Source organism: Micromonospora sp. NBC_00821 (genome assembly GCF_036347035.1).
In the GTDB taxonomy this organism is placed as follows: Bacteria; Actinomycetota; Actinomycetes; order Mycobacteriales; family Micromonosporaceae; genus Micromonospora; species Micromonospora hortensis.
Genome location: NZ_CP108880.1, coordinates 6968406 through 7082840, shown reverse-complemented (window position 1 = coordinate 7082840; position 114435 = coordinate 6968406). Strand labels below are relative to the sequence as shown.

107 protein-coding genes and 1 tRNA gene (2 of these 108 running past the window's edge) are annotated in these 114435 nt (G+C 71.5%); 71 read left to right on the top strand and 37 right to left on the bottom strand.

Annotation, left to right across the window (positions count from 1 at the left end; translation table 11 throughout):
• Together mycP and eccCa are read right to left on the bottom strand one after the other, a co-directional pair.
• Window positions 1-268, bottom strand: the start of a protein-coding gene (gene mycP, locus OHB44_RS32500; protein WP_274531698.1) for a type VII secretion-associated serine protease mycosin. It extends 1073 nt beyond the left edge of the window; the window shows 268 of its 1341 coding nt (coding positions 1-268); the start codon lies at window positions 266-268; its stop codon lies beyond the left edge, outside the window.
• 74 nt (window positions 269-342) lie between these two features.
• Window positions 343-4326, bottom strand: coding sequence for a type VII secretion protein EccCa (eccCa, locus tag OHB44_RS32495; RefSeq protein ID WP_238687049.1), 3984 nt, complete (start codon window positions 4324-4326; stop codon window positions 343-345).
• A gap of 101 nt (window positions 4327-4427) precedes the next feature.
• Here eccCa and eccD point away from each other — a divergent pair, with 101 nt between their 5' ends.
• Window positions 4428-5831 (top strand): type VII secretion integral membrane protein EccD, encoded by a 1404-nt coding sequence (gene eccD / locus OHB44_RS32490; RefSeq protein ID WP_238687048.1) that lies wholly within the window; start codon window positions 4428-4430, stop codon window positions 5829-5831.
• A 31-nt stretch (window positions 5832-5862) separates the two neighbouring features.
• Here the strand turns inward: eccD and OHB44_RS32485 are convergent, their stop codons facing one another.
• Window positions 5863-6369, bottom strand: a complete 507-nt coding sequence (locus OHB44_RS32485; protein WP_099849144.1) for an inorganic diphosphatase — start codon at window positions 6367-6369, stop codon at window positions 5863-5865.
• Between the two features lie 512 nt (window positions 6370-6881).
• Between OHB44_RS32485 and dacB the strand changes: the two genes are divergently transcribed.
• The 3 genes from dacB (at window position 6882) to tilS (ending at window position 10539) form a co-directional block, all read left to right on the top strand.
• Window positions 6882-8372: a D-alanyl-D-alanine carboxypeptidase/D-alanyl-D-alanine endopeptidase gene (gene dacB / locus OHB44_RS32480; RefSeq protein WP_372488412.1), complete on the top strand. Its 1491-nt coding sequence runs from the start codon at window positions 6882-6884 to the stop codon at window positions 8370-8372.
• A gap of 93 nt (window positions 8373-8465) precedes the next feature.
• Entirely contained in the window at window positions 8466-9536 is a 1071-nt protein-coding gene (locus OHB44_RS32475; RefSeq protein WP_238687046.1) for a zinc-dependent metalloprotease, read from the top strand.
• Between the two features lie 10 nt (window positions 9537-9546).
• Complete coding sequence (gene tilS, locus OHB44_RS32470; protein ID WP_238687045.1) at window positions 9547-10539, top strand: tRNA lysidine(34) synthetase TilS; 993 nt, start codon at window positions 9547-9549, stop codon at window positions 10537-10539.
• 15 nt (window positions 10540-10554) lie between these two features.
• Here the strand turns inward: tilS and OHB44_RS32465 are convergent, their stop codons facing one another.
• Window positions 10555-11517, bottom strand: coding sequence for a GlxA family transcriptional regulator (locus OHB44_RS32465; protein WP_203121473.1), 963 nt, complete (start codon window positions 11515-11517; stop codon window positions 10555-10557).
• 42 nt (window positions 11518-11559) lie between these two features.
• Between OHB44_RS32465 and OHB44_RS32460 the strand changes: the two genes are divergently transcribed.
• The 4 genes from OHB44_RS32460 to folE all read left to right on the top strand — a co-directional run bounded on the left by OHB44_RS32460 (window position 11560) and on the right by folE (window position 15751).
• Window positions 11560-11805, top strand: a complete 246-nt coding sequence (locus tag OHB44_RS32460) for a hypothetical protein (protein WP_238687043.1) — start codon at window positions 11560-11562, stop codon at window positions 11803-11805.
• Window positions 11806-11904: 99 nt separating this feature from the next.
• Window positions 11905-12480, top strand: coding sequence for a hypoxanthine phosphoribosyltransferase (gene hpt / locus OHB44_RS32455; RefSeq protein WP_091403272.1), 576 nt, complete (start codon window positions 11905-11907; stop codon window positions 12478-12480).
• 551 nt (window positions 12481-13031) lie between these two features.
• Window positions 13032-15050, top strand: coding sequence for an ATP-dependent zinc metalloprotease FtsH (ftsH, locus tag OHB44_RS32450; RefSeq protein ID WP_266304249.1), 2019 nt, complete (start codon window positions 13032-13034; stop codon window positions 15048-15050).
• 35 nt (window positions 15051-15085) lie between these two features.
• Window positions 15086-15751: a GTP cyclohydrolase I FolE gene (folE, locus tag OHB44_RS32445; protein ID WP_091403265.1), complete on the top strand. Its 666-nt coding sequence runs from the start codon at window positions 15086-15088 to the stop codon at window positions 15749-15751.
• A 108-nt stretch (window positions 15752-15859) separates the two neighbouring features.
• Here folE and OHB44_RS32440 read toward each other — a convergent pair whose 3' ends face one another.
• Both OHB44_RS32440 and OHB44_RS32435 read right to left on the bottom strand, forming a co-directional pair.
• A complete protein-coding gene (locus tag OHB44_RS32440; RefSeq protein WP_442932641.1) occupies window positions 15860-16579 on the bottom strand; it encodes a hypothetical protein in 720 nt (239 codons plus the stop codon).
• Between the two features lie 28 nt (window positions 16580-16607).
• Window positions 16608-19169, bottom strand: a complete 2562-nt coding sequence (locus OHB44_RS32435) for an FtsK/SpoIIIE domain-containing protein (RefSeq protein ID WP_330439213.1) — start codon at window positions 19167-19169, stop codon at window positions 16608-16610.
• 195 nt (window positions 19170-19364) lie between these two features.
• On the opposite strand from OHB44_RS32435, the gene OHB44_RS32430 reads away from it, so the two are divergent.
• Window positions 19365-19919, top strand: a complete 555-nt coding sequence (locus OHB44_RS32430; protein ID WP_330441306.1) for a hypothetical protein — start codon at window positions 19365-19367, stop codon at window positions 19917-19919.
• Window positions 19920-19925: 6 nt separating this feature from the next.
• Here the strand turns inward: OHB44_RS32430 and OHB44_RS32425 are convergent, their stop codons facing one another.
• The 7 genes from OHB44_RS32425 to OHB44_RS32395 all read right to left on the bottom strand — a co-directional run bounded on the left by OHB44_RS32425 (window position 19926) and on the right by OHB44_RS32395 (window position 28429).
• Complete coding sequence (locus OHB44_RS32425; RefSeq protein ID WP_238687040.1) at window positions 19926-20525, bottom strand: hypothetical protein; 600 nt, start codon at window positions 20523-20525, stop codon at window positions 19926-19928.
• Between the two features lie 13 nt (window positions 20526-20538).
• Entirely contained in the window at window positions 20539-21717 is a 1179-nt protein-coding gene (locus OHB44_RS32420) for a M23 family metallopeptidase (RefSeq protein WP_330439212.1), read from the bottom strand.
• Window positions 21714-22271, bottom strand: coding sequence for a hypothetical protein (locus OHB44_RS32415; protein ID WP_238687038.1), 558 nt, complete (start codon window positions 22269-22271; stop codon window positions 21714-21716). Before OHB44_RS32415 ends, OHB44_RS32420 begins: the two co-directional genes overlap by 4 nt.
• Window positions 22268-24223, bottom strand: coding sequence for an MFS transporter (locus tag OHB44_RS32410; protein ID WP_330439211.1), 1956 nt, complete (start codon window positions 24221-24223; stop codon window positions 22268-22270). Before OHB44_RS32410 ends, OHB44_RS32415 begins: the two co-directional genes overlap by 4 nt.
• Window position 24224: 1 nt before the next feature.
• Window positions 24225-27668 carry an ATP-binding protein gene (locus OHB44_RS32405; RefSeq protein ID WP_330439210.1) on the bottom strand — a complete coding sequence of 1148 codons (3444 nt, stop codon included), beginning with the start codon at window positions 27666-27668 and terminating at the stop codon, window positions 24225-24227.
• A 70-nt stretch (window positions 27669-27738) separates the two neighbouring features.
• A complete protein-coding gene (locus tag OHB44_RS32400) occupies window positions 27739-28101 on the bottom strand; it encodes a hypothetical protein (RefSeq protein ID WP_053654782.1) in 363 nt (120 codons plus the stop codon).
• A gap of 13 nt (window positions 28102-28114) precedes the next feature.
• Window positions 28115-28429: a hypothetical protein gene (locus OHB44_RS32395; RefSeq protein ID WP_030327982.1), complete on the bottom strand. Its 315-nt coding sequence runs from the start codon at window positions 28427-28429 to the stop codon at window positions 28115-28117.
• A 356-nt stretch (window positions 28430-28785) separates the two neighbouring features.
• Here OHB44_RS32395 and folP point away from each other — a divergent pair, with 356 nt between their 5' ends.
• From folP to OHB44_RS32360, 7 genes are all read left to right on the top strand, one after another.
• Window positions 28786-29682, top strand: coding sequence for a dihydropteroate synthase (folP, locus tag OHB44_RS32390; protein WP_238687035.1), 897 nt, complete (start codon window positions 28786-28788; stop codon window positions 29680-29682).
• Complete coding sequence (folB, locus tag OHB44_RS32385) at window positions 29679-30047, top strand: dihydroneopterin aldolase (RefSeq protein WP_330439209.1); 369 nt, start codon at window positions 29679-29681, stop codon at window positions 30045-30047. Before folP ends, folB begins: the two co-directional genes overlap by 4 nt.
• On the top strand, window positions 30044-30571 hold the full coding sequence (folK, locus tag OHB44_RS32380) for a 2-amino-4-hydroxy-6-hydroxymethyldihydropteridine diphosphokinase (protein WP_238687033.1): 528 nt from the start codon (window positions 30044-30046) through the stop codon (window positions 30569-30571). The genes folB and folK overlap by 4 nt, the downstream gene beginning before the upstream one ends.
• 19 nt (window positions 30572-30590) lie before the next feature.
• Window positions 30591-31127 (top strand): DUF3180 domain-containing protein, encoded by a 537-nt coding sequence (locus OHB44_RS32375; RefSeq protein WP_238687032.1) that lies wholly within the window; start codon window positions 30591-30593, stop codon window positions 31125-31127.
• Window positions 31128-31246: 119 nt separating this feature from the next.
• Complete coding sequence (locus OHB44_RS32370; RefSeq protein WP_238687031.1) at window positions 31247-32461, top strand: ABC transporter permease; 1215 nt, start codon at window positions 31247-31249, stop codon at window positions 32459-32461.
• Between the two features lie 53 nt (window positions 32462-32514).
• Window positions 32515-32823: a hypothetical protein gene (locus tag OHB44_RS32365; protein ID WP_238687030.1), complete on the top strand. Its 309-nt coding sequence runs from the start codon at window positions 32515-32517 to the stop codon at window positions 32821-32823.
• Between the two features lie 65 nt (window positions 32824-32888).
• The gene (locus tag OHB44_RS32360; RefSeq protein WP_238687029.1) at window positions 32889-33380 is read left to right on the top strand and encodes a hypothetical protein; all 492 of its coding nucleotides are present in this window, start codon (window positions 32889-32891) and stop codon (window positions 33378-33380) included.
• Between the two features lie 52 nt (window positions 33381-33432).
• On the opposite strand, the gene OHB44_RS32355 is transcribed toward OHB44_RS32360, so the two are convergent.
• On the bottom strand, window positions 33433-34437 hold the full coding sequence (locus tag OHB44_RS32355) for an ABC transporter ATP-binding protein (RefSeq protein WP_372488409.1): 1005 nt from the start codon (window positions 34435-34437) through the stop codon (window positions 33433-33435).
• 2 nt (window positions 34438-34439) lie between these two features.
• Between OHB44_RS32355 and OHB44_RS32350 the strand changes: the two genes are divergently transcribed.
• The 4 genes from OHB44_RS32350 to OHB44_RS32335 all read left to right on the top strand — a co-directional run bounded on the left by OHB44_RS32350 (window position 34440) and on the right by OHB44_RS32335 (window position 38813).
• Window positions 34440-35126, top strand: a complete 687-nt coding sequence (locus tag OHB44_RS32350) for an ABC transporter permease (protein WP_091403225.1) — start codon at window positions 34440-34442, stop codon at window positions 35124-35126.
• Window positions 35123-35863 (top strand): ABC transporter permease, encoded by a 741-nt coding sequence (locus OHB44_RS32345; protein WP_330439208.1) that lies wholly within the window; start codon window positions 35123-35125, stop codon window positions 35861-35863. The genes OHB44_RS32350 and OHB44_RS32345 overlap by 4 nt, the downstream gene beginning before the upstream one ends.
• A gap of 200 nt (window positions 35864-36063) precedes the next feature.
• The gene (locus OHB44_RS32340) at window positions 36064-37068 is read left to right on the top strand and encodes a glycine betaine ABC transporter substrate-binding protein (protein ID WP_330439207.1); all 1005 of its coding nucleotides are present in this window, start codon (window positions 36064-36066) and stop codon (window positions 37066-37068) included.
• Between the two features lie 110 nt (window positions 37069-37178).
• A complete protein-coding gene (locus OHB44_RS32335; RefSeq protein WP_330439206.1) occupies window positions 37179-38813 on the top strand; it encodes a hypothetical protein in 1635 nt (544 codons plus the stop codon).
• An 18-nt stretch (window positions 38814-38831) separates the two neighbouring features.
• Here the strand turns inward: OHB44_RS32335 and OHB44_RS32330 are convergent, their stop codons facing one another.
• The 3 genes from OHB44_RS32330 to OHB44_RS32320 form a co-directional block, all read right to left on the bottom strand.
• A complete protein-coding gene (locus tag OHB44_RS32330; protein ID WP_181539454.1) occupies window positions 38832-40019 on the bottom strand; it encodes an NADH-quinone oxidoreductase subunit D in 1188 nt (395 codons plus the stop codon).
• Window positions 40016-41317: an SAM-dependent methyltransferase gene (locus OHB44_RS32325; protein ID WP_442932717.1), complete on the bottom strand. Its 1302-nt coding sequence runs from the start codon at window positions 41315-41317 to the stop codon at window positions 40016-40018. The genes OHB44_RS32330 and OHB44_RS32325 overlap by 4 nt, the downstream gene beginning before the upstream one ends.
• A gap of 72 nt (window positions 41318-41389) precedes the next feature.
• Window positions 41390-42298 (bottom strand): SDR family oxidoreductase, encoded by a 909-nt coding sequence (locus OHB44_RS32320; protein WP_330439204.1) that lies wholly within the window; start codon window positions 42296-42298, stop codon window positions 41390-41392.
• Between the two features lie 88 nt (window positions 42299-42386).
• Between OHB44_RS32320 and OHB44_RS32315 the strand changes: the two genes are divergently transcribed.
• From OHB44_RS32315 to OHB44_RS32280, 8 genes are all read left to right on the top strand, one after another.
• The gene (locus tag OHB44_RS32315) at window positions 42387-42992 is read left to right on the top strand and encodes a TetR family transcriptional regulator (RefSeq protein WP_330439203.1); all 606 of its coding nucleotides are present in this window, start codon (window positions 42387-42389) and stop codon (window positions 42990-42992) included.
• A 112-nt stretch (window positions 42993-43104) separates the two neighbouring features.
• A complete protein-coding gene (locus OHB44_RS32310) occupies window positions 43105-44079 on the top strand; it encodes a Rossmann-like and DUF2520 domain-containing protein (RefSeq protein ID WP_330439202.1) in 975 nt (324 codons plus the stop codon).
• 55 nt (window positions 44080-44134) lie between these two features.
• Window positions 44135-44983: a pantoate--beta-alanine ligase gene (gene panC, locus OHB44_RS32305; RefSeq protein ID WP_266304260.1), complete on the top strand. Its 849-nt coding sequence runs from the start codon at window positions 44135-44137 to the stop codon at window positions 44981-44983.
• 43 nt (window positions 44984-45026) lie between these two features.
• A complete protein-coding gene (panD, locus tag OHB44_RS32300) occupies window positions 45027-45455 on the top strand; it encodes an aspartate 1-decarboxylase (RefSeq protein ID WP_030327945.1) in 429 nt (142 codons plus the stop codon).
• Between the two features lie 96 nt (window positions 45456-45551).
• Complete coding sequence (locus OHB44_RS32295; protein ID WP_266304261.1) at window positions 45552-46448, top strand: septum formation family protein; 897 nt, start codon at window positions 45552-45554, stop codon at window positions 46446-46448.
• A 108-nt stretch (window positions 46449-46556) separates the two neighbouring features.
• Complete coding sequence (locus OHB44_RS32290) at window positions 46557-48254, top strand: L-aspartate oxidase (protein ID WP_238687020.1); 1698 nt, start codon at window positions 46557-46559, stop codon at window positions 48252-48254.
• A 53-nt stretch (window positions 48255-48307) separates the two neighbouring features.
• A complete protein-coding gene (gene nadC, locus OHB44_RS32285; protein ID WP_330439201.1) occupies window positions 48308-49204 on the top strand; it encodes a carboxylating nicotinate-nucleotide diphosphorylase in 897 nt (298 codons plus the stop codon).
• 17 nt (window positions 49205-49221) lie between these two features.
• The gene (locus OHB44_RS32280) at window positions 49222-49980 is read left to right on the top strand and encodes a type III pantothenate kinase (RefSeq protein ID WP_091403191.1); all 759 of its coding nucleotides are present in this window, start codon (window positions 49222-49224) and stop codon (window positions 49978-49980) included.
• A gap of 36 nt (window positions 49981-50016) precedes the next feature.
• Here the strand turns inward: OHB44_RS32280 and OHB44_RS32275 are convergent, their stop codons facing one another.
• A complete protein-coding gene (locus tag OHB44_RS32275) occupies window positions 50017-50757 on the bottom strand; it encodes a class I SAM-dependent methyltransferase (protein WP_266304264.1) in 741 nt (246 codons plus the stop codon).
• Between the two features lie 88 nt (window positions 50758-50845).
• On the opposite strand from OHB44_RS32275, the gene lysS reads away from it, so the two are divergent.
• From lysS to OHB44_RS32260, 3 genes are all read left to right on the top strand, one after another.
• Window positions 50846-52354, top strand: coding sequence for a lysine--tRNA ligase (gene lysS / locus OHB44_RS32270; protein ID WP_238687016.1), 1509 nt, complete (start codon window positions 50846-50848; stop codon window positions 52352-52354).
• A 112-nt stretch (window positions 52355-52466) separates the two neighbouring features.
• Entirely contained in the window at window positions 52467-52811 is a 345-nt protein-coding gene (locus OHB44_RS32265) for a histone-like nucleoid-structuring protein Lsr2 (RefSeq protein ID WP_036392792.1), read from the top strand.
• 537 nt (window positions 52812-53348) lie between these two features.
• A complete protein-coding gene (locus OHB44_RS32260) occupies window positions 53349-55892 on the top strand; it encodes an ATP-dependent Clp protease ATP-binding subunit (RefSeq protein ID WP_238687015.1) in 2544 nt (847 codons plus the stop codon).
• A gap of 645 nt (window positions 55893-56537) precedes the next feature.
• On the opposite strand, the gene OHB44_RS32255 is transcribed toward OHB44_RS32260, so the two are convergent.
• Window positions 56538-57449 carry an A/G-specific adenine glycosylase gene (locus OHB44_RS32255; RefSeq protein WP_330439200.1) on the bottom strand — a complete coding sequence of 304 codons (912 nt, stop codon included), beginning with the start codon at window positions 57447-57449 and terminating at the stop codon, window positions 56538-56540.
• 96 nt (window positions 57450-57545) lie between these two features.
• Between OHB44_RS32255 and OHB44_RS32250 the strand changes: the two genes are divergently transcribed.
• The 3 genes from OHB44_RS32250 (at window position 57546) to OHB44_RS32240 (ending at window position 59450) form a co-directional block, all read left to right on the top strand.
• Entirely contained in the window at window positions 57546-58058 is a 513-nt protein-coding gene (locus OHB44_RS32250) for a glycine cleavage system protein R (RefSeq protein ID WP_238687013.1), read from the top strand.
• Window positions 58055-58627 carry a peptide deformylase gene (locus tag OHB44_RS32245; protein ID WP_238687012.1) on the top strand — a complete coding sequence of 191 codons (573 nt, stop codon included), beginning with the start codon at window positions 58055-58057 and terminating at the stop codon, window positions 58625-58627. Before OHB44_RS32250 ends, OHB44_RS32245 begins: the two co-directional genes overlap by 4 nt.
• A 106-nt stretch (window positions 58628-58733) precedes the next feature.
• Window positions 58734-59450: a hypothetical protein gene (locus OHB44_RS32240; protein WP_238687011.1), complete on the top strand. Its 717-nt coding sequence runs from the start codon at window positions 58734-58736 to the stop codon at window positions 59448-59450.
• Between the two features lie 6 nt (window positions 59451-59456).
• Here OHB44_RS32240 and disA read toward each other — a convergent pair whose 3' ends face one another.
• From disA to OHB44_RS32220, 4 genes are all read right to left on the bottom strand, one after another.
• Window positions 59457-60641: a DNA integrity scanning diadenylate cyclase DisA gene (disA, locus tag OHB44_RS32235; RefSeq protein WP_030327921.1), complete on the bottom strand. Its 1185-nt coding sequence runs from the start codon at window positions 60639-60641 to the stop codon at window positions 59457-59459.
• 131 nt (window positions 60642-60772) lie between these two features.
• Window positions 60773-62230, bottom strand: a complete 1458-nt coding sequence (gene radA / locus OHB44_RS32230; RefSeq protein WP_330439199.1) for a DNA repair protein RadA — start codon at window positions 62228-62230, stop codon at window positions 60773-60775.
• An 85-nt stretch (window positions 62231-62315) separates the two neighbouring features.
• Window positions 62316-63095: a hypothetical protein gene (locus OHB44_RS32225; RefSeq protein WP_238687009.1), complete on the bottom strand. Its 780-nt coding sequence runs from the start codon at window positions 63093-63095 to the stop codon at window positions 62316-62318.
• A 140-nt stretch (window positions 63096-63235) separates the two neighbouring features.
• Complete coding sequence (locus OHB44_RS32220; protein ID WP_442932640.1) at window positions 63236-64075, bottom strand: UbiA family prenyltransferase; 840 nt, start codon at window positions 64073-64075, stop codon at window positions 63236-63238.
• Window positions 64076-64121: 46 nt separating this feature from the next.
• Between OHB44_RS32220 and OHB44_RS32215 the strand changes: the two genes are divergently transcribed.
• From OHB44_RS32215 to OHB44_RS32200, 4 genes are all read left to right on the top strand, one after another.
• Window positions 64122-64895, top strand: coding sequence for a methyltransferase domain-containing protein (locus OHB44_RS32215; protein WP_330439197.1), 774 nt, complete (start codon window positions 64122-64124; stop codon window positions 64893-64895).
• A 40-nt stretch (window positions 64896-64935) separates the two neighbouring features.
• The gene (locus OHB44_RS32210; RefSeq protein WP_330439196.1) at window positions 64936-66102 is read left to right on the top strand and encodes an acyl-CoA dehydrogenase family protein; all 1167 of its coding nucleotides are present in this window, start codon (window positions 64936-64938) and stop codon (window positions 66100-66102) included.
• Window positions 66103-66187: 85 nt separating this feature from the next.
• Window positions 66188-67246 (top strand): type III polyketide synthase, encoded by a 1059-nt coding sequence (locus tag OHB44_RS32205; protein ID WP_372488407.1) that lies wholly within the window; start codon window positions 66188-66190, stop codon window positions 67244-67246.
• Window positions 67247-67270: 24 nt separating this feature from the next.
• On the top strand, window positions 67271-67924 hold the full coding sequence (locus OHB44_RS32200; RefSeq protein ID WP_238687004.1) for a hypothetical protein: 654 nt from the start codon (window positions 67271-67273) through the stop codon (window positions 67922-67924).
• A 6-nt stretch (window positions 67925-67930) separates the two neighbouring features.
• Here the strand turns inward: OHB44_RS32200 and OHB44_RS32195 are convergent, their stop codons facing one another.
• Window positions 67931-68623: a hypothetical protein gene (locus OHB44_RS32195; protein ID WP_330439195.1), complete on the bottom strand. Its 693-nt coding sequence runs from the start codon at window positions 68621-68623 to the stop codon at window positions 67931-67933.
• Between the two features lie 328 nt (window positions 68624-68951).
• On the opposite strand from OHB44_RS32195, the gene OHB44_RS32190 reads away from it, so the two are divergent.
• Genes OHB44_RS32190 through OHB44_RS32175 form a run of 4 tightly spaced genes read left to right on the top strand, consistent with a single transcriptional unit; the run spans window position 68952 to window position 71727 of the window.
• On the top strand, window positions 68952-69437 hold the full coding sequence (locus tag OHB44_RS32190) for a CarD family transcriptional regulator (RefSeq protein WP_007073334.1): 486 nt from the start codon (window positions 68952-68954) through the stop codon (window positions 69435-69437).
• Window positions 69438-69493: 56 nt separating this feature from the next.
• Window positions 69494-70189, top strand: coding sequence for a 2-C-methyl-D-erythritol 4-phosphate cytidylyltransferase (ispD, locus tag OHB44_RS32185; RefSeq protein ID WP_330439173.1), 696 nt, complete (start codon window positions 69494-69496; stop codon window positions 70187-70189).
• Window positions 70190-70202: 13 nt separating this feature from the next.
• Entirely contained in the window at window positions 70203-70688 is a 486-nt protein-coding gene (gene ispF, locus OHB44_RS32180) for a 2-C-methyl-D-erythritol 2,4-cyclodiphosphate synthase (RefSeq protein ID WP_196924679.1), read from the top strand.
• Between the two features lie 10 nt (window positions 70689-70698).
• Complete coding sequence (locus OHB44_RS32175; protein ID WP_330439172.1) at window positions 70699-71727, top strand: tetratricopeptide repeat protein; 1029 nt, start codon at window positions 70699-70701, stop codon at window positions 71725-71727.
• Between the two features lie 151 nt (window positions 71728-71878).
• Here the strand turns inward: OHB44_RS32175 and OHB44_RS32170 are convergent, their stop codons facing one another.
• On the bottom strand, window positions 71879-73045 hold the full coding sequence (locus OHB44_RS32170; RefSeq protein WP_330439170.1) for a homogentisate 1,2-dioxygenase: 1167 nt from the start codon (window positions 73043-73045) through the stop codon (window positions 71879-71881).
• A 94-nt stretch (window positions 73046-73139) separates the two neighbouring features.
• On the opposite strand from OHB44_RS32170, the gene OHB44_RS32165 reads away from it, so the two are divergent.
• The 6 genes from OHB44_RS32165 (at window position 73140) to OHB44_RS32140 (ending at window position 78015) form a co-directional block, all read left to right on the top strand.
• The gene (locus tag OHB44_RS32165) at window positions 73140-74009 is read left to right on the top strand and encodes a hypothetical protein (RefSeq protein WP_238686999.1); all 870 of its coding nucleotides are present in this window, start codon (window positions 73140-73142) and stop codon (window positions 74007-74009) included.
• The gene (gene fahA / locus OHB44_RS32160; protein WP_330439169.1) at window positions 74006-75202 is read left to right on the top strand and encodes a fumarylacetoacetase; all 1197 of its coding nucleotides are present in this window, start codon (window positions 74006-74008) and stop codon (window positions 75200-75202) included. Before OHB44_RS32165 ends, fahA begins: the two co-directional genes overlap by 4 nt.
• A 176-nt stretch (window positions 75203-75378) precedes the next feature.
• Window positions 75379-75588: a DUF397 domain-containing protein gene (locus tag OHB44_RS32155; protein ID WP_030327888.1), complete on the top strand. Its 210-nt coding sequence runs from the start codon at window positions 75379-75381 to the stop codon at window positions 75586-75588.
• Between the two features lie 144 nt (window positions 75589-75732).
• Window positions 75733-76215: an SRPBCC family protein gene (locus OHB44_RS32150; protein ID WP_330439167.1), complete on the top strand. Its 483-nt coding sequence runs from the start codon at window positions 75733-75735 to the stop codon at window positions 76213-76215.
• An 81-nt stretch (window positions 76216-76296) separates the two neighbouring features.
• Window positions 76297-77553: an outer membrane protein assembly factor BamB family protein gene (locus OHB44_RS32145; protein ID WP_238686996.1), complete on the top strand. Its 1257-nt coding sequence runs from the start codon at window positions 76297-76299 to the stop codon at window positions 77551-77553.
• 102 nt (window positions 77554-77655) lie between these two features.
• Window positions 77656-78015: an LPXTG cell wall anchor domain-containing protein gene (locus OHB44_RS32140; RefSeq protein WP_238686995.1), complete on the top strand. Its 360-nt coding sequence runs from the start codon at window positions 77656-77658 to the stop codon at window positions 78013-78015.
• Between the two features lie 67 nt (window positions 78016-78082).
• On the opposite strand, the gene OHB44_RS32135 is transcribed toward OHB44_RS32140, so the two are convergent.
• From OHB44_RS32135 to hppD, 6 genes are all read right to left on the bottom strand, one after another.
• Window positions 78083-79006: a hypothetical protein gene (locus tag OHB44_RS32135; RefSeq protein WP_330439166.1), complete on the bottom strand. Its 924-nt coding sequence runs from the start codon at window positions 79004-79006 to the stop codon at window positions 78083-78085.
• A gap of 127 nt (window positions 79007-79133) precedes the next feature.
• A complete protein-coding gene (locus OHB44_RS32130; RefSeq protein WP_266304276.1) occupies window positions 79134-79688 on the bottom strand; it encodes a hypothetical protein in 555 nt (184 codons plus the stop codon).
• Between the two features lie 139 nt (window positions 79689-79827).
• Complete coding sequence (gene hisC / locus OHB44_RS32125) at window positions 79828-80931, bottom strand: histidinol-phosphate transaminase (protein WP_330439164.1); 1104 nt, start codon at window positions 80929-80931, stop codon at window positions 79828-79830.
• Complete coding sequence (locus OHB44_RS32120; RefSeq protein WP_330439163.1) at window positions 80928-81938, bottom strand: RDD family protein; 1011 nt, start codon at window positions 81936-81938, stop codon at window positions 80928-80930. Before OHB44_RS32120 ends, hisC begins: the two co-directional genes overlap by 4 nt.
• A gap of 76 nt (window positions 81939-82014) precedes the next feature.
• A complete protein-coding gene (locus OHB44_RS32115) occupies window positions 82015-82716 on the bottom strand; it encodes an RDD family protein (RefSeq protein WP_266304278.1) in 702 nt (233 codons plus the stop codon).
• An 11-nt stretch (window positions 82717-82727) separates the two neighbouring features.
• Window positions 82728-83933, bottom strand: a complete 1206-nt coding sequence (hppD, locus tag OHB44_RS32110; protein WP_238686989.1) for a 4-hydroxyphenylpyruvate dioxygenase — start codon at window positions 83931-83933, stop codon at window positions 82728-82730.
• A gap of 139 nt (window positions 83934-84072) precedes the next feature.
• Here hppD and OHB44_RS32105 point away from each other — a divergent pair, with 139 nt between their 5' ends.
• The 5 genes from OHB44_RS32105 to OHB44_RS32085 all read left to right on the top strand — a co-directional run bounded on the left by OHB44_RS32105 (window position 84073) and on the right by OHB44_RS32085 (window position 92566).
• Window positions 84073-84576, top strand: a complete 504-nt coding sequence (locus OHB44_RS32105; RefSeq protein ID WP_266304279.1) for an Lrp/AsnC family transcriptional regulator — start codon at window positions 84073-84075, stop codon at window positions 84574-84576.
• 72 nt (window positions 84577-84648) lie between these two features.
• Complete coding sequence (locus OHB44_RS32100; RefSeq protein ID WP_442932639.1) at window positions 84649-86091, top strand: outer membrane protein assembly factor BamB family protein; 1443 nt, start codon at window positions 84649-84651, stop codon at window positions 86089-86091.
• A gap of 125 nt (window positions 86092-86216) precedes the next feature.
• Window positions 86217-87884 carry a fumarate hydratase gene (locus OHB44_RS32095; RefSeq protein ID WP_238686987.1) on the top strand — a complete coding sequence of 556 codons (1668 nt, stop codon included), beginning with the start codon at window positions 86217-86219 and terminating at the stop codon, window positions 87882-87884.
• Between the two features lie 258 nt (window positions 87885-88142).
• On the top strand, window positions 88143-91121 hold the full coding sequence (locus tag OHB44_RS32090) for an AfsR/SARP family transcriptional regulator (protein WP_330439161.1): 2979 nt from the start codon (window positions 88143-88145) through the stop codon (window positions 91119-91121).
• 35 nt (window positions 91122-91156) lie between these two features.
• The gene (locus OHB44_RS32085) at window positions 91157-92566 is read left to right on the top strand and encodes a class II fumarate hydratase (RefSeq protein ID WP_208603809.1); all 1410 of its coding nucleotides are present in this window, start codon (window positions 91157-91159) and stop codon (window positions 92564-92566) included.
• A 49-nt stretch (window positions 92567-92615) separates the two neighbouring features.
• Here the strand turns inward: OHB44_RS32085 and OHB44_RS32080 are convergent, their stop codons facing one another.
• A complete protein-coding gene (locus OHB44_RS32080) occupies window positions 92616-92906 on the bottom strand; it encodes a hypothetical protein (protein WP_330439160.1) in 291 nt (96 codons plus the stop codon).
• An 831-nt stretch (window positions 92907-93737) separates the two neighbouring features.
• Here OHB44_RS32080 and OHB44_RS32075 point away from each other — a divergent pair.
• The 3 genes from OHB44_RS32075 to OHB44_RS32065 are packed head-to-tail and all read left to right on the top strand — an operon-like array spanning window position 93738 to window position 95380.
• Window positions 93738-94550: a helix-turn-helix domain-containing protein gene (locus OHB44_RS32075; protein WP_238683139.1), complete on the top strand. Its 813-nt coding sequence runs from the start codon at window positions 93738-93740 to the stop codon at window positions 94548-94550.
• Window positions 94541-94723, top strand: a complete 183-nt coding sequence (locus tag OHB44_RS32070; protein WP_238683033.1) for a DUF397 domain-containing protein — start codon at window positions 94541-94543, stop codon at window positions 94721-94723. The genes OHB44_RS32075 and OHB44_RS32070 overlap by 10 nt, the downstream gene beginning before the upstream one ends.
• Before the next feature lie 57 nt (window positions 94724-94780).
• Window positions 94781-95380, top strand: a complete 600-nt coding sequence (locus OHB44_RS32065; RefSeq protein ID WP_330439158.1) for a GNAT family N-acetyltransferase — start codon at window positions 94781-94783, stop codon at window positions 95378-95380.
• Here OHB44_RS32065 and OHB44_RS32060 read toward each other — a convergent pair.
• Window positions 95347-95892 (bottom strand): CGNR zinc finger domain-containing protein, encoded by a 546-nt coding sequence (locus OHB44_RS32060; RefSeq protein WP_238683035.1) that lies wholly within the window; start codon window positions 95890-95892, stop codon window positions 95347-95349. The genes OHB44_RS32065 and OHB44_RS32060 overlap by 34 nt on opposite strands.
• Window positions 95893-95978: 86 nt before the next feature.
• Between OHB44_RS32060 and OHB44_RS32055 the strand changes: the two genes are divergently transcribed.
• From OHB44_RS32055 to OHB44_RS32045, 3 genes are all read left to right on the top strand, one after another.
• Window positions 95979-96944 (top strand): EamA family transporter, encoded by a 966-nt coding sequence (locus OHB44_RS32055; protein WP_266304283.1) that lies wholly within the window; start codon window positions 95979-95981, stop codon window positions 96942-96944.
• 101 nt (window positions 96945-97045) lie between these two features.
• The gene (locus OHB44_RS32050) at window positions 97046-97741 is read left to right on the top strand and encodes an HAD family hydrolase (RefSeq protein ID WP_238683037.1); all 696 of its coding nucleotides are present in this window, start codon (window positions 97046-97048) and stop codon (window positions 97739-97741) included.
• A 179-nt stretch (window positions 97742-97920) separates the two neighbouring features.
• On the top strand, window positions 97921-99615 hold the full coding sequence (locus tag OHB44_RS32045) for a S8 family serine peptidase (RefSeq protein ID WP_238683038.1): 1695 nt from the start codon (window positions 97921-97923) through the stop codon (window positions 99613-99615).
• Window positions 99616-99820: 205 nt separating this feature from the next.
• Here the strand turns inward: OHB44_RS32045 and OHB44_RS32040 are convergent, their stop codons facing one another.
• Together OHB44_RS32040 and OHB44_RS32035 are read right to left on the bottom strand one after the other, a co-directional pair.
• Entirely contained in the window at window positions 99821-100420 is a 600-nt protein-coding gene (locus OHB44_RS32040) for an endonuclease domain-containing protein (protein WP_238683039.1), read from the bottom strand.
• A gap of 960 nt (window positions 100421-101380) precedes the next feature.
• Window positions 101381-102067 (bottom strand): IclR family transcriptional regulator, encoded by a 687-nt coding sequence (locus OHB44_RS32035; RefSeq protein WP_330441304.1) that lies wholly within the window; start codon window positions 102065-102067, stop codon window positions 101381-101383.
• Window positions 102068-102253: 186 nt separating this feature from the next.
• On the opposite strand from OHB44_RS32035, the gene cysS reads away from it, so the two are divergent.
• Entirely contained in the window at window positions 102254-103669 is a 1416-nt protein-coding gene (cysS, locus tag OHB44_RS32030) for a cysteine--tRNA ligase (protein ID WP_238683041.1), read from the top strand.
• Complete coding sequence (gene rlmB, locus OHB44_RS32025) at window positions 103669-104802, top strand: 23S rRNA (guanosine(2251)-2'-O)-methyltransferase RlmB (protein WP_238683042.1); 1134 nt, start codon at window positions 103669-103671, stop codon at window positions 104800-104802. The genes cysS and rlmB overlap by 1 nt, the downstream gene beginning before the upstream one ends.
• Window positions 104803-104943: 141 nt before the next feature.
• Here rlmB and OHB44_RS32020 read toward each other — a convergent pair whose 3' ends face one another.
• A complete protein-coding gene (locus OHB44_RS32020) occupies window positions 104944-106035 on the bottom strand; it encodes an ABC transporter ATP-binding protein (protein WP_091403085.1) in 1092 nt (363 codons plus the stop codon).
• A gap of 341 nt (window positions 106036-106376) precedes the next feature.
• On the opposite strand from OHB44_RS32020, the gene OHB44_RS32015 reads away from it, so the two are divergent.
• From OHB44_RS32015 to OHB44_RS31985, 7 genes are all read left to right on the top strand, one after another.
• A tRNA-Thr gene (locus OHB44_RS32015) sits at window positions 106377-106453 on the top strand.
• Window positions 106454-106920: 467 nt separating this feature from the next.
• Entirely contained in the window at window positions 106921-107364 is a 444-nt protein-coding gene (locus OHB44_RS32010; protein WP_330439156.1) for a hypothetical protein, read from the top strand.
• Window positions 107365-107536: 172 nt separating this feature from the next.
• Window positions 107537-108019: a hypothetical protein gene (locus tag OHB44_RS32005; RefSeq protein WP_330439155.1), complete on the top strand. Its 483-nt coding sequence runs from the start codon at window positions 107537-107539 to the stop codon at window positions 108017-108019.
• A 112-nt stretch (window positions 108020-108131) separates the two neighbouring features.
• Window positions 108132-108533, top strand: a complete 402-nt coding sequence (locus tag OHB44_RS32000; RefSeq protein WP_330439154.1) for an AraC family transcriptional regulator — start codon at window positions 108132-108134, stop codon at window positions 108531-108533.
• A gap of 35 nt (window positions 108534-108568) precedes the next feature.
• Window positions 108569-108988: a VOC family protein gene (locus OHB44_RS31995; protein ID WP_210780869.1), complete on the top strand. Its 420-nt coding sequence runs from the start codon at window positions 108569-108571 to the stop codon at window positions 108986-108988.
• 33 nt (window positions 108989-109021) lie between these two features.
• Window positions 109022-109156 (top strand): hypothetical protein, encoded by a 135-nt coding sequence (locus tag OHB44_RS31990; protein ID WP_274530622.1) that lies wholly within the window; start codon window positions 109022-109024, stop codon window positions 109154-109156.
• 67 nt (window positions 109157-109223) lie between these two features.
• Window positions 109224-109868 (top strand): histidine phosphatase family protein, encoded by a 645-nt coding sequence (locus OHB44_RS31985; RefSeq protein WP_330439153.1) that lies wholly within the window; start codon window positions 109224-109226, stop codon window positions 109866-109868.
• Here the strand turns inward: OHB44_RS31985 and OHB44_RS31980 are convergent.
• Window positions 109856-110410, bottom strand: a complete 555-nt coding sequence (locus tag OHB44_RS31980; protein WP_330439152.1) for a hypothetical protein — start codon at window positions 110408-110410, stop codon at window positions 109856-109858. The two genes, OHB44_RS31985 and OHB44_RS31980, sit on opposite strands and share 13 nt — an antisense overlap.
• Window positions 110411-110561: 151 nt before the next feature.
• Between OHB44_RS31980 and OHB44_RS31975 the strand changes: the two genes are divergently transcribed.
• From OHB44_RS31975 to OHB44_RS31965, 3 genes are all read left to right on the top strand, one after another.
• Complete coding sequence (locus OHB44_RS31975) at window positions 110562-112955, top strand: M4 family metallopeptidase (protein ID WP_330439151.1); 2394 nt, start codon at window positions 110562-110564, stop codon at window positions 112953-112955.
• A 225-nt stretch (window positions 112956-113180) separates the two neighbouring features.
• Window positions 113181-113948, top strand: coding sequence for an enoyl-CoA hydratase/isomerase family protein (locus OHB44_RS31970; protein ID WP_238683049.1), 768 nt, complete (start codon window positions 113181-113183; stop codon window positions 113946-113948).
• Window positions 113949-114098: 150 nt separating this feature from the next.
• Window positions 114099-114435: the 5' portion of a hypothetical protein gene (locus OHB44_RS31965; RefSeq protein ID WP_330439150.1), read on the top strand. 5 nt of this gene lie beyond the right edge of the window; the window shows 337 of its 342 coding nt (coding positions 1-337); the start codon lies at window positions 114099-114101; its stop codon lies off the right edge, out of view.

The window sequence follows — 114435 nt, the reverse complement described above, 5'->3', positions numbered from 1 at the left end:
AACTGCGCCACGCCGTCTCGGCCTGCAACTCGTCGAGCTGCCACTGCTCGTCGCGGACCTGATCGGTGCGGGCGATGGCGTCACCGGGGGCGAACGCCATCGGCGCGCCGGCGAGCTGTCCACCGTTTGTGGGCGCGGCGACCGGCACGGCTGCCGCGGTCGGGGCCACGACGGCAAGCGCCGCGGCCACGCCGAGCAGCGCCCGGCCGGTCGCTCGTCGGGCCGTCGACGGACCGCTGTACCGCACCCCAGTCACATACCCAGCCATTCATCCCGACGGAACCATGACGATCGGAGATTACCGGTTTCCCCACCCGTCACGGGAAGAACCGGCGAGACAGGTCATTGTGGCGGCAGCTGTGCCAGCTGAACGAGGCGTACGCCCTCCCGCCGGGTGACCAACCGACCACGCCCCGGCGGCAGTGGTCCGGGGCGCACCGGCCCGACGAGTGCGCCCTCCTCGGGGCTGCCCGCCATCACCAGGCCGGCCGTGGACAGCTCCCGCAGGCGCTGCACGATTGGCTCGTACTGGGCCCGGCTCGCTCCACCGGACCGTCGGGCCAGCACCAGGTGCAGCCCGATGTCCCGGGCGTGCGGCAGGTGCTCCTCCAGTGCGCGCAACGGGTTCGCCGGCCCCGCCGCCACCAGGTCGTAGTCGTCCACCAGCACGAACAGCTCCGGACCGGACCACCAGGACCGGTCCCGCAGCTGCTGCGGGGTGACCTCCGGCCCGGGAGCCCGCCGCTCCAGGTAACCGGCGGCCGACTCGACCAGGTCGGCGGTGTGTGCCGCCGCGGTGCCGTACCCGATCAGGTGTGGCGTCTCGATGGCACCGAGCAGGCTGCGCCGGTAGTCGACGAGGATCACCCGGGCCTGCTCGGGAGTGAACCGGGTGATGATCGACGTGGCCAGCGCGCGCAGGAACGACGACTTGCCGCACTCCGAGTCCCCGAAGACCACGAAGTGCGGCTCGGTGGCGAAGTCGAGCGACACCGGGCGCAGGTCCGCCTCCGCGATCCCGATCGGCAGCCGCAGCCCGGTCGTCGAGGCGAGATCCAGATCGGCGTACGGCAGCACCGGCGGGAGCAGCCGCACCCGGGGCGCCGGGGAACCCGCCCACCCGTCGGCGGCCCTCTTGACCAGATCGGCGGTGTCTCCGCCGGCGGTACCGAGCTGGGGCAGCGCGGTGAGGAAGTGCAGGCCCTCGGCGGTCACCCCTCGGCCGGAGCGCTCCGGCACGTTGGCGGCCGCACGCCGGGCCACCAACGAGTCGGCCGGGTCACCGAGGCGCAACTCCAGCCGGGAGCCGAACAGGTCCCGGATCGCCGGGCGGAAATCCAGCCAGCGCAGCCCGGTGGCGACCACGTGCAGCCCGTACGACAGACCCCGGGTGGCCAGGTCGGTGACGAGCGGCTCCAGGTCGTCGTACTCGCCGCGGATGGTGGTCCACCCGTCGATCACCAGGAACACGTCGCCGTACGGGTCGGCGCCCGGCTGGCCGGCCGTCCCCGCTGCCGCTCGACGCTGCCGGTACGCGGCCATCGACTCCACGCCCAGCTCGGCGAAGCGGCGTTCCCGGTCGACCAGCAGGGTGGTCATCTCGCCGACGGTGCGTCGTACGGCGGTCGGGTCGGCGCGGCCGGTCACGCCGCCGACGTGCGGAAGGTCGCGCAGCGCGGCCAACCCGCCGCCACCGAAGTCGAGGCAGTAGACCTGCACCTCGGCCGGTGTGTGGGTGAGCGCCAGCGCGCAGATCAGCGTGCGCAGGGCTGTGGACTTGCCGCTCTGCGGCGCACCGACCACCGCGACGTGCCCGGCGGCGCCGTCCAGCGCCAGCCAGAGCAGGTCCCGGCGCTGCTCCAACGGTTTGTCCACCACCGCCATCGGCACGCCGAGTGCCCCGTGCAGCTCCGGGTTGCCCACTGTCAGCCCGCGTTTCGCGTGCACCTCGACCGGACCGAGCAGCTCGTCCAGGGCCGGTGGCTGGCCGAGCGGCGGGAGCCATACCTGGTGCGCCGGCGGGCCCTGCCCGACGAGCCGGTCCACCAGCAGGTCGAGCAGCGTCCTGGTGCCCTCCTCCTCCGCCACGACGGGCACGACCGGGACCGCCGGCTCGGGCACCGGTACGACGTGGGTGGTGAAGGTGAGCAGCCGCGCGCCCCCCTCGGCGGCGACGCCACCCGGAGCGGCCCGACGGCGGACGGCACCGGAGACGTACGCGGCCTTGAAGCGGGCCAGCGGGTCGGTGCCGGCACGCAGGTAGCCGTGGCCCGGTGAGCGGGGCAGCTCGTGCGCGTCCGCCACGCCGAGCACCGTCCGGGACTCCAGTGCCGAGAAGGTGCGCAACCCGATCCGGTACGAGAGGTGGGTGTCCAACCCGCGGAGCCGGCCCTCCTCCAGGCGCTGGCTGGCGAGCAGCAGGTGCACGCCGAGCGACCGGCCCAGCCGGCCGATCTGCACGAACAGGTCGATGAAGTCGGGCTTGGCGGAGAGCAGCTCCGAGAATTCGTCGCAGATCAGCAGCAACGACGGCAGCGGGGCGAGAGGGCTGCCGGCCGCCCTGGCCCGCTCGTAGTCGCGCACGCTGGCGAAGTTGCCGGCCCGCCGCAGCAACTCCTGGCGGCGGACCAACTCCCCGTTGATCGCATCCACCATGCGATCGACCAGGGGCAACGCGTCGGCCAGGTTGGTGATCACGGCCGCGGTGTGCGGCAGCCGGTCGAACGAGGTGAAGGTGGCGCCACCCTTGAAGTCGACGAGCACGAAGTTGAGCTGCTCGGAGCTGTGCGTGGCGGCGAGCCCCAGCACCAGCGTGCGGAGCAGCTCGGACTTGCCGGAGCCGGTCGCCCCGATGAGCAGGCCGTGCGGGCCCATGCCGTCCTGGGCGGACTCCTTGAGGTCCAGCTCGATGGCGCCGCCGTCCGTGCCCACCCCGATCGGCACCCGCAACCGGTCTCGTGCCGAACGCGGCAACCAGCCCTGTTCCGCAGTGAAGCTCTCCGGGTCACCGAGGCCGAGCAACTCGGGTAGGCCCAGGTCGGCCTGGAGCGGAGCGTCCGGCCCGCGGGCCGCGCCGGCCAGCCGCAGCGGTGCCAGCCGTCGGGCGACCGCCTCGGCGTCGGCCAGGTCCAACTGGTCGGCGGTGCCCACCTCGGCGTGCCCGTCGGACGACCGCGAGTGCAGCCGCCGGCCGTGCAACTCCAGCAGCAGCGCGTACCGGTCCAGCAGTCGGGGCGGCGGGGTGTCCAGGTCCAGCACTGTTACCGCGTCGATGCCGCCGTCGCCGGTCAGGTCACTGGCACCGGTCAGGTCGCCGCCGTCGAGGACCACCACCACGTGCGGGCCGTCGGTGGCCGGGCCGGCCGGGCTGAACCGGGACCGGGTGGCCAGCACGTCGGCCAGCAACGACTCCAACTCGGCGGCCGAGCTGGTGACCAGGCGTACCGGGCCGAGCGCGTCGGTGAGGCCGGGATGGTGGGCGTGCGGGAGCCACTTCACCCACTCCCAGCAGGCGCGGCGCTCCGGCCCGGCGCAGACCGCGACGAGCAGCTCGTCGGGGGCGTGGAAGACCGCCAGCTGGGTCAGCACGGCCCGGACCAGCGCCTGCGCCGCCGGGTCGCCGGTGGGTGGCCCGCCGGTGGTCGGGGTGGTCGCCCGGGCGCGGCCGGCGGATCGTACGTGCACCCGGGCGAAGCTGCGCAGCGACAGCGCCACCGGTAGGTCCGGCACCACCGAGTACGCGTCCAGGAAGCGGCGTAGCGCGCCGGCGGTCATCGGCTCGAGCTCCTCCAGCGGCCGGGTGACCGGTGGGACCAGTGGGGTGGCCAGTGTCTGCGGCCCGACGGCGACCCGCACCACAGCGAAATCGGGGTCGGCGGGGCGCCGCTCCCAGACCCGGTGGCTGTCCACCGTCGACCAGAGCCGGCCCGGATCCGGATGCCTGTAGAAGAGCCCGGCCCGTTGCTGGCCCGCGGTCCGCCGGACCCGCCGCCGCAGCGTGGCCAGGTGACGCAGGTACTCCCTGCGGGCGGCCATCATCTCGGACTTCTTCGGGGTGCCGGAGGCGCTGCCCCAGGACGTCACCAGCATCGCCAACGAGGAGAGCCCGAACATGCCGCCCACCACGTACGAGTAGGCCCCACCGCCCCTGCCGAACATCATCGCCATCGCGACAGTGCCGCCGAGCATGGGCAGCAGCATGAGCAGCTGCTGCCATCGCCCGCCGGTCACCACGGGAATCTCCGGCGGCGCGTCGACCGACAGCTCACCGGCGGGAATCTCCGGCGCTGGTCGGCGCGGTGGACGCTTGATGACGACGGTGGACACTCGGCCTCCTGACAGCGCTGGGTAACCCGAGCCTGGCTCATGGTAGGTAAAGTCCTGTCGTCCGCGCAGCCTCCGATCCCAGTCGATATGGAGACCAGTCGATGACTACCGGGCTGGCACGCGTCACCATCAGCGCGCCGCAACGACGGGTGGACGTCGCCCTGCCGGAGCAGGTGCCCCTGGCTGAGCTGCTGCCCGACGTGCTCCGGCACGCCGGTGTCGGGCTCGCCGACGACGGCGAGCAGCACGGCGGTTGGGTGCTCCGCCGCACCGACGGGGCGTTGCTGGTGACCGCACAGGCGCTGCTGCCGCAGGGGGTCCGCGACGGTGAGGTGCTGCACCTCGTGCCGGCCCGCGCGCACTGGCCCGAGTTGGAGTACGACGACGTCATCGAGGCGATCGTCGACGGTGCCCGCCGCCGTGGCGGCGCCTGGTCGCCCACCGCCACCCGGGCAGCGGGTATGGCAGGTGCCGCCGTACCCCTCGGGGTTGGACTGCTCGCGCTGCTCGCCGGTGGCCCGACGCACCGGGTCGGTTGGCTGGCGGCCGTCGCGGTGGCGCTGGTGCTCACCGTGGCCGGCGCTGTCGCCTCCCGTGCCAACGGCGACGGCGCCGCCGGGGCGACGCTCGGCGGCTACGCGCTGCCCTACGCGTTCACCGCCGGTGCCCTGGCCGTCGGCTCCGGCGACCCGGTCGGCCCGATCGGGCCGGCCCGCTGGGTGGGCGCCCCCGAACTGCTGGCCGGCTCGGTCGCGCTGCTGCTGGCGGCGTTGATCGGTCTCCTCGGGGTGGCCAGTCGGCTGCGGGTCTTCGTGGCCGGTGTCACTGTCGGCCTGATCGGTGCGGCGGCCGCGCTCGGTGGGCTGCTGATGACCACGGCCGGTACGGCGGCGGTGCTGCTCGGCGCACTGGTCTTCGCCGTCGGCGTGATTCCGCTGTTGGCCATCCGGCTGGGCAAGCTGCCCCTGCCGCCGATCACCCTGCCGGCCACCACCTCGGCGGAGGAGCCGGAGCGGGTACGGGACCTGCCGGACCGGGGCCGGGTGCACGCCGCGGTGATCCGCACCGAGGAGATGCTCACCGGGATGCTGATCGGCCACGCCCTGCTGGTGGTGGCCACCGCTGTGGTCCTCGTGGTCGCCGGTGGCACTGCCGGTCGGGTGCTGGTGGCGGTCACCTCGGCGGTGCTGCTGCTGCGGTCGCGGCTGTTCGTGGCGCTGCGACACCGGGTGCCGACGGTGCTCGCCGGGCTGGCCGGCTACGCGGCGCTGGGTGCCGTGCTGGTCGGCCGGGCCGACGAGACCGGGCGGTTGGTGCTGATCCTGGGCGGGGCGGCGCTGGCCCTGGTGGCGGTCGCCAGCGGCACCGGGTACGCCCGCCGGCCGGTCTCGCCGTACCTCGGGAGGATCGCGGACCTCACCGACACGGCCCTGGTGGTCGCCGTGGTGCCGATCGCCTGCGCGGTGCTCGACCTGTACGACCGGGCCCGAGGGCTGCTCGGTTGAGCGGCCCCCGGGCCCGGTGCGTCAGCGGTCGTCAGTGCATGGATTCGCCGCGCGCCTCGGCGTCCCTGGCTCGCTTGTAGGAGGCGTGGATCTCGGCCTCGGCCTCGGTGCGGCCGACCCAGGTCGCGCCCTCCACCGACTTGCCGGGCTCCAGGTCCTTGTACACCTCGAAGAAGTGCTGGATCTCCAGCCGGTCGAACTCGCCGAGGTGGTGGATGTCGCGCAGGTGCTCCTGGCGAGGATCCTCGTAGGGCACGCAGAGGACCTTGTCGTCCCCGCCCTTCTCGTCGGTCATCCGGAACATGCCGATGGTGCGGCAGCGGATCAGGCAGCCCGGGAAGGTCGGCTCGGGGACCAGCACCAGCGCGTCCAGTGGGTCGCCGTCCTCGCCGAGGGTGCCCTCGATGAACCCGTAGTCGGCCGGGTACTGGGTGGAGGTGAAGAGGGTGCGGTCCAACCGGATCCGGCCGGTCTTGTGGTCCACCTCGTACTTGTTCCGGTGACCTTTGGGGATCTCAACCGTCACGTCGAAATCCATCTGCACGCTCCCTCGTCTGCCCACGCTGGCTAACGGAACCACTGGCGGCCCTCCGGACAGGTGAATGCCCACCCGCCGACTCCGGCCGCCGCATAGTCTTCGGACCGAAGTAGTGTCACCCAAGCCGATTTTCGCTGGGGGAGGAGGGGGTCGTGGGGAGGGAAGATTCACACTACCGCCCGGACGGGGGCTCCGCGCACGGTACCGGACGATCCGGCTCCGGCAGTGCCAAGGGACGGGTCCCGGTGCCGGAGGCGCACCTCCCACGAGCTCCCGAAGCTCCGACCCCGGCACCGGAAACGGTGCCCGAGCGGCCCCCGCCGCTGCCCTGGCGCCCGCCGGCCGGGCCGGCGTCGCCCGCTCCGAACGCGGGTCACTTCCCGGTAGCCGGCGGTGAGCAACCGGTGAGCGGCCCGCCACGCGGCAGTGCCACGGTCCCGGTCAGTCCTGCGCCGGTCAGCCCGTCGTTCGGTCCCGCGCCGACCGCCCACGGCACTGGCGGAGTCCCCCCGGTGGGCCCACCGATCTCCGCGTTGCCGGCGCCCGCCGGCGCCACGCCCGCACCGGCAGCCGCCGCGACGCGCCGCCGGAGGCGGCTGCCGGTGCTGCTGGCCGCCGTGCTCCTGCTGGTGCTCGCCAGCGTCGCGGTCGTGATCACCCGTCCCGGCCCGGTCGCCGGGTGGCTGGGCGACGACGCCGGGCCCGGGACGAACGCGGTCGGCGCGACTCCGGAGCCCGCCCCGTCGGACGTGCTCGGTGGCCCGGATTCGAACGCCCCGGTGCCCACCCCGGACGGGGTTCGGGCCGTGCTCGATCCACTGGTCGGCGTCGCCGCCCTGGGTGACCGGGTGAACGTCTCGGTCGCCGACGTGATCACCGGTCAGACGCTGTTCGCCAAGGGGGCGGACGACGGCACGGTGCCCGCCTCGGTAACGAAGCTGGCGACCGCTGTGACAGTGCTGGCGGCCCGGGGCCCCGGCTACCGGATCCCCACCCGTGCCGTGGCCGGCGCGAAGGCCGGCGAGGTGGTGATCGTCGGGGGCGGCGACCCGACCCTCGCGATCAACAAGAAGGGCTACTACCCGGGTGCGGCGCGCCTCGACGACCTGGCCGCCCAGGTGCGTACCGCGCTCGGCGGCACCTCCCCGACCAGTGTCACGGTCGACGGTTCGGTCTACTCCGGCCCGGTCTACGGCCCCGGCTGGGACGACGACATCCCCACCGGCGGTTCGGGCGGCGCGATGACCGCGTTGATGACCGACGGCGCGCGTACCGACCCGGGCGTCGAGCACGGGTCCGCCCAGCGGTTCGCCGAGCCGGACCTGGCCGCCGGCAAGGCGTTCGCCCGGTTGCTCGGGGTGCCGACCTCCGCCGTGAAGCGGGGCGCTGCCCCGCCTCAGGCGGCGACCGGCGCCAGCCCGGCACCGGGTACCGAACTGGGCGTGGTGCAGTCCCCGCCGCTGATCCGGCTCGTCGACGTCATGATCAGCGAGAGCGACAACCTGGTGGCCGAGGCGCTCGCCCGGCAGGTCGCGTTGGCCCGCGGACAGCCCGCCTCGTTCGACGGTGGCGCCGCCGCCATGGACGCCGAGGTGGCGGAGCTGGGCCTGCCCGCCGACGAGATCAGCGTCTCCGACGGCAGCGGCCTGTCCCGGCTCAACCGGATCAGCCCGTCGCTGCTGACCGATCTGATCCGCCTGGCCGCCAGTCCGGACCATCCGGAGCTGGCCGGCGTCTTCGGTGGTCTGCCGGTGGGCGGTTGGTCCGGGACGCTGAACGAGCGCTACCGCAACGCCGCTGGCACTGCCGCGGGCGCGGGCAGCGTCCGGGCCAAGACCGGCACCCTGACCGGCGTGCACTCCGTCGCGGGCCTGGTCACCACCGCCGATGGTCGCCTGTTGACCTTCGCGGTGCTCACCGACAAGGTGCCGGGTGACCGGGAGACCGCCCAGCCGGCACTGGACCGGATCGCCGCAGCGCTGGCCGGTTGCGGCTGCGGCTGACAGTCGCCGGTCGGGGGGCGACGCGGTCGCCATCGGTGTCGATCGAGGGCGCGAGCCCGGGCCGGGGTGTCGCGGCGCGGGTACGGTGGGTTCATGGCGCAGTTCGTGGACTGGGATCTGGCCGCCGCCACGGCGGGGGCGTTGAGCAAGTCTGGCCCCCGCGTGTCGTACGCGGAAGCCACCGACGTGGTCGGCGACCTGCGTCGGCTGACCGACGAGGCGGCCGGGCACGTGGCCGACTACACGGGATTGCGGGCGCAGGTGTCGCACCCGCCGGTCCGGGTGGTCGATCGCCGCGACTGGGCCGCGACGAACATCGCCGGTCTCCGCGAGGTGATCACACCGCTGGTGAGTCGGCTCTCCGGCGACAAGCAACCGGGCGCGTTGACCGAGGCGATCGGGTCCCGGCTCACCGGGGTGCAGGCCGGGACGGTGCTGGCCTACCTCTCCGGCCGGGTGCTCGGCCAGTACGAGGTCTTCTCGGCTGACCCGGGCCAGCTGCTCCTGGTCGCACCGAACATCGTCGAGGTGGAGCGCAAGCTCGGCGCCGACCCTCGGGACTTCCGGCTCTGGGTGTGTCTGCACGAGGTCACCCACCGCACCCAGTTCACTGCCGTGCCGTGGATGCGGGCCTATTTCCTCAGCGAGGTGCAGGCGTTCGTCGACGCCTCGTCCAGCGGAAGTGAGCACCTGGTCGAACGGTTGCGGCGCGGGGTGGCCACGTTGTCCGACGCGGTTCGTGATTCGGCGAGCCGCACCAGCGTGCTGGACATCGTGCAGACCCCGGCCCAGCGGGCCGTACTGGACCGGCTCACCGCGTTGATGACCCTGTTGGAGGGGCACGCCGAGTTCGTGATGGACGGCGTCGGCCCGCAGGTGATCCCGAGCGTGGAGCGGATCCGGGCGTCGTTCAACCGACGCCGGGAGGCGGGCAACCCGCTGGAGAAGGCGATCCGCCGGCTACTCGGGGTGGACGTCAAGATGCGCCAGTACGCCGAGGGGCGCAAGTTCGTGCACGGGGTGGTGGAACGCGTCGGCATGGACGGGTTCAACTCGATCTTCAACTCGCCGCTGACCCTGCCCCGACTGTCGGAGCTGGGTGACCCGGACGCCTGGGTCGCCCGGGTGCACGGCCCGGCCGGCCCCATCCCGGCCGCTGGCTGACCACCCGCCGGTGGCCGCGCTCGCTCCGCCGGTGGCCGCGATCCGGGTGGCGGTCCGCCGCGCCCTGACCGGTCTGCCATTCGGTGGTCCGGTGCTGGTCGCGTGCTCCGGTGGTGCCGACTCGCTCGCGCTCGCGGCGGCCACCGTCTTCGTGGCACCGCGGCTGGGCCGCGCCGCGGCGCTCGTCACCGTCGACCACGGCCTGCAGGACGGCTCCGCGGAGCGCGCCGAGGCGGTGGCCACCTGGGGGCGGGCTGTCGGGTTCGCGTCGGTGACGGTGGCCCGGGTGGAGGTGGCCGGGCGTCCCGGCGGGCCGGAGGCGGCCGCCCGCGAGGCCCGCTACGAGGCGCTGACCGAAGCGGCCCGGCAGCAGAACGCCGTCGCGGTGCTCACCGGGCACACTCGTGACGACCAGGCGGAGACGGTGCTGCTCGCGCTGGCCCGGGGCGCCGGCCCACGAGGGCTGGCCGGGATGCCCGCCCGGCGCGATCTGGGCGGGGTGCCACTGGTGCGCCCGCTGTTGGAGATCGGTCGGGAGCAGACGCGCGCCGCCTGCGCCGTCCTCGGGCTGAGCCCCTGGCAGGACCCGCACAACAGCGACCCGTCGTACGCCCGGTCGAGGGTGCGGGGCGACCTGCTGCCGGCGCTGGTGCGGGCGCTCGGGCCGGGCGTGGTGGACAACCTGGCGCGTACCGCCCGGCTGGTGGCCGCCGACAACGCCGCGCTCGACGAGTTGGCGGGGACGGCGCTTGCGGCGGCCCGGTGCCCCGACGGAGGGCTGTCAGTGCCGGCGCTGCTCGGCCTGGTGCCCGCCGTACGCGGCCGGGTGCTGCACTCCTGGGCCCGCGAGGTGGGCGCGCTGCCCGGTGCCCTGTCGCATCGGCACGTCGCCGCCCTGGACGCCCTGGTCACCGATTGGCACGGTCAGGGCCCGGCCGACCTGCCCGGCGGCGTTCGGGTGCTCCGCCGCGACGGCCGGCTGGCATCGGTGCGCCCCACCTGATCTGACCTGCCGGTCTCAGCCGCTGTGCGCCCGGTCGCGGAAGGTGGTCCGGTAGCTGTGCGGGGTGGCGCCGACCCGGCGACTGAAGTGGTGGCGCAACGCTGCCGCGTCGCCGAAGCCGGACTGGTCGGCGACCGCCTCCACGCTCAACGGGGTCTCCTCCAGCAACCGCCGGGCGAGCAGCACCCGCTGGTTGGTGAGCCAGTCGTGCGGGGTGGTGCCGGTCTCGGCGCGGAACCGGCGGGCGAACGTGCGGGGCGCCATGCCGGCGCGGGCGGCCAACTCCTCCACGGTGATCGTCCGGTCCAGGTGACCCATCAGCCACTCCAGCACCGGTTCGAGGGTGGGTGCCTCGGGCGCCTTCGGGATGGGCGCCTCGACGTACTGGGACTGGCCGCCGTCGCGGTGCGGCGGGACCACCATCCGCCGGGCCAGTCGGGTCGCGGTGGCCGAGCCGTGCTCCTGGCGGATCAGGTGCAGGCACGCGTCGATGCCGGCCGCCGTGCCTGCGCTGGTGAGCAACCGACCGTCCTGGACGTAGAGCGAGTTGCACCGCACCCGGGCGCGCGGGTGTCGCCGTTGCAACTCGTCCACGTACCGCCAGTGGGTGGTGCACTCGCGGTCGTCGAGCAGCCCGGCCTCGCCGAGCAGGAAGGCGCCGGAGCAGACGCTGAACAGGTGCGCTCCGCGGGCGTCGGCCCGGCGGAGCGCGTCGAGCACCGGGCCGGGGACCGTGGTGCCCTGGCTGTGCGCGGGGATGGCCACCAGGTCGGCCTCGTCGACAGGGCCGAGGTCGGCGTGGGGGGTGAGGTGGAAGCCGGACGAGGTACGCACGGGAGCGCCGTCCGGGCTGCACACCTGGAAGCGGTAGGCGGGGAAACCGTCGGCTGTCCGGTCGGTGCCGAACACCTCGGCGAGCACGCCGAGCTCGAAGGGAGCGACCTGGTCGAGGGCGAGGACGGCAACGGACCGCAGCATGTGACGAGGGTAACCCGACAGGTGGCAGTAAATCGATGACCAATGGCATTCCTGCCACTGTCCGGTCGCTTCGTGACGTCGCAGACTGGTCTCAGTCCGGTGCGCACCGGCGGCGAAACCGACAGCAATCATGCGAAAGCGAGCGCCGCCATGGAGTTCCTGTTCATCCTCCTGTTCCTCGTCCTCCTCGCCGCCGCCTCGGCGGCCGGCCTCACCGTCGACAGCCACGATTCGGCCGACTGGAAGCCGAGCGACGATGGCCGCCGCTGGCGGTCACGCACCAACTGATGTTATTAGCGCTATTTGCCCGGAAAATCCTCGGCGGGACCGCGCCAAAGGTGCGGCCCCGCCGACGGAGGCCATCCGACGTACGGCAGGCTAGGAGTCATGGCTGACGGCTCCTGGTACGACGCCGACATCGACCACGTGATCATCTCCGAGGCGCAGATCCGCGAGAAGACGGCGGAGCTGGCCAAGCAGGTTTCCGCCGACTACTCCCACGTGGGTGACGGGCTGCTGCTGGTGTGCGTCCTCAAGGGCGCGGTGATGTTCATGGCGGACTTCGCCCGGGCGCTGGGCCGCAACGGCCCGCCTGCGGAGCTCGACTTCATGGCCATCTCGTCCTACGGCCAGGGCACCACCTCCTCCGGGGTGGTCCGCATCCTCAAGGATCTGGACCGGGACATCGCCGGTCGGCACGTGATCGTCGTCGAGGACATCGTCGACTCCGGGCTCACGCTCTCCTGGCTGCTGCGCTACCTCGAGTCGCGCTCGGCGGCGAGCGTCGAGGTGGTCGCCCTGTTCCGCAAGCCGGACGCGGTGAAGGTGCCGGTTCCGGTGAAGTACGTCGGCTTCGACATCCCCACCGAGTTCGTGGTCGGGTACGGCCTCGACTTCGCTGAGCGCTACCGGGAGCTGCCGTACGTCGGGGTGCTCAAGCCCGAGGTCTACGCCCGCTCCTGACGCCGGGCCCGACCCGTCGCGACGGCCCGCCGACCTGTCGCGGCGGCCTACCGGTCGACATGAGCCCTACTTGCATCGGCATCCATCAAGCCGACGTTCAGCGCGCTCTCAGCTGATGCGGTTACCGTGTAGCACGGTGGCTCGGAGGTTTCTCCGCGCTCGACCCTCTCGATCGCGTGACCGGGCGCTCGGGTGGCCGAGCCGGACTCCCCGCCACGCCGGCTTCCACCCGGACTCGCCGTACGTTGGCTGCGGGGCTGGTGGGCCTGCCCACGGTGTGTGTCGTCGATGTCGAAGGCGCGCAGAGTGCGGAGGCTCGCAGGTTCGCTGCTGGCGTACACGGTCTTTTGATGGTGCACGACTGCGGGGCTCGCAAGCTCACTCCTCGCGTACACGGTGTACCGTCGAATGACCGCGGCGCGGTAGTTTTCGCGCCTCGGGGTCGAGGCCGGCCCGCACGGCGGCTCCGGCCGCCGCTCAACGCGGCGACACCATCAGACGGTCAGGACGTCGATCAGGAGGATGCGGGCGCCCCGGCGCTCGACAACAGTATGGAACGTACGCGTTTCTTCCGCCGACCGGTGGTCTGGATCATCCTGGTCATCCTCGGCGCCGTTGTGCTCAGTCAGCTGTTCACCAGTGGTCCCAGCTACCACCGCGTGGACACTTCCGTTGCGCTCGATCAACTGCACACCGCCAAGATCAACAAGGTGGTCTTCCAGGACAAGGAGCAGACGCTCCAGCTGGACCTGGCTCAGAAGACCAAGTTCGGCAAGACCGAGACCAACAAGATCGAGGCCCAGTTCCCGTACCAGGTCGGCGACGAGATCTGGAACGAGGTGCTGGACGCCAAGGCGAACAACCGGGTCACCGGCCCGGCCGACGCCAAGGTCTCGTCGGACAGCATCTGGGTGAGCCTGCTGGTCAACCTGCTGCCGATCGCGCTGCTCGTGCTCCTGCTGCTGTTCTTCATGTCGCAGATGCAGGGCGGCGGCTCCCGGGTGCTCAACTTCGGCAAGTCCAAGGCCAAGATGATCACCAAGGACACTCCGAAGACGACCTTCGCGGACGTCGCGGGTGCCGAGGAGGCCGTCGAAGAGCTGTACGAGATCAAGGACTTCCTGCAGAACCCGGCCAAGTACCAGGCCCTGGGCGCCAAGATCCCGAAGGGCGTGCTGCTGTTCGGCCCGCCCGGCACCGGCAAGACGCTGCTGGCCCGCGCGGTCGCCGGCGAGGCCGGGGTGCCCTTCTACTCCATCTCCGGCTCGGACTTCGTGGAGATGTTCGTCGGCGTCGGCGCCAGCCGGGTCCGTGACCTGTTCGAGCAGGCCAAGACGAACGCCCCGGCGATCGTCTTCGTCGACGAGATCGACGCCGTCGGCCGGCACCGTGGCGCCGGCATGGGCGGCGGCCACGACGAGCGGGAGCAGACGCTCAACCAGCTGCTCGTCGAGATGGACGGCTTCGACACCAAGGGCGGGGTCATCCTGATCGCGGCCACCAACCGGCCGGACATCCTCGACCCGGCGCTGCTGCGCCCGGGCCGGTTCGACAGGCAGATCCCGGTGGACGCCCCCGACATGGAGGGCCGCAAGGCCATCCTCCGGGTGCACGCCAAGGGCAAGCCGTTCACGCCCGACGTCGATCTCGACGCGGTGGCCCGTCGCACGCCTGGCTTCAGCGGCGCCGACCTGGCCAACGTGATCAACGAGTCGGCCCTGCTCACCGCTCGTAAGGAGCAGCGGGCGATCTCCAACGACTCGCTGGAAGAGTCGATCGACCGGGTGGTCGCCGGTCCGCAGCGGCGGACCCGGGTGATGAGCGACAACGAAAAGAAGATCACCGCGTACCACGAGGGTGGTCACGCGCTGGTCGCCTGGGCGCTGCCGCACGCCGCGCCGGTGCACAAGGTGACGATCCTGTCCCGTGGTCGCTCGCTGGGCCACACCCTGGTGCTCCCCACCGAAGACAAGTACACCCAGACCCGCGCCGAAATGATCGACACCCTGGCGTACGCGCTGGGTGGTCGCGCCGCCGAGGAACTGGTCTTCCACGAGCCGACCACCGGCGCCGGCAACGACATCGAGAAGGCCACCCAACTGGCCCGCGCGATGATCACCCAGTACGGCATGAGCTCCAAGCTCGGCGCGATCAAGTACGGCACCAGCGGGGACGAGCCGTTCCTCGGTCGCAACATGGGCCACGAGCGGGACTACTCGGACTCGGTGGCCGCCGAGATCGACGGCGAGATGCGGGCACTGGTCGAGCTGGCGCACGACGAGGCCTGGGAGATCCTGGTGGAATACCGGGACGTCCTGGACAACATCGTGCTCGAGCTGATGGAGAAGGAAACCCTCTCCACTGCCGACATGGCGCGGATCTGCTCCCGGGTGGTCAAGCGCCCGCCGCTGGCGCCGTACAACGGCTTCGGCAAGCGTCAGCCGTCCACCGAGCCGCCCGTGCTCACCCCTTCGGAGAAGGACAAGCTCAAGGCGCAGGCCCAAGCCGACGGCGCGCAGGCGTCGGTCGGCGGCGTCGCGCCGTCCAACAACTCGGACGGCACGCACTGAGCAACGACCCGACGGCCAGCTCCCCACACCGGGAGCTGGCCGTCTCCGCGACCGAACCCGACGGCGACGACGAGCTGGACTACGTGGCCGCGCGGCTGATCAGCGGCAAACTGACCGGCCGCCCCGTCGAGGACGCTGTCGACCTCGGCCGGATCGAGAAGGCCGTCCGCGAGATCCTGATCGCGGTCGGCGAGGACCCGGACCGCGACGGCCTCCAGCAGACCCCGGCCCGGGTCGCCCGGGCGTACGCCGAACTCTTCGCCGGCCTGCGGGTCGACCCGGCCCAGGTGCTCAGCACCACCTTCGAGGCCAACCACGAAGAGCTGGTCATCGTCCGGGACATCGACGTGATGAGCCTCTGTGAGCACCACCTGCTGCCCTTCCGGGGCAGCGCGCACATCGGCTACATCCCCGGCCCCGATGGGCGGATCACCGGCCTGTCCAAGCTGGCCCGCCTCGTCGAGGTCTTCGCCCGTCGGCCGCAGGTGCAGGAACGGCTCACCTCGCAGGTCGCCGACCTGCTGATGAGCAAACTCGCACCACGCGGCGTCGTCGTCGTGCTCGAATGTGAACACATGTGCATGGCGATGCGCGGCATCCAGAAATCCGGTGCCAAGACCATCACGTCGGCCGTACGCGGCATCCTGCAGTCGGACTCCAAGTCGCGGGCCGAAGCGATGGCGCTGATCATCCCGCGCTGACAACCCGCCGCACCACGGCCGGCCGACACCCACCCGGGACGGCCGGCCGTTGCGTTTCCCCACCCGCCCGGCGTTGCTCCCGGCCGGGCGGCCTTCCGGCCCGGTAGGTCAGCCAGCGAGCAGCGCCAACAGCAGGCCGGCCGTGGCCAGCACCGCCGGCACCAGGCACACCAACGCGCCGAAACGCACCGTACGGTCCAGCCGCTCGCTGGGGCTGACCCGGAACAACCGGCCAATGCCGATCCAACCGGCGACGAACGCGACCGCCGGCATCGGCAGTCCGCAGATCAACGCCGCCACGGTGGCCGGTCCCACCCCCGTCGTAGCGAGAACCACGACCTGGATCAGCGGCACCAGCAGCGCGAACGGCCCGTACACCAGGAGGTTGCGGGCCCGCGCCGGCCAGGACCCCGGCCGAAATCGGCGGCGCGCCGCCAGCGCCGCGTCCGCCGCCTCGGCCCGACCACGCGCCGTCCGCAGCGCCGCCAAAACGGCCGCCGGGCCACCCGCCATCGACCGGGCCGCCTCGGTCAGCTCCGGCGGCGACGGCACCAGGGAGATCGCCGGTACGCCCAACTCGCGAAGCCGTTCCTGCTGACTCGCCAGCCCGGTACGGACCACGGTCAACTCCTCCCGGGCGGCCTCCGCCGACCGGGCCTGCTCACCGGCAGCGGCAGCCGCGCCCCGGCGTACCCCGTCCAACTGGCGGGCGGCCGCAAGATAATCCGTCCAGGCCGTGCTGGGCTCGACCGCCCGCGGCGTGGCGTCCCCGGTCGTCGCAGCTGCCCGCTGCCGCCCCGGCCCGGTCACCGTCGCGATCGGATCCACCTCGACACCCTCCACGTGCGCCACCCGATCAGCCGGCCTCGTCGGCGAACGGCACCAAAACGGTGCCCCGCTCGTCCGGACCGTCCCAGAGCACCGCCCGGTCGGGGCGCACCTGCCACTCGACCGGCCGACCGAAGACCGCTGTGAGCTGCGCGACCGGCACGTCCAGCACGGCCACCGCCGCGAGCTTGTCGACCTCGCCCGCCGGCTCGAACAACGCGGCGAACGGCGGCACCGCACGCCACCAGCCCAGCAGATGCCGGCCCGCCGGCGGCCCGTCCCGTAGGAGCGACCGCAGCCGGTCCACCGGTAGCTCCCGAGGCCCCGGCCGGTCCAGCCCGAAGACCACCAGATACGTCGGTAGGTCGTCGGCCGCGTCCGCGAGCAGCGTCGGCAGATCCACCAACTCGGCCGCATGCCGGGTCGCCAAATCCGCCGTCAACGCCTCCGCCAAAGCCCGCGCGCCCGGATCCGGCACCGCCACCAGGAAGCGGGCACTGCCCGGTGCGTGGTGAGCCGACGTGCTGCGCGCCGCCGTCGCCAACAGCCCGCCCGCCGCGGCGCCCGACCCCAGCACCGCGAGGTTGCGCCCGGCCGCCGGACCCAGCGGCACAGCGACCGTCGAGCGGGCCACGTCCACCGCCCGGCCCAACAGGGCGGCCGGTCCGTGTGCCTGCCCCGCCATGGCCGCCCGGTGCCGCGGATCGTTGCCCAGCAGCGGCCGGGCGTAACCCGCGAAGACCACCGGCGGCACCGACCCGACCGGACGCGCCGCCCACAACTCGTGGCGCAGCTCTTCCACGACCTCCGGATGATCCTGCGGATCCGGGTGACGGATCAACCGTTCGTGACCCCGGATCGCACCCCGTGGGCCGCCGAGCCCGCCGGCAGTGTTCACCACCGCGCTGCCCACCGGTAGACCGGCCGCCGAGTCGTTCGTCGGCTCCAACACCGGACTGCCGCCCGGCAGCGCCACCCGTACCGGAAACTGCCCAAGCACCGAATCCCGATGACCAGCATCCGCGCGCGCACTCAACCCCAACTCGCCCGCACCCGCCAACACCAGGTGCACGCCGTACGCCCGACCCGCCCGGGCCAGCCCGTCCAACTGGGCGGCCACCTCGGCGGCCAGCCGATCCCGCTCAGCGAAGAGTAGCGGCACATTGTCCACCACACAGACGATCCGGGGCAGCGGCTGGTGCTGACGCAGCTCCGCGAAGCGTTGCCCCCCGGCCCGAGCGCCCGCCTCCGTGCGGCGCTGGACCTCGGCCGTCAACTCGTCCAACAGATCCCGGACGTACTCCCGGTCGGCGGCCATCGCTGCCGCGCGCACCTGCGGAACCCACGACCGGTCCCGCTCGGTCTGCAAGAACTCCACGAAGGACTCGCCGTCGCCGAGATCCGCCAGGTAGAACGCCAGGTCATCAGGGCCGTACCGGGCGGCCAGGCCGAGCAGTGCGGTGGTCAGGAACGCCGCCCGGCCCGCAGCGGACCGGCCACTCACCAGCCAGTGCGGGGTCAACTCGGTGAAGCCCAGCGGCACCGACCGGCCCCCGGCATCGCCGACGGTAGTGGTCAGCCCGTCGGCCGAATCCGATTCCCACAGTCGCTCACCCGTCGGCGGCAGCAGAGCACCCAACGCCAACCGGGAACCCGCCTCCACCTGCTCGGCGAGCCGCCGACAGACCGCGTCGACCAACTCGGCCGGCGGGTCCGACTCGACGAAGACCGGTGAGTTCAAACCGCCCGGTGGATCAGCGCCCGGCCCGGCGAACGACGCCCCCGGCGGATCGCCGAGCAGCGCGTACGCGTTCCGCAACGCCAGCGAAGTGGTGTGCGGCAGGGGCGCCCGGGCCGAGTACGGGCCGGCGGGCGGCCAACCCGCCACCACCAGGTGCAGCCCAGCGGCCGGCCCCTGCTCGGCCAACGTCTCGATGCGCGCCAGATCGGACGGGCCGGTCGACTCCGGTAGCGCCGCCACCACCAGCAACAGCGTCCGATCGTGACGGCGCCTCCCACTCGCCCCCGGCGTCACCCACTGCTCCGCCTCGGTCAGCACCGCGCGCAGACCCGCCACGTCCACCGCCGGCGGCGGCAACAGGCCGGCATCCGCGAGCGCCCCGAACGGCGTCAGCACAGCTCCGGTGGCATCCACCGCGCGAATCAGCAGGGCACCCGCCGGTGCCGCACCCAACAACCGCAAAAGTACGGCCCGGAGCAACCCCGCCACCCGCGGCTCCCTCGCGTCAGCGTCCACGCTGAGGTGACCGGTGCCGACAAGTGGCACCAGAGCGGGGAAACGAGCGTCGTCCAACGGTGCCGCGGTACCGACCCGAACGAACGGCGGCGGACCATCACCCGCCGGCGAGTCCACTGTGAGCGAGTCCAGTGCCGCGCCCGACCAACCCGGCGCCAGCACAGCCGCGGCCGTCCGTAACCGGTCGGCCACCTCGTACTGGCGGCGCTGATCGGCCGGAGCCGGCCGCGTCTCGTCCAGGATCCCGGCAGCCGCGGTCGCGACGGCCGCCGCCCGACGGTGCAGGGCTGCGGCGCGGTTCGTGCGAGCCTTCGGACCGGCCACCGCGTCCACCCCCTCTACCCGAGGTTGGCAACCCCTCCCCAAGCAGAGACGGTATCCCAGCCGACGGCCCTCCTCCGGGAGGTGGCTCGGCGCTGCGCCGGTGTTGTCGTGGATCTCACCGGTGGGGAGGGGTCCGTCACGATCCGCTGGATCTGAGGCATTGGCTCCGGAGCGTCCAGCCGATAACTTCAGGAGGTGGAATCAGTGCAGCCCCCCGCCGGTTCCCAGGTCTCCCGCGTACCGGCCCAGCGGACACCCTCCGAGCAGCTGCCACCCGCCCCGGTAACGCCGGCACCGCAGCCGCCACGCCGTCGGATGCGAACGGTGCTCACCGTCGTCGCTGGTGTGCTCGCCCTGCTCTGCCTCGGCGGGGTCGCCACCGCCCTGGTTTGGTACAACCGCGCCTCAACACCCGACCGCAGCACGCCAGACGTGGTGGTGGCCAATTATATTCAGTCATTTCTTGCTGACCGGAACGACGCGAGAGCAAGCGAATTCGTCTGTGAGGACGGTGCGAATATCGATGCTCTGCGGCTTCTTCGGGAAGATCTGGTAGCGCGTGAACTTCGCTTCAACGCAAAGATCTCGGCAAGTTGGGAGAGCTTCTCTATTCAGCGGCAGGGCGATTCGGCCAAAGTTGAGGTTGACATCATCCTTTCCGTCTTCGTGGACGGGATCTCGCAGAGCGATCGTCAGCGGTGGCGATTTGAGACGCGGCTCGAAGACGGCTGGCGGGTATGTAATGCCGAACAATCTTGAGTAGGCTCACTCGATCCACAGGAGGTGAACCGGGACCTCCAGCGTGGTGGGTGACTGGCCGCGCCAGGCCCAGCGGTACCACTCCACCTCGGGTGTGACTCGCACGCAGATGTCGCCTTCGGCACCCGAGTAGGTTTCGGTGACCGCTCGAAGGTCGCGGTGCTCCAGGCCGCCCTCGACGTGCACCACCCGCCGACCGGTGACCGCGTCCGCTTCGAAGACCGGTGTGGGGGTCCGGTGTGCCGGTCCGTCCAGCGAAACCAACCGGATGCCGTTGTCCCGGGCGTCGTCAACTTCCGGACGGCTGCCGACGGTTTCCACCCAGACCCGCTCCACCGGCACCAGCGGCGCGAACACCTCGACCTGGTCGGCTTCGGCCCGGTACCACTCGTGCTCGGGGATCACCGGAACGTAGGTCCGGGCGCTCTGCACCACCCGGTCGTCCGCGCGCAGGTCCCCGCGCCAACCCATCCCGGGTAGCCCGACCAGCACCCGTCGACCGCGTAGCTCGACCCGCTCGGTCGCGGGGACGATCGCCAGCGGTCTCGGCGGTTGCGGTGCCCAGTCCGGCTGGTCGGCGAACGGGTCGGGTAACGGTCCGGTCATACCCGTGGTGGCCTCACTCAGCGGCGCGCAGCGGGGCACCCCGCTCGCGCATGAACGGGACCGGGTTCACCGCGCCGGAGGCGTTGCGGTTGTTCTGCAGGTGAACCTCGAAATGCAGGTGCGGGCCGGAGGAGTTACCACTGCTGCCGACCTTGCCGATCACCTGACCGGCCGTCACGATCTGATTCTTCTTGACGAAGGGCTGAACCACCATGTGGCAGTACCGGGTGATGTAGCCACCGGCGTGCAGCAGGTCGACGAACCAGCCGCAGCCTCCCTTGCCGGGGAAGCCGTCCACGTTGCAGTCCTGCCGGAGGCGGCGGTCCTCGTCGCAGGTCGAAACCAACACTCGACCGGTCGCTGCCGCGCGGATCTCGGTGCCCTTTGCCGCGCCGATGTCGACTCCGTTGTGGCTGGGCCGGCTGGCGGTGCGGAAACCGGAGCCGACTCCGCCAGGGATCGGTGCGGTCCAACCGGAGGCAGCGATCTGGCCGCGCTCGGCCGCGTTGCACACCGCCTTGCCGTTGATCTCGACTGTGCGAGCCGCGCCGCCGGCCAGCGCGTCCACGATCCGGCTGGCTATTTCTTCGTGCTTGGCGTACGCGTCCGGGTATGCGCTGACCTGGACTCGCTGCGCGACCACGGTCAGCGGTCGTTGTTGCCAGCTCCCCACCTTCACGAGCTTCTCGTAGAACTTGCGGGCCGCGTACGCGGGGTTCAACCGCTCGGCGACACTGCCCCAACCCGGCCGCTGCTGGAACAGGCCCAGGGAGTCGTGGTCCGCGCCAACGCCCTCGTGCGGCAGAGCCAGGGACTCGGCTACGCCGCTGTTCGCCAGGTTGCGTAGGGCGGACTCCTGCATAGCTGTGGCGAGGGCGACCACCCAACCTCGCGAAGGCACGCCCATGTCCTGGCCGACCTTGATGATGATCGCGGCATTGCGGACCTGGCTGTCGCCGTACTGGGCGAATCGCGGCAGCTTGCCCGCGATGTTGACCGCTCGGCCCGGCCCGCACTCCATGCCCGCCATGGTGTCGCCGTTCTCGGCGTCGTCGCCTCCGAGGCCGGTGAGGAAGAACGCCGCGGTGCCGCCGGTGCAGCAGAGCAGAAGCAACATCCCGGTGAGCACCGCGGTGACCACACCGAGCCGGAGGGGACCGCGGCGGATTTTGGCGCTACCAACGTCGCTCATGGCCGCTCCCAGTCCAGAACGTCGACCAGCCAACCATCGTCGGAGGTGACCAGCTCCAACCGGAGCCCGCCGGCATCAAGGGGGAGCAGCAACTCGACGAACGTTTCGGTCCGCTCCCGCATGGTTGGAGGACCAGTGACCTTCTCGGCCGGCACGCTCTCGGGCTCGGCACCGGTCAACTTCTCCCTCAACCCCGGTGTGGAGAGTGGCCGCAGACCAGCCTGCCACTCTTCGGTGGTCATCCCGGGACGGCCCAGCCAGGCCTTGGCGAAGCGGTCGGCGGTCTGTTCGGGCGTGCGGGCGCCGGGCGACGTCACTGGTGACGGCGGAGCCGCGCTGTTGAGCAGACCGTCGTCGCCAGCCGTCGGGTCCACGGTGATGATCGGCCCATCCGGACGGCTACTCAACCCATCGGCTGAGTCGCCCGGGTTGGAGATCAGCCTGGCCGCCCCGAGCACACCGACGACCACCACCCCGATCACGAGCGCAACGCCCAGTCGGGATCGCAGCGCCCGGGTGAAGAGGAATTCCAACGCCCGTCGCATGACCGTCACCTCGCCTCTGAGCGCACCCGAGGTCCGGTGCGATCCGGTACACGCTCGGTGGAGCCCGGGCGGTAGACAACGAACGACGGATTCTCAGCCGGAACGTCCGGCTCGGTCCAGGTCGCTGGCTGTCGGCGTCGGGGCTGCGGGGCGGTCTTGCGGCTCCGACCCCTGCCCTCCTCCGCCGGGGCCTCTTCCGGCCGCTCTCGACCGTCGGGGCGTACTGCGTCCGCGCGCCGGCCGTCGGCCACTGCGTTCGGCACCGGGGCCGGGTCCTCCCGCCGCGCCTCGGGACGTAGCCGGGTCTGGGTTGCATCGGGCGAGAGTCGACGTCCGCCCACCGGCTCGGCGGTCCCGCCCGGCTCGGCTACGTCCAGGCGAGCGGCGGTCCGCATGTCGCGGAAGAACCGGCGGTGCCAGGACCCGGCCGAACCGACCGCTTCGCTGCTGTCCTTGCCACCGAGTTGCGTGATCCGCCGGTACGGCCGCAGCAGCAGCCATCCGACCACCCCGCAGAGCCAGACCAGCACCACCTGAAGCCAACCCGGCAGCGTGGGTGTGCTCATGATCAAATCGACCGCGAAAAGGTAGATCGCGGCGCCAGTGCCGAAGATGGCGATGTTGAACACCGCGGCAACGACCGCATTAGCCAGTCGGCGTAGTCCGGCGCTGGCCGGTCGCAGTAGACCAATCGTGCCGAGAATCGGGGCAGCGATCACCGCCCAGCGGAAGATCAGGAAGCCGAGCAGCACGAGCACCGACGCGGTGAGGTCGAACATTGCGAAGAGCACGGCCGCGAGCACCGCGATGAATCCAGAGCCAATCCGATCCATGTCGCGGGTGCCGGTCAGGAACTCATATGCCTCCGGGTCCTCGGCCTTGATTTGCCCGGCAACCGTCATCCACTGCTGCTGCTTGGCCCCGATCACTACATCACGAGTGGTGGGATTGGAGCGGACTGATTCCGCCTCACCCCAGCTGAGCGATTTGGCGTCGTAGAGTGCCCGGCCGTACTTTTTGGCGGTCTCGCTGTCCGCTGAGCCAAGCACGCCGCGTAGCCAGTTGCGGTAGAGCATCGACTCGGTAGCGGTGTCGCTGGCCCGGACAGCCGGTGGCCGCTTGTCGATGCAAGCTTCCGGATTGGGAAGCACACACTTGTCGGCCGGGATGTCTTTTGAAGCCGGACCTAGAGCGTCGTGTACGACGCCGAGTGAGGTGATCAGAGTGCCGTCGGCGATGTTCGCCGACTTGACCGGCCAGGCTGCCAGCGCGGTGACTGCCACCATCACCAGTAGGGCCCAGCCTGCCGTCGTCATCGCATTGCTCATGTCCGACTGGCGGGAGCGCCAGAGCAGGTAGAGACCCACCACGCAGAGCGTGACGATTCCGAAGACGCTGAATACTTTCTCGTATACGCCTTTGGTGGCTTTCTCCACCAGTGGGTCGGCCCAACTCCACATCGAGCGGGGATCCCAGGCTCGCTCCCGAAGGGCGTTCGAGGCACCCACGACCGCCGTGGCGATCATGAGCTCACCGTTGGCGACGGTGGTAGTGAACTTGTAGTCCGGATGGAGGACGGTGGATGCGCATCCGCCCTCCACGTTGTAGGTGTTGAAGCTGTAACCGCCGTAGCCGTAGTCGCTGTAGATGCCCTTTGGCCCGGGCAGCTTGGACGAGTCCGGACGGGAGGCGAACCAGCCAGCCAGGCCCGAATCCGGAGCGGAAGGCACAGGTGGCTTGAGGCAATCGATTTCGGCCTTGCTGACCTGCTTCAGCTTCGCTACGCAGGCGCGGAAGTCGGCCTGCCATTCGGCGGTCGTGCAGAGGTCGGCGCGGGCCTGGGCGGCGGGCGGTGCGGCGGCTGCGGCCTCCGCGCCGATCAGCGGCCAGGTGAGGGTGGCCCCGGCCAGCACGCCAAGGGCGAGCAGGAACGACGCAGTCCTTGCCCAGGCCCTAGCCATGTCACGCCTCCAGATCCGGCAGGGGGATGCTCGGCAGGACTCCGGCCGCCGCGGCGATCGCGGCGGGCGTCGTGTCGAGGTGGTCCAGCAGCCCTTCGACGTACGAGACGTCCACTCGGACCTTCTGCACCCGGCCGTCGACGTCGCGCATCACGAACTCGCGGAAGCCGAGCCGGCTGGACGAGCTTGTGTCGGCGGCGGAGAGCGAGGCCAGGGTGGCCTCGTACCCGTCGTTGACCGGCACCCGCAGCAGCCGTAGCGCCTCGGAGGCGATCTCGGCGTCCTCGGCGATGCGGCCGACGAAGACTGTGGAGACGAGGTTCTGCACGTCGAGGCCGAGGATGTCTTTGGGGTTCTGGGAGGCGACCAGCGCGGCCAGGTTCCACTTGCGGGAGTCGCGGGCGAGCCGGACCAGGAAGGAGCGCCCGGACCGCCAACCTTCCATGAAGTGCGCCTCGTCGAGGCCGACGAGTTTGCGGGACGACATCGAGCCGCCGTAGCAGCGCCGGACGGCGAGCCGGTGCGCGGTGTGCAGCATTGGCAGGGCCAGCGCTTCCTCGGCTGACCAGTACTCGCGTTCGATCTTGAGGTCGGGCAGCCGTAGCCCGGCCATGGTGATCACGGTGAGTGCCGCGTCGGCACCGAGCAGCCCTTCCGGCGGTCGGCCGAAGAAGAGCATGGCCAGTGGCATCTCGGCGGTGTCCAGCAGGAGGTTGGCCAGTTCCTTGCCGGCGTCGTCGTCGAGCCGCCCGAGGCAGCTCACCACGTCGTCAAGGGTGGAGGTCTCCTCGGCGGGGACCTGGCGGACGGCGTGCCGGAAGAGGGTTGCCGTCGACGCCTCCCTGGCCACCTGCGGCGGGACGAGCATCATGCAGATGTCCTGGACCAGCATCCGCCGTTCGGCCCGAGCGTTGGAGACCGCGATCTCGAACTCCCGGTCACCGGCGGCCCCGATGCCGAACTCGGAGCGCAGCGGCGTCGGGATGAGCGAGTAGGGCGCCAGGGTGCCGTGCTCCGAGCCGGTCAGGTTCAACACCCGGGAGTACGGCCGCAGCTCGGGCATCGCGCAGAGGCGGGCCAGCGGGCCGGACGGGTCGAGCAGGGTCACCTGGACACCTCGGCGGGCGGCCAGGTAGCCCAGGGCGCCGAGCAGTGTGGACTTGCCACCGCCCGGTTCGGCGACGAAGACCGCGAGCCCGGAGCGTTCCCGGACCTCCATGGGGAAGTGCAGGTCGAGGAAGACGGGGCGGCGGCAGGTGCCGGCGGTTCGGCCGATCAGGTCGCCCCGCCGGTCGCCCACGTTGGAGGCGGCCTGGGGGAGCGCGGCGGCGAGCAACGGCACCGGCATGCGGCGCACGTAGCCGGTGTTGGCGATCGGCTCACCGGGGATGAACTCGCGGGCCAGCCAGTCCTGGTTCTTCGGGTGCTGCAGGGAGATGCGCAGCTCCCGGGAGTAGAGCTGAATGAGCCGGCGGGCCCGTTCCAGGCATTCCTCCCTGGTCCGGCCGCCGACCGCGATCCGGTGCCAGCCGTGCGCACGGGCCGAGTCGACCGGCAGGCCGGTGGTCATCTCGTCGCCGATCACCAGGGCGCGCTTGGCCAGTCGCTCCAGCTCCGGGGGCGCGTCGATGCCGTGTTCGGCGTAGTCGAGCTGTTGCGAGCGGATCATCCGCAGCCGGTGTTCCAGATTACGGAAGGAGTCGCCGGAGCCGAGGATGTCGACGCGGGTGGAGATCTCCATCGGCCAGGGCAGCCGCTCGTGGAAGTGCAGCCAGGGCTCGTGTCGTTCCGGGATCTCCAGCGGCTCCATCCGGCCGACAGCGAGCACTGCCACGTGCCGCTCCTCGCCGGTCATCCGGTTGACCAGCTTGACCGTCGAGCCGTACGGGGTGCGGTAGCGCTCGACCTGCTCGGTCATGGCGAGCAGGTCGCCGCGCTCCCAGCGCCCGTCGGTGACGGGGGACAGGGTGCTCGGCGGGGACATGCACAGCGCCACCGAGCGGTAGAGCAGCCATTCCAGCTCCTGGGCGGTGACCCGCCGGCCGCGCATGCCGAATGCCCCGAGCACCTCGTCGAACTGTTCCACTGTGCGGCCCAGCTTGCGGCGTTCCCCATCGGCGGTGCCCCTGCCGAAGGTGCGCAGCAGCCGCTCGGTGAGCGAGTCGCCGAGGGAACGCCGGGCGAAGGTGACACCCAGGTAGGTCTGGCCCTCGGCGTGGTTGACAGCCATCAGGTGGCGTTGGGCGGCGACCAGGTGGTCGGCCCAGCCGGTGGTGCCGGGGACGTCGGGCAGCGGCGCGGAGGTGTGCGTGTCGATCGTGCGCGCCCACTCGTCGGCGGGGAACGGCCGGGTGGTGCGGCGCAGGTGCAGTCGGAAGCCGGCCAGGCCGGCGTACTGCTCGGAGATCGCCGACAGCAGCGCCTCGCGTTCGGCGTCCGGCCGGAACGCCCAGCGGACCTCGGGCAGCCAGTACCACGCGGTGACGGTGTTGGGCGTGAAGGTCAGGTGACCGGCGATCTCGGTGATGGCCAGCTCGACAGATGGATCCCGATCCCCAAATTTGATCTTCGGAGCGCGAACCCGGGTCGGCTTGATCGGTCGGTCCGGTCGGCTCGCCGTGCGCTGTCGCGGTGCGGCGACCTCCTTGCCGGTGGCCGCGGTGCCGGTGCTCCGAGGTCGATCCGAGTCGGTGACCCGGCGTGCCGTGCTTTCGAGAGCTGGGCGATCCGCAGCGGTGATCATGGCCGACTGATCCGGCGGCGCGGTGGACCGGCTGGCGGCGGCCGTCGGCCGGGACAATTGAGCCGCCGGTCGGGCCGTCGCTGCGGGGCGGCCGCCCTGCGCGGTGCTGGCGGGTTGGCGGACGGGGCCGGTGGTCGCCGACGCTGACCCGCCGTCGGTGGGCGGGCCGGGCTCGTCCGGCGGACGCAGCATCGGCCGTCGATCGCCGGCCTGATGCGGCACCCGGGACTCGCTGGCCGGGTGGCCGCCGCCGTGTCGTGGCTCGACGGGTCGGCCACCATTGCCGGGCGGGTCGGCCGGCGTCCAGGGTGGTTCGAGCTCAGGAACCGCCCGGGCTGGTCCCGGGCTGGCGGTGGGTGGCGGCTGATGCGGGATCGCCTGCTGTTCGCGGGTGCTCGGGCCGGCGGTGACGGCTCGTGGCGAGGCGGGTCGCCCCCCGCCGCCGAAGAGGTCCAGGAAAGGGGAGTCGATGTCGGCGTTCTCGCCGGCCGACACGGCGGTGGGCTCGGCCTGTGGCGTCCGGCGGGGAATCGGCCGGGGTGCCTGGAACACGCCGACGGCGCCGTGGCCGGGTGACGTCACCAGCGCGGGGTCGAGGGCAACCTCGTCCTCGTCCTCGGTGTAGTCGAATGAGTGCGCACGGTGACCAACCGGTGCGCCTGGGCGGCCGGCCGGGGAGCCCGGCGTGGAGGAGCGGCTCATGCGATCGCCTCGGCGACTGTCGGCAGACCCATGCCCGCGTCCTGCGACGGACCGTTCGACGTACGTCCGGTCATGCCAGCTCCTCCCGAATCCTGATCCGGCTGCCGACCAGGCGCGGATCGCGCTGCTCGACCGCCGGCTCCCGGGTGCGTCGCCAGTCGGTCAGCGCGGTGCGGATGACCACCCGCGCCGGCCGATCGGGGTCGACGTGCCGGAAGATGAACGACGTGGTCACGATGGCGAGCGCGATCTCCCAGGCGGGGAAGAGCTCGACCGTCAACGTGAACAGCCAGTGGATGAACATGTAGAGGGGGACCAGCAGCATGAAGAGCCCGTACTGGGCGTAGGGCAGGTGGACCGGAAGGGTGTAACCGGGCGGCCCGAGGTAGACCAGGCGGGCCCGGTAGATGTCGTCGTCGGTGCGCAGCCGCATCTGGTGAACGCGCCTATTCGAAGATCAGGTCGATCAGGTAATCGCCGACGAAGAAGAGTGTTGCCGCGCCCGCGATGAAGGCGAGCCCGACGATGGCGATCGCGGAGCTGGTCAGCACCTTGGAGATCTCACCTCGGCTGGCACGGCCGATGAAGATGACGCCCAGGACGGCGAGCAGGATCGGCGCGATCTTGCTGGCGAAGAAGGTGACGACACTGTTGGTGTCGATCCCCTTCGGTGCCGGCTCCGCGAGTGGAGCCGACGCCAGGGTGGAGAGCGCGTGGGCGACGCCGGACGACGCCGTCTCCATGAGCTCGAAGGCGATCACTGGAACCTCCCCATAGCGCGGCCGGCGGTGCCGCGGCGGTGCAATAGGCAAGCCTGGCGGGAAAAGTGCTCCACAGGGCATGGCGTTCTTGACCCTGTGTTCGTTACTCACCACGGAGGGTGGCGAGGTTTGGGCGGTTTTCCCCCGCTTCGGCCCTCCCTCCAAGCTTCGCCATCTCGATGCTGGCCAATTCCAAAGCGTACGGGCCGCCCCGGATTGCGACAAGCCGCGAAGGGGCTGTCCGATACTGCCCAGATGACCGATCGTACACCTGTTCTAATCGGCACGTCAGGGGCAGTGGTGCGGGGCCTACCCGGGTCGCTGGGCGCCGCTGCCGCGACCGGTACCGTCTAGTCGTGACCGATCTGGTGCGGGCTTCGGGCCCGGTGGTGATGGGCGTCCTCAACGTCACACCGGACTCCTTCTCCGACGGCGGACGGTACGCCGACCTGGACGCCGCCGTCGGACACGGCGTCCGTCTACGCGACGCCGGTGCGCACCTGGTCGACATCGGTGGCGAGTCGACCCGTCCGGGCGCCGAGCGGATCGACGCCGCGACCGAGACCGAGCGGGTGTTGCCGGTCATCCGCGAGCTGACCGCCGCCGGTGTGGCGGTCAGCGTCGACACCACCCGCGCGCGGGTGGCGGAGGCCGCTCTGGTCGCCGGAGCGGCGGTGGTCAACGACGTCTCCGGTGGCCTGGCCGATCCGGACATGGCCCGGGTGGTCCGCGACGCGCACTGCCCCTGGGTGCTGATGCACTGGCGTGGACACTCCCGAGGCATGCGCGAGCTGGCCACCTACACCGACGTGGTGGCCGACGTCCGGGCCGAGTTGGCCCAACGGATCGACACGGCGCTGGCCGCCGGGGTGGCCGCCGACCGCCTCATCGTCGACCCCGGGCTCGGCTTCGCCAAGACGGCCGCACACAACTGGGAGCTCAGCGCCCGCCTGCCGGAGTTGCTGGATCTCGGCTACCCGCTGCTCTTCGGGGCAAGCCGCAAGTCGTACCTCGGTGGGTTGCTCGCCGCCGCGGACGGCACGCCGCGACCGACCGCCCAGCGGGAGGCGGCCACAGTGGCCACCAGCGTGCTCGCGGTCGCCGCGGGCGCCTGGGGTGTACGCGTGCACGACGTCCGGGCCACCGCCGACGCGCTCGCCGTCTGGGCGGCGACCGGCAGCCCTCGCCTGGCCGTGCCGCCGCACGACAGGAAGCGAACGCACGACGATCACGAGCATGGGGTACGGCGATGACGACGGACCGGATCCACCTGACCGGCCTGCGGGCGCGCGGCCGGCACGGCGTGTACGACTTCGAGCGCGTCCAGGGGCAGGACTTCGTGGTCGACGCCGTCCTGGAGCTGGACCTCGGCCCGGCCGCCGCCAGCGACGACGTCACCGCCACAGTGCACTACGGTGAGCTGGCCGAACGCCTGGTCGCTGTGGTGACCGGCGAGCCGGTCAACCTGATCGAGACCCTGGCGGACCGGCTCCTCGCGGTCTGCCTGGCCGACGAGCGGGTCGACGCCGCGACGATCACGGTGCACAAGCCGCAGGCTCCGGTACCGCACACCTTCACCGACGTGGCCGTCACCATGACCCGGACGCGTACCCGATGACCCGGGCGGTTCTCTCGCTCGGCAGCAACCTGGGCGACCGCCTGGAGCACCTGCGGACGGCCGTCGCCACCCTCGGCGACGCGGTGCTCGTGCTCTCCGGGGTGTACGAGACTCCACCGTGGGGCGACACCGATCAGCCCGCGTACCTCAATGCGGTGGTGCTCGTGCAGGACGAGAGCGCGACCCCGCGCGACTGGCTGGAACGGGCCCGCGACGCGGAGCGCGCGGCCGGACGGGCCCGTGACCCGCAGCGGCGGTTCGGGCCGCGCACCCTCGACGTGGACGTGATCGCGGTCTGGGGCGACGACGACGAGCCGGTGCTCAGCGACGAGGAGGAGCTGACCCTGCCGCACCCCCGGGCGCACCTGCGCGCCTTCGTGCTGCGTCCGTGGATCGACATCCAGCCGTACGGTCGGCTGCCCGGTCACGGCTGGCTGACCGACCTGCTGACCACCGGCCCCGCTGCGGACGAGGCGTTGGAACTGCGTCCCCGGCCGGAGTTGGCGTTAGAGTCGACGGCATGACCGAGCGGAACCGGCCGGCATGACGCAGGCGAAGCCCCCACCCCGCGGGTCGGGCCCGGACGGGTCGCGGATGGGCCCCACCCGGATCTCGACACTGGTCGTGGCCGGCCTGGCTGCGGCGGCGGTGGCCTGGCTGCTGATCAGCACCCTCTACTACAGCGGCATTCCCCGGCTGCCCTGGCTGCCGGTGGTGACGCTGGCGGGGCTCGCCGTGCTGGAGGCGTACGCCGCGATCAACACCCGGGGCCGGATCGAGCGCAAGCCGGGTCGGGAGCCGGTCAATCCGCTGTTGGTCGCCCGCTTCGTGGTGCTGGCCAAGGCGTCGGCACTGGCCGCCGCGATCTTCGCGGGCTTCTACGCGGGGCTCACCGGCTGGCTCTTCGTGGAGACCACCCGCGCAGCCCTGGACGATCGACCGGCCGCCGGCGGAGGCCTGCTCGCCTCGCTGGCACTGGTCGGCGCCGCGCTCTGGTTGGAGCACTCCTGCCGGGTGCCGGAACGCCCGGACGACGAGAGCGAGCAGGACCCTCGGGAGAGCCGCCCCGGCCAGCGCTGAGCAGGGGGTTACGCCCGGCTGTGGGCGCGGGTACGGTGCCTGCGATCGGAGAGCAAGGGCCACCCAGGTTCCGTCCGTGCGCCGGACTGGGGACGGCCGGCCACTGGGGAGGCGGCGTCATGGGGTACGAAGAAGCGGGCCGGGACCGGTCGGCCGAACCCTCGTCGGGGGTGCCGGCCGCCGTCCTGGACAACGTCTTCGACGATCCCACCCACGGTGAGCCCGGCCGGGATCGGATCGGCGTACACCTGGGGTGGGAGCTGCTGCTGCTGGCCGGGCTGGCCGCGGTGAGCTGGCTGCTCTGGCGGGAGGATCCGGCCGCGGTACGCGACGGCAACCTGCGCACGCTGCTGATCAACGCGGTCGGGCTGGGGTTGCTCGCCCTGGCCGCCGGGCTGAGCCTGCGCACTGCCGCGCCGAACCTGGCTGTCGGCCCGATCGCGGTAGCGGCCGCCCTGCACTACGCGGAGCAGGGTGACCGGGGCCTTCCGGCGTCGCTCGGCCCGGCCGTGGCGGTCGCCGCGGTGGGCGGGCTGGCGCTGGCGCTGGCGGTGGTGGTGCTGCACGTACCGGGCTGGGCCGCCAGCCTGGCCGGCGCCGCCGCCGTTGTGGTGTACATCGAACGCCGATCGGCGCCCGTGCTGGTGCAGGGCGACTACGACCCCACCCGCAGCGCCGGTTACCTCTTCGCCGGCTTCGCCGCGGTGGCCGTCCTGGGTGGGCTGTTCGGCGCGATCCGGGCGGTCCGCCGGCTCGCCGGCCGGTACCGACCGATCGCCGACCCGGCCCGTCGGCGGGGCACGGTGGCCGCCGTGGTGACCGCCGTCGCGTTGGTCGTCTCCACGGTGCTGGCGGCCCTGGCCGGCATCCTGCTCGCCGCCAACGACCCCGGGCCGGTGGCGCCCACCTCGGGGCTGGACTGGACGGTGCTGGCCATGGGCGTAGCCCTGCTCGCCGGCACCAGCGCGTACGGCCGCCGGGGCGGTGTGTTCGGCACGCTGCTGGCGGTCGGCCTCGTCACGGTCTTCCAGGTGTACGCGCCGGAGCGCGGCTGGACGCTGAGCAACTGGATGATCGGCGGGGCAGCACTCGGCGTCGGGTTGCTGGTCACCCGGCTGGTCGAGACGCTCGGGCGGCCCCGACCGGGCGGCCCCGACCGGCCCGAGCCGGTCAGCGACGGCACGATCAGCTCGGGCTGGACCACGCCGCAGCCGCAGTCCGTCGACAACTGGCCTCCCACGCTGCCGACCCAGGCCGCGCCGCAACCGATCGACCCGTGGCGGGATCCGCGGTGGGAGGACGGCCCACGACGGTGGGACACCGACGAGCGGTGAGCCGCGTCGCGTCCGCCGAGCCGGAGCTGATCTCGACCGTTAGGCTCGGCGACATGACCGACTCACCTGCCGCCACCCCGGGCGGAACCTCGTTCGAGGAGCTTGACGCGCTGTCCACCGAGGAGCTGCGGGAGCGGGCGTTCGCCCGGGCCCGGGAGCGTCGGGACGTGTCCTTCTTCTGGTCGGTGCTGCGCCACCTTCCGAACGCGGACGAGGCCACGGTGCTGGACGGCGCCCCGAACTCGATCGGCCCGACGATCGACGAGGCCAACGCGCTGTGGCGGGAGCTGACCGGTCACGGCTACGAGGAGTCGGCGCCGCTGCTGCGGGCCGCCTTCATCGACTACCTGATGAAGCACTGAGCCGCTCGGGGCAGCCCAGGTCCGCTCGAGCCACCGGTTCGGGGCCTGGGCGGATCGCGTCTCTCATGCACCGTTCCGGCCCGGTCAGCCGCTACGGCACGGCCGCCGGCACCGGCGCGCTCGCCGTGTTGCTGCTGGTTGGCATCTGCGGCAGTCCGGCGTACACCGGCTGGGCCGTCACCCTGACCGACCCGGAGTCGGCCGGGGCGTTCTACGCGCGCCTGCTCGCCTGGCCGGCCTGGCGGCTCGACGCGGACGGGCAGGCCGGCGGGTTGTTCGCCGCCGACCTGCGAGCCGTGCTGCTGGTGGTCCTCGCGGTGGCGCTGCTCTACCTGTTACCCGCCGCCCAGGTCGCCCGGGTGCCCGGCCCGGTCAGCCAGTTCTTCTCCGGCTGGGCCGCGTACGTGCTGGCTGGCGGGCTGGCTGCCGTGTTGGCGGCGCTGCTCGGCCCGGCACCGTCACTGCTGGGGGCCCTGCAGGACGCCAGCACCGGTGCTGGTTACGGCTTCCTCACCGGGTGGATCATCGGCATCGCCAGCCTCGGCGGTCGCGCCTGACCCGACCGAGGCGAGGGTGGGCGCGGCGGTCGTGCCTGCCTCGGCCAGCGGGTCAGTTGGTCGGGCGGCCGAGGTCGAGGAGGCGCTGTCGGCTGAGCGCGCCCACCGGCCGGCCGGCGTCGGTCACGAGGAGCCGGTCCCGGCCCGAGGTGAGCAGGACCGCCAACGCGTCGTAGGCCGAGCCGTCCACGGCGACGGTGGGCAGGTCCGGTGCGGCGTCCTCGGGCACCGGCTCCAGCGCCTCCCGGTCGAGCGGGGTGACCGCCAATCGACGGATGCCCCGGTCGGCGCCGACGAACTCGCGTACGAACGCGGTGGCGGGTGCGCCGAGCAGCGCGGCAGGGGTGTCGTACTGCTCCAGGTGCCCGCCCTCGGAGAGGACCGCGATCCGGTCACCGAGTCGGACGGCCTCGTCGAGGTCATGGGTGACCAGCACGATCGTCTTGCGCACCTCGGCCTGGAGGCGCAGGAACTCCTCCTGGAGGTGGGCCCGGACGATCGGGTCGACGGCCGAGAACGGCTCGTCCATCAACAGCACCACCGGGTCGGCGGCGAGTGCGCGGGCCACCCCGACCCGCTGCCGCTGGCCACCCGACAGCTCGTGCGGGTAGCGACCGCCGAACTCCGCCGGGTCCAGCCCGACCAGGTCGAGCAGCTCGTCGACCCGCGCTCGGGTCTGGCCCTTGGGCCAGCGGAGCAGGCCCGGCACAGTGGCCACGTTGGCCCGCACGGTTTGGTGTGGAAAGAGGCCGACGTTCTGAATCACGTATCCGATTCGACGGCGCAGTCGCACCGGGTCGACGTTCGTGACGTCCTCGTCGCCGAGCGTGATGCGACCGGCGGTCGGTTCGATCAGGCGATTGATCATCCGCAGCACCGTCGACTTGCCGCAACCGGACGGGCCGATCAGCACCACCAGCTCGCCGGCCCGGACCTCCAGGCTGAGGTCCCGGACGGCTTCGGTGCCGTTCGGGTAGCGCTTCTGGATGCCCTCCAGGGAGATCGACGCCGCGCGAGGGGATTGGGCCACGCCGGCAGCCTCCGGGGTAACGTCCACGTATGTCCTTCCGCCTGAGCTACCGGGCCGACCCGGGTAACCCCTGGTTCTCCTGGCAGTACGTGCGGGACAACTCTGACACGATCCTCGCCGCGGTGCGCGAACACGCCTCCCTCACCGGGCGAGCGGTGTTGATCGCGGTGCTGATCGCCCTGCCGTTGTCGGTGCTGGCGTACTGGGTCCGTCCGCTCGCCGGTCCGATCCTCGCTGTCAGTGGGGTGGTCTACACCATCCCGTCGTTGGCGCTCTTCGCGTTCATCGCCCCCTACCTGGGCACCGGGGCGACCACGGTGCTGGTCGGGCTGGTCCTCTACGCGCTGCTGCTGATCGTGCGCAACGTGGTGGCCGGTCTCAACCAGGTGCCTCCGGAGGTTCGCGAGGCCGCCGAGGGCATGGGTTACGGACGGTGGAGGCGTCTGTTCCGGATCGACCTGCCGCTGGCGTTGCCGGGCATCGTCACCGGCGTGCGGCTGGCGACCGTCTCGACTGTGGCGTTGGTCACGGTCGGGGTACTGGTGGGGCACGGCGGGCTCGGGCAGTTGATCTTCGCGGGCTTCCAGAACAACCTCTACAAGGCCGAGATCATGACGGCCGCCCTGCTCTGCGTGGCGCTCGCTGTCGTGCTCGACCTGTTGCTCATCCTGGTCGCCCGACTGGTGACTCCCTGGTCCACTCGGAGGGCACGGTGACCGTCGCGGAAAACCCGATCGGGCAGGCCATCACCTGGATCAACGACCCACTGAACTGGACCAACCCCGGCGGCATGCTGGACCGGCTCGGCGAGCACCTGACGATCTCCGCCCTGGCGGTGGCGCTCGGCTGCCTGGTGGCCTGGCCGCTCGGGCTCTGGTTGGGGCACCTCGGTCGAGGTGGCGGCCTCGTGGTGCTGGTCTCCAACGCCACCCTGGCCATCCCCACCCTGGCGCTGCTGACCATCCTCCCGGTCGTCTTCGCCAGCGGCTTCGGGAAGACACCGGTAGTGGTGGCACTGGCTGTCTTCGCCGTGCCACCGCTGCTGGCCAACGCGTACACCGGGGTGCGGCAGGTGGACCCCGAGGCCCGCGACGCGGCCCGGGGGATGGGCCTGTCCGGCGGGCAGTTGCTGCGCCGGGTGGAGTTGCCGCTCGCGGTGCCCTACCTGGCGGCCGGCTTCCGCACTGCGGCGGTCCAGGTGATCGCGACAGCGGCGCTGGCCTCCTTCGTCAACGGCGGCGGCCTGGGCCAGATCATCCGGACCGGCTTCGGCATCGGTATCGCGGCCGGCGGCGGGCAGATCGTCGCCGGCGGCGTGCTGGTGGCCGGGCTCGCGCTGCTGGCCGAGGTGGTCCTCGGCGGCGTCGAACGGCTGGTCACCCCCAAGCCGCTGCGGCGCGGGCGGCAGCGCCTCGGGCGGCCCCGAGCCGCCGACGCCACCGGAAGCGCCTGACCCGTCCGGGTGAGCCCGCGTCGCGCTGGCAACCCACGCCCGTCAAATCGGTGACGATGGGGTGACGAAGTCCATCCCAAGTTGTCGGTCGGTTCCGGACCATGTTGGGTGGACATTCGCGGGCGGCCGACAGTCAGGATCGCCCGTCGGACACGCGGCCGGCCCGGAACGGGCCGCGCCGGGACACGGAAGGCGGGCACATGCGCGCACGTACACGTCTGGCGATCGGGGCGGTCAGCGCCATCGCCGGGGCAGCACTCCTCACCGGCTGCGGTGACGCCGGCTCGTCCGGCACCGACGCACCCCAGACGAGCGCCTCCGGCGCCGGGTGCGCCCCGGTCGCTGGCCAGCAGCTCATCGCTCTGCAGGACGACAAGAAGCTCCAGAACTCCGACAACGTCATTCCCGCTGTCAACAGCAAGGCGGCCAATCCGCAGCTGATCGCCGCACTGGACAAGGTCTCCGCCGCGCTCGACACCCCGAAGCTGATCCAGCTCAACAAGGCTGTCAACGAGGACCGCAAGACTCCCAAGGTGGCGGCCGAGGAGTTCGCCAGCGCGAACAACCTCACCGCGGGCATCGCCAAGGGCACGGGCGGCGACATCACTGTGGGCGCCGGTAACTTCGCCGAGAGCCAGATCCTGGGGGAGCTGTACCGGATCGCGCTCAGCGCCGCCGGCTACCAGGTCAAGGTGCAGCAGATCGGCAACCGGGAGCTCTACGCGCCGGCTCTGGAGAAGGGCGAGATCCAGGTCGTCCCGGAGTATGCGGCGACAATGGCCGAGTTCCTCAACACCAAGGCCAACGGCCAGAACGCCCAGCCGATCTCCTCGCCGGACGTCAACACGACGGTGACCGCGCTGAAGGCCGAGGGCGACAAGGCCGGCCTCACCTTCGGCACCCCGGCCGCCGCACAGGACCAGAACGCCTTCGCGGTGACCCAGGCCTTCGCCGACAAGTACGGCGTGCGGACCCTCTCCGAGCTGGCCGCGAAGTGCTCCGGCAGCGCGACGGTGCTGGGTGGCCCGCCGGAGTGCGAGCAGCGTCCGTTCTGCAAGCCGGGCCTGGAGAAGACCTACGGGCTGTCGGTCGGCAAGTTCTCCTCCCTGGACCAGGGCGGGCCGCTGACCAAGAGCGGGCTGCGTGACGGCTCGATCAGCGTGGGTCTGATCTTCTCCTCGGATGGCGCCTTCGCCACCAGCTGAGCCCGTTCCGCACGTGCTGAGGACGCCCCCGCCCCCGACCGGGCGGGGGCGTCCGCGCGTCCCGGGGACCCCGTTCCCTCCGGTGGATATCGTGGGTAGGCTGCACATCCATGCCAGCCCCGGCCACCTCTGACGCCCGGCGTCAACCACCGCTGCTGACCATGCTCTTCTGGGCGGGCGTCGCTCTCGCGCCGGTGGCGGCGCTGATCCTGCTGGTGGCCGACGGCAATGGCCCGCTGCGTTTCGCCGCGGTGCTCGCCATCCTCGCCGTGGTGCTGATCGGCCTCTCCATCGCGTTGCGGCCCGACGGTGAGGACGCCTCGGCGCGGACCGACGAGTTGTTTGACGAGATCGAGGAACTGCGTCGGGAGTTGCGCGGCGAGATCGTGGCCGCCGCCCAGCGCGGTAACCAGGCGCTCGACCAGGCGCAACGGGCCTACGAGGGGATCGCCGCGGTGCGCCGCCGTCTCGACGCCAGCGGTGCCGCCCTCGCCGGTGCCGCCCCCGCCGTCGAACCGGCGGGCGCCGGGCGGGCGCGGGTGTCCGCCGTCGAGCCGCCGGTGGACGACACGCCCGTGGTCCGTTCCCGGGGCGACGCGTCGGCCGGCCGCGTCCGGGTGTCCAGCCCCGACGACGCGTCCCGTTGGGGGCGCCCCGAGCACCCGGACGACGACGAGCCGGCGTACGCCCGGGAGGCCCCCGAGCCGCCGGCCCCCGCCGGGACGTACGGCGGGGAGCGGCCGGCCCCCACCGCGTACGGCTCAGCTCGCCCCCGGGAACACGACCGCCCCGAGGCTGCGCATCGGCCGGGCGGCGTGGTCCGACACACCGAGACCGTGCACGTCACCACCCGGCACACAGTGGTGGACGGCGGCCCGGCCGAGCCGGCCGGGCGCTACGGCGGCGGGTACGCCGGTCAGTGGACCCCACCCGCGCAGGAGTGGAACCGGGGCGGCGACGTCGATCAGCCCTCTCGCCCGTCCGGGAGGGCGAGGAGCGAGCCGGAGCAGCACCCCAGGGCCGGGTACGGCGACGAGCCGGGCTGGACGGGCCGCCGCGACGAACCGGAGTGGACGGATCGGCGCGACGCGTACGCCCAGCCCGACGAGCCGGCCCCAACCGCCCGGTCACACCGCACCCCGGAGAGGCCGGCGGCGGAATCCTGGGACAGTCCTGACGATCGGGGCTGGTCGGAGCAGCGTGACCGGGCGGGCGCCCCGGCAGCGCAGGCCGGGCCGCCGCTGCGGGCCGACGACACCGGCGAGTACTGGTCGCAGTTGCGGGGCGGTGACCGGTGGGCTGCCGTCCGCGACGACGAGAACGGTCGCGAGGTGCGGGTCGGCGAGCGTCGGGCCGAGGTGCACGCCGACGCCACCGGCACCGAGTACCGAGTGGCCGACCGCTGGGCCGCCGTCCGTCACGAGGAGCCGCGCCGCCACGAGGAGCCGCGCCGTCACGAGGAGCCGCGCCGCCACGAGGAGCCGCGCCGCTACGAGGACGCCGGCCGGTATGACGAGCCGCGCCGCCACGACGATGGTCGGCGGGCCGAGCCGGGACGGCCCGCGCTGCCGGTGGGCGGTGTGCCGGTGCCGGACGAGTGGCGCCCGCCACGCCAACGCGGCCACCAGGCGGAACCCGAGCCGGAACGGACCGGCCGGCGACGGGTCGACGAGCGCTACGGCTACCCGCCGCAGGACGACGTACCGCGTGCCGGCGGTGCGCCACCCGCCGACCGCTGGCGGTGACCGGTCAGGCGACCCGGGTCACTTGTCGATGTCGCCGACCACGAAGAACATCGAGCCGAGGATCGCGATCAGATCCGGGACCAGGCAGCCGGGGAGCAGAGTGGCCAACGCCTGCACGTTCGCGTACGAGGCGGTACGCAGCTTCAACCGCCACGGCGTCTTCTCACCCCGCGACACAAGGTAGTAGCCGTTGATGCCGAGCGGGTTCTCCGTCCAGGCGTACGTGTGCCCCTCCGGCGCCTTGAGTACCTTCGGTAGCCGCGTGTTGATCGGCCCGGTCAGCCGGTCCACCCGGTCGAGGCACTGCTCGGCAAGGTCCAGTGACGCGTACACCTGGTCGAGCAGCACCTCGAAACGGGCGTGGCAGTCCCCGGCGGTCTTGGTGACCACCGGAACGTCCAGCTCGTCGTAGGCCAGGTAGGGGTCGTCGCGGCGCAGGTCCAGGTCGAGCCCCGAGGCCCGGGCCACCGGGCCGGACGCGCCGAACGCAGCGGCGTCCGCGGCGGACAGCACGCCCACGCCGACGGTACGGGCCAGGAAGATCTCGTTACGCCGGATCAGGTGGTCCAGGTCGGGTAACCGCCGGCGTACCTCGCCGATCGCCGCCCGGGCCCGCCCGGTCCACCCGTAGGGCACCTCTTCCTTGAGGCCACCCACCCGGTTGAACATGTAGTGGATCCGGCCGCCGGAGACCTCCTCCATCACCGCCTGGATGGTCTCGCGTTCCCGGAAGGCGTAGAAGATCGGCGTGATCGCCCCGATCTCCAACGGGTACGAGCCGAGGAACATCAGGTGGTTCAGCACCCGGTTCAGCTCCGCGAGGGCCATCCGCAGCCAGGTGGCCCGCTCCGGCACCTCCATGCCCATCAGGCGTTCCACAGCGAGCACCACACCCAGCTCGTTGGAGAACGCCGAGAGCCAGTCGTGCCGGTTGGCCAGCACGATGATCTGCCGGTAGTCACGCACCTCGAAGAGCTTCTCCGCGCCCCGGTGCATGTAACCGACGATCGGTTCGCAGGCGACCACTCGCTCGCCGTCGAGCACCAGCTTCAACCGCAGCACACCATGGGTGGAGGGGTGCTGCGGCCCGATGTTCAGCACCATGTCGGTGCCGAGCTGCTGATCGCCGGTGCCGGCGATCAGCCCGGCCCCGGTGCCGACGGTCAGTTCACGAAGGTCCCCGGCGTCGGTGGTCATGCCCGTCATCGTGCCACGGCCGGCCCGAGCGGGATGCCGACCGGCTGGCGCAACCACCAGTGCCCGCCGAGGCCGGCCGGGTCGGTCAGCTCGGCCACCGCCGACGCGGTGGCCAGCGCCCGCACGTACCCGACCGGGTCGGTGCCGGCCAGGCTGAGCGGCGGTCGCCCGCCGTCGGCCCCGAGCGCCCGCAGCGCCTCACGCTGCAAGACCAGGGAGTACGCGCACCGGGCGACCGCCGCACCAGCGGAGGCCACCGAGTCCATTGCCACGTGTGCTGTGACATCACTCGACCCGTCGGGCACGGGGGGCACCTGCCGCCCACCCCGGTACCCGGTCAACGTCCCGTCGACCGGTCTGCTCTCCCGCAGGTGCCCGTAGTCGACCGCGACCGCCAGCCCTCGCTCGATCTTTGTTAACGCCTGCGCCCAGGCTTCGTCTCTCGAGCGGCCGATCTCGGCTCGTCGGTAGTCACTGCTGGGGGTTTCGGGGCAGCCCGGCCGGCTCCGGGCGGTCAGGCTTGATCCCTGCGCCGACCGGGCTGCCCAGAAACCCGACTCGCTACCGCTGGTCACGTCGGCCCAGCTCATCCCCGGGTTTGGGGCACGGTCCGTGCTGGGTGCGGTCTCGGGGCTGGGCCACCACTTCGTCAGCCAATCATGATCAGCCGGGCTGACCGGCTCACCAACTGATTCGGCACCGTTGTCGGGGTCGACGAGCAGGTATCGCCAGCCGTCCTCGGTGTGTACCGCCACGTCCAGCGGGACGTTGTCCAGCCACTCGGTGGCCAGCAGCACTCCGGTGATTCCGGCGGGGATCTCGGCTGTCCAGGTGATCTCTTCGGGCAGGTTCTCGGGGCGGTCCGCGTACTCGACGGCTGTGAAGCGCACGCGGTCCGCGAGCGGCGGGCGGGCGGCGACCGACGACGGCTCGTCGGGCGACCGACGGACGGAGGCCGTGGGAGTCAGGGTTTCCGGGGAGCCCGCCCGCGGAGGGATCAAGCCTGACCGCCCGGGGCGGGTGGGCTCCCCGGAAACCCCCACCGCAACCACGATGGCGTCCCCAGACGCGACGAGCCCGAGCAGGCTTTGCAGCAGTTCCCCACGCCCAGCCCCGACGTCGACCACGTCGAGCCGGTCAGGGTGACCGAGGGCAGCGTCCACCTCTGTGATCAGGCGCAGCAGGGCGGTGGCGAAGGCGGGGGACGCGTGCACGCTGGTGCGGAAGTGGTCGGCCGGCCCGGTACCGCTAACGAAGAAGCCGCCCGGGCCGTAGAGCGCCCGACTCATCGCGTCTCGCCACAGGATCGGCATCAGTCCACTCCGAGTTGAGCGTGGGTCACAGTGCCGACCCTACGGTCAGGGCCGCCGTTCGTTGGTTCACGCCTGGAAGTAGTGCCCCTCGTCCAGGTCGGCGATCAGGCCGGGGCGGGCAGGGGCCCAGCCCAGCAGTTCGCGTGTGATCGCGGACGACGTCGGATTGTCCATCTGGGCGAACGCTCCGAGGAAGCCGAAGTAGTCGTCTGCCTCGTCGGGGCCGATGCTCCGGACCGGGATGTCGAGGCTGCGGCCGATGGCGGTGGCGATCTGCTGGAAGGGGACTCCTTCGTCGGCTGCTGCGTGCAGGCGCGTGCCGGCCGGGGCCTTTTCGAGGGCCAGACGGTAGAGCTCTGCCGCGTCGAGCGTGTGCACGGCAGGCCACCGGTTGGCGCCGTCGCCGACGTATGCGGCGTACCCGTTCTGCCGGGCGGTGGCGATGATGGCGGTGATGAAGCCGTAGCGGTCGAGCGAGCTGTGCACCGTGGGCGCGAGCCGGACGATGGAGGAGCGCACACCGCGAGAGGCAAGGTCGACTACGAAATTCTCCGCGTCGATCCGGTAGCCGCTTGGGAAGGCGTCGCGTTCGGTCCCGGGGCGGCCGACGATGCCGCCCATCGCGAGCATGGCCGTCCCGCTCGTGCCGACCAGGGGTTTGCCGGAGCCGCCCAACCCGTCGGCGAGTGCCGTGAGGGCGTCCAGGTCGGCCTCGGCTGCGCCGGCCAGGTCGCCGTTGAGCATGAGGTCGTGGCGGAACGCCAGGTGGATGACCCCGTCGGAGGCGGCCGCCTCGTCGCGAAGCAGGTCGAGGTCGGACAGGTCGCCGCGGCGGGCCTCAGCGCCGAGCTTCTCGATCGCGGCGGCGGACGTTTCGGAGCGGGCCAGACCGACGACCTCATGTCCGGCGGAGAGCAGTGCCGGCACGACTGCGGAGCCGAGATGGCCGGAGGCGCCTGTGACGAATACGCGCATTGTGGTTCCTTCGCGGGTAGGGGCAATGTCACCTTGCGACATGACCGTACCTCGCGATGTCGCTATGTGACATGGCTCGGGGAAAATAATGTCGCAGCGTGACATCGGATACCATCGCCCCATGGCTCGCTGGCAACCAGACGCGCGCGGCCGCTTGGAAGCGGCTGCTTTCGAGTTGTTCCGCGAGCGCGGCTTCGAGCAGACCACTGTCGCCGACATCGCCGCCCATGCCGGCCTCGACAAACGCACCTTCTACCGGCTCTTCGGCGACAAGCGTGAGGCTCTCTTCAGCGGCAGCGAGCGCGTGGAGGAGGCCCTCGTCAAGGTGGTGGCCGAAACGGACGCCGCCCCCTTCGAGGCGGTCATCGCCGCCTTCCGTCAGATGGCGGTGGACATCTTCGCCGACCGCCGTGAGCTGGTCCGGATGCGCCATTCGATCATTGAGAGCAGCCCGGAGCTGCAGGAGCGCGAACTGCGCAAGACGGGCGCACTGCTGGCCGCCGTCAGCGCAGCCCTCCGCGCCAAGGGCCTCGACGAGACCACGGCCACGCTGGCCACCGAGTCGGGTGGCACGGTCTTCCGCGTGGCGTACGCCCGCTGGGTCGCGCCCGACGGCGACGCCTCGCTCGCCGACCTGATCGATGAGGTGGCCACGGAGCTCCGCGCGATCACGTCCGCTCCGGGAAGGCGTTGACGAGGGCCTTCCGGCGGTGGTGAAGGTTTTCACACATGCTTGTCCGGGTTCGGTAGGCCGGGCGCATACTTGCGATCGACCGGTACCCCTTCTCGAGGACTGGATCGTCGTCATGAGCGCACCGTTGCGCCCGCGTCCGGCCGGCCCGCACGGGCCCGCCGCCTCGTGGGATAGCGCCGTTCCCGGCGCCCGCGCCACCTCCCGTCTGCTCACCGTCGGTGTCGTTGGCGCCGGTCGGGTCGGCGCGGTGCTGGGCGCCGCGCTCGCCGCCGCCGGGCACCCTGTGGTCGCCGTCTCCGGCAACTCCGGAGCCAGCCGCGCCCGCCTCGCCCTGCTGTTGCCCGACGTCCCTCGCCGCCCGGTCACCGCCGTGGCCCACGCCGCCGCCGACCTGCTGCTGATCGCGGTGCCGGACGACAAACTGGCCGCTGTGGTGACCGACCTCGCCGAGCGGGGCGCGCTGCATCCGGGCCAGATCATCGCGCACACCTCGGGAGCGCACGGCCTGGCCGTGCTGGCGCCGGCCGTCGCGGCCGGCGCCCGGCCGCTCGCCCTGCACCCCGCGATGACCTTCACCGGTACGCCGGACGACCTGGCCCGGCTGGACGGCATCTCGTACGGGGTGACCGCCCCGGCCGAGTTGCGCCCGCTGGCTGCCCGGCTGGTCGCCGACCTCGGTGGCGTGCCCGAGTGGGTGGCCGAGTCGGACCGCCCGCTCTACCACGCCGCGCTGGCCCACGGCGCTAACCACCTGGTGACCCTGGTCAACGAGGCGACCGACCGGTTGCGCGACGCCGGGGTGTCCCGGCCGGAGAAGGTGCTCGCCCCGCTGCTGCGGGCCGCCCTGGAGAACGCGCTGCGGCTCGGCGACGACGCGTTGACCGGCCCGGTCTCCCGCGGCGACGCGGGCACCGTGCAGCGGCACCTGGCCCGGTTGGCGGCCACCGCACCGGAGTCCGTCCCCGCGTACCTGGCGTTGGCCCGTCGTACCGCCGACCGGGCGATCGCCGCCGGTCGGCTGCGGCCGGTGGACGCACAGTCGCTGCTCGGCGTGCTGGCCGACAGCGGTCGGGAGGTGGCTGCGTGAGCGTGAGGAGTGAGCCGATCTTGCGAGCCCCGCAGTCGCGAACCGAGGTGTCGCTGTGACACGGGTGGTGCACACGCGCGCCGAGTTGGCCGAGGCCCGGGCCGGGCTGAAGGGCACTGTCGGGGTGGTGATGACAATGGGCGCGCTGCACTCCGGGCACGAGACGTTGCTGCGCGCGGCCCGGGAACAGGCCGACCACGTGCTGGTTACGGTCTTCGTGAACCCGTTGCAGTTCGGGCCGAACGAGGACTTCGACCGCTACCCGCGCACCCTCGACGCCGACCTTGAGGTGTGCCGGCGGGCGGGCGCCGACCTGGTCTTCGCCCCGTCGGTGGCGGACATGTACCCGGACGGTCAGCCCCGCGTACGCCTCGATCCGGGCCCGCTCGGCGCCGAGTTGGAGGGGGCGAGCCGCCCCGGCTTCTTCCACGGGGTGCTCACTGTGGTGCTGAAGCTGCTCCAGCTCACCCGGCCGGACCTGACCTTCTTCGGCGAGAAGGACTACCAGCAGCTCACCCTGGTCCGGCGGATGACCCGCGACCTGGACGTGCCGGTCGAGGTGGTCGGCGTGCCGACGGTCCGGGAGCCGGATGGGCTGGCTCTCTCCAGCCGCAACCGTTACCTGAGCGAGCCGGAGCGGGCCGCCGCGCTGAGTCTGTCCGCCGCGCTGCGGGCCGGGGCGCAAGCCGCCGACGACGGCCTGGACGCGGGCGCGGTGCTGACCGCCGCGCACGCCGCGTTCGGTGCCGGTACGCCCGGTGCCCGCCTCGACTACCTGGTGCTCACCGATCCCGAGTTGGAACCGGGGCCGGTGGCCGGGCCGGCCCGGCTGGTGATCGCCGCCTGGGTGGGCGCCACCCGGTTGATCGACAACGCGGCGATCCACCTCGCCCCGCGTCCCTGACCCGGCCGTACCACCCCCACCGATACCGCGAAAGGCCACTTCGATGTTGCGGACCATGCTCAAGTCGAAGATCCACCGAGCCACTGTGACCCAGGCCGACCTGCACTACGTCGGATCGGTGACTGTGGACGAGGATCTGCTCGACGCCGCCGACCTGCTCCCCGGCGAGCAGGTGGCGATCGTGGACATCACCAATGGCGCCCGGCTGGAGACGTACGTGATCCCGGGCGAGCGGGGCAGTGGCGTGATCGGCATCAACGGCGCCGCCGCGCACCTGGTGCACCCCGGCGACCTGGTCATCCTGATCTCGTACGGGCAGATGGACGACGCCGAGGCCCGGTCCTACCGGCCACGGGTCGTGCACGTCGACGCCGACAACCGGGTCATCGAGTTGGGTGCCGACCCGGCTGCGGCGGCGCCCGGCACGGCCGGGAACCCGGTGCCCAGCCCGCTGGCCGTGTCCGGAGTCTGATCCCGCGTACCGCGATTCCGGTCTGTCACCAGAAGGTCATTTCCGGTTACCCTGGGCACGCTGGCGGAAGCCGGTCGGTGGCTGGGGGAGGCCGCGATGCGCCGTGCCAGAACGACCCTGTTCGCCGCTGTTGTCGCGGCGGCGCTGCTGGTGGGCTGTGCCGGGTCCGGCGGCCTGGACGGTGATCTGACCGATGACTGGGCGGCGTTGCCGGCACCGTCGGCGTTCACCCCGGCCGCCGGTGTGTGTCACGCCGCCGATTTCACCGATCTGGTCAGCCTGGCCAGCTATGAGCCGGTGGACTGCGCCGGGCCGCACCGTCTGGAGACCGTGCACGTGGGGGCTTTCCCGGCCGAGCGGACGGTCGCTCCGGCGGGTGGTTCGGCCGAGCTGCGGGGTGCGTTCGCCGAGTGCGACACCCGGGCGACCGGCTATGTGGGTGACGACTGGCGGTCCGGCCGGCTGCGGCTGTCAGTGGCGCTGCCCAACGGGCCGGGGTGGGCGGCGGGTTCCCGGTGGTTCCGCTGCGACCTCACTGAGCTGACCACTGTCGAGGCGGCGGCCACAGTGGTGGTCCGGTCGGGCAGTCTGCGGGACGCGTTGAAGGGCCCCAGCGGGTTGCGCCTCGGTTGCCAGCAGACCCGCGGTGGCGCCGGCCGGGGTGTGCAGACGCTGACCCCGGTGGAGTGCGGCAAACAGCACGACGCCGAGTTCGTCGGGGTGTGGCGCGCACCGGACCTGGCGTACCCGACCCGGGACGCCGACTGGCTGCCGCTCTACACGGGTTGTCGCACCGTCCTGGCCCGGTACGCGGGCGTACCGGACGACGCCAAGCTGCGCTTCCGCAGCGGTGTGGTGGTCCGTCCTCCGGGAGCGGGGCGCTGGAAGGTCGGTGATCGGGGCGTCCGCTGCTATTTGTGGCTCAGCGACCGTACGGTGACCGCCTCGCTGAAGGGCGCCGGCCCGGCTGGTCTGCCGGTCCGGACGAAGTGACCACTGCCTGACGGTCGGCGCGGCGCGGCGCGCGCCGGACGGGGTCGCCCAAAACACTCGTCCCGCCCCCGCCGCCCCGGGCGAGGATGGTTCGGGTTGACTGGGGGGATGGACCTCCCGACCGTCGACCTGCCTGCCCTGCCCGCGCTGCTGGCCGCGCCCGCGCCCGGCTGGGTGGAGACCACCGACGTGATCGTGGTGGGCTCCGGCGTGGCCGGGTTGACCGCGGCGCTGCACCTGCGTGAGGCCGGTCTGCACGTCACTGTGGTCACCAAGGTCAACATTGACGACGGCTCGACGCGGTGGGCGCAGGGCGGCATCGCCGCCGTGCTCGACCCGGCCGACACCCCGGCGGCGCATGCCCGGGACACCGAGGTCGCCGGGGTCGGGCTGTGCGACCCGGCGGCGGTCCGGGTGCTGGTCGAGGAGGGCCCGACCCGGCTCCGTGAGCTGATGCGGATCGGCGCCGAGTTCGATCGTCACCCGGACGGCTCGCTGATGCTGACCCGTGAGGGCGGGCACCGGGCGGACCGGATCGTGCACGCCGGCGGCGACGCCACCGGCGCGGAGGTGCAGCGGGCCCTGCACGCCGCTGTGCAGCGCGACCCGTGGATCCGGCTGGTCGAGCACGCCCTCGTGCTGGATCTCCTGCGGGCGCCCGGCGACGGCCCGGACGGGCTGGGCCCGGCCTGCGGGATCACCCTGCACGTGTTGGGTGAGGGCAGCGAGGACGGCGTCGGCGCGCTGCTGGCCCGTGCCGTGGTGCTCGCCACCGGCGGCATGGGGCAGATCTTCTCGGCCACCACCAACCCGGCGGTCTCGACCGGGGACGGGGTGGCGCTGGCGCTGCGGGCCGGTGCGGCGGTGACCGACGTGGAGTTCGTCCAGTTCCATCCGACCGCCCTGATCACCCCGTCCGGCGCGGGCGTGCCCGGGGCGGGGCACGCGCAGCAGCCACTGGTCTCGGAGGCGTTGCGCGGCGAGGGCGCGTACCTGGTGGACGCGGACGGCAAGAGGTTCATGGTGGGCCAGCACGAGTTGGCTGAGCTGGCACCCCGGGACGTGGTGGCCAAGGGCATCCACCGGGTGCTGCTGGCCACCGGCGCGGACCACGTCTTCCTCGACGCACGGCATCTGGGCGGTGACTTCCTGGCCGGTCGGTTCCCCACCATCGTGGCGTCCTGCCTGGCGATCGGCGTGGACCCGGCGACCGATCTGATCCCGGTGGCACCGGCTGCCCACTACGCCTCCGGCGGGGTCCGCACCGATCTGCGCGGCCGTACCTCCATCCCGGGCCTGTACGCCTGTGGCGAGGTCGCCTGCACCGGCGTGCACGGCGCGAACCGGCTGGCCAGCAACTCGCTGCTGGAGGGTCTGGTCTTCTCCCGGCGGATCGCCGAGGACATCGCTGCCGGCCTGCCCGAGCAGGCCCAGCCGGCGGAGACCGGCGCGTGGCGTGGCGGGACGGGCTGGGTGCTGCCCGCGGAGGTGACGCCGACCCTGCAACGGGCGATGACCCGGGGGGCCGGGGTGCTCCGATCCGCGGCGACGCTGGCCGAGACGGCCGGGACGTTGACCGAGCTGGGCGTTGCCCGGGGCCGGCCGCGGACCGCCGACTGGGAGGCGACGAACCTGCTCACCGTGGCGTCGACGCTGGTTGCCGCCGCGTACGCCCGTGGTGAGACCCGGGGCTGCCACTGGCGGGAGGACTTCCCGACGGCCGACGAACGGTGGCTGGGCCATCTGGTCGGGGCGGTCGGGGCGCAGGGCCGGGTGACGCAACAGTGGGAGGGAAATTCACAGTGAGCGCGAGGAGCGAGCCGGTCTTGCGAGCCCCGCAGTCGCGAACGGAGATGGCAATGATCGAGTCGACGGAGACGGCGTTGCGGGCGGCCGGGCTGGATCCGGCGCACGTCCGGCAGGTGATCGAGGGCGCGCTGGTCGAGGATCTGGGCCCGGATTTCCTGGACGTCACAAGCGTGGCCACCATCCCGGCGGAACAGACCGACACCGCCGACCTGGTGGCCCGAGCGGATGGGGTGTTGGCCGGGATGGCGGTGGCCGCCGCCGTGTTCGAGCTGGTGGGCGAGGTGACTGGCTTCGGTCGTACCGTCGAGGTGTCGGTGCTGGCCCGCGACGGCGAGCGGGTGGCCCGCGGCGACGTGCTGGCGACGGTGACCGGCCCGACCCGGCTGCTGCTGACGGCCGAGCGGACGGCGCTCAACCTGCTCTGCCGGATGTCCGGGGTGGCCACCCACACCCGCGCCTGGGCGGACGCGCTGGCCGGCTCGAAGGCGATGGTGCTGGACACCCGCAAGACGACGCCGGGCCTGCGGGCGCTGGAGAAGTACGCGGTGCGGGCCGGCGGCGGCACCAACAAGCGGATGGGCCTCTACGACGTGGCCATGATCAAGGACAACCACAAGCTGGCGGCCGGCGGCATCACTGCGGCCTACCGGCGGGTCCGGGAGGCGTTCCCGGAGGTGCCGGTGCAGGTCGAGGTGACCACTGTCGACGAAGCGGTGGAGGCGGTGGAGGCCGGTGCGAACTTTCTGCTCTGCGACAACATGACGCCGGAGGTGCTGGCCGGGGCGGTGGCCGCTGTGGGTGACCGGGCGGAGTTGGAGGCGACCGGCGGGCTGACCCTGGAGGTGGCCGGCCGGTACGCGGCCACCGGCGTGGACTTCCTCTCGGTGGGGGCGCTGACGCACTCGTCGCCGATCCTGGACATCGCGCTGGACCTGCGCACGGAGTAGTTGTCTAGGCTGCGTGCGTGCTGCTCTGCATCGACATCGGAAACACCAACACCGTGCTGGCGACCTTCGACGGCGACAAGCTGGTGCACTCCTGGCGGATCAAGACCGATGCCCGCTCGACGGCGGACGAGCTGGGCCTGATGTTCCGGGGTCTGCTCGCCGGGGACAACGTTGAGATCACCGGTGTGGCCGCCTGTTCCACGGTGCCGGCCGCGCTGCGGTCGCTGCGCACCATGCTCAGTCGTTACTACGCCGACCTGCCCAGCGTCGTGGTCGAGCCGGGGGTGCGGACCGGGGTGCAGTTGGCGATCGACAACCCGAAGGAGGTCGGCGCCGACCGGGTGGTGAACACCCTGGCCGCGTACACCCTCTACGGCGGTCCGTCGATCGTGGTGGACTTCGGCACCACCACCAACTTCGACGTGATCAGCGAGCGCGGTGAGTTCCTCGGCGGCGCGTTCGCCCCGGGCATCGAGATCTCCTTCGACGCGCTGGCGGCCCGGGCCGCGCAGCTGCGCAAGGTCGAGGCCACCAAGCCCCGTTCGGTGATCGGCAAGAACACCGTGGAGTGCCTCCAGGCCGGCCTGTACTTCGGCTTCGCCGGACAGGTGGACCGGATCGTCGAGCGGATGACCGAGGAGTTGGGCGAGGTGCGGGCGGTGATCGCCACCGGCGGCCTCGCCTCCCTGGTGATCAACGAGTGTCGCAGCATCACCCACCACGAGCCGATGATCACCTTGATCGGTCTGCGGATGGTCTACGACCGCAACCTGTGACCCCGGCCGCCGTCGGGCGCCGGCCTCGTGCGGGCGTCAGCGTCGCCGGGCGCGCAGCACCAACGTCCGGTACGGCAGCTCGATGGCGTCCCGGCCAGCCAGGGCGGGGTGGGTGTCCAGGAGTTCGGTCAGTTCCCGCTCGACCCGCCGCTGATCGTCGGTGGAGGCGGTGAGCCAGTACGAGCGGGTGCGGACCATGCCGAGCACCTCGTCCCGCGTGAGCGTGGTGCGGTGCGTGAACTCGCGCTTGTCGACGGCGTCGAACGCGGGGCCGAAGTCGGGGTGCTCGCCGAAGAGCTGGCTGGTCGACTTGTCCCCGAAGTGGGCGATGCGACCCAGCTCCGCCACCCAGTCGACGCTGCCGTCCCGGATGTTCCAGATGGGGGCGAAGGTGCCGCCGGGGCGGAGCACCCGGGCGATCTCGGCGTGCGCGGGCTCCCGGTCGAACCAGTGGTACGCCGTCCCGACCAGCACCGCGTCCGCCGTCGAGTCGGGCAGCGGCATGGCCTCGGCGCTGCCCGCCAGGGCCGTCGTGCCCGGGGTGCTGGCAGCGAGCTGCGCCCGCATCCCCGGATCGGGCTCGACCGGTACGACTTCGTGACCCACTGCCAGCACAGCGCGGGTCAGGATGCCGGTGCCCGCGGCGAGGTCGACCACCCGGGCTTCGCTCAGCCCGTCGAGTGCCCACCGGACCGCAGCCTCGGGATAACGTGGCCGAAACCGGTCGTAATCACTCGCGGCGGCACCGAACGACAGGGCGTGAGTGTGATCGACCATGACGGGCAGGTTATCCCGTAACGGCCTCCGGGCCGCTTGAGTACGCTCGGGCCTGACCCCCTGTATCTCCGTGACGAGGAAGCGTGCCGTGACCGAGCAGAACCCCGTGCCAGTGGACCCCGCCGACGACCTTCCCGAGCAGATGAAGGTCCGCCGGGAGAAGCGGGACCGGATGCTCGCCGAGGGCGTTGAGCCCTACCCGGTCGGCTTTCCCCGCACCACCACCCTGGCGCAGGTCCGGTCGGCCTACGCCGACCTGCCCACCGACACCGCCACCGGCGACCAGGTCGCCGTCACCGGCCGGGTGATCTTCGTCCGCAACACGGGCAAGCTCTGCTTCGCCACCCTCCGGGACGGCGACGGCACCGAGTTGCAGGCGATGCTCTCCCTGGACCGGGTCGGGCCGGAGCGGCTGGAGGCGTGGAAGCGCCTCGTCGACCTCGGCGACCACGTCGGCGTCACCGGCGAGGTGATCACCAGCCGTCGGGGTGAGCTGTCGGTGCTGGCCCAGCAGTGGGAAATGACCGCCAAGGCGCTGCGACCGTTGCCGGTGGCCCACAAGCCCCTCTCCGAGGAGGCGCGCGTCCGGCAGCGTTACGTCGACCTGATCGTCCGGCCGCAGGCACGGGAGATGGTGCGCACCCGGGCCGCCGCGGTACGCAGTCTGCGCGATTCACTGCACGGGCAGGGCTTCATCGAGGTGGAAACGCCGATGTTGCAACTGCTGCATGGCGGAGCGACGGCCCGACCGTTCGTGACCCACAGCAATGCGTTGAACACCGATCTGTATCTGCGAATCGCTCCGGAACTGTTTCTCAAGCGCGCTGTGGTCGGCGGCGTCGACCGCGTCTTCGAGATCAACCGCAACTTCCGTAATGAGGGTGTCGACTCTTCGCACTCGCCGGAGTTCGCGATGCTGGAGACGTACCAGGCGTACGGCGACTACGACACGATCGGCGAGCTGACCCGTAATCTCGTGCAACAGGCGGCGATCGCGGTCAGCGGCTCGACGGTGGTGACCCATGCCGACGGGCGGGAGTTCGACCTGGGTGGCGAGTGGCGGTCCGTGACGTTGTTCGGTGTGCTTTCCGAAGCGCTGGGCGAGGAGGTCACCGTCCGTACCGAACGGTCCCGTCTGGTGGAGTACGCGGACAAGGTGGGATTGGCCGTGGACCCGAAGTGGGGCTCGGGCAAGCTGGCCGAGGAACTGTTCGAGGAACTGGTCGTCCCCGGCCTGCAGGCGCCCACCTTCGTGCGGGACTACCCGGAGGAGACCAGCCCGCTGACCCGGGCGCACCGCAGCGAGCCGGGGCTGGCCGAGAAGTGGGACCTGTACGTGCTCGGCTTCGAGCTGGGCACCGGGTACTCCGAGCTGGTCGACCCGATCGTGCAGCGCGAGCGACTGGTCGCCCAGGCCCAGTTGGCCGCCCGTGGCGACGACGAGGCGATGCGGCTCGACGAGGACTTTCTTCGGGCGATGGAGTATGGAATGCCGCCGGCCGGCGGTATGGGAATGGGAATCGACAGGCTCTTGATGGCCCTGACCGGCCTCGGAATTCGGGAAACGATCCTCTTCCCGTTGGTCCGCCAGGAGTAGTCCCGTCCGGGCGTACGCCGAGCCGTAACCGGATCCTATTGACGCGACGAGCGGCGCGCGGGTTATTGTGCTCTCGTTAGCAGGAGCACCCTGCTCGAAAGGAATGTGGGACGTGGCCAAGCAGATCATTCACAAGCTGGTCGATGACCTGGACGGCGGGGACGCGGACGAGACCGTCAAGTTCGCCCTCGACGGCGTTCAGTACGAGATCGACCTGTCGAGCGCCAACGCCGCGAAATTGCGCGATGCATTTGCGTCGTACGTGGGCGCTGGCACCAAGGTCGGCCGGGGTGGTGTCGTGATCGGTGGGCGGGCTGCCCGCGGTCGGGGTGGCGCGACCGCCGATCGGGAACAGAACAAGGCGATCCGGGAGTGGGCCAAGAAGGCCGGCAAGGACATCTCGGACCGGGGTCGTATCCCGCAGGAGATCGTGGACGAGTTCCACGCGAAGCGCTGATCCGTCAGCAGCTTGGTGGCCAGCCGCCACCGCAGGCGACACCGACGCCGGGCCGGAGGAGTCCTCCGGGCCGGCGTCGCCGTATCCGGGCGCGGTCGTCGTGCCCGTTCGGGGCGGCGTCTCGTGCCGGTCCGGGGCCGGGAAGCATTCCGCGCCAACCGACGTTGTCCACAACCAGTGGAACAGCCATCCACAGCCTGTGGACAACCTTCCCCAGGGGCCCGGCGCGGCACTCGTCGCGACCGCCGGTTCGCCCTCCAGGGCCTTCCGGAGCGCTTCCGGACCCCCGATCGGGCTTCCGTCGACCCAGTCGGATTTCGCTCTGCGCGTAGCGACAGGGCTACCGGAACACCTCCTGAGCGCGGACGGTTGTTCAAAACGACGTGGAACCGACCCAGAGCAGAGACACACGACCTCAGCTGAGTCGGTCGGCGACGATAGAGTAAGGAGGCACGGACGCCCGTCCTGGACGTTCGTGCACCGGCCCCGCCAAGATCTTGACCATCAAGGCGCACGGCACGTGAGGAGCACGAGGGCATGTTCGAGCGGTTCACCGACCGAGCGCGACGGGTTGTCGTCCTGGCCCAAGAAGAGGCCCGGATGCTCAACCACAACTACATCGGTACGGAACACATCCTGCTGGGCCTGATCCACGAAGGTGAAGGCGTCGCGGCAAAGGCCCTGGAGAGCCTCGGCATCTCCCTGGAGGGCGTCCGCCAGCAGGTCGAGGAGATCATCGGCCAGGGCCAGCAGGCGCCGAGCGGGCACATCCCGTTCACGCCGCGGGCCAAGAAGGTGCTGGAGCTGTCGCTGCGCGAGGCGCTGCAGCTCGGCCACAACTACATCGGCACTGAGCACATCCTGCTCGGGCTGATCCGTGAGGGCGAGGGCGTCGCCGCCCAGGTGCTGGTCAAGCTCGGCGCCGACCTCAACCGGGTCCGCCAGCAGGTGATCCAGCTGCTCTCCGGCTACCAGGGCAAGGAGCCTGCCGCGGCGGGCGCCGCGCCGGGTGAGGCCGCGCCGTCGACCAGCCTGGTGCTGGACCAGTTCGGCCGCAACCTGACTCAGGCCGCCCGCGAGGGCAAGCTCGACCCGGTCATCGGGCGCGAGAAGGAAATCGAGCGGGTCATGCAGGTGCTCTCCCGCCGTACCAAGAACAACCCGGTCCTGATCGGTGAGCCCGGCGTCGGCAAGACCGCCGTGGTGGAGGGCCTGTCCCAGAAGATCATCAAGGGCGAGGTGCCCGAGACCCTCAAGGACAAGCAGCTCTACACGCTCGACCTGGGCGCGCTCGTCGCTGGTTCCCGCTACCGCGGTGACTTCGAGGAGCGCCTCAAGAAGGTGCTCAAGGAGATCCGCACCCGCGGCGACATCATCCTGTTCATCGACGAGATCCACACCCTGGTGGGTGCGGGTGCCGCCGAGGGCGCGATCGACGCCGCGAGCATCCTCAAGCCGATGTTGGCCCGTGGTGAGCTGCAGACCATCGGTGCCACCACGCTCGACGAGTACCGCAAGCACCTGGAGAAGGACGCCGCTCTCGAGCGCCGCTTCCAGCCGATCCAGGTGGGTGAGCCGTCGCTGGCCCACACCATCGAGATCCTCAAGGGCCTGCGGGACCGCTACGAGGCTCACCACCGCGTCTCGATCACGGATGCCGCTCTCGTGGCTGCCGCGACCCTGGCCGACCGGTACATCTCCGACCGCTTCCTCCCGGACAAGGCGATCGACCTGATCGACGAGGCCGGTGCCCGGATGCGGATCCGTCGGATGACCGCGCCGCCAGACCTGCGTGACTTCGACGAGCGCATCGCCCAGGTGCGTCGCGACAAGGAGTCCGCGATCGACGCGCAGGACTTCGAGCGCGCCGCCCAGTTGCGCGACAAGGAGAAGCAGCTCCTCGGGCAGAAGGCTCAGCGGGAGAAGGAGTGGAAGGCCGGTGACCTGGACGTCGTCAGCGAGGTTGACGACGAGCAGATCGCCGAGGTGCTCGGCAACTGGACTGGCATCCCGGTCTACAAGCTGACCGAGGAGGAGACCTCGCGCCTGCTGCGCATGGAGGACGAGCTGCACAAGCGCGTCATCGGCCAGGAGGACGCGGTCAAGGCGGTCTCGAAGGCGATCCGGCGTACCCGGGCCGGCCTGAAGGACCCGAAGCGCCCGTCGGGCTCGTTCATCTTCGCCGGCCCGTCCGGTGTCGGTAAGACCGAGCTGTCCAAGGCGCTCGCCGAGTTCCTCTTCGGCAGCGAGGACTCCCTCATCCAGCTGGACATGTCCGAGTTCCACGACCGTTACACGGTCTCCCGGCTCGTGGGTGCCCCTCCCGGCTACGTCGGCTACGACGAGGGCGGGCAGCTGACCGAGAAGGTGCGGCGTCGGCCGTTCTCGGTGGTCCTCTTCGACGAGATCGAGAAGGCCCACCCGGACGTGTTCAACACGCTCCTGCAGATCCTCGAAGACGGTCGGCTCACCGACGGTCAGGGTCGGATCGTGGACTTCAAGAACACGGTCATCATCCTGACCACCAACCTGGGCACCCGTGACGTCGCCAAGGCGGTGTCGCTGGGCTTCCAGCAGTCGGAGGACTCCGAGTCCAACTACGACCGGATGAAGCAGAAGGTCAACGACGAGCTCAAGCAGCACTTCCGGCCTGAGTTCCTCAACCGGATCGACGACACCATCGTCTTCCACCAGCTGCGCCAGACCGAGATCCTCTCGATCGTGGACATCATGATCCAGCGGATCGAGGGCCAGCTGCGGAACAAGGACATGGGTCTGGAGCTGACCGACAACGCCAAGAAGTACCTGGCCGCGAAGGGCTTCGACCCGGTGCTCGGTGCCCGTCCGCTTCGTCGCACGATTCAGCGCGACATCGAGGACAACCTCTCCGAGCGGATCCTGTTCAACGAGCTGACCCCGGGTCAGATCGTCGTGGTGGACTGCGAGGGCGACCCGGACGACATCGACAATTCCAAGCTCGTCTTCCGGGGCTCGGACAAGCCGGTCGAAGTTCCGGACGCCGTCCCGGCCGATCTCGGTGGCACTGCCGCTGGCACCGCCGCCGCGGGAGTGGACGAGTAGCACAACCAGCAAGGGGCGGGGCCCCGGTGGCGCAAGCCACCGGGGCCCCGCCTTTGTTGCGCCCCAATCACCTCGCCGGCCCCTGCTCCTGCTCTCCCGGCCAGCCTCGGCGTCGCACCCCGCCCGCACCCCGCCCGCACCCCGCCCCGCCCGCACCGCGCCCGGACCCCGCCCCGACGCACCCCGCCCGCACCGCGCCCGCACCGCGCCCGCACCGCGCCCGCACCCCGCCCCGCCCGCACCCCGCCCGCCCGCTTGCGGCGCTCTCACGCTGCCGCGCCCGGCAAGATCCCCGCAACATCAGGGAAAGTGCTGCCTCGCGTCGTCCGGAGGCAGCACTTTCCCTGATGTTGCGGCGCGTATTGGTGGGGAAGGGCGAGCTTGCCGGCGGCCTCGCTCCCGTGGAGGCCTCGGCCCTCAAGATCGCGCTACATCCTTGATGTAGTGGCATCCGATGCGCCCGACACCACTACATCCAGGATCGAGCGCGATCTTGGTGTGGAAGGGCGCCGATCGGCCGGCCTTCGCGCGTGGCGCGTGGCGCGTGGCCCGTCGGGCCTCGGGCGTGGGGCGGCGTGTGGGCGTGCGGCCGTGGGTCGGCGTGTGGGCGTGCGGCCGTGGGTCGGCGCGCAGGATGCGCGGGGGTCAGGTGGTGAGGTCCGCGGTTGGCAGGGACGGGCCGTCACCGACCAGGCGGAAGGAGTCGGTGCCGGCGGCTTCGACCAGCCCGTCCTGCACCAGCCCGGCGAGGGCGCGGGCGCGTTGCACGTCGTCGGTCCAGACCTGGTCCAACCGCTGGTGTGGGACCGGGCCGGTGCTCTCCCGGAGCACTCCGAGCAGTAGACCGCGGACCTGTCGGTCGGTGCCCGCGTACCGCTGGGGTCGGCGGGTCGGCCCGGCCGGCGCCTCCTGGCCGGACGCCCGCCAGGCGCAGACCGACTCGACGGGGCAGGCGGTGCAGCGCGGTGACCGGGCTGTGCAGATCACCGCGCCCAGTTCCATGAACGCGGCGCTGGCCAAGGCCGCTGCGGCCGGCTCAGTCGGGAGTAGTTCTTCGGTGGCGACGAGGTCCGCCGGTCGGGTGACAGGCCCGGCGTCCGGTTCGCCGGCCACCGCCCGGCATACGACTCTGCGTACGTTGGTGTCGACGACGGGGTGCCGCTGTCCGTATGCGAAGGCGGCGACCGCCCGCGCTGTGTACGTGCCGACGCCGGGCAGTGCGAGCAGTTGCTCCAGCCGGTCCGGCACCTGGCCGCCGTGCCGGTCCACGATCGCGACAGCGCATTCGCGTAGGCGGACCGCCCGACGGGGGTAGCCGAGGCGTCCCCACATTCGGATGGCCTCGGCTGGCGTGTCCGCTGCCAACGCGGCTGGCTCCGGCCAGCGGGCCAGCCACGCCTGCCAGGCCGGCACCACCCGGACCACGGGTGTCTGCTGGAGCATGACCTCACTGACCAGGATGGCCCACGGGGTGACGCCGGGCTCGCGCCACGGCAGGTCACGGGCGTGCTGCTGGAACCACCGGCTGACCACGGTGGCGAAGTCGGGTTGAGTCATGGCGTCGTCGATGATGTCACGCCCGGCGTTCCCGTTGGGTGGGCGGCTCGGGCGGGGTGCCACGTCCTCGTTCGGCGGACGGGGGAGAATGCGCGGATGAACGAGCTCGCGATCACCGTCATCGGTCGGGACCGGCCGGGCATCGTTGCCGACGTCGCGGAGGTGCTGGCCCGACTGGGCGCGAACCTCACCGACAGCACGATGACGCGGCTGCGGGGGCATTTCGCGATGACCCTCATCTGTACCGGCCCGGCCGCCGCCGAGGTCGAGGCCGCACTGGCGTCGCTGGCCGCCGAGGGTCAGCTGCTGGCGACGGTACGCGCGGTCACCCCGGACGGCGATGTTCCTCCGGTGGGTGAGCCGTACGTGATGGCGGTGCACGGTTCGGACCGGATGGGGATCGTCGCGGCGATGACGCGGGTGCTGGTGGATGCCGGGGGGAATGTCACCGACCTGAGTACCCGGTTGACCGGTGCGCTCTATGTGGTCCTGGCGGAGGTCGAGTTGCCGGCCGGTGTGGCGGACACTGTGCTCGACCGGCTGCACCGGACGGCTGCCGAGCTGGGCGTGGAGGTCACTCTCCGGCCGGCGGACCCGGACCTGTTGTGAACGGCGAGGAGCGTGGGCCGGAGGTCGGCCTGGGGGAGTGGACACCGGAGTCGCTGGACGTGCCGGGTGAGGTGCGGGCGGTGGTGTCGGCCCCGCATCCGGTGCTGAGTCGGGCCGCCGACGAGGTCGACCCCACGGCGAAGGAGACTGTCCAACTCGCCGCCGACCTGATAGCCACGATGAAGGTCTCGCCGGGCTGCGTCGGGCTGGCCGCGCCGCAGGTCGGGGTGGGCGCTCGGGTCTTCGCCGTCGACGTGACCGGGCACCCGAAGGCGGTGACGGTGCACGGCACCTTCGTGTTGTGCAATGCGCGCGTGGTCGAGGCGACGCGGTGGAAGCCGGGCCGGGAGGGCTGCATGTCGGTGCCGGACCTGACCGGGGACGTGAAGCGGGCCAGCCGGCTGGTGGTGGAGGGTGACCTGCCGGGCAGCGGCGTGCCGGTCCGGCTGGTGACCGACGGCTTCGAGGCTCGGGCGTTGCAGCACGAGATCGACCACTGCGCGGGGCTACTCTTCCTGGACCGGGTGGCCGGTGCGCACGCGGTCTATCAGCGCAAGGTCTACCTGTGATCGGGTGCCGGGCCGTCCTCAATGGAGGGTGGCGCGGGCGCCTCGGAGTGGCTCCGGCGCGTCGCGCCGCACTGCCGGGTACGGCGCGGCTACGGTGGAGGGCATCATGCGTCTGACGGTCGGCCCCCTGCCACCCGCCGTGTACTGGCGGCGTCGCGCCGTCGTACTCGGAGCGGGGTTCCTGTTCCTGATTGTCCTGCTCTACTCCTGTACCGGTTCGGGTCGTTCCGGCGACAAGGAGCCGAAGGCGGGAGGTTCGCCGTCGGCGACATCGGCCGCGACATCAGGTCCCGCTGGGCCGGTGCTGACACCGCAGACCGGCGGTCCTTCGTCGTCCGCGTCCGCTGATTCGGGTGCGACGAGTCCGAGCCCGGCGATCACCAGCAACACACCGCCGCTGGGCGCGGCGGCCGGTTCGGAGGACGACGGCGCCTGCACCGACGAGGAGATCAGCGTGGTCTCGTCGGCGAGCCCGACCTCTGTTCAGCGGGGCGCTGTGGTCGAGCTGCAACTGCGGATCAAGAACACGTCGGACCGGACGTGCAGCCGCAACGTCGGCGCCGACCTCCAGGAGATCTTCATCAAGTCCGGGGCCGAGAAGGTCTGGTCGTCGGACACCTGCGGCAAGGTCGAGGGCTCGGACGTGCAGTCCTTCACGCCGAATTTCGAGCGCTCCTACCAGGTGCCGTGGAACGGGCGGGACACCAGCCGCTGTGACGGCGCGCTCGCCAACGGGCCGTTCCCGCCGGCCGGGTCGTACCAGGTGTTCGCTCGGGTCGGCACGAAGCTCAGCGACCCGGTGAAGCTCACCGTCACCGGCTGAGCCGGGTCAGACGTAGCGTTCCAGGATGGATGCCTCGGCAAGCCGGGACAGCCCCTCACGGACGCCACGGGCCCGAGCGTCGCCGACCCCTTCGACGGCCTGCAGGTCCTCCACTGTCGCGCCGAGCAGACGCTGGAGGCTGCCGAAGTGCAGCACCAGGCGATCGACCACCGCCACCGGCAGCCGGGGGACCTTGGCCAGCAGTCGGAAGCCGCGCGGGCTGACCGCGGCGTCGAGCGCGTCGGACGCGGCCGGGTAGCCGATCGCCTTGGCCACCGACACCAGGTCGATCAGCTCGGTGGCACCGAGCAGGTCCAGCTCGACGAGAGCCTCGTCCAGCGTGCGCGACTTGCGGCCGACGGGGAGGTAGTCCCGGATGACCAGCGTCCGGTCGGCGTCCACGCCGGCCATCAGCTCGTCGAGTTGGAGGGCGAGCAGGCGGCCGTCGGTGCCAAGCTCCACCACGTAGCCGGCGATCTCGTCGGCGATCCGGCGAACCATCTCCAGTCGCTGCACCACTGCCACCGCGTCCCGCACGGTGACCAGATCCTCGATCTCCAGGGCGGAGAGCGTGCCGGAGACCTCGTCCAGCCGGAGCTTGTAGCGCTCCAGGGTGGCGAGCGCCTGGTTGGCGCGGGAGAGGATGGCCGCCGAGTCGTCGAGCACGTGCCGTTGGCCGTTGACGTAGAGGCTGATGATCCGCATGGACTGGCTGACCGAGATGACCGGATAGCCGGTCTGGCGGGCCACCCGCTCGGCGGTGCGGTGCCGGGTGCCGGACTCTTCCGTCGGGATGGACGGGTCGGGCATCAGGTGCACTGCCGCCCGGACGATCCTGGTGCCGTCGCTGGAGAGCACGACAGCGCCGTCCATCTTGCACAGCTCGCGCACGCGGGTCGCGGAGAACTCCACGTCCAGCGGGAAGCCGCCGGTGCAGAGGCCCTCGACCACCTTGTCGTAGCCGAGCACGATGAGCGCGCCCGTGCGACCCCGCAGGATGCGCTCCAGACCGTCGCGCAGGGCGGTGCCCGGGGCCATCAGGGCGAGATTGGCGCGTAGCGGATCTCCGGCGCTCCCGGCGGCTCCCGCAGTCACGCTCACGCTGATCGGGCGGGCGGGCGAGCCCACGGCGCCGGTGCGGGCCTGGGGCGGCGCGCCGGCTGGCTTGGTGGTATCGCGGTCGATCGGCACGGGCACAGTCTACGGACTGCCGTGCGGTGGGTGCTGTCGTGGTTACTGTGATGTGTCACGATGCCGCCCTTTCCAACGTTTCCCGCTTGCGACGTGCTGTCCGGTTTGGCCGCCCTCGTCGGCACGGTGGGTCACTCGGCGGACGCGCGGGCCGCATGGTGCAGGGCCGCACGGACGTCGGTGACCTCGGTCACGCGCATCTGCTCGGGGCCCGCGCCGGTGCTGGCCGGGCCGCAGCCGGGCGGCACCAGGGCCACCTTGAACCCCAGCCGGGCGGCCTCGGCCAGCCGGCGCGACACCGCCCCGACCCGGCGCACCTCGCCGGTCAGCCCCACCTCACCGATCGCCACCAGGTGCGGCGCGATCGCCAGGTTGAGCCCGCCGGAGGCGACCGCCAGAGCCACCGCCAGGTCGGCGGCCGGTTCCACCACCCGGATCCCGCCCACCGTGGCGGCGAAGACCTCCCGGTCGTGCAGGGTCAGCCGTTCGGTGCGCCGTTGCAGCACCGCGAGCACCATCGCCAGTCGCGCCGAGTCGAGGCCGGAGACGGTGCGTCGGGGAGAACCCGCAACCGTCGCGCCGATCAGTGCCTGCACCTCGGTGACCAGGGCCCGCCGCCCCTCCATGGCCACCGTCACGCAGGTGCCCGGGACCGGTTCCGCGTAGCGGGTCAGGAACAGCCCGGACGGGTCGGCCAGGCTGCTGATGCCGCCCTCGTGCATCTCGAAGCAGCCGACCTCGTCGGCCGCCCCGAACCTGTTCTTCACGCCGCGCACCAGGCGCAGCGACGAGTGCTTGTCGCCTTCGAAGTGCAGCACCACGTCGACCAGGTGCTCCAGCACCCGGGGCCCGGCCACCTGGCCGTCCTTGGTGACGTGCCCGACCAGCACTGTGGCGATGCCCCGCTCCTTGGCGACCGAGACCAGCGCGGCGGTGACCGCGCGGACCTGGGTCACCCCACCGGGCACCCCCTCGGTGCCGGTGGTCGAGATGGTCTGCACCGAGTCGAGCACCAGAAGGCCCGGCTTGACCGCGTCGAGGTGACCGAGCACCGAGGCGAGGTCGCTCTCCGCGGCGAGGTAGAGCCGCTCGTGCAGGGTGCCCATCCGCTCGGCGCGCAGGCGCACCTGACTGACCGACTCTTCGCCGCTGACCACCAGCGAAGGGCTGCCGGCACCGACCGCCCAATGCTGCGCCACATCGAGAAGGAGGGTCGACTTGCCCACGCCGGGCTCGCCGGCGAGCAACACCACGGCACCGGGGACCAGGCCACCGCCGAGCACCCGGTCGAGCTCGCTCACCCCGGTGGGCACGGCGCGGGCCGGAGCGGCGCTGATGCTGGCGATCGGTCGGGCCGGCTCGGACGGCATCCGGGAGCTGACCACCCGACCGGAGACGGTCGGGCCGGTCACCGTGTGCTCGACCACCGCCCCCCACTCGCCGCACTCCGGGCAGCGCCCCACCCACTTGGGCGGCTGGTGACCGCAGGCGTCGCACTGGTAGGCCGGCCGCGGATCGCGGGCGGCGGACCGACCACGGGCGGCACCGGCCGTGCCGCCACGCGGAGGGGTCGATCGGGAGGTGGTCACATCAGGACGCTAGCCCTCGCGTACGACGAAAACACCCCGGCGTGGTGGTCACCACGCCGGGGCGTTTGTCGATGTGCGGGTCGGGTCACTCGTGGGTGGTGCCACCCTCGTTGCCCTCGTAGCCACCCTCGCGCTCGATGATCGGCGACGGAGGGGCTGCCGGGGTGAGCGGCACCGCGACCGGCGCCTGCCCGGTGACAGTGTTGCCGTTGCCGAAGTCGAAGGTCACGACGACGTTCTGGCCGGAGCGCAGCGCCTCGGTCAGGCCGATCAGCCGAAGCTGCGTGGTGGACTCGGAGTTGAACTGGATGTAGCTCAGCGGCGCCAGCTCGATCCGGGCCGGCTGACCCGGGGCGGAGGGGCTTGCCGAACCGGACGCCCGCGCCGACTCCGGGGCGGACGGGGTGGCCGAGGACGATCCGGTCTCGGAGGGCGTCGCCGACGGGCTCGGCGAACCGGACGTCGAGTTCGACGGGCTGGCCGAACCGGACGGCGACGGGCTCATGGAGGCGGACTCCGAGGCGGACGGCGACGGGCTCGCCGAGCCGCCGCTGATCACCACCTCACGGGCGCTCTCCGTGGTGACGGTGACAGTCACCGTCTCCTTGGAGTCGTTGTAGATCACGGCGCCGAGCCCCGCGTCCTGCCCGGCCTTGTAGCCCTCGGGGCTCGGGTAGTCCACGAGCAGGCCCCGCACCGAGAAGGAGCCGTTGTTGGTCGTGAGGTTGACGCCCTGGACCGACGGCTCCTTCAACGCGGTCTCGGCGATCTGACCGGTGCCGCATCCGGAAGCCAGCAGACTGGCCGCCGTAATCCCGGACAGCAACAGGGCCGCCCGCCGGGATCCCCTGATCGAGCGCGTCACGTCGGTCCTCCTCGTCACAATCCCCACCCGGGCCGTACGCCGGGCACGGTGGCCATACCCGCGCAGACCGCGCTCCAGGGTAGTTGGGACTGATCGAGGCCCGCACGCGGACCCGGCAATGCCACCTGCCCGGGTGGCGTTCACATCACCCGACCGCTCGCCACCAGCAGAACCACGTCGATGAGGGCCACCAGCATCACCGCCCGGAAGGCCGCCACCGGCCGCCGGCCGGCCCGGATCGCCGAGCGCCCGGCGTACCAGCTCAGCGGCGGCACCACGGCGGCCGTGCCGACGGCCGCCCAGCCGATCGTCGACGGCGGCCCGGGTGGTCCGAGGACCAGTGTCGCGGTCGCCGCGAGGAGGAGACCCGCCGCGGCCACCCGGCTGCCGGCGGCGCCCAGCCGGTGGGGCAGGCCGCGCACGCCGGTGCGGGCGTCGTCGGCCAGGTCGGGCAGCACGTTGGCGAAGTGCGCGCCGGCGCCCAGGCAGGCCGCCGCCGTCACCAGCCAGACCGGCGGGGCCGGCTGACCGGGCAGCGCCAGCACCACGAAGGCGGGCAGCGCGCCGAACGACACGGCGTAGGGCAGCACCGAGAACGCGGTGGCCTTGAGCGGCCAGTCGTAGAGCAGGGCGGAGACCAGGGCGAGCGTCAGCCAGAACGCCGCCACCGGGTTCGTTGTCAGCGCCAACAGCGGGCAGGCCACCGCGGCCGCCGCGGCGGCCCAGGCCGTGACGCGCCGACCGACCGCGCCACTGGCGACCGGTTTGTCGGTACGCCCCACAGTGGCGTCCCGCTCGGCGTCGAGCGCGTCGTTGGTCCAGCCGACGGCGAGTTGGCTGGCCAGCACGGCGAGCACCACCGAGACGATTCCGGCCGGCCGGTGGCCCACTCCCCAGGCCAGCAGACCGGCCACCGTGGTCACCGCCGCGGCCGGTTCCGGATGGCTCGCTCTGACCAGCCCTAACACCCTCGACGACATAAGGGAAGTCTGGTCGTTACCGAGCAGTCGTGCCACGCTCGGTTCCATGCGAGACGTGGCTGCGGCCGGGGCGCCCACCGGTCCGAGGGTGCTCCCGCGAAACGATCCGCGTCAGTACGACGATCTGGCCGGTGAGTGGTGGCGGCCGGATGGCGCCTTCGCGATGCTGCACTGGCTGGCCGAGGCCCGTGCCGCGCTGGTGCCGCCGGCCACCCGTCCGGACGCGTTGCTTGTCGATCTGGGCTGCGGCGCCGGCCTGCTCGCGCCACACCTGGCCGGCAAGGGCTACCGCCACGTCGGGGTGGATCTGACCCGCTCGGCGCTCGTCCAGGCGGCCGAGCACGGGGTGCTGGTGGTCCAGGGTGATGCCACGGCGGTCCCGCTGCCCGACGGCTGCGCCGACGTCGTCTCGGCCGGTGAGTTGCTGGAGCACGTGCCGGCCTGGCCGCGCGCGGTGGCCGAGGCGTGTCGGCTGCTGCGCCCCGGTGGCGTGCTGGTGCTGGACACCCTGAACGACACGGCGTTGGCCCGGCTCGTCGCGGTCCGGATCGCCGAGCGGCTGCCGACAGTGCCCCGTGGCATCCACGACCCACAGTTGTTCGTGGACTCCCGGGCGCTGGTGGCCGAGTGCGCCCGACACGGTGTCGACCTGCGCCTGCGGGGCATCCGTCCGCAGGTCGGCGGCATGCTCGCCTGGCTGCTGCGCCGCGTTCGCGCGAGCCGAACGGCTGGGGCGGTGCCCACCGGCCGCGCGCCGCGCATCGTGCCGACCCGCTCCACCGCCGTGCTCTATCAGGGCCGGGGGGTCCGCAAAGGATAGTCAGGCCGTGGCGGGGTATGGAACGCCGAGGAGGAACGAGATGACGGTGCACGCGCTTGAGGCAGCACGCCGGTTGGCGCCGCGGTTCGCCGCGCGGGCGGCCGAGCACGACCGGGACGGTTCCTTCCCCGTGGACGACTTCGCCGACCTGCGCGAGGCCGGCCTGTTCGGGCTGATGGTCCCCCGGGCGCTCGGCGGTCTGGGCGCCACCTTCGCCGAGTACGCCGCGGTGGCCACTGAGCTTGCCCGGGGCAACGGCGCGACGGCCCTGGTGTTCAACATGCACGCTTCGGTGACCGGCGCTCTGGGCGCTGTCACCGAGGAGTTGGCCGAGGCGCTGGGCGTACCGGACGAGGCGCTGGCCGCTCGCGACCGGCTGCTCAGCGCGGCGGCTCAGGGTTCCTGGTACGCGGTCGCCATGAGCGAGCGTGGCGCGGGCGCGCGGCTGTCCCAGCTGACCACGGCGTACGAGTCGACCGACGGGGGCTGGCACCTCAAGGGCAGCAAGACCTTCTGCTCCGGCGCCGGGCACGCGGACGGCTACCTGGTGGCGGCGCGCAGCGCGGTCGACCAGTCGGTGGTCTCACAGTTCCTGGTGCCGGCCGGCGACGGGCTGACGGTGGAGCCGACCTGGGACTCGCTCGGCATGCGCGCCACCTCTTCCCACGACCTGCACCTGGACGTCACAGTGCCCGCCGACCGGCTGCTCGGTGGGGTGGAGGGGCTCGCGCTGGTGGTGGCCCAGCTGATGCCGCACTGGTTGGTGGCCAGCTACGCGGCCGTCTACGTGGGGGTCGCCCGTGCGGCGATCGACGCGGCGGCCGAGCACCTCAACGCCCGCAACCTGGCCGGTCTGCCGGCGGTGCGGGCCCGGCTGGGTCGGGCGGACGCGGCGACGGCCGCCGCGCAGTTGGTGGTGGCCGAGGCGGCCCGCCGGGTGGACGAGGCGCCCGGTGACGAGGAGACCAACCGTTGGGTGTGGCGGGCGAAGCTGCTCGCCGGGACCACCGCCGCCGAGGTGGCGGCGTCGGTGCTGGAGGCGGCGGGCACGTCGGCGACCCGCCGTGGACATCCGCTGGAGCGGCTGTACCGCGACGCCCGCTGCGGCTCGCTGCACCCGGCCACGTCGGATGTCTGCGCCGACTGGCTCGGCATCGCCGCCCTGGGCGGTGACCCGGATCGTGACGGGTCGGCACCGCGTTGGTGAGCCCGCCGCGCGGGGCTCGCACGGAGGAACGACCGGCCGAGGTGGCTGGTGGGACGGCCAGGGGGAGGACAGCATCTGACGAGAGGTGGGGATCGTGTTCGTACCAGTGATCGCGGGGCTCGGGACAGCGCAGCCGCCGTCCGCTTCGCAGGCCGAGTTGTGGGAGGGCTTCTTCTCCCGGCACTTCTCCGGCACCACCCGGTCGTTGGCCCAGCGAATCTTCGCCAACTCGGGGGTGACCCGTCGGCAGGCTGCGGTCAATCCGCTGCTGGAGGACGTCTCGGACTGGCCGACCGAGCGCCGGATGCGCCGCTACCAGGTGGAGGCGCTGCCGCTGGGCAAGGAGGCGGTGGGTCGGGCGTTGACCGCGGCCGGGCTGAGCGCCGGCGACATCGGGCTGTTCATCGTCTGTTCCTGCACCGGGTACGCCACCCCGGGGCTGGACATCCTGCTCGCCCGGGACCTGGGCATGGCAGCGGACACCCAGCGGATGTTCATCGGCCACATGGGTTGTTACGCGGCGTTGCCGGGGCTCGGCGCGGCGAGTGACTTCGTCACCGCCCGGGGGCGACCGGCACTGCTGCTCTGCGCGGAGTTGACCAGCCTGCACATCCAGCCGTCCAGCGCCCGGGTGGACACCCAGCAGATCGTCTCCCACGCGCTCTTCTCGGACGCCGCGGTCGCCGCCGTGGTCGTGCCGGGCGGCTCGGGGTACGCGGTGCGCGAGGTCACCGCGGTCACCGACACCTCGACCGCCGACCACATGACCTGGGACGTCACCGACGCCGGGTTCCGGATGGGGTTGTCGCCGAAGGTGCCTCAGGTGCTGTCGAGGCACGTCCGGGGGCTGGTCGACGATCTGTTGGCCCGGCACGGCGTCACCAGCTCCGAGGTGGACGGTTGGGCGGTGCACCCGGGCGGGCCACGGATCCTCAACGTGGTGGAGCGGGAGCTGGCGCTGCCCCCGCTGGGGCTGGCGGCGTCCCGGGCGACGCTCGACGAGCACGGCAACTGCTCGTCGCCGACCGTGCTGTTGATCCTGGACCGGTTGGGTCGGGCGACACCTGCGGCTCGGCGCATCGTCATGCTGGCCTTCGGCCCCGGCCTCACCCTGTACGCAGCCCTGCTGGATCGACAGGACTGAGCCTCCGGCCGGTACGCTCGGGGGGTGGATGCGACGGCGGACGACCGGCTGCGCTCGGTGGTGCTGTTTGGCGCGGCGGCGGCCGTCCTGGTTGTCGGCGGCTGGTGGTGGCGTGCCGCCGCGCCCGCGTCGACGGCCGGGACGGGCATCCCTTCGGCGGCGGCGCTGCCATCGGTCGGGCCGAGCGTCAGCACCCGGATGGAACGTCTCCTCGCGGCTGCGCAGCCCGATGAGCGGCTGACGGTGCGGATGGACCCCGACACCGGCGAGGTCCTCCGGGTGCGAAGCGGCCCGCGACTGGTGATCGACCCGGCGACGGGCTCGATCAGCGACATCGAGGGTGATCCCCGGGCGCTCTTTTCGGCGGGTGACCTGCCCCTGTTCCAGGAGACGATCTGGCGGGAGCAGCGGGACCTCGCCCCCGGCCAGGAAGTGACCCGGCAGGCCGGCAACCACGGCGCCCGCTACCTGCTCCAGTACCGGTGCACCCGCCCCGGCACGATGGCGGTGACGAGTGACGAAGCCAAGATCAACGGTCCGGTGCGCATCGACTGCGACGGCACGATCGCCAACGCCGAGGTGCTGCCCGGCGGCGGGCCGTTCCAGGTGTCGCTGTCGGCCGTCGACCGGCCCATCGACATTGAGGCGCAGCTCGTCGCCCTGCCCCCTCACCAGTAGGGCCGCTCAGGCGGTGAGGGCGTTCAAGTCGCTCCGGTAGGACTCGACAGTGCCCAGGTCGGGCAGCACTCGGGTCACTGTGCCGGCCCGGTCGACCAGCAGGGCGGTCGCGGCGCCGGGGCGGGCCGGCTGGCCCAGTAACGAACGCAGGCCTCCGGCGGGGTCGGCCAGGGCGCGAGCCTGCCGCTCGATGGTGGGCCTGGTTGGGGCCGTCCGCCCTGCGCTGACGGTGACCACGGAGACGCCGGCGGGCGCGGCCGCCAGGGCGTCGGTGACCCGGTCCGGGCAGGGGCAGCCGTCCAACAGAATGATCACGGCGGGTAGCAGGCCGCGCAGTGGCACTGGTGCGTCGTCCGCGTCGACCAGGTCCAGTGCGGGCAGCGCCCGACCGACGAGGGTCGCGGGTGGTGAGTAGGGGGCCGGAGTCGGCCGGTCGGCGCCGCGGTTGGCCCGGGGCCAGGTGACCGCCAGCAGGCCGGCCAGCGTGGTGAGGACCGCCACCAGCAGGACCACCAGCGGCAGGCCCAGGGCCCGGTAACCGCCCGGGAGGCCACTGGCCCCGCGCAGCTCACGGCGGACCTGAGCGGCCTCGGCGGCCAGCGCGGAGGCGTCGTCGGGGACCACCACGCGGCCCCATTCGGGCGGTAGGCCAGGCAGGCCGTCGGCTGGCCCGTGACCCTCTGCGTCCGGCTTGCCCATCGGACCTCCTGGAAGCGTCTCGAGAGCTGAGTGCGGCTCGGTCTCCAGGGTCGCGCACCAGGGGCTCCTCCCGCTACATCTGGGCGCGGTCCTGCTGACCGGGCTACCATGGGAGAAGCGCATAGCCCTTGATCTCGACGTTCTGTTCACCCGTACCGGGCAGTCATTCCCGCGTTACGGAGCGTGTTCGAACCATCGGTTTGACCGCCTGTCAAGCTGAAGCAAGACCTCTCACAGGGCCCCTGAGCTGCGCCAACGGTCAGGACATCGGTGAGACATCGGTGCCTGAGCGTGTTACCCTAGACACAGCGAAAGGGGTTTCGAACCTATGGTTTTCAGTGTCGGCGAGACCGTTGTTTACCCCCACCACGGGGCCGCACTCATCGAGGCAATCGAGACTCGGGTCATCAAGGGCGAGCCTAAGCAATACCTCGTCCTGAGGGTCGCGCAGGGTGACCTGACGGTCCGGGTGCCGGCCGAGAACGCCGAGATCGTGGGCGTCCGCGAGGTGGTCGGCGAAGAGGGCCTCGGGAAGGTCTTCGACGTTCTGCGGGCTCCGCACACCGAGGAGCCGACCAACTGGTCGCGGCGTTACAAGGCCAATCTGGAAAAGCTGGCTTCCGGCAACCCGCTGAAGGTCGCCGAGGTCGTGCGTGACCTGTGGCGCCGGGAGCGGGAGCGGGGCCTCTCTGCGGGCGAGAAGCGGATGCTCGCCAAGGCCCGCGACATTCTCGTCGGCGAGGTCGCGCTGGCCGAGAAGAGCACCAAGGATGAGGCGGAGACGCTGCTCGACAAGGTCCTCACCGAGGCCTAGTCCGCACAGCATCGTCGTACCCACTTCGTAGTGAAGAAACCACCGAGGACCGCGACGTGACCGCGCAGCTCAATCCGCGCGGTGACGTCGCGGTCCTCGTGCCTGCGGCGGGTGCCGGCGTACGGCTCGGCCCCGGCCGACCCAAGGCGCTGCGCCTGCTCGCCGGTGAGCCGCTGTTGGTGCACGCCGTGCGTCGACTGGCCGCCGCGCCGTCGGTGCACACCATCGTCGTGGCTGCGCCGGCCGCCGAGGTGCAGGCCGTCCGCGAGCTGTTGGCCCCGGTCGCCCCGGTGATCGTGGTGCCCGGCGGTGCCGAACGGCAGGCGTCGGTGGCCGCCGCGCTGGCCGCGGTGCCCGCCGGCCCGACGATCGTCCTGGTGCACGATGCCGCCCGGGCGCTCACCCCACCCGAGCTGGTCGAATCCGTCGCGGCGGCGGTGCGTGGCGGGCGTGACGCGGTGATCCCGGTCCTGCCGGTCGTCGACACGATCAAGGAAGTCGACGCCGACGAGGTGGTGCTCGGCACCGTCGACCGTTCCGCCCTACGTGCGGTGCAGACCCCGCAGGGTTTCCGTCGGGCCGTGCTCAGCGCCGCCCACGCCGCCGCCGGTGACTCCCTCACCGACGACGCCGGGCTGGTCGAAAAGCAGGGCGTCGCGGTGAGCTGCGTGCCCGGCTCGGAGTACGCACTGAAGATCACCCGACCGTTCGACCTGGCTCTGGCCGAGCATCTGCTTGCCGCAGCCGGTTGACGCGTACCCTCTGATCATGATCGTTCCCCGGGTGGCCATCGGCACCGACGTGCACGCGTTCGAGCCGGGTCGGCCCTGCTGGGTGGCCGGGCTGCTCTGGCCCGACCAGGACGGCCTCGCCGGGCACTCCGACGCGGACGTGGCCGCGCACGCCGCCTGCAACGCGCTGCTCTCCGCCGCTGGTCTCGGTGATCTCGGTTCCGCCTTCGGGGTGGGTCAGCCGGAGTGGGCTGGCGCGTCCGGGGTGGCTCTGCTGACCGAGACGGCCCGTCGGGTGCGCGCCGCCGGCCTGGAGATCGGCAACGTGTCCGTGCAGGTCATCGGCAACCGCCCCAAGATCGGCCGCCGCCGCGCGGAGGCGCAGGAGGTCCTCTCCGCCGCTGTCGGCGCCCCGGTCACCGTCTCGGCGGCGACCACCGACGGGCTCGGCTTCGCCGGCCGTGAGGAAGGCTTGGCCGGGGTCGCTGTGGCCCTGGTGTACGACGCGCCGGCCGCCTAAGCTCGCCGCGATGTCCAGCGACCCCGCCCCCGACCAGTCCGCCGCCGACGGCTACGTCCAGCGGGCCCAACTCCTCGGCGAACTCGGCCGCTACGACGAGGCGGCCGGGGAGTTGGCCTTCGGGTTGGCCCTCCAGCCGGCTGACGTCGACGCGCTCACCATGCTGGCCCGGGTGCACCTGGCCGCCGGCCGCCCGGCCGAGGCGCTCACCGCCGCCGACACGGCAGTGGCCGCCGCGCCGGAGGCCCTGCCGCCGCTGGTCGCCAGGGGCATGGCCCTGGCCGACCTGGAGCGCTACAGCGAGTCGGCGGCCACCGCCGATCAAATCCTCACCCTCGGCCCGGCCGACGCGTACGCCCAGCGGAGCGCGGCGGCGATCCTGGCCGGCACCCGCAACGGTCAGCCGGCGCTGAACGCGGCGTGGCGCGGTGTCGAGTTGGCCCCGCAGGAGCCGCAGGCGCACCTGGTGCTCAGCCTGGTCGCCGCCCGCCTGAACCTGTTCGACCTGGCCGAGCGGGCCTACCGCGAGGCGCTGCGGCTGGACCCGCGGCTCGGCGAGGCCGGCCACGACGTGGGTGTCATGCGGCTGGAGCAGCGCCGCTGGTCGGCGGCGTTGGAGCACGTCGCCGAGGCGGTGACGGTCAGCCCGAGCCGGATCGACTCGCCACGAACGCTCGCGTACGGGCTGCACCGCCTGGTGCTCTACGGCGCGGGCTGGTCGCTGGTGGCGGCGGTGCTTGTCGCGTTCGCGGCGTCGGCGGGCGACGGGTTGTCCCGCGTCCTGGCGGTGCTCGCCGCGCTCACCGGCGGGATCATCGTCTGGCAGCTCGCAGCCCGGCTGCCCGGGCTGACCCGGACCGTCCTGCCCGCTCTGCTGCACTCGGACCGGGCGATGGCGCTGGCCGTCTACGCCGTGGCCGCCGCGCCGCTGCTGCTGCTGGTGTACGCCATGGTCGGCTCCCCGTGGCCCCTGGTGCTGGCCATCGCCGTCACGGCGGTAGCCGAGTTCGCCGTATTCACCAGAACCGCCATCCGCTAACCCAGCCCCAACCCCAACCCCCGGCGTAACCCAAAAGATCACCAGCGTCGCGTAGCTCGACCAGATCAGGGGTTTCGCCGGAGCCCGCCCGCGTCGGGATCAAGCCTGACCGCCCAGAGCGGGTGGGCTCCGGCGAAACCCCAAAGGCCGACTACACAGAACGCGCCCACGTCCAGGCGTACCCCTCGTCTTCGCAGGAGCTGGCGGCGTCGCAGAGATCCAGCGGGCGGAAGGTGTCGACCATGACGGCCAGTTCGTCGAAGTAGTCAGCGCCGATGGAACGCTCGGCGGCACCCGGCTGGGGGCCGTGGGTGAAACCGGACGGGTGCAGGGAGATCGAGCCCTGCTCGATGCCGGAGCCGCGACGCGCCTCGTAGTTGCCCCCGGTGTAGAAGAGCATCTCGTCGGAGTCGACGTTGTGGTGGTTGTACGGCACGGGGATCGACTGCGGGTGGTAGTCGACCTTGCGCGGTACGAACGAGCAGATGACGAAGTTGGGGCCCTGGAAGGTCTGGTGCACCGGCGGGGGCTGGTGGATGCGGCCGGTGATCGGCTCGAAGTCGTGGATGGAGAACGCCCACGGGTAGAGGTGCCCGTCCCAGCCGACCACGTCGAACGGGTGGTGGGCGTAGACGTAGCGGGTCCAGCCGCGCCGGTGCCGGACCAGCACCTCGACCTCCTCGCCGTCGACGAGCAGCGGGTCGTCGGGGCCGCGGACGTCTCGCTCGCAGTACGGCGAGTGCTCCAGGAACTGGCCGCGTACGGAGAGATAGCGCTTGGGTGGGCCGATGTGCCCGGACGCCTCGACGGCGAGCAGCCGGACGGGCTGGTCGCCGGTGGGCACCAGCCGGTGAATGGTCGAGGTGGGGATGACGACGTAGTCGCCGGCGACGGCGTCCAGCACCCCGAACGGGGACTCGACCCGCAGGGTGCCCGACTCGACGTAGAGGCAGTGGTCGCCGGTGGCATCGCGGAACAGTGGTGAGGGTCGGTCGGCGAGGACGTAACCGATCCGTACGTCGTCGTTGGCGAGCAGGTACTGCCGGCCGAGGATGGGGTCGGAGCCGCCGGTGCCCAGTTTGTGGGTGCGCAGGTGGCGGGGCTTGAGCGGCAGGTTCGGTGCCCGGGTGAACGCGGGCGGGGTGAACTCGTCGGCGGCCAGGATCGCGGTGGGCGCGAGCCGGTGGTAGAGCAGGGACGAGTCGGAGGAGAAGCCCTCCTGGCCCATCAGCTCCTCGGCGTAGAGGCTGCCGTCGGGCTGCCGGAACTGGGTGTGGCGCTTGCGCGGCACCTCGCCGACGCTGCGGTAGTACGGCATCTCGCCTCCCGATATTTCCCGTTCACCGGCCGAAGGCGTCCGATAATCGGACGCTGTTGTCCGTTCCTCGTAGCGTCCCGTACATTCTTATTCCGTGTCAACGCAGGTGCCAGCACTCCTCCACGGCCTGGTGGACGACGCCGCCGTCTTCCCACCGGGCAGCGCCGCGCTGCACGACGCCCTGGCTGCCCACCGCCAACACCGCGCCGCCTGGTACGCCGACCTGGTCGGCCCGCTGCTGATCCCCGCGTCGGACGTGGCCGCCGGTGAGCTGAGCGGTCTCGTCGACCCGGGCGAGGGCCTGGTGGTCGGCGTGATCGGTGACACCGGGATCGGGAACCTGCCGTTCGCGTTGTCGTTTCTCGCCCCCGATGGCGTCACCGCGCGTCAGGTCGAGGTGGCGGTCGCCAAGCGCGGCGAGGACCCATTGCCCGGCATCGCCGAGTTGCTGCGGCTGACCGACGCGCTACCGGGTGTGGAGGCCGTCTACGCCGAACTGCCGTTGACCTTCGGGCTGATGGGCGCACTGGACGCGCTCGTCGCCGCGCGGGCCGACGGGGTGCCGATCGCGGCCAAGTTCCGCACCGGCGGCCTGGCCGCCGAACTCTTCCCCACCCCGACCGAGCTGGCCACTGTGATCTGCGCCTGCCGGGACCGGGGCCTGCCGTTCAAGCTCACCGCCGGGCTGCACCAGGCGATCCGACACCTGGACCCGGAGACCGGGTTCACCCATCACGGCTACGCGAACGTGCTGGCCGCGACCCTGGCAGCCGCCGACGGTGACGGTGTGCGTTCGGTCGCCGAGCTGCTGACCGTTGTCGACCCGCGCCCCCTGGTGGAGCGCGCGACGGCACGGCTGGGCGGGCCTCGCCCCCTGTGGGTGGGCTTCGGCTCGTGCAGCATTCTGGAACCACTGACCGATCTGATCCGGCTTGGGCTGGTGAACGGGGGCTACGACGCATGACCTGGGTGACCGGCGCCGACGGCTCGCCGTACGGGGTGACGAACCTGCCGTACGGGGTGTTCCGGCAGAACGGGGGTTCGTCGCGGATCGGCGTACGGATCGGGTCCTGGGTCCTCGACCTCGCGGCGGCCGAGGCCGCCGAGCTGGTGCTGGCCGCCGGCACTCTGTGCCGGCCCGTGCTCAACGACTTCATGGCCCTGGGTCGTCCGCAGTGGACGGCGGTACGGCAGCGGATCACCGAGCTGCTCACCGACCCGGCGCACCGGGACGCGGTGGAGCCACTGCTGGTGGCCCTCGACGACGTGGAGCTGCTGCTCCCCATCGAGGTGGCCGACTACGTCGACTTCTACTCCTCCGAGCACCACGCGTCGAACGTCGGGCAGATCTTCCGCCCCGGCCAGCCGCCGCTGCTGCCCAACTGGAAGCACCTGCCGATCGGCTACCACGGGCGGGCCGGCACCGTGGTCGTCTCCGGCACGCCGGTGACCCGGCCGACCGGGCAGCGGGCCTCCGCCGAGGGCCCGCTCACCGGCCCATCGGTACGCCTCGACATCGAGGCCGAGGTGGGCTTCGTGGTGGGCGTACCCAGCGCGTTGGGCGATCGGGTCTCCGTGGACGACTTCGCCGAGCACGTCTTCGGGGTGGTGCTGGTCAACGACTGGTCGGCCCGGGACATCCAGGCTTGGGAGTACCAGCCGCTCGGCCCGTTCCTCGGCAAGTCGTTCGCCACCTCGGTCTCGGCCTGGGTGACGCCGCTGGACGCCCTCGCCGACGCCTTCGTGCCGGCCCCCGACCAGGACCCGCCGGTGGTGGACTACCTGCGGGACGTGCCGCACCTGGGCCTGGACCTGCGCCTGGCGGTCGAGTGGAACGGCGACCAGGTCAGCGAACCCCCGTTCGCCACCATGTACTGGACCCCCGCCCAGCAGTTGGCGCACCTCACCGTCAACGGGGCTTCGCTGCGCACCGGTGACCTGTACGCCTCCGGGACCGTCTCCGGCCCGGACCGAGGGCAGGTCGGCTCCTTCCTGGAACTGACCTGGGGCGGCGCCGAGCCGGTCACTGTGGGCGGCGAGAGCCGTACCTTCCTGGACGACGGCGACACGGTGACCATCACGGCCACCGCCCCCGGCCCGGACGGCACCACCATCGCCCTCGGTGAGGTATCCGGCACGGTTCGCCCGGCCCGCTGAGCGGGCAACCGCCATCCGTCTCGTGCACGGGACCCGTGATCGCACCGGCTGTGCGATCACCGGCCCTGGTTGATCCGTTGATCGTCCGGATTCCGTTGCTACACCGCGCAATCCGAGCCGGGCTCCGCTCGGCCGCCAGCGGTGGGGCAATCCCGACGCACACGGAGGTAACGACGATGCACGATCTTGCGGGCGCGGTCTGGCGTACCAGCAGCCGCTCAAACGACCAGGGGCTCTGCGTGGAAGTGGCGGACAACCTGGTCGACGTCCATGGTCTGGTCGGAGTCCGCGACTCCAAGGACCAGGCCGGTCCCACACTTGCGGTCAGCCCGCCGGGGTGGACAGCGTTCATCGGCGCGATTCGGGCCGGTCGCTTCGAGCGCTGACCGGCGCTTCGGCGCCGGTCGACGACGACCGGTGCCGAGGCGACCGCCCAATCGGACAGCGTGGCCCCCGGGTGGTGAAAATTCCGCTCCGGGGGCCCCGTCCCGCCCTCACTCCGCGTACCGTCGAGGACACGGGAGGGTGTCATGTCGACGGTGGCGATTACCGGAATCATCGAGGCGCACGCTGTCGACGTCTGGCGTCTGCTGACCGACCTGCCCGGCCGCGCGGCCCGATTGACCGCCGCCGGCCCGATCGAGGTGCTCACCCCGGGTTCGTTCGGGCCGGGCACCTCCTGGCGCGAGGAACGCATCCAGCCGGGTGGCGGCACGCTGACCGAGGAGTTCCTGGTGGTCGAGGCGCTCGCGCCGCAGCGACTGGTGCTCTGCTCCTCCGGCACCGGCGCGGACTACCGCATCACCTGGAGCCTGCGGCCGGTCCGCCGCCGCCGTCGGGGCTGCACAGCGGTCACCGTCACCCACGAGGCGGTGCCGACAGCTCCGTACGGTCGGGTGGTGGCGCTGCTGCTCGGCGGGCTGGCCGTACGCGCGGTCGAGGCGGCGCTCTGGCGTGATCTCGCCGACCTTGCCGTCGCGGCCGGTGCCACCGGCTCCGTCGAAGCCGCCTGAGCGCCAGGCGCTCAGCCCTCGCCATGACCTGAACGGGGTCCGGCCCCCTCCGCTGGGTAGGGTGCCGGGCGGAGGTGCGGCATGAGGTTCCCGAGAGGCCGGCGACGGCTCGCGATCGCGGTCGCGGCGCTGCTCGCGACGGCGGCCGTCGTGGTCATCGTCCACCGGGTCCTCGCACCGGCAGAGGTGAGCACTGTGGCGCGGGCCGACTATCCGGCCCCGGCCCGACCTGCTGCCGGCGTGATCGGTCGGTTGCCGGTCGCCCCGTTGATCGTCGACGGGAGACTGCGGGTGTACGCCGCACACCGCCAGGTCTACGCTGACCGGCCGGTGGACGGGCGGTACCGGACCAGCCCGTACTGGTCGTACCGGCGGTGGCCAGCGGAGCTGACCGGGGTGGTGGCCAGCGGCAGCACCGTGGTCAGTCGTTGGTCCGACGGGCACCTCGTCGCACTGGACGCCCGGACCGGCGGGGTGCTCTGGCGAGCCGACGGCCCGGAGCCCGTCGGGAGCACGGCGCCGGCGCGTCGTACCTGGGCGGCGGCGGTCTGGGATGCGCCCGGGCTCCAGCTCACCGACCTTCCCGACGGGCGGGTCGTGCTGGTGGTGACCGGGGATACCCAGGCGCGTGGGATCGAGCTGAGCGGCGGCCGGGAGCTGTGGCGGGTCGACCTGCCGGGCAGGTGTCGTAGCGACGTCGGCACCAGCGCCACCGGGCTGCTGATCGGTCTGGACACCTGCGCCGGGGCGGCCACTGTCGAGTTCCGGGACGCGGCGACGGGCGAGGTACGTGAGCGTTGGCGCCCGCCGGGCGGCCCGGACGGGTTCGTGGTGACGCCGCTCGGCTGTCGTACCGGCGGGTCGGACTGTCTGGGGTTGCGGACCGCCGGGCCGGGTGACGAGGGCGGTCGGGGTTGGCTGTTGGCTGCCGGGTCGCCGGTCGCCGCCCCCGCGTTGGACCCGGCCGACGCCGCGCTGGTCGGTGAGCAGTCCGTCGCCGTGCTCGACGGGGTAGTGGTGGGTCGATCCGCGCGTACGGGCACGGAGCTGTGGCGGTCCCCGGGCCTGGGCACGGCCCGGGTGCTGGCTGGGCAACCTGGCCGGGTGCACCTGTTGACCGAGGCGAACGATCTGGTGACGCTGGATCCGGTGACCGGTAGGCAGTTGTCCCGCTTCGTTCTCAACGTCGGCTCGGACGGGACCGGCTGGGCACCCGGGGCGGTGACGGCCGAGGACGGGTTCGTGGCGATCGAGCGGCTCCGAAGGCCTGTCGACCCCACCGGCGACGACCGGCGCTACTACTACACAGGCGAGACGGTGATTCTGGCCGCCACCTGATCGTGGCGTCTTGGGACTCGGAAACACCCAACCATTCCATTCCCTTTGTCGTGAAAGGGTACGTTTTTCACGGTTCAGGTTTCCGGTGGAAGGGGTCGGCGCATGGCCAGGACAACAGCCAACTACCTCGTGGGTGGCGCGCTCGCCGCCACCGCGAGCCTGGCGTTGGCGGTGTCGCCGGTGCTGGCCGCCGACCCCGCCTCGGCGCGGGGGTTCGGCGCTGTCCGGGCCGAGCCCTCGGCGGACACCGGCGTCACCTTCGAGATCCTGCCGGCGTCGCCGACCCCGCCCCCGACCCAGCCGCCACCCACGTCCACACCGACGGCACCGCCCCAGCCCACACCGAGTCATGGTGAGTTGCCGGTCACAGGGTCGGGCGGGTCGGTGCTGCTCCTCGCCGTGCTGGGCGCAGCCCTGCTCGTCGCCGGGTGGTTCGCCGCCCGCCGCAGTCGGCCGAGCTGACAAACCCCGCCGCAGCCGGCCGAGCTGACAGGCCGGCCGCAGCCGGTGGTCGGGCTGCACTGCGCAGTCAGCGGTTGGCCGGGGTGCGCTCCCTGGGGCGGCTGGTGGGAGGCCGACCGGACCGGCGGGAACGGCGGGCCAGCATGGCGAGGCCGACGATCAGCAGTAGGCCCACGACTGCCGCCGCCGCTGTCCACCCGGAGAGGATCCGGGAGACGACACTGCCCCGTTTGCCGACCTGACCAGCGTCGGGAAACGTGACCCGCGCGGTGATGCTTCGCTTCACCAGGCCGCTCTCCAGGTTCACCTCCGCCTTCCAGGGGCCGTTCGGCAACGTGGTCGGGAGTCGGGCGATGACCTGCCCGGAGGCGCCCGGCGCCAGCGTGACGCCCTGCCCGACCGGAAACGGGCCGGCCCGACTGCCGGCCGGGCCGTCGCTCAGGGTGACAGCGCCGGTCAGGTCGATGGCACGGCCTCCGGTGTTGGTGACCTGGACGGTCATCGACGGTTCGCCCTCGGGGCTGCGGGCCGGGCGTACCTCGCCGATCGAGAAGTCGGAGGCGGGTTCGCCTCCGGGCCCGATGTCGAGGTACATCCGGACTCCGACCCGGTGGACCTGCATGATCTCGCCGCCGGCCCGGGGCGCTGAGGCGGTGGATGCCCAGACCACCCCGTACCGCTCGCCCCGGGAGGCGGCCGGCGGCACGGTGACGCTCGCTCGGACCCGGGTCTCTTCCCACGGTCCCAGCTCGACCGAGCGCTCGTCGAGGGTGACCCAGGAGGTCAGCTCGTTCTCGGCGCGACCCTCGCCGAAGCGGAACGCCGCGTCCTCCAGGGTCGCGGCCGCCGGATACACGTCGACCCGACGGGTCTGGTCGGTGCGGTTGACGATCAGCAGTTGCCGCTTGATGGTGGTGCCCGGCGGTAGGTGGTCGACGATGTAGCGCAGCGCCCGAGGGTCGTTGCGGCGCTCGGTCGGGGCTTCCAGCAACCGGATCCCGATGGTGCCGTCGTCCGATCCCGCTTCCGGTTCGACCGCGCCGGCCCGGGTCGACAGACCCGGACCGGCGAGGCAGAACAGGGCGAGGGCGACCGCGATGGTCGACCGCCCCCGGCGGCTACGCCACCGAATGTGTCACCGTGCCGGTGTACACGCCCGCGATGCTGTCCAGCGGGACGTTGACGTCCAGTGTGGGGTTCCAGCTGGCGGTGTTGCCGCCGGTGCCGCCGCTGTGGGTGAACGCGGTGAGCGGGGTGACGCTGGAGAGCGGCTGGGCGTCGCCGGCGGTGGCCTGCCCCGGCGTGAAGGTGCCCGTGCCGGTGGTGGCCGTCGCCGGGCCGGACCAGTAGTCGATCTCCTCAGGGAGGACCGTCTCGGGCGGTGAGCCGCCGCCGGTCTGGAAGACGCTCGCGGTCACCGAGGCGACCCAGGAGGCGTCGGCGGCGCCTCGTGAGTCGGTGACCGTCACCACGCCGAGCTGGCCGGTGATGACCCCACCGGGGGCACCGTCACCGAGGTCGGCGGCGGCCGGCGCGTCGATGTCGAGGGTGCCGGCGAGTACCTCGAAGGTGACGGTGGTGGTGTCGGTGGGCGCGGCGGCGGCCGGCGTGGCGAGGAAGCCCACCATCGCCGCGGCGGCCGCCCCGGCAAGACAGATCTTGGCAGTACGCACTGTGGTTTACCCCGTTCTCGAAGTGAGCCGGACGCGATCCTCGGCACGTCTGGCTACTTCGGAAGATAGGGGCAACGAGATGCTAAAACGGACAAACAACCCATGTGTCATCACTTGGTCACAGTAGGTCGTTCGGTGCTCAGGTCAGCGCCGCCTCCGCAGCCGCCAGGAACGCGTCGTTCTCGGCCGGGGTGCCGATCGTGACCCGGACCCCGTCCCCGGCGAACGGCCGCACGATCACCCCGCGCGCCTCGCACGCCTTGCCGAACGCCACGGCCCGCTCGCCCAACGGCAGCCAGACGAAGTTGGCCTGACTCGTCGGCACGTCGGGCACGAACTTGCGCAGCGCCTCGGTGACCCGGTCCCGTTCGGCGACGACCAGAGCGCAGCGGCGCTCCATCTCCACCACCTGGGTCAGCGCCGCGAGCGCCCCGGCCTGGGCCGCCGTGCTGCTGGAGAACGGGGTCGCCACCTTGCGGATGGCGGCCGCCACCACCGGCTGGGCAACCAGCCAGCCCATTCGCAGCCCGGCGAGCCCCCACGCCTTCGACAGGGTGCGCAACACCGCCACGTTCGGCCGGTCCAGGTAGTCGAGACCGTCCGGCACCTCCGCGTCCGTGACGAACTCCCGGTACGCCTCGTCGATGACCACCAGCACGTCGTCCGGCACGGCGTCGAGGAACCGGTCCAGCTCGGCCCGGCGAAGCGCCGTACCCGTGGGGTTGTTCGGGTTGCAGACGAAGATCACCCGGGTCCGGTCGGTCACCGCCGCGGCCATCGCCGTCAGGTCGTGCCCGTGCCCGGCGTCGTTGGGCACCCGCACGCTGGTCGCGCCGCTGGTCGCCACGATGATCGGGTACGCCTCGAAGGACCGCCACGAGTAGAGCACCTCGTCGCCGGGCAGGCAGGTGGCGCGCACCAAGTGCTCGGCCAGCGCCACCGAACCGCAGCCGGTGGCGATCCGGTCGGCGTCCACCCCGTACCGCTGGGCCAGCGCGTCCCGCAGCGCGACCACACCCATGTCCGGGTAGCGGTGCGACGTGGTGATCGCCTCGGTGACCGCCTCCACCACGCCGGGCAGTGGCCCGTATGGCACCTCGTTACTGGCCAGCTTGATGGCCTCCGGCAGGCCCAACTCCCGGGCCAGGTCGGCGGGGCTGCGCCCCGGCACGTAGCTGGGCAGCGCGTCCAGGTCGACGCGGGTCAGCCGCAGCGCCGGCTGGTGACGTCCGGAGTCGGTCATGGGGTGTCTCCCGAGGGCTGGTTACGGTCGTTCGAGGGGGCGGTATCGGTGTGCGGGGGGACTTCGACGACCACCGTCTGCGCGCGCTTGTCGTGCAGCGCCTGGCGCAGGGGATGGTCGAAGAGGGGGGAGAGGGCGTCGACCAGTTGCAGCACCAGGCCGAGCCCGGCGCAGTACCAGAGCAGAGTCGGCAGGCCCAGCGTGCTCCAGCGGCTCAGCGCCCGGCGGACGCCCAGCGGCTGGTCGGCGGCCACTGGCACCGCCCGGATCCGCATCACCCGCTTGCCGACTGTCTGCCCGCCGGAGGCCATTGTCGGCACCTCGTACGCCAGCCAGAGCGCGGTGGCGATCAGCAGGATCGCCACCAGCAGAGAGTTGGCCTGCTCACTGGGGATCGGCAGGCCGTCGGCGGAGGTGTCGCCGCGCGACGCGCGCTGGAAGACCTCCTGCCAGTACGGCGCCCACTCCTGGGCCCAGCGCCAGACGAACCAGCCGTTGACAACCACGTTCAGCGCGAAGACGAGGCCGAAGTCGATCAGCCGGGCGACCAGCCGACGGCCGTAGCCGGCCAGCCTGAGGCCGTGCGGTCGCGGCTCTGGCGGTCGTCCGGGCCAGCCGGGGTGACCGGCCGGCGGCGCCCAGCCAGGAGGGGCGCCCGGCGGGGTCCAGCCCGGCGGACCGCCCTGCGGACCCCAACCGGGAGGGCCAGCCTGGGGTCCCCAGCCAGGGCCGTGCCCCGGTTGCGGGCCGTGCCCCGGTTGCGGGCCGTACCCAGGGGGTGGGCCCTGCTGGGGCGACCAGCCCGGCGCGCCGGTCGCCGAGTCGGGGGTCGTCGACGCCCCGGGCGCGGCCGGGGTGACCGGTGCGGGCGGCGGCTCGGCCGGCGGCGGACCGTCCGGCGGGGTCGCGTCGACGGGAATGGGCGCACCGAGCCAACCCTCGCCGTCCCAGTAACGCCGGGTCTCGGTGTCGGCGGGGTCGACGTACCAACCAGGTTGAACGCTCACGCCATCGCTCCGCTTCGCTTCGCGACGGCGCGAGGCGCCACCCTACTGAGCCTGCTGGTTCGCTCGCTGCGCTCGCTCACTGGGACACCTTAACGACGACCGTCTGAGCGAACTTGTCGTGGAGGCACTGCTGCCACGGCTTGTCCCAGAGCTGCCACAACCCGTCCAGGTAGCTCAGCCCCGGGACGAAGCCAGAGAACTGCTGCACCAGGAACCGCTTCGCGGCGGCCCGGCGGTCGAGGGAGCGCGTCGGGTCCAGCGGCACGATCCGCAGCTTCATCATCTTCTTGCCGAAGGTCTGGCCGGTCTTGAACATCATCTCGACGTAGTAGACGTACGCGAGCACGAGCGAGATCGCGATGATCCCGAGGTCCAGCCACAGCAGGGGCAGCAGGAGTTCACGGAGATAGTCGGGCTCGCGGATCGAGCCGTCCGACGCGAACAGGGCGAGATCGGGCGCAACGACAACGAGGAAGATGATCGCCGCGGGCACCGCGAGCACCAGGCCGACCACCATGAAGACCGCGGCGTCGAGCAACATGGCCAGCAGTCGATCGCTGAAGCTGGCCAGCGGCTGTCCGCCCGGGGTCAGCGTCGGGGGCGGGGCCACCGGTCGGTGTGGTCCGCCGTAGAACTGCGGCGGGGCGTACCCGGGTGGGGCGTACTGCGGCGGCGCGGCGTACCCGTGGGGGTGTGGGCCGGGCTGCGGCGCGAAGCCGCCGGCGGTGGGTCGGGGCCCACCGGCCGGCGGCGTCGGGTACGACGGAGGTTGCGTCACGCTCGCAAGTGTTACAGGTTGCCGCGGGCTTCCTGCTCCCGCTCGATCGCCTGGAAGAGCGCCTTGAAGTTGCCCTTGCCGAAGCCCAGCGAGCCGTGCCGCTCGATCAGCTCGAAGAAGACTGTGGGACGGTCCTGCACCGGCTTGGTGAAGATCTGGAGCAGGTAGCCGTCCTCGTCCCGGTCGACCAGGATCTTGCGGGCCTTCAGCTCCTCGATCGGCACCCGCACCTTGCCGATCCGCTCGCGCAGCTCCGGGTCGTCGTAGTACGAGTCCGGGGTGTCCAGGAACTCCAGGCCCGCCGCGCGCATCGCGTCGACGCTGGCCAGGATGTCGTTGGTGGCGACGGCGATGTGCTGCGCGCCCGGGCCCTGGTAGAACTCCAGGTACTCGTCGATCTGGGACTTCTTGCGGGCGATCGCCGGCTCGTTGAGCGGGAACTTCACCTTGCGGGTGCCGTTCGCCACGACCTTGCTCATCAGCGCCGAGTAGTCGGTGGCGATGTCGTCGCCGACGAACTCCGCCATGTTGGAGAAGCCCATCACCCGCTTGTAGAACTCGACCCACTCGTCCATCCGGCCCAGCTCCACGTTGCCGACCACGTGGTCGACGGCCTGGAAGAAGCGCTTCGGCTGGATGCCGGCGTCGATCATCGGCTGCCGGTCCACGATCGGGCCCCGGGCCACGAAGCCGGGCAGGAACGGGCCGCTGTAGCGGGACCGGTCGACGAGCGTGTGCCGGGTGTCGCCGTACGCGGCGATGGAGGCCATCCGGACCGTGCCGTGCTCGTCGGTCACCTCGTGCGGCTCGACGACGCTGGCGGCGCCCTGCGCGATGGCGTGCGCGTACGCGGCGTCCACGTTCGGGACCTCCAGCGCGATGTCGCTGATCCCGTCGCTGTGCCGGGCCACGTGCTCGGCGCCCTCGGCGTCCGGGCGCACCGCGCCGGTCAGCACGAACCGGGCCGAGCCGCTGGTCAGCACGTACTGGGCGTGGTCCCGGTAGCCCTGCTCGGGGCCGCGGTACGCCACGCAGGTCATGCCGAAGGCGGTGGAGTAGTAGTGGGCGGCCTGCTTGGCGTTGCCGACCAGGAAGTGCACGTGGTCGAGGCCCCGGACCGGGAACGGGTCGTGGCTGATGTCGTGGTCGACAGCGCCGACGAGCCGGTCGACGTCGACGTCCTCGGTCGACTGGGGTCGGTCGATCGCCTGGGTCATGGTGGGCTCCCTCGCGTACCGGCCGGCCTTGTGGGCCGCCGTGGTCGGTTCTTGTGGCGAGGATCGCTGGCCCGGCATCGAGTGGGCAACTGTTGGCGGAAATGCTGGTCAGGTTGCGCATTCGGTATGGTGCTCACTCATGAATGGTGAGCAGAATGTACAGCTCGACTCGCTCGATGTGCGCTTGATCGAACTGCTCGCCGAGGAGCCGCGGATCGGGGTGCTGGAGTGCTCCCGGCGGCTCGGGGTGGCCCGGGGCACCGTGCAGGCGAGGCTGGACAAGCTTGTCGAGCGGCGGGTCATCGAGGGCTTCGGCCCCGAGATCGCGCCGGCCGCGATCGGGTTCGGGGTGACCAGCTTCGTCACCCTGGAGATCAGTCAGCGGCACGGCCACGACCCGGTCACCGCTCACCTCGCCGCCATCCCCGAGGTGTTGGAGGCGCACACCATCACCGGCTCCAGCGACCTGCTCTGCCGGATCGTGGCCCGCTCCAACACCGACCTGCAACGGGTCATCGACCAGATCGTGTCGTCCGTCGGCATCACCCGCGCCTCGACGATCATCGCGCTGGCCGAGCAGATCCCCTACCGCACGCTTCCGCTGGTGCGCAGTGCTGTTCGGTCCGAGGGAAGGACGCTGTAACACCTCCGAGCGCAGAAAGCGCGGCGACACGGCGGCGCGGGCGTACGGAAGATCCGTGATCGTGGCTACGGTGTGCGGGTGGCGAAGGGGAGCGTGCGCGGTGGGCTGCTGCTTGGCCTCGCCGTGGTCGTCGCGCTCGCCGCGACAGGCGTGTGGAACCCGTTCCCCGGCCTGTGGGACTGGGTGGACCGCAGCGAACCCATCTCCGAGCCCGACGTGGTCTGGCAGCAACGGGTCGGTGGCACTCCGCGCAGCGTGACAATCGCCGGCGACGCCGTCGTGGTCGAGCAGCGCACCCGGGTCGAGGCTCGCAGCCTGGCCACCGGCGCCCAACTCTGGGAGCGCAAGGCGGACTGGGCGGCGGTCGCCGGCGGCGACCGGGACCCGGTAGTGGCCGTGGGCAAGCTCCTGGTCAAGGGGTACGAGCTGCTCGACCCGACGACGGGGGTGACCCGGCGGCGTGACGATGACGCGGTGGCCGTCTGGACGTACCGCAACCTGCTCCTCGACGCCAGGTGCACGGACGCCACCGACTGCACCCTGAGCGCCTGGGACCCGCGTGGCACGGCGCCGCTCTGGACGGCCTTCCTGCCCGGGGTGCACAGCGGCCTGCTCGCCGACAACCCGGGTTTGCGCGGCACCCGTCGGCTCACCGCCACCCGGATCGACGACGGCGTGGCCGGGGCGGAGGCCGCGCCACCGCTGCTCGGCTTCCCGGTCGACGGTCGGGTCCACGTGGTCGACACCGCCACCGGCCGGGTGCTGCAGAACGTCGAGCCCGGCCGGGAGGAGCGGCTCTCCGTGGTGGGCGGCCGGCTGCTGCGGATCGCCGCCCGCTCCCAGGACGGCACCTGTTACTTCGCCATCTCCGCCCGCGACTCGGCCACCGGGCAGGAAGCCTGGCAGCGGGCCGGGATCAACCTGCGCACCGCCGACTCCGCCGGCTGCGTGCAACGCGAGGACCCGCAGGGTGCGCGGAACGTGCTGATCGGCGTCGCCCCGGACGGCCGCGAGGCGGTCATCGACGGGTACGACGGCCGGCTGCTCTGGGTCGGTGAGCCGGGCACCAAGCTGATCGCGGTGGACGACCGTTCGGCGGTGTTCCGGGCCGCCGACAAACGTTCGGTCATCGCCCGCGAGTTGGGCACCGAGAAGGTGCTCTGGACGCGGCAGGCCAGCGGCAAGGCCGGGGCCGCGCTCACCCCGTACGCGGCGGTGGTGGCCGACGAGAAGCCGTCCCGGCTGGCGGCACTGGACCCACGCACCGGCCGGGAGTTGGCCGCCCTGCGCACCTCGGCGAACGCCCTCGCCGTCGGGTCACAGGGGATGATCATCGGTGAGGGGCGGGAGATCGGGTACGTCCGTTTCGGCGCGTCCGGAAGCTCGCCCACCCGACCGCCCGGCAACGGTGGGAATCCCGGGCCGGGCGGCCCCGGCCCCGGCGGGCCGAACGACGGCGACTGCGGGCCGAAGGGGGAACTCTGCCCCGACCCGGGCGGCGGCAAGGACGGCTGAGCGGGCGGTTCGTCCGAAGATCGGGATGGCGGCCGGGCCCGGCGCGCCCGGTGGATGAGAGCGGCGTCCCAGGACCCGCCCGGCGGGTGGGAGTGATCGACCGGTCTGCCCTAGGCTTGCCGCTCATGAGCAGTGCCGCCGCATTCTCGTACGCCCCTCTGCTGCCAACCGGCCCGGACCAGACGGACTATCGCCTGGTCACCGACGAGGGCGTGGACGTCGTACACGGCCCGGGGGGCCGTCGGTTCCTCACCGTGGAGCCGGCCGCGCTCACCGCGCTGACCGCCGAGGCGATGCACGACATCGCGCACTTCCTGCGCCCCGCACACCTGGCGCAGCTCCGGGCGATCATCGACGACCCGGCCGCCTCGCCGAACGACCGGTTCGTCGCGCTGGACCTGCTGCGCAACGCCAACATCGCCGCCGGCGGTGTCCTGCCGATGTGCCAGGACACCGGCACCGCCATCGTGATGGGCAAACGCGGTCGGCACGTGCTGACCGACGGTGCCGACGCGGAGGCCATCTCCCGGGGCGTCTACCAGGCGTACACCAAGCTCAATCTGCGCTACTCCCAACTCGCTCCCCTGACCATGTGGGACGAGCGGAACACCGGCAGCAACCTGCCCGCCCAGGTAGACCTGTACGCCGAGGACCCGGACGGGCACCCCGACGCGTACAAGTTCCTGTTCATGGCCAAGGGCGGTGGCTCGGCCAACAAGTCGTACCTCTACCAGGAGACGAAAGCGCTGCTCAATCCAACGCGGATGATGCAGTTCCTGGAGGAGAAGCTGCGGCTGATCGGCACCGCCGCCTGTCCGCCGTACCACCTGGCCGTCGTCATCGGCGGCACCTCCGCCGAGTACGCGCTGAAGACCGCGAAGTACGCCAGCGCCAAGTATCTTGACGCGCTGCCCACAACGGGTTCGATGAGCGCGCACGGCTTCCGCGACCTGGAGCTGGAGGCGGAGGTCCTGGAGCTGACCCGCAACTTCGGCATCGGCGCCCAGTTCGGTGGGCGGTACTTCTGCCACGACGTACGGGTGGTCCGGTTGCCCCGGCACGGTGCGTCCTGCCCGGTGGCTATCGCCGTCTCCTGCTCGGCGGACCGCCAGGCCGTCGCCAAGATCACCCCGTCGGGCGTGTGGCTGGAGCGGCTCGAAACCGACCCGGCGCGGTTCCTGCCCGACGTCACCGACGATTCGCTCGACGCCGAGCTGGTGGTCCGGGTCGACCTGAACCGGCCGATGGACGAGATCCGCGCGGAACTGTCGAAGTACCCGGTGAAGACGCGCCTCTCCCTCTCCGGGCCGCTCGTCGTCGCCCGGGACATCGCCCACGCCAAGATCGCCGAGCGGCTGGACGCCGGTGAGCCGATGCCGCAGTACCTGCGTGACCACGCGGTCTACTACGCCGGCCCGGCGAAGACCCCCGAGGGGTACGCGTCCGGCTCGTTCGGCCCGACCACCGCCGGCCGGATGGACGCCTACGTGGAAAAGTTCCAGGCCGCCGGTGGCTCCCAGGTGATGCTGGCCAAGGGCAACCGGTCGGGTCAGGTGACCCGATCCTGCCAGCAGCACGGCGGCTTCTACCTCGGCTCGATCGGCGGCCCCGCGGCCCGCCTCGCCCAGGACTGCATCAAGCACGTCGAGGTGCTCGAATACGCGGAGCTGGGCATGGAGGCCGTCTGGAAGATCGAGGTGGAGGACTTCCCCGCCTTCATCGTGGTCGACGACAAGGGCAACGACTTCTTCGCCGAGGTCACCAAGCCGGTGCTCACCGTCGGCCGCCGCTGACCCCACAGGTACGCGAAAGGGCGCCGGGCGAAGTCGCCCGGCGCCCGTTCTGTCGCCCGTGCTCTGCCGACATCGGTACGCCCGCCCCCTGGGGTGGGACGGGCGCACCGCCCCCGTCGGATGCCGTCACCGACAACTCGGAATGAGTGTGCTGCGCACCGCTGTCGATCCGCTCTCAGATCACTATCGCCTGACCGAGGCGGTCTGTTATCACCGGACTACTCTGCTGGAAGTTGCACCACTGATGCGGGAGAGCAGATGCGGTTCGGGATCCTGGGGCCCCTGCGGGTGGGCGGTGGCGAGTCCACTGTCACCGCCGGACGCGACCGGATCGTGCTCGCCATGCTCTTGTTGCGGGCCGGCCGGCTCGTGCCGGTCGACGAACTGGTCGACGCGGTGTGGGAGGACCGCCCGCCGGCCACCGCCCGAGCGCAGTTGCAGACCTGCGTGTCGCGGTTGCGTCGCCGGTTCACCGAACTCGAGCTGGCACCGGACCTCATCGTCACCGACCCGGCGGGGTACGGGGTGCGTACCGCACCGACCGACCTGGACGCCGAGGTCTTCACCCGGGGTGTGGAGGCGGCCCGATCCGCCGCGACGGCCGGTCGCCTGGTAGACGCGCGTGCCGAATTCCGCGCCGCCTTGGCGTTGTGGCGCGGGCCGGCGCTGGGTGGAATCCCGAGCCGGAGCGTCCGCCGCCGTGCACAGGCACTCGACGAGCAGCGTCTCACCGCGCTGGAGGAGTGCGTCGATGTCGAGCTGCGCCTCGGTCTGGCCGCCGAGCTGATCGGCGAACTCGCCGAAAGTGTCGACCAGCACCCGGTGCGGGAGCGGCTGCGTGGGCAACTGATGCTGGCACTGTCCGCGGTCGGGCGGCAGGCCGACGCGCTCGCCGTCTACCGGGAGGGCCGGCGGTTCTACGCGGATGAGCTGGGCATCGAACCAGGTGCCGAGTTGCAGGAACTGCACCAACGGGTGCTCGCCGGTGACCTGGCCCTGGCCGGTCGGGAAGCGTGGCCGATCGCTCCGGTCCGCTCGCTGCCCCGGGCGATCGGCGACTTCACCGGCCGGCAGCAGACGCTGGCCCGCCTGGTCAAGGAGGTGGAGGCCGGGGCCAGGATCCAGCTCATCGACGGCATGGCGGGCAGCGGCAAGACCACCCTCGCGGTGCACCTCGCCACCGCCCTCGCAGACGACTACCCGGACGCCCAGCTCTACCTCGACCTGCATGGGCACAGCGAGCGCACGCCGTTGACGCCGGCTGCGGCGGTGGCGACGCTGCTGCGGCAACTCGGTGTGCCCGACGAGCGCGTACCGGCGAACCAGGACGACCGGTTGGCGCTCTGGCGCTCCGAGCTGTCCGGCCGGCGGGCCCTGCTGGTGTTGGACAACGCGGCCACCGCCGACCAGGTGACACCCCTGCTGCCCAACGGCTCGCGATGCCTGATCCTGATCACCAGTCGTCGACGGCTGGTCGGGGTGGACGAGGGCCGGCCCTCGTCGCTTCCCGTGCTCGACACCGACGAGGGGGTCGAGCTGCTGGGGCGGGTGGTCGGCATGAACCGGGTGGCAGCCGAGCCGGAGGCCGCCACCGAGGTGGTCCGACGCTGTGGTCACCTGCCTCTCGCCATCCGACTGGCCGGTGCCCGACTGGCACACCGACCCCGTTGGCGGATCGCCGACCTGGCCGAGCGGCTGAGCACCCGACCGGACCCGTTGGCCGAGTTCGAAGCGGGCGAACGGTCCGTCGGTCGAGCCTTCGCCCTGTCGTACGCCCAGGTGTCGCCGGCGGCGCAGCGCGCATTCCGGCTGCTGGGTCTGCACCCGGGGGTACGGTTCGACAACCTGGTCGCGGCCGTACTGGTCGAACTGCCGCTGCCCGAGGTCCAGGACCTGCTCGACGAGTTGGTCGACGCGCACCTGGTGGAGGAGGCGGAGCCCAGCCGCTACCGGTTGCACGACCTGGTCCGGGAGTACGCGCGGACGCTGGTCGCCGAGCCTGAGCGGGCAGGCGAGCGGCGGGACGCCATCGAGCGTCTGCTCGATCACCACCTGCACGTCGCCACGGCGATCGCTCGCGAGAGGGAGCTCTCCTCGACCCAACCGCTGATCTTGGTGACGGTACCGGTTCGGGCTGACCTGGTCACGATCGTCACCGAGCAGGGTCGAACCTGGCTCAACGAGAACCTTGCCCTGTGGCCCGCACTGGTCCGGTTGGCGGAGACCGAGGGGCTTCTCCAGAAGTGCTGGCAGTTGGCGAGGGCGTGCTGGCACGCCCAGTTCGAGAGTGGCCGCCTGGACGAGTTGATCGAGACGCACTCCGCGGGCCTGCGCGCCGCCGAGGAGTTGGGCGACGATCGGGCGGTCGCGACAATGCTCAACTATCTCGCCTCGGCCCACTACCGGTTGGGTGCTTTCCCCGAGTCGATCCGGGTGATGGAAAGGTCGCTGGAGATTTTCCGCCGGCTCGGTCTGCGCCGTGAGTTCCGCAACACCCTTGGCAACCTGGGCACCGCGTACGCCGCCAACTTCGAGTTCCGCCGGGCCCGGGAGTGCTACGACGCTGCCCGCGCGCTGGCGACGCGGCTGCGCGACAAGGAGGCGCTGGCGAACGAGCTCAACAACCTCGCGATGACCCTGCTTCTCTGGGGACGGTTCGACGAGGCGCTGCGCACCGCCCGGCGGCACCTGGGGATCGCCCGCGAGGTCGGCGATCCGCGCCGGATCGGCAACGCCCTCGGGCACCTCGGGATGATCCGGCATCGGATGGGTGACGTGGTGCCGGCCGAGCGGTTGCTGCGGGTGGCGCTGCGCGTCAAGCGAGAGGTGGGCACCCGGTTTGGCGAGGGTGAGGTGTTGAACGAGATCGGGATGATGGAACGGGAGGCTGGCCGTCCGGAACGGGCCGCCGATCTGCACCGTGCGGCACTGGTCGCGATGACCGAGGCGGGGGATCGCATCGCCCAGTGCGGCTCGCGCAACCTGCTGGCCCGAGCCATCCTGGATCAGGGGGACGTGACAAGCGCGCTCGACCTGCATCGTCGGGTGCTCGTCGACGCCACCGGGCTGGGTTCCCCACGCGAGCAGGGCCTAGCGTTGGAGGGCATCGCCCGCTGCGTACGGGCCACCGATCCGGCGGCCGCCCGCGCGCACCTGGAGCGAGCGCTGGCGCTGTTTCGGCAGATCGAGTCGCCGGATCAGCACGAGGTGGAACGGCTGCTCACCGAGTTCGGCTGACGGATCATCTGCGAGTCGGCCACGGGCGCGGCAGGATGGTACGCGTGACGACTCCAGAGGCGACCGGTTACCGCATCGAACGCGACTCGATGGGCGAGGTGGAGGTGCCCGCCGAGGCGCTGTGGCGGGCGCAGACCCAGCGCGCGGTGCAGAATTTCCCGATTTCCGGCCGGGGCCTCGAACCGGCCCAGATCAAGGCCCTCGCCCAGATCAAGGGCGCGGCGGCCGAGGTCAACGGCGAGCTGGGCGTGATCGACGCCAACGTGGCCGCCGCGATCGCCGCCGCCGCCGCGCACGTCGCCGACGGTGGTTACGACGACCAGTTCCCGGTGGACGTGTTCCAGACCGGCTCCGGCACCTCGTCGAACATGAACACCAACGAGGTGATCGCGACCCTGGCCAGCCGGGAACTGGGCTCCCCGGTGCACCCGAACGACCACGTCAACGCCTCCCAGTCGAGCAACGACGTCTTCCCGTCCTCGATCCACCTGGCGGCCACCCAGTTCATCGTCGAAGACCTGCTGCCGTCGCTGGCGCACCTGGCCTCGGCGTTGGAGGCCAAGGCCGCCGAGTTCGAGACGGTGGTCAAGGCCGGGCGTACCCACCTGATGGACGCCACCCCGGTCACCCTCGGTCAGGAGTTCGGTGGGTACGCCGCCCAGGTCCGCTACGGGATCGAACGGCTGGAGGGCGCGCTGCCCCGACTGGCCGAGCTGCCGCTGGGCGGCACCGCCGTCGGCACCGGGATCAACACCCCGCTCGGCTTCGCCGCCGCCGTGATCGACAGGTTGCGTGAGTCGACCGGGTTGCCGCTGAGCGAGGCGCGAAACCACTTCGAGGCGCAGGGCGCGCGGGACGCGCTGGTGGAGACCTCGGGGCAGTTGCGGACCGTGGCGATCGGCCTCTACAAGATCGCCAACGACATCCGCTGGATGGGCTCCGGCCCTCGCGCCGGCCTGCGCGAGCTGCGCATCCCGGACCTCCAGCCCGGCTCGTCGATCATGCCGGGCAAGGTCAATCCGGTGGTCGCCGAGGCGATGCGGCAGGTCTGCGCCCAGGTGATCGGCAACGATGCGACCGTCGGCTTCGCCGGCTCACAGGGCGACTTCGAGCTGAACGTGATGCTCCCGGTGATGGGCCGCAACCTGCTGGAGTCGATCCGGCTGCTCTCCGCGGTGAGCCGGCTCTTCGCCGACCGGCTGGTGGTCGGCCTGGTCGCGGACGCCGAGGTCTGCCTGGCGTACGCCGAGGGCTCACCGTCGATCGTCACCCCACTCAACCGCTACCTGGGGTACGACGAGGCCGCGTCGATCGCCAAGGAGGCGCTGGCCAAGCAGACCTCGATCCGCGAGGTGGTCATCTCCCGGGGGCACGTCGACTCCGGCAAGCTCACCGAGACCCAGCTGGACGAGACGTTGGACCTGCTCCGGATGACCCATCCCTGACCCGTCCTGCCCCGCCCGGCTCGGCCCGCCCTGCCGCAGCCTGCCCTGGTCAGGGTAGGTGCCGTGGTCTCGCCCAACCGAGGAAGCGGGCGAAGAGCGCGGCGGGGTCGGGGCCGTCGTGCGGGTTGAGTCGGTACAGGTCGGCAGCCGCCTCGTGCAGGACGGCGCACAGGTAGATGCTCAACCCGATGCGGTCGTGCGCGTACTCCTGACGCAGGGTGAGTCGGGCGACCGGGCACGGCCAGGGCGCGGCGCAGACCCGGCAGAGCCAGAGCGGGCGCAGCGGCAGGTGCGGTCGGCGTGGTGCCGTCGCGCGGCCGTCCGGGGCGATCCGGGACATGCTGTGGCCTTTCGTTGACCGGACTGCGCCGGGATGTCGCCGGGCTAGGGGTCGCGCCGGACTTGCGTCGGACCTGCGCCACCTGCGCTGCGCCACCTGCGCTGCGCCAGCTGCGCTGCGCCATCTGCGCCGCGCCAGCTGCCCTGCGCCAGATCGTGCTCGATCCTGGATGTAGTGGCTTCCGCACGCCAGGACCCCACTCTTTCCAGGATCGAGCACGATCTTGTGTGGTCGGTCGGGGCTGCCGGCGGGTTCGGTGACCAATGTGGTTGGTCGGGTGGTGGGCGTGGCCGGTCGGGTGGTGGGCGCGGCTGGAATGGTGGGCGTGGTCGGCCCCGGGTGGCCGGCGTGTGCGTGGGCGGGATAGCAGGTGTCGGCGGGTCCGGCAATGTCTTGGGCTGACGCTTTGGACCTGACTCGTTTGTGGCATCGCCTCCGCTTGTCCAGGTGGGTTGCACTCCGGCTGTGGCTCGCTCTGGTCGTGGCGCACTCCGGCCGTGGTCGCGCTGGCTGTGGGTCGCGCTGGCTGTGGGTCGCGCTGGTCGTGGGTCGCGCTGGCTGTGGGTCGCGCTGGCTGTGGGTCGCGCTGGCTGTGGGTCGCGCCGGCTGTGGATGTCTGGTGGGACCGCCCGGCACGGGGGAGCGGGCGGTCCCGTGCGGTACCGGCAGATCCCGGGGGACGGGGAGCGGCGCCGCGCTTCACAGTGTGGTGATCAGGCGACTACGGTCGGAAGGGTTTGGCCGCGTCGTCATAGTCGCCCTGTTTTGGGTGGCACCGCCGCTGGCGGCCGGCTGGAGATGATCGTCGGCGGGGTGGAGGGCGGGCACGGCATGGCCGATGGACAGATGACGGCGGCGGCGTTCCTGATCGCTGAGCTGCGCCGGGCGCGGGTCCGACGTGGCTGGAGTCAGGACGAGCTGGCCAAGGCGGTCAACTACTCGGCGTCGATGGTCAGCGCCGTCGAGCTGGGTCAGCAGCCGCCCACCGCCAAGTACCTGGAACTGGTCGACCGCGCCCTGGACACCGGCGGCCTCTTCGGCCGGATGTCCACCGAACTGGTCAGCCTGGACCGGGCGCAGCCCTGGCTACGCGGCTGGCAGGCGATCTTCGAGCAGGCGCGCACACTCCGGTGGTATGAGCCCCGCTACGTGCCGGGGCTGTTCCAGACGGAGGCCTACGCGCGGGCGGTCTTCGAGGCGGGCGGCCTGCTCGCTCCCGAAGAGGTCGACCGGCGACTGACCGCCCGGATGGAGCGTCAGGAGGTGCTGCACAGCGAGCGTGCGCCGCAGATCGTGGCGGTGCTGGACGAGGCGGTGCTGCGGCGACGGGTGGGCGGGCGAAAGGTGATGCGCGACCAGACGCTGCACCTGGTCGGCATCGCGACCGGGCACCCCCGGGTCCGGTTGCACGTGGTGCCGCGATCGGCCGAGGAGTATCCAGGGCTTGGTGGACAGTTCGCGCTCGCCGTCCTGCCCGATGGCACGGAGGTGGCCTACCTGGACTGTCAGGTCCGCGGCCAGGAACTGGACCAGCCGAAGGATCTGTTGCGGTTGCAGCGGGTCTGGGAGGCTACCTTGGGCGAAGCCCTGCCCCCGCAGGCATCGATCGAGCTGATGAACGAGGTGGCCGAGTCGTGGAGTTGACCGGTGCTCAATGGCGCAAGAGCAGCCGCAGCAACCAGGACGCCAACTGTGTAGAGGTGGCGACGAATCTTGGGGACGTGGTCGGGGTGCGAGACAGTAAGGACTCGGACGGGCCCGTACTCGTTGTCGACGCGTACTCCTGGCGGCTCTTCGTGGTCGCGCCCCCGCGTTGATCCGACCGCCTCGCCCGCGACGGGGGTCGGTCCTGAGCAGGACGGATGATCCGGGCTATGGGTGACGATGGCGCGGCGGTGCCGGCGGGGACCGAGCGGCTGCGGTTGCGGCGGCTGATTATGGGCGACGTGGACGCGCTGGTCGAGTTGGACAGCGACCCCGAGGTGATGCGTTTCCTCACCGGGGGTGTCGCGACCCCGCTGTCCACAGTGCGTGACGAGCAGTTGCCGAGGCTGCTGGCCCAGTACGACAGGTTCCCCGGGTTGGGGCGGTGGGCGGCGCATGATCGGGAGTCCGGCGAGTTCCTGGGTTGGTTCGCGTTGGACCCGTCAGCGGACGGCACCGAGGCCGAGTTGGGCTATCGGCTGCGCCGCTCGACGTGGGGGCGCGGGCTGGCCACCGAGGGGTCGCGGGAGCTGGTCCGGCACGCCTTCGACGTTGTCGGGGTACGTCGGGTCTGGGCCGAGACGATGACTGTCAACGAACGCTCCCGGCGGGTGATGGTGAAGGCCGGGCTGCGCTACGTGCGGACCTTTCACCTGCAGTGGGACGACCCGATCCCGGGCACCGAGCAAGGCGAGGTGGAGTACGAGGTGCGAGCCGAGGAGTGGGCGACCGTCGGTCAGGAGCGGCCGGCGGCCCGGCGGGCGCGGTAGGCGGTCACCGCGGCGCGGTTGCCGCAGCCGGCCTCGCAGAACCGCCGGGACCGGTTGCGGGACAGGTCGACGACGACGTTGTCGCAGTCCGGGTATTCGCAGATCCGCAAACGGCTCAGCTCGCCGGTACGGACGAGGTCGGCCATCGCCATGGCGGCTTCGACCGCGATCCGGGTGGCCAGCGGCGCATCGCGGGGAACGGCGTGCAGGTGGTACGGCTCGTCGTCGTGCTCGATGAGCTGGGGCAGCGCCTTGTGTTCCAGCAGCAGGCCGTTGACCACCGCGACGATCTCGGGTGGTTCGGCGTGCCAGATGCGGCGCAGTTGGGGACGCAGCTCCCGTACGGCGCGCAGCTCGGCCTCGGTGTGCTCGTGCCGGCCGCTGTAGGAGTGGCGGTCGAAGAACGCGTCCAGCGCCGCGATGTCGGGCAGCAGCTCACCGTCCCGACCTGCGGTGTTGACCAGCGCCGCGGCGGCGATCAGCGAACACTCGGTGTCATGAGCGAATAGCAACTTGACTCCTGTCATGGCTTCCGCCTAGCGTCATCAGTACAAGGATAGTTTGCTCATGACACGGTGCCCATTGCGAGGAGCGCGACATGCACTCACGACCTGCTGCCGGCGTCGGACTTGCGCTGCTCTCCGCAGTCACCTTCGCCACCTCCGGCACCTTCGCGCGATCGCTCATCGAGGCCGGCTGGTCAGCCGAGTCCGCGGTGATCGCCCGGGTCGGGGTGGCCGCCCTGGTGCTGGCGATCCCCGCCCTGCTGTCGCTGCGGGGCAAATGGGACGTGCTGCGAGGCAACGCCGCGGCCATCGGCATGTTCGGGCTCCTCGGGGTGGCGCTGGCCCAGGTGTGCTTCTTCAACGCCGTGCGCTACCTGCCCGTCGGTGTCGCGCTGCTGCTGGAATACCTGGGCATCATCCTCGTCGTGGTCTGGATGTGGCTGCGGCACGGGCAGCCACCCCGCCGGCTCACCGTCGCCGGGTCGGTGGCCGCACTCGCCGGGTTGGCGTTCGTGCTCGACCTCGCCGGCACCGCCGACTTCCACCCGGTGGGCGTGCTCTGGGGGCTTGGCGCGGCGTTCGGCCTGGCCGGATACTTCGTGCTCGCCGGCCGGGTCGACCCCCGGCTGCCCTCGGTCGCCATGGCCAGCGGTGGAATGGCCGTCGGCGCCGCCATGCTGCTCCTCGTCGGACTGACCGGCCTGCTGCCGCTGCACGCCACCTTCGGTGAGGTCACCTTCGCCGGGCAACCCACCAGCTGGTTGGTGCCCATCGCCGGGCTGTCGTTGGTGGCCGCCGTCATCGCGTACCTCACCGGCATCGCCGGCACCCGGATCCTCGGGCCCCGCCTGTCGTCGTTCGTCGGGCTGACCGAGGTGCTCTTCGCGGTGCTTATCGCCTGGCTCTTCCTGAACGAGCTGCCCACCGGCTGGCAACTGTTCGGCGGCGCGCTGATCGTCGCCGGCGTCGCCCTGGTACGCCTCGACGAACTGCGCGGGTCGCCCTCGACGCCCGCGCCGGCCACGCCCGAACCCGAACTGGCGCTTGACGGTCGGTGAGGGTTGGCCGGCGGCGTGCTCCTGATGGCTGGCGCGTGCCGGCGGGCGGCGCGCTCCGCGCGGGCGGCGCGCTCCGCGCGGGCGGTGAGAGACTGGGTGCCGTGCTGACCACTGTGGTGTTCGACGCTGACGAGACGCTGTTGGACCTGCGTCCAGCGGTCACGGGCGGGCTGGTGGCGGTCCTCGACGAGATGCGGCGACGTACCTCGGCGGCGGCCGGGGTGACGCTCGCCGAGCTGGAGTCGGACTGGGGTGCCGTCTTCGGTGAACTGAGCGCCGCCCCGGTGGCGGAGATCCGGCGCGCGGCACTGGCCCGGTCGCTGGCCCGCGCCGAACTGGTCAACCACCTGGACGAGATCGCAGACCTCTTCTTCGGTCGCCGGTTCGCCCTGACCCGCCCGTTCCCGGACGTACCACCGGCGCTGGCCACGCTGCGCGGCCGGTACACGCTGGGCTTCGCCACCAACGGCAACAGCCGCGCCGAGCGGTGCGGGCTCGCCGGCGAGTTCGCCTTCGAGCTGTACGCGCACGAAAACGGCCTGCCCAAGAAGCCAGCCCCGGAGTTCTACGCCGCGGTGGTCGCGGCGGCCGGGGCGCCAGCCGACCAGATCGTGTACGTCGGCGACTCGTGGGAGCACGACGTGCTGGCGCCTCGGCGGGCCGGCCTGCGATCGGTGTGGCTGAACCGGCTCCGCCTGCCCCGCCCCCTCGGCTGCCAGCCCGACGCCGAAGTTTCCAGCATGGCCGAGCTGCCAGCCGCGCTGGCGAATCTTGGTGTCGACGCGGTAGGTGTGTAGGTCGAGGTGGCCAGTGGTGTGTCTGTGCGCCGGGTGACTGTGCGGCCTGTGTCGGTGCGGCCCGTATCGGTGCGGCTCGAACTGACGGGATTCACGGCCATAACGGGCGCTCAACTGGCGTAATCCGGATCGTTGCTGTGTGATGGCTGCCACGTCCCTCAACGAGAGGATCTGATGTGGTGAGCAAGCGCTTCACCGCCCGTACGGTCGCGACCGCGGCTGTGCTGGCACTTACGGCTACGGGGTTGGGTGTGCCGGCCAACGCCGCGCCGAGCAATGCCCGGACCTTCACCGTCGTCGCCGAGGATGGCGTCGCCACTGACACCGCCGTCGCCGCGATCCGCGCAGCTGGCGGCACTGTGGTGTCCCGGTCCGATGAGGTCGGCATGTTCCAGGTCAGCAGCGACCGGGCTGACTTCGCGGCCAGGGCGACCGCCGCACCGACGCTGATCGGGGCCGCCGAGCAGAAGGCCATCGGCCGCAAGCCGAAGCTGGACCGGGTCGAGCAGGAGCACCTGCTGGCCGCTGCCGGTGCTCGTGCCGGTGCTGCCGGTGCTGCCAAGAAGGGCACCAAGCTCGATCCGCTCGATGACAAGCTGTGGGGCTTGGAGATGATCCGGGCCGACAAGGCCCGCAAGATCGAGCCGGGCGACCGTCGGGTGACCGTCGGCGTGCTGGACACCGGCGTCGACGCCAGCAACCCGGACATCGCGCCGAACTTCAACTGGTCGCTGTCGCGCAACTTCGCGCCCGACCTGACCGATGTGGACGGCCCCTGCGAGGTGCCGAGCTGCGTCGACCCGGTCGGCACCGACGACGGCGGGCACGGCACCCACGTGGCCGGCACCATCGGCGCCGCGGCCAACGGTTTCGGTCTCTCTGGCGTCGCCCCGAACGTCTCGCTGGTCGAGCTCAAGGGCGGCCAGGACTCTGGCTACTTCTTCCTCGACCCGGTCGTCAACGCCCTGGTCTACGCCGGCCGGTCCGGGATCGACGTGGTCAACATGTCGTTCTATGTCGACCCGTGGCTCTACAACTGCACCGCCAACCCGGCCGACTCCCCCGAGGACCAGGCCGAGCAGCGGGCCGTCATCAAGGCGATGAAGCGGGCGCTGGTCTTCGCGCACAACAAGGGCGTGACCCTCGTCGGTGCGCTCGGCAACAACAACGAGGACCTGGGTGCTCCGCGCACCGACGTCACGAGCCCCGACTACGGCGCCGACCCTTACCCCCGACCGATCGACAACGAGAGCTGCTGGGACCTCCCCACCGAGGGCCCGCACGTGATCGGCGTTTCGTCGGTTGGCCCGTCCGGCAAGAAGTCGGACTTCTCCAACTACGGCACCGAGCAGATCTCGGTCGCCGCGCCGGGAGGCTGGTTCCGGGACGGCTTCGGCACCGACACCTTCCGTACCGACGCCAACATGATCCTTTCCTCGTACCCGAAGCACGTGCTTCAGGAGGAAGAATCGGTCGACGCCGACGGCAACATCGTCGCCGGCTTCGAGAATTCGGTCTTCAAGCAGTGCAAGGCCAACGGTGAGTGCGGCTACTACACCTACCTCCAGGGCACCTCGATGGCGTCCCCGCACGCCGCCGGTGTCGCCGCGCTGATCGTCAGCCGGCACGGAAAGGCGCAGGGTCGGACTGGCTTCGGGATGTCGCCGGACCAGGTCGAGCAGCACCTCTACCGCACGGCCGCCGAGCACGCGTGCCCGGAGCCGCGCCTCCAGCAGTACCGCAACGAGGGCCGGGACGAGACCTACGACGCGTACTGCGCCGGTGGGGTCAACTTCAACGGCTTCTACGGCTACGGGATCGTCGACGCCTACGCGGCGGTGAAGACCCCGCTCAAGCCGAACGCCCGCCCGTAGCGCACATCGCACTACGGAGGTGGCCCAACCGCCACCACCGTCGGGGCCCGGTCGACACCTCGTCGACCGGGCCCTGCGGTCGTCCGGACCCGTTGTCCCGGGCCGCCGCCGCCCGGCGCTCAACATGATCGACTCGGCTTACTGGAAGGCGCGGTGTTGGTGCCTGAAGGATGGCGCGGTTTCCAGGAAACCGAGGTGATCCTGGTCATTTGGACGATCCCTGTCGCCAGCCGCGGCCGACCAGCGCGTCGCGTACCTCACGAAGCACCGCCGGGAACTCGCCGTGCAGCCGCCGGCTGGTCACGTGCAGGACCAGCCACCCCGCGCCCACCAGCAGATTCAGCCGACGGCGGTCACGGTGCAGCTGCTCCACGTCGGAGTGCCACGTGCCGTCGTACTCCACAGCTACCCGATATTGCGGCCAGGCCAGGTCGGGGTGCAGAACGACGCCGGTGGGCAGGCGCACCGGATGGTGAACGGCTGGGCGCGGCAGCCCACCCAGCACCAACCGCACGCGTAGGTGTGACTCCGGCGGGGACTCGGCGCCGCCGTCGGCCAGGTCGAACACCCAACGTGCTCGTCGTGCGCCCGGCCGGTCAGCGTTACGGGCAGCCATGGCGGCCAGGGTGTCGCGATCGGCCAGCCCCTGCCCGAGCAGCGAATCGACGATGGCGACCGCCCGGACCGGGTCGAGCCAGACAGCCGTCTCCCAGGCGGCCCGGCCGGGGTCCGACCGGGGGATTGGGAGGTCCCGCTCGCTGGGACTGGTCGTCGCCCACCCATCGCCCCGGCCGGCCGCGGCCATGCCCCCTGCTCCGGCGGACACCATGGCCGGGCGGGACAGGTGCCGTGCTGGGCGTCGTGACATCCCGTCGGCAGGTGGGCGGCCTGCTCCCTGAGGCCGCGCCGCATCTCGTGGACGTCCAGCGATCGAGGGTCGTCCTGCGTCTGGTGGTCGTCCTGGGTCCGGTGGTCGTCCCGCGTCCGGCGGTCGTCCCGCGCTGGACGGTCGTCCCGCGTCCGGCATTCGTCCTGCACCTGGGGGTCGGCCTGCGTCTGACGGTCGGATTGCGGCTGGCTGATGTCCTGGGGTCGGCGGACGGCTCGCGTTCGGTGGCCGCCCTGGTGGTCGTCGTGTGGTTGGCGTGGCGGGCTCAGGGGTCTCGCCCGCCGCGAGCGGGGTGATGGCGGTGACGTGCACGCGGAGGCCACGCTGTGGGCCGATCCGCAGCGGTCGGGGCACGAGGACGTGCACCTCGTCAGTGAAGCTCGCGGCGTGTTGGACGCCGTGCAGGTAGGCGGCCGACGGGCCGCCGACCACCACGCCGGGTGGGAGCCGGAGGAGGGCGGCACGACAGGCGAGGGCGTGGTCCCGGTCCAGCCGCGAGTCGGCGTAGATGTCGTGGCGCAACCGCACCCAGGCGGAGTTGCGCAACTGATGTTCGGTGAGCAGGCCGTCCCGGACAGCGTCGGAGCCGCGGAAGACCTGCCAGGCCAGGGCATCGGGGCGATGCGGACGTGGGGGCATGCCGAGCAGCCTGCCGACCGCGCACCGGGCACCGAAACCCCTGTGGACAACCCGGCGTGCGGGTGCCGCTGGACCTGTGGACAACCACGAATCCGCCTGCCGATCGTGCTATGACACCGGGCCGATCAGGCATCCGGGCCGCCGACGGGCGGTGATCCACTCGCGTTCCTGAAAGTCGGGCGATCACCGGGCCTGGGACACCGCGACTTCCGTGAACCCGAGTGGATCAAGGCGGGGTCAGCTGAGGGCTGTGGTGATGGCTCGTGCGGCGGCCAGCACCTGGGGGCCGATCGTGTCGACGTCCAGTGGGGCGAGCGCGACCACGCCGACGCTGGCCTCCAGCCCGGGTACGCCGAGCACTGGTGCAGCCACCCCGTACGCCCCGGCCTGCAACTCACCGCTGCTACTCACCGGCTCTGCCACCCCGGCGCGACCGGCCAGGATCGCCCGGCCGGCAGCTCCCCGGTCCAGTGGATGCCGTGCCCCGGTCCGGTACGCGACGTGGAACGACGTCCAGCTCGGCTCGACCACGGCCAGGGCGACACCCTCGCTACCTTCGACGACGGTCAGGTGCGCGGTCGCGCCGGCCTGCTCGGCGAGGCGGCGTAGCGCGGGCAGCGCACCCTCGGCGAGCAGCGGCTGGGCCCGTCGGGCCAGGTGCAGCAATCCGGCACCGAGGCGCAGCCGACCGTCTCCGTCGCGGCGCAGCATGCCGTGCCCGGTCAGCGCACTGACCAGCCGGTAGACGGCGGCCCGGCCGATGCCGAGCCGATTGGCGGCCTCGGTGACGGTCAGACCGCCAGAGGCGTCGGCGACCAGGTGCAGCAGCCGCAAGCCCCGGTCCAGCGTCTGCGACGTCTCCCCGCCCCGCCCCGCGACCGCGTCGGCCCGCCCCGCGCCAGCCTCGGCCGGCCCGAAGGCCACGTCAGCCGAGCCGGAGGTAGGCCCGGAGGCCCCATCGGTCGGCCCGGTGGCGCGTTCGAAGGCGGGGGCGGTGGGGTTGGCTGGCGGGTCACCGGAGCCACCGGAGCGTGCGGTCGCATCCACGCCTGGCAGCGTACGACCCGGCACCGGCGGACCCGGACAGGCACGGACAGCTACCCTTGTACGGTGACGCTACGCCTGTATGACACCGCCACCCGATCGGTGCGGGACTTCGTCCCGCGGGAAGCCGGCAAGGTGGGGGTCTACCTGTGTGGTCTCACCCTTCAGGCCCCGCCGCACATCGGTCACCTTCGCTCCGGCGTCAACTACGACGTGCTGCGTCGTTGGCTGATGGCCGCCGGCTACGAGGTCACCTTCATTCGCAACCTGACCGACATCGACGACAAGATCCTGGTCAAGGCGGGCGAGCAGGGTCGTCCGTTCTGGTCGATCGCGTACGCCAACGAGTTGCTGCTCGCCGAGTCGTACCGGTCGCTGAACGTGCTGGCGCCCACCTACGAGCCGCGCGCCACCGGCCACATCCCCGAGATGCATGAGCTGATCACGAAGTTGATCGCCGACGGGCACGCGTACCCGGCGAGTGACGGTTCCGGCGACGTCTACTTCGACGTGGCGTCCTGGCCGGCGTACGGGTCGCTGTCGGGCCAGTCTCCGGACGCCATGCAGTCCGCCGGGGACGCCCCGGATCGGGGCAAGCGGGATCCGCGCGACTTCGCGCTGTGGAAGGGCGCCAAACCGGACGAGCCGGCGGACGCCTACTGGCCCTCGCCGTGGGGGCTGGGCCGTCCGGGCTGGCACATCGAGTGCTCGGCGATGTGCTGGCGCTATCTCGGCCCGGAGTTCGACATCCACGGCGGTGGGCTGGATCTGACGTTCCCGCACCACGAGAACGAGATCGCCCAGTCCCAGGCGGCCGGGTTGCCGTTCGCCCGCTACTGGGTGCACCACGGGCTGCTGAGCATCGGCGGGGCCAAGATGGGCAAGTCCGCCGGCAACGCGCTGGGCCTGGCGTACGTGGACTCGCTCGGGGTGCGGCCGGTGGAGCTGCGCTACTACTACGCCGCCGCGCACTACCGCTCGCTGATCGACTACTCGGAGGATTCGCTGCGCGACGCGGCCACCGCGTACCGGCGGATCGAGGGTTTCGTGCAGCGGGCCGCCGAGCGGGTCGGCGCCGGGCAACTCGGGGAGCTGCCCGCCGGTTTCGTCGCGGCGATGGACGACGACCTCAACACGTCCGCCGCGCTGGCCGTGCTACAACAGCACATTCGGGACGGCAACACCGCGCTGAGCGTCGGCGACGATGTGACCGTCCGCACCACGCTGGCCGTGGTGCGGGCAATGCTGGATATTCTCGGGATCGACCCCCTCGACCCGGCCTGGACCGGTGGCGGCCGATCGGACGACCTTCGTGCCGTGGTGGACTCCCTGATCGCGCTGGCCCTGGAGCAGCGTGCGCAGGCGCGGGGCCGCAAGGACTGGACCGCCGCGGACGCCGTGCGTGACCAGCTCAAGCTGGCCGGCGTGGTGGTCGAGGACACCCCCCAGGGCCCCCGTTGGACTATTGGAGAGCAGGACTGATGGCCGGCAACTCGCAGCGCCGTGGCCGGCGACTGACGTCGAAGGCAGGCGCCCCCAAGGGCACCGGCGGCAAGAACAAGGACTCGTTGGCCGGGCGGGGTCGCACCCTGCCGGCGGACGAGCGGCCGTGGCACAAGGGCTACTCGGGCACCGAGAAGCTGCCCCAGCGCACCGCCTGGAAGCAGGACAAGGAGCGCCGCGCGGCGGCCGAGGAGGGGCGCGCCCCCAAGATCGGCCAGCCGGGCAGCAAGGACACCACCTGGGGTCGGGGTGGCGGTCGGGGCGTACCGGGCGGCCGGGGTGCCGCCACCGGCGGACGGAGTGGCAAGCCCACCGGCCGGTCCGGCCCCCGGGTCACGCCGGGGCGCAAGTCCAACCCGTCCAAGGACACCCCGGAGCTGCTGGTCGGGCGTAACCCGGTGCTGGAGGCGCTGCGCGCCAACGTGCCGGCGACGGCGCTCTACACCGCCCAGGGCATCGACATGGACGACCGGATCAACGAGATCATCCGGACCGCCGCCGACCGGGGCATCGCCAACCTGGAGATCAGCCGGGCCGAGTTGGACCGGATGACCGGCGGGGTGCTGCACCAGGGCGTCGGCTTGCAGGTGCCGCCCTTCGCGTACCAGCCGTTCGAGGACATGGTCGCCGCTGCCCTGGAGCAGCAGGCCCCGCTGCTGGTCGCGCTGGACGGTGTCACCGACCCGCGCAACCTGGGCGCCGTGATCCGGTCGGCTGCCGCGTTCGGCGCGCAGGGTGTCTTCGTACCCGAGCGTCGTGCCGCCGGGATCACCGCGACCGCCTGGCGGACCAGTGCCGGCGCGGCCGCGCGGGTGCCGGTTGCACAGGTGACCAACCTGACCCGGTCGCTGAAGGCGTGCCGCGACGCCGGTTTCATGGTCGTCGGCCTGGATGCCGACGGCGACACCGACCTCTACAACCTGGAGGCCGCTGTCGGTCCGCTGGTGGTGGTGGTCGGTTCCGAGGGGCGCGGTCTTTCCCGCCTGGTCGGGGAGACCTGCGACCTGACCGTCAGCATCCCGATGATCTCCGAGGTCGAGTCGCTCAACGCCAGCGTGGCGGCGGCGGTCGCCCTGGCCGAGGTCGCCCGCCGGCGCTCCGTCGAGCTGTAGCGCACGTCGAACGAAGGCCCCTCCCGCCGAGCGCGGGAGGGGCCTTCGTCGTCCGGCGCCCAGGCAGGATGAAGGGCCAATTTTGGTACGACGAAGGGGCGGCCCGCCGAAGCGGACCGCCCCTGTCGGTACGGCGTTACATCAGATCCGGCCACCGGTGGCGGCGTGGAAGACGTGGCTGCGACCGGCGACCGGCTTGACGAACACGGTGTCACCCATGTTCGGCATGTTGCGCCGGTCGGTGCGGACGACGAAGCGCTCCGAGTTGCCACCCAGCGCGGCGTGGCCGTAGACGTTGGCGTCCGAGCCGAGGTCCTCGACCAGCTCGACAACCACCGGCATGCCGCCCTCGGTCGGGCTGACCAGCTCGCAGTCCTCCGGACGGAAGCCCACGGTGACCTTGCCGTCGCCACCCTCGGCGCGGGCCGCCTCGACCTGCTCGCGGGTCAGCGGAATCTGCAGCTCGGCGAACTCGGCGCCCCGCTCGTTCAACGGAACGGTCTTGATGTTCATGGCGGGCGAGCCCATGAAGCCGGCGACGAACACGTTGGCCGGGGTGTCGTAGAGCGCCCGCGGGGTGTCCACCTGCTGCAGGACACCGTCGAGCAGCACCGCGACCCGGTGACCCATGGTCATGGCCTCGACCTGGTCGTGCGTGACGTAGACAGTGGTGACGCCCAGCTTGGCCTGCAGGGACGCGATCTGGGTACGGGTCTGCACGCGGAGCTTGGCGTCGAGGTTCGACAGCGGCTCGTCCATGAGGAAGACCTGCGGCTCGCGGACGATCGCCCGACCCATCGCGACACGCTGACGCTGACCACCGGAGAGCGCCTTCGGCTTACGGCTGAGGTACTCCTCCAACTGGAGCAGCCCGGCCGCCTCCTTGACCCGCCGGTCGATCTCCGACTTGGAGGTCTTGCGCAGCTTGAGGGCGAACGCCATGTTCTCGTACACCGTCATGTGCGGGTAGAGGGCGTAGTTCTGGAAGACCATCGCGATGTCGCGGGCCTTCGGAGGAAGGTGAGTGACGTCACGCTGGTCGATGTAGATCGAACCGGCGTCCACGTCCTCAAGGCCGGCGAGCATCCGCAGGCTGGTGGACTTACCGCAACCGGAGGGGCCGACCAGGACGAGGAACTCGCCGTCGCCGATCTCGAGGTCCAGCTCGTTGACGGCGGGACGCTCTTGGCCCGGGTAGACCCGGGACGCCTTGGAATAGGTGACCGTAGCCATGGTGAAGCGCTTCCTTTCACCGGCAGGAACGTGCCGGACGATCCGAGTGAAGGAGCAACCGGCACGTGTCCGTGCCGGTCCAGCGGACGGCGGCGCGGTCGCGGGGGCGCCCGGTCGTCGTCCGTGTCAGTGAACCGTAAACGCGTTTACCCGTGCTGCCAAGGCGGGGGGCCGCCCAGCCCACCAGGCGGGCTACGCATTCCGGTCACTCGGGCACGGTCAGACATCAATCGACACCATGGGAAACGAGTCTGCGTCGGGTTGTTGACGATTCCCGTGCTCGGGAGGCCACGCGATCGGGATATCCGGACGTCAGTCGCTATGCTGACCTCGACGCACGCGCCCCTGTAGCTCAGCTGGCCAGAGCACTCGCCTTGTAAGCGAGATGTCGCCGGTTCGATCCCGGCCGGGGGCTCCAATTACATCAGACGTATCCGAGCGGCACCGTGTGCCTCTGCCGGTCCGCCCTGAGGGGCAACCGGACGTCGACCAGGTTCGCTATCGTGCCTCCGTCCCGCCATCAGGCGGCGGTCCACGGGGGAATCACAATGAAACACCGCACCATTCTGCTCGCGTTGGGTCTGACCGGCGGTCTGTTGTTCGCCGCCGGCTGCACTCCGACGACTGAGCCCACGCGCACCGACGAACCGGTTGCGGCCACCGCCACTGTCACTGCCGCGCCGTCCCCGACGCCCGACGTCCGCGGTGAGCTGGTCGCGGCGCTGCAGCGGTCGCAGGGGGCTGCCCAACCGGTACGCGGTGCGCGGCAACCTGCCCGAAGGGCAGAAGGTCAACGGCACGGGTGCCTTCGATCCGAAGAAGCGCCGTTTCCAGACCACGATCTCGGTCACCGGTGGGAAGTACCCGTCGGCGGGGAGCCGGATCGTGATCGGCAACGACAGTTACGTGCGGCCGTCCGACGACAAGAACTGGGTGCACGTCGATCTGAAGCGAGTGAAGCGCGACGATCCCTTCCTCCGCTTCGACTGGGTCGACCCGACCGGCCTGAAGGCGTTCACCTCGTCGATCGCCTCGGTGGACCGCGTCGACCCGCATACCTACGCGGGTCGTTTCGACCCGACCGGCAAGGACGCCACGTCGTTCCTCCCCGTGGGCGCACCGAGCATCGTCTCGATCGGCATACGCCTGTCGCCGTTCACGATCACCACCGACGACAAGGGTTGGGTCACCTCGATCAAGGTCGAGCTGAGTCCCAGCGAGGGCCCGAAACTGACGCTGACCACCACCATGAAGGATCACGGAAAGCCCTTGAAGATCAACGCGCCGGCACGCGCTGGTGAGGCCGCCGACTTCTACTACCGCAAGTGACAGCTCAGCCGTACCGAGCCGGTGTCCCTCCTGGCGCACGGTGTCCCACAGGTGTGGGCACACGGGGGTTGTCGGGGTCGGAGACAATCGCCGCCAGTGCTGCAGACCCTGCCGTCCACGTACGGACCGCTGAGGGCGCTGCCGCGAGTCGAGCATTGGCGGAGGGGCGGCAATGAGATACGTCAGCCTTGAACGAACCAGAGACGGCATCTTTCATGATCCCTCGGCATACCTCGAGCAGTTGCCATCGCTTGCTGACTCGTTGCCCGAGGGGGCTCGCAGGTTCGCTACGGAACCCGGCCACTACGACTTCGTTGGCCAGCGCTGTGTCAAGAGCCTGAAGCCCGCGCGGCTGACGTCCGGTGAGACAGGCGGCAGCCGGTGGCTTGAGCTGTACCTCCAGCACAACTGTTGGAAGCACGAGGAAGACCTGACCATTCGCTACCGTGGCGTGCGGAGTCTGACGATCGAGCCGGCTGACCGAGAGTGGGATGTGGCCCAACTCCTCGACGTGATGTTGGACGAGGTGTTGCCGCACGAGCAGGGGTGCCGGCACGAGATCGCCTGTCTCGCCGGCAGGATGATCGTGACGAGTGAGGACCTCACCGCAACCTGGGCGTACGCCGACTGCCCGGAGCGCGAGGCCAACCGGTAGTCGACGCCGCCGGTGGTCCGGCGAGGAACAACGCGGAGCCGCCACCCGATCGGACGACGCTGTGCCCGGCGGTAACCTGAGGCCGGAGCAGCGCGGAGCGGGGCGGGGGCCAATGAGTCGGGCGGTGGAGGAGTCGAACCGGGCGATGCTGCGCGCCCGGGACGCGATGGACCGGGCGTACGCCGACCCTCTGGACATTCCCGCGTTGGCCCGGATCGCGCACGTCTCGCAGGCGCACTTCATCCGTACCTTCCGAGCCACCTTCGGTGAGACCCCGCACCGCTACCTGCAACGCCGCCGGGTGGAGCGGGCGATGTCGTTGCTGGTGGAGACCAATCGGGACGTGACGGACATCTGCTACGCCGTCGGCTTCGGCAGCCTGGGCACGTTCAGTCGGACGTTCCGGCAGATCGTCGGCGACTCGCCCTCGGATTTCCGGCGTCAGCGCGTGGCGCCGACCAACGTGCCGTCGTGCTTCACCAAATCCTGGACCCGACCCAGCAGTTTTGGATAAGCCGCAGGTCAGGGCCTACCTCTAGCGTCATGGGCATGACGATGAACGCGATCAGCCGCTCCCAGATCTACGTCCTCGACCAGGACGCCGCGCTTGACTTCTACGTCAACAAGCTCGGCATGGAGGTCAACACCGACCAGGACCTCGGCTTCATGCGGTGGCTCACTGTGAACCTGCCCGGCGACCCGGAGCGCGAGATCCTGTTGGAGAAGCCCGGTCCGCCCGCGCTGGACCCGGCCACCGCCGAGCAGGTCCGGGAGCTGCTCACCAAGGGTGCCCTCGGCGGGTACCTCTTCATGACCACTGACGACGCCCGCAAGACGCACGAGGATCTGGTCGCGAAGGGCGTCGAGATCACCGACGAGCCGACCGAGCGCCCGTACGGGATCGACTTCGGCATCCGGGACCCGTTCGGCAACCGGATCCGCATCGGCCAGATGTTCCCCGGGGCGTAGGGGGCGGGCGATGAGCCAGGCCGCGGCTTTCCCGTGGTACGACCGGCCGCCGTCGGTCGGGACCGCCTGCTGTTGATCGGCGGGGTGCTCGCCGGCCCGATCTTCGTCGGCTCGGCGATCGTGCAGGCGGTCACCTTCGCGCGGGCGGCGTCCGGTCGGACGGACTGAGCCGACGCCCGCAGGACCGGGAGGTACGGGTCGAACTCGTACCTCCCGGTGTGTTGGGGTGGGGCTCATGGTGACCCGGTTGCTGTACCTGACCCGACACGCCGAGCAGGATCTCTCCGAGCCGAGTGGGCCGGAGGCTGGCGAACCGGATACCGGCCTGTCGGAGCGCGGCCGGCGTCAGGCGACCCTGCTGGGCGAACGCCTACGGGCCCGGCGGTTCGCCGCCGTCCACCACGGGCCGCTGCGCCGGGCCGCGCAGACCGCCGCGCTGGTCGCCACGTCGCTGCGCCACGTTCCGGTGTACGAGACGGAGCTGGCCGGCGACCACCTCCCACACGACACGGATCCGACCGGCCTGCCGCCCGCGTACGCCGAATTCCTGACGCAGTTCTCGGCGGCCGAGCGGGTCGACGGGCCGCGAGTGACGGCGGACGCGGTGCGGCGGTTCGCCGGCCCGGTCGCCGAGGGGCCCGCCGGCGGCGAACCGGTCCGCGAGCTGGTCGTGACGCACAGCTTCCTGATCGCCTGGCTGGTGCGGCACGCCCTCGACGCGCCGGAGTGGCGGTGGCTGGGCGTGAACACGCACAACGCGGGGCTGACAGTCATCCGGTACAGCGCGGCCGGCCCGCCGAATCTGGTCGCCGTCAACGACGTGGCCCACCTACCGCCGGAGCTGCGTGCGACCGGCCTGCCCCCGGACTATCTGGTGTGAGTGCCGGTGGCCCGTAGCAGCAGCTTGACCACGTCCTGTGTGGCCGGCGGCGGGGGCCCCTCGGCCGGGCAGTCGGCGTACCCGGTCTCGATCGTGCCGACGGTGACCCGGTAGGTGAACACGTCCGCACAGTTGGTCGGGCTTGTCGTCCGGCGCGCCTCGGCGGCCAGTCGGGGGTCGGCGGCCAGAGCTGTCAGGCGGCCGAGGTCGGCGGGGCTGAGCCGACCAAACCGCCGGCTGCCGGCCCGGTCCACGGCGGTCCACTGACCGTCCGGCTCGACGGTCACCACGTCACCGCGCCCGGCGAAGCCGCCGGAGCTTCGCAGCATCACCCGGGTGGCCGCGCCGCTGGCCTGGGGGGCGGTGCTGGGGGCGGTGGTCGGAAGCAGGGTGCCGGTCGGGCCGGGAGCGGTGGTGACCGGGGGCTGGCTCGGGGTGGTGGTGGGGGCGCGTTCGGCGCTGGTGCAGCCGGTCAGGAGGACGACCAGTAGCGCGATGGCGACGCCGGTTGTCGAGGTGGGTCTCATGGTCGTCGGACGCATCGACGGCGGCGTCGGTTCCCTTGTCAAGAGCCTCACCCGAACGGCCATTGTCGATGTCTGGAAGCGGTCCGAGGCGTCCTTCCTCCCTCCTGGTAGCTGAATGTACATGCGTGACTACCCCCGTCACACTCTTCTCCTTCCAGGAGGGCACGTGAAACGAGCTCCTGCCGCCGTCAGCGCACTGCTGCTCACCAGCGGCCTGCTGGCCTGCGTCGTCACCCCGGCGCACGCGGCTCCCCCCACCGCTCCCTCGCCGGACGCCTCCGCCGTGGCCCGAGCGGCAACCGTCCTACGGACGAACCCCGGCGCGGTCCAGGGTTCGAGCGCCGAGTCCTACCGGGTGCACAGCACCAAGTTGGATGCCAGCGGTGCCGCCCACACCCGCTACACCCGCACCTACCGGGGCCTGCGGGTGTACGGCGGTGACTTCGTCATCCACACCGCGCCGAACGGCACGTACGCCGGCAGTTCGGTCGGACTGGCCGCGCCGCTGACCCTCGCCACCTCGGCCAGGACCAGCGAGGCGGCCGCGAAGAAGGCCGCCAGCGACCAGTTCGCCGGCAGGGCCGAGGCGGTGGGCACGCCGGAGTTGTTCGTCGACGCCAGTTCCGGGCAAGGGCGGCTGGCGTGGGAGACGGTGGTCAGCGGGTGGCAGCCCGACGGGCAGACCCCGTCCCGGCTGCATGTCATCACCGATGCCACCACCGGTGCGGCGGTCGGCGCCTACGACGAGATCGAGTCGGTGACCGGCACTGGCAACAGCCTCTACTCGGCCACGGTCAGCATCGACACGACGCTCTCCGGCAGCACCTACCAGATGGTCGACCCCTCCCACGGCAACGGGTCGACCTGCGACATGAACAACGGCACGTCGAGCTGCACCACGTTCACCGACGCCGACAACACCTGGGGTACCGGGGCCACCTCGAACCGGCAGTCCGCCGGCGTGGACGCCCACTTCGGCGCCGCCAAGACGTTCGACTACTACAAGAACACGCACGCCCGTAACGGCATCTTCGGCAACGGCACCGGAGTGCCGAGCCGGGTGCACTACGGCAACAACTACGTCAACGCCTTCTGGGACGGCTCGCGGATGACGTACGGCGACGGCTCGGGCAACGCCCGCCCGCTGGTCGCGCTCGACGTGGCAGCCCACGAGATGAGCCACGGCGTGACCGAGAACGTGGTCCCCGGCGGTCTGACCTACTCCGGTGAGGCCGGCGGCCTGAACGAGGCGACCAGCGACATCTTCGGCAACATGGTCGAGTTCTACGCCAACACCTCGGCCGACCCGGGCGACTACCAGGTCGGCGAGAAGATCAACATCAATGGCAACGGTACGCCCCTGCGCTACATGTACAACCCGTCGCTGGACGGCTCGTCCGACAGTTGCTGGTCGAGCAGCACGAAGAACAAGGACGTGCACTACTCGTCCGGCGTCGCCAACCACTTCTACTTCAACCTCGCCGAGGGCACCGGCGCCACCGCGTACGGCACCTCACCGGTCTGCGGATCCGCCCCCGCGGTCGCCGGCATCGGCCGGGCCAAGGCCGAGAAGATCTGGTTCCGAGCGTTGGACGTCTACTTCACCTCCAACACGTCGTACGTGAACACCGGCAACCCGGCGAACACCGCCCGTGCCTACAGCCTGCGGGCGGCCACCGACCTGCACGGCAGTTGCTCCACCGAGTACAAGGCCGTGCAGGCCGCCTGGACCGCAGTGAACGTCGCCGGCAACGACGCGCCCTGCTCGACCGGCAACGACTTCTCCGTGGCACTGTCACCGACCGCCGGCTCGGTGAACCCGGGCAGCTCGGTCTCCACCACCGTCTCGACGGCCACCACCAGCGGCTCGGCGCAGACGGTGACGTTCTCCGCGTCCGGCCTGCCCAGCGGGGCGAGCGCCGCGTTCAACCCCGCCTCGGTGAGCTCGGGCGGCTCCTCCACCCTCACCATCAGCACCTCGGCGAGCACACCGCCGGGCACCTACTCGGTCACTGTCAACGGCGCGGGGTCGGTCACCCGCAGCGCCACCTACCGGCTCACCGTGAACGGCACCGGAGGCGGCTGCACCGCGCCGGGGCAGAAGCTTGCCAACCCGGGCTTCGAGTCCGGTGCGACCGGCTGGTCGGCCAGCTCCGGCGTGATCACCAGCGCCAGCAGCCAGCCGGCCCGCACCGGGACGTACAAGGCATGGCTGAGCGGCTACGGCACCAGCCACACCGACACGCTCGCCCAGTCGGTGAGCCTGCCGAGCGGCTGCTCGTCGTACACGGTCAGCTTCTGGTTGCACATCGACTCGGCCGAGACCACCACCAGCGTCGCGTACGACACGCTGCGCGTGCAGGTGCTGAACTCGGGCGGAACGGTGCTGGCCACACTGGCGACCTACTCGAACCTGAACAAGGCCACCGGTTACAGCCAGAAGTCGTTCTCGCTGGCGGCGTACGCCGGCCAGACCGTCAACCTGAGGTTCACCGGCACCGAGGATTCCTCACTGCAGACGTCCTTCGTGGTCGACGACACGGCGGTCACCGTGACCTGACCTGACCTGAACTGACGGCCCGGCGGCCACCCCTCACGGTGGTCGCCGGTCCGGTTTCCTGGCAATCTTGGACAGTTTCCGTTAGCGCATGACGGAAACTGTCCAAGATTGCTTGGCAGTCCGCGTGACCTGACCCGTCGCCGCGCCGTTATGGTCGCCGCACGCGTGCATGGCGTCGGCTCGCCAGATCGGCGCCGTCGGGCGGTGGCGCGGGAAGGGGCGGACGTGTCGGACGCGGAGTTGACAGTCGAGGTGACCGGACCGGTCGCGACTGTGGTGATCCACAACCCGGCTCGGCGCAACGCGATGACCGCCGCCATGTGGCGTCAGCTTCCCGAACTGCTCGACCGGCTGGAGCCCGACCCCGACGTACGGGCGTTGGTGCTCACCGGCGCCGGCGACGCCTTCTGCGCGGGCGCCGACCTCGGCGATCTGGCCGAGTTGCTGGACGCCGGTGACGCCAGCATCGCGGTGGCTGCCGAGGACCGGCTGGCCCGGTTCGCCAAGCCGACGATCGCGGCCGTCCGGGGTGCCTGCGTCGGCGGTGGGGCTCAACTCGCTGTCGCCTGCGATCTGCGGATCGCCGCCGCCGACGCCCGTTTCGGCGTGCCGCCGGCCCGGCTCGGGCTGGTCTACCCGGCACCGACGACGCGCCGGCTGGCCCGGCTGGTCGGCCCGTCCGCCGCCAAGCTCCTGCTGTTCACCGCCGAACTGATCGACGCCGAGCGTGCCCTGCGGATCGGCCTGGTCGACGAGGTACTGCCGGCCGACCGGCTCGCCGAACGGGTGGAGGAACTGACCGCGACGATCGCCCAGCGGTCTCCGCTGAGCATCGCCGCCGCGAAGGAGATCATCGACGAGCGGGCCGAGGCCGCGCGGATCGCCTGGTGGCACCGAAAGGTGACGAGCACCGGCGAGGCCCGGGAGGGGGTCGCGGCGATCGCCGAACGCCGGCAGCCCCGCTTCGCCTGGCGGCCACCGACCGACCACTGACCGCGTTTCAGTCCGACGCGTCGATGGTTAATGCCGGTCCACCACTGGTGATCGGGGGCCATGATGCACACGGGGACCATCAGCCCGACAGGCATCGAGCAGGGGCGACGCCGGCATCGGTGGCTGCTTCCCGTTGCCCTGTCATCCGTCATGGCCGGCGCGCTCGCGGTCGGTGTCGTGATCGGTGGTCAGGACACCGGCATCTTCGACGGTGAAGCGCCGCGCTGGGCCAGCGACCTCGGACGTGTTCTGGTGTTTCTCGGAGTCATCGTCGAGGTGGCCGCTCTCGTCTGGGTCGTACGCACCGGGCGCTACCGAGCGGCACGGCAGTCTCCGTTGCTGACCTTGAGTTGGTCGCACCGTCGGCGGCTGACGAGGCAGGTTCGACGCGGCACACCCGAGACCGACGAAGACCCGGCCCTCCTCGTGGAGACCGCCCGACAGTTCGCCGGCCAGCGCTGGTTGTGGTGCTGGCCGCCGGGTTGGC

Excerpts from the sequence above, each read along its gene's own strand:
- OHB44_RS32215 (WP_330439197.1), top strand. The coding sequence starts at position 64,122 with ATGCGAGACGTGGCTGCGGCCGGGGCGCCCACCGGTCCGAGGGTGCTC.
- folK (WP_238687033.1), top strand. The coding sequence starts at position 30,044 with ATGACCCGGGCGGTTCTCTCGCTCGGCAGCAACCTGGGCGACCGCCTG.
- OHB44_RS32040 (WP_238683039.1), bottom strand. The coding sequence starts at position 100,420 with ATGGCCGCGGCCGGCCGGGGCGATGGGTGGGCGACGACCAGTCCCAGC.
- OHB44_RS32170 (WP_330439170.1), bottom strand. The coding sequence starts at position 73,045 with ATGCCGTACTACCGCAGCGTCGGCGAGGTGCCGCGCAAGCGCCACACC.
- OHB44_RS32260 (WP_238687015.1), top strand. The coding sequence starts at position 53,349 with ATGTTCGAGCGGTTCACCGACCGAGCGCGACGGGTTGTCGTCCTGGCC.
- OHB44_RS31985 (WP_330439153.1), top strand. The coding sequence starts at position 109,224 with ATGGTGACCCGGTTGCTGTACCTGACCCGACACGCCGAGCAGGATCTC.
- OHB44_RS32240 (WP_238687011.1), top strand. The coding sequence starts at position 58,734 with ATGCGTCTGACGGTCGGCCCCCTGCCACCCGCCGTGTACTGGCGGCGT.
- OHB44_RS32310 (WP_330439202.1), top strand. The coding sequence starts at position 43,105 with ATGAGCGCACCGTTGCGCCCGCGTCCGGCCGGCCCGCACGGGCCCGCC.
- hisC (WP_330439164.1), bottom strand. The coding sequence starts at position 80,931 with ATGACCGACTCCGGACGTCACCAGCCGGCGCTGCGGCTGACCCGCGTC.
- OHB44_RS32400 (WP_053654782.1), bottom strand. The coding sequence starts at position 28,101 with ATGCGGCTGCGCACCGACGACGACATCTACCGGGCCCGCCTGGTCTAC.
- OHB44_RS32405 (WP_330439210.1), bottom strand. The coding sequence starts at position 27,668 with ATGAGCCGCTCCTCCACGCCGGGCTCCCCGGCCGGCCGCCCAGGCGCA.
- OHB44_RS32360 (WP_238687029.1), top strand. The coding sequence starts at position 32,889 with ATGCACCGTTCCGGCCCGGTCAGCCGCTACGGCACGGCCGCCGGCACC.
- OHB44_RS32315 (WP_330439203.1), top strand. The coding sequence starts at position 42,387 with ATGTCGCAGCGTGACATCGGATACCATCGCCCCATGGCTCGCTGGCAA.
- folB (WP_330439209.1), top strand. The coding sequence starts at position 29,679 with ATGACGACGGACCGGATCCACCTGACCGGCCTGCGGGCGCGCGGCCGG.
- OHB44_RS32080 (WP_330439160.1), bottom strand. The coding sequence starts at position 92,906 with ATGTCCCGGATCGCCCCGGACGGCCGCGCGACGGCACCACGCCGACCG.
- OHB44_RS32145 (WP_238686996.1), top strand. The coding sequence starts at position 76,297 with ATGAGGTTCCCGAGAGGCCGGCGACGGCTCGCGATCGCGGTCGCGGCG.
- OHB44_RS32020 (WP_091403085.1), bottom strand. The coding sequence starts at position 106,035 with ATGGCTACGGTCACCTATTCCAAGGCGTCCCGGGTCTACCCGGGCCAA.
- nadC (WP_330439201.1), top strand. The coding sequence starts at position 48,308 with ATGATCGAGTCGACGGAGACGGCGTTGCGGGCGGCCGGGCTGGATCCG.
- ftsH (WP_266304249.1), top strand. The coding sequence starts at position 13,032 with ATGGAACGTACGCGTTTCTTCCGCCGACCGGTGGTCTGGATCATCCTG.
- OHB44_RS32210 (WP_330439196.1), top strand. The coding sequence starts at position 64,936 with ATGACGGTGCACGCGCTTGAGGCAGCACGCCGGTTGGCGCCGCGGTTC.
- OHB44_RS32420 (WP_330439212.1), bottom strand. The coding sequence starts at position 21,717 with ATGAGCGACGTTGGTAGCGCCAAAATCCGCCGCGGTCCCCTCCGGCTC.
- OHB44_RS32295 (WP_266304261.1), top strand. The coding sequence starts at position 45,552 with ATGCGCCGTGCCAGAACGACCCTGTTCGCCGCTGTTGTCGCGGCGGCG.
- rlmB (WP_238683042.1), top strand. The coding sequence starts at position 103,669 with ATGGCCGGCAACTCGCAGCGCCGTGGCCGGCGACTGACGTCGAAGGCA.
- OHB44_RS32065 (WP_330439158.1), top strand. The coding sequence starts at position 94,781 with ATGGGTGACGATGGCGCGGCGGTGCCGGCGGGGACCGAGCGGCTGCGG.
- OHB44_RS32140 (WP_238686995.1), top strand. The coding sequence starts at position 77,656 with ATGGCCAGGACAACAGCCAACTACCTCGTGGGTGGCGCGCTCGCCGCC.
- OHB44_RS32365 (WP_238687030.1), top strand. The coding sequence starts at position 32,515 with ATGACCGACTCACCTGCCGCCACCCCGGGCGGAACCTCGTTCGAGGAG.
- OHB44_RS32410 (WP_330439211.1), bottom strand. The coding sequence starts at position 24,223 with ATGGCTAGGGCCTGGGCAAGGACTGCGTCGTTCCTGCTCGCCCTTGGC.
- eccD (WP_238687048.1), top strand. The coding sequence starts at position 4,428 with ATGACTACCGGGCTGGCACGCGTCACCATCAGCGCGCCGCAACGACGG.
- OHB44_RS32155 (WP_030327888.1), top strand. The coding sequence starts at position 75,379 with ATGCACGATCTTGCGGGCGCGGTCTGGCGTACCAGCAGCCGCTCAAAC.
- OHB44_RS32375 (WP_238687032.1), top strand. The coding sequence starts at position 30,591 with ATGACGCAGGCGAAGCCCCCACCCCGCGGGTCGGGCCCGGACGGGTCG.
- hppD (WP_238686989.1), bottom strand. The coding sequence starts at position 83,933 with ATGACCCAGGCGATCGACCGACCCCAGTCGACCGAGGACGTCGACGTC.
- OHB44_RS32290 (WP_238687020.1), top strand. The coding sequence starts at position 46,557 with ATGGACCTCCCGACCGTCGACCTGCCTGCCCTGCCCGCGCTGCTGGCC.
- OHB44_RS32005 (WP_330439155.1), top strand. The coding sequence starts at position 107,537 with ATGAGATACGTCAGCCTTGAACGAACCAGAGACGGCATCTTTCATGAT.
- OHB44_RS31980 (WP_330439152.1), bottom strand. The coding sequence starts at position 110,410 with ATGCGTCCGACGACCATGAGACCCACCTCGACAACCGGCGTCGCCATC.
- OHB44_RS32320 (WP_330439204.1), bottom strand. The coding sequence starts at position 42,298 with ATGCGCGTATTCGTCACAGGCGCCTCCGGCCATCTCGGCTCCGCAGTC.
- panD (WP_030327945.1), top strand. The coding sequence starts at position 45,027 with ATGTTGCGGACCATGCTCAAGTCGAAGATCCACCGAGCCACTGTGACC.
- OHB44_RS32465 (WP_203121473.1), bottom strand. The coding sequence starts at position 11,517 with ATGCTGCGGTCCGTTGCCGTCCTCGCCCTCGACCAGGTCGCTCCCTTC.
- OHB44_RS32105 (WP_266304279.1), top strand. The coding sequence starts at position 84,073 with ATGAATGGTGAGCAGAATGTACAGCTCGACTCGCTCGATGTGCGCTTG.
- OHB44_RS32090 (WP_330439161.1), top strand. The coding sequence starts at position 88,143 with ATGCGGTTCGGGATCCTGGGGCCCCTGCGGGTGGGCGGTGGCGAGTCC.
- OHB44_RS32255 (WP_330439200.1), bottom strand. The coding sequence starts at position 57,449 with ATGACTCAACCCGACTTCGCCACCGTGGTCAGCCGGTGGTTCCAGCAG.
- OHB44_RS32370 (WP_238687031.1), top strand. The coding sequence starts at position 31,247 with ATGGGGTACGAAGAAGCGGGCCGGGACCGGTCGGCCGAACCCTCGTCG.
- OHB44_RS32220 (WP_442932640.1), bottom strand. The coding sequence starts at position 64,075 with ATGTCGTCGAGGGTGTTAGGGCTGGTCAGAGCGAGCCATCCGGAACCG.
- OHB44_RS31995 (WP_210780869.1), top strand. The coding sequence starts at position 108,569 with ATGACGATGAACGCGATCAGCCGCTCCCAGATCTACGTCCTCGACCAG.
- OHB44_RS32335 (WP_330439206.1), top strand. The coding sequence starts at position 37,179 with ATGCCAGCCCCGGCCACCTCTGACGCCCGGCGTCAACCACCGCTGCTG.
- OHB44_RS32000 (WP_330439154.1), top strand. The coding sequence starts at position 108,132 with ATGAGTCGGGCGGTGGAGGAGTCGAACCGGGCGATGCTGCGCGCCCGG.
- OHB44_RS32250 (WP_238687013.1), top strand. The coding sequence starts at position 57,546 with ATGAACGAGCTCGCGATCACCGTCATCGGTCGGGACCGGCCGGGCATC.
- OHB44_RS32085 (WP_208603809.1), top strand. The coding sequence starts at position 91,157 with ATGGTACGCGTGACGACTCCAGAGGCGACCGGTTACCGCATCGAACGC.
- OHB44_RS32195 (WP_330439195.1), bottom strand. The coding sequence starts at position 68,623 with ATGGGCAAGCCGGACGCAGAGGGTCACGGGCCAGCCGACGGCCTGCCT.
- OHB44_RS32190 (WP_007073334.1), top strand. The coding sequence starts at position 68,952 with ATGGTTTTCAGTGTCGGCGAGACCGTTGTTTACCCCCACCACGGGGCC.
- OHB44_RS32275 (WP_266304264.1), bottom strand. The coding sequence starts at position 50,757 with ATGGTCGATCACACTCACGCCCTGTCGTTCGGTGCCGCCGCGAGTGAT.
- fahA (WP_330439169.1), top strand. The coding sequence starts at position 74,006 with ATGACCTGGGTGACCGGCGCCGACGGCTCGCCGTACGGGGTGACGAAC.
- OHB44_RS32425 (WP_238687040.1), bottom strand. The coding sequence starts at position 20,525 with ATGACCGGACCGTTACCCGACCCGTTCGCCGACCAGCCGGACTGGGCA.
- OHB44_RS32150 (WP_330439167.1), top strand. The coding sequence starts at position 75,733 with ATGTCGACGGTGGCGATTACCGGAATCATCGAGGCGCACGCTGTCGAC.
- hpt (WP_091403272.1), top strand. The coding sequence starts at position 11,905 with ATGGCTGACGGCTCCTGGTACGACGCCGACATCGACCACGTGATCATC.
- OHB44_RS32350 (WP_091403225.1), top strand. The coding sequence starts at position 34,440 with ATGTCCTTCCGCCTGAGCTACCGGGCCGACCCGGGTAACCCCTGGTTC.
- OHB44_RS32055 (WP_266304283.1), top strand. The coding sequence starts at position 95,979 with ATGCACTCACGACCTGCTGCCGGCGTCGGACTTGCGCTGCTCTCCGCA.
- OHB44_RS32460 (WP_238687043.1), top strand. The coding sequence starts at position 11,560 with ATGGCATTCCTGCCACTGTCCGGTCGCTTCGTGACGTCGCAGACTGGT.
- OHB44_RS32485 (WP_099849144.1), bottom strand. The coding sequence starts at position 6,369 with ATGGATTTCGACGTGACGGTTGAGATCCCCAAAGGTCACCGGAACAAG.
- OHB44_RS32330 (WP_181539454.1), bottom strand. The coding sequence starts at position 40,019 with ATGACGGGCATGACCACCGACGCCGGGGACCTTCGTGAACTGACCGTC.
- OHB44_RS32175 (WP_330439172.1), top strand. The coding sequence starts at position 70,699 with ATGTCCAGCGACCCCGCCCCCGACCAGTCCGCCGCCGACGGCTACGTC.
- OHB44_RS32340 (WP_330439207.1), top strand. The coding sequence starts at position 36,064 with ATGCGCGCACGTACACGTCTGGCGATCGGGGCGGTCAGCGCCATCGCC.
- OHB44_RS32475 (WP_238687046.1), top strand. The coding sequence starts at position 8,466 with ATGGCGCAGTTCGTGGACTGGGATCTGGCCGCCGCCACGGCGGGGGCG.
- OHB44_RS32095 (WP_238686987.1), top strand. The coding sequence starts at position 86,217 with ATGAGCAGTGCCGCCGCATTCTCGTACGCCCCTCTGCTGCCAACCGGC.
- OHB44_RS32075 (WP_238683139.1), top strand. The coding sequence starts at position 93,738 with ATGGCCGATGGACAGATGACGGCGGCGGCGTTCCTGATCGCTGAGCTG.